The organism is Pseudomonas helvetica, assembly GCF_039908645.1.
Classification (GTDB): domain Bacteria; phylum Pseudomonadota; class Gammaproteobacteria; order Pseudomonadales; family Pseudomonadaceae; genus Aquipseudomonas; species Aquipseudomonas helvetica.
Genome location: NZ_CP150917.1, coordinates 3,024,016 through 3,139,358 on the forward strand (window position 1 = coordinate 3,024,016; position 115,343 = coordinate 3,139,358).

Below are 115,343 nucleotides of genomic sequence, written 5' to 3' on the forward strand. Positions count from 1 at the left end.
CGAAAAGGCCCTGGCCCAGCGCCTGCAACAGCAGGGCAAGTGGCGCCATTTGTGGCGCATCGCCGGGCTTTACGCCAACTACAGCGTGTTCGATGTCGACAGCGTGCAGGAATTGCACGACCTGTTGATGCAACTGCCGCTTTACCCCTACATGGCTATCGAAGTGAACGCGATGTGCAGGCATCCTTCCTCTATTCATGAGGATGATCGCTGAGCCGTTGCCTGCCAGTTCTGTACTCTAATAAATACAAGATGAGGATTAATCATGAACGCCAAAATTTCCCACACTGCCAGCGCCCAGAAGTTTCTCGAAGAAGCCAGTGGCCTGCTCAACGACGCTGGCAACCCGCGCGCCAAAGCGCTGATCTACCGCATCCTGCGTGACTCGGTGAACATCATCGAAGACCTCGAAGTGACCCCGGAAGAGTTCTGGAAAGCCGTCAACTACCTGAACGAACTGGGCGCGCGCCAAGAGGCGGGCCTGTTGGTTGCCGGCTTGGGCCTGGAACACTACCTCGACCTGTTGATGGATGCCGAAGACGCGCAGGCCGGTAAAACCGGTGGCACCCCGCGCACCATCGAAGGCCCGCTGTATGTCGCCGGCGCACCGCTGTCCAACGGCGAAGCGCGGCTGGACGACGGCGTTGATCCGGGCGTGGTGCTGTTCATGCAGGGTCAGGTCAAGAATACCGATGGCAAGCCGCTGGCCGGCGCCGTGGTGGATGTCTGGCACGCCAATACCGGCGGCACCTATTCGTACTTCGATGGCAGCCAGTCCGAGTTCAACCTGCGTCGGCGGATCGTCACCGATGCCGAAGGTCGCTATCGCTTCCGCAGCATCGTGCCGTCGGGCTACGGTTGCCCACCGGACGGTCCGACCCAGCAGCTGCTTAATCAACTGGGTCGTCATGGCCAGCGCCCGGCGCACATCCACTTCTTCATCTCGGCGGATGACCATCGCCACCTGACCACCCAGATCAACCTGGACGGTGACAAGTACCTGCACGACGATTTTGCCTACGCCACCCGCGACGAACTGATCGCCAAAATCACCTTCAGTGACGATCAGCAGCGTGCACGTGAGCATGGTGTCAGCGGCCGCTTTGCCGAGATCGAATTCGATTTCACCCTGCAGTCGTCTGCGCAACCAGAAGAGCAACACCGTCACGAGCGAGTGCGCGCACTGGAAGACTGATCAGCGCTGGCCCAGGCCACGGGATAACAGACCGTTTATCTCGTGGCCTTCCGCTTTGCGGCGGCTCGCATAGAATGGTCAGGCCCGATTTTCCGGGGTGCGTGCCCAAGAGCACCCGCACCGCAGCCGATAATCACAACCAGAGTGAGCGGTTATGCAAGCGCATCTATTGAGTGAGCGCAGCAGAGTGTTTGAGCAGGCCGATCCCTATGCGGTGTCGGGCTACGTCAATCAGCACGTGGGCAACCATTGTATCCGCTTGCCCGGAAGTGGCAGCCCTCAGGCCAGTCTCAATCACAGCAAATTCGCCAGTCTCGACCTGTGCCGAATCAGCTATGGCGGCAGTGTTCGGGTGACTTCGCCGGCGCTCGAAACCATCTATCACCTGCAAGTGCTGCTACGCGGAAACTGCCTGTGGCGTGGTCATCGGCAGGAACACTATTTTGCGCCCGGTGAGCTGTTGCTGATCAATCCGGACGATCCGGTGGACCTGACGTATTCCGACGACTGCGAAAAATTCATCGTGAAAATGCCCGCCAGCCTGCTGGAGTCGGTGTGCCAGGAGCAACGCTGGTTGCACCCGGGGCAGGGCGTGCGGTTTCTCGAGAACCGCTACCAGCTGGATGAGCTTGAAGGTTTCGTCAATCTGCTGGGCATGGTTTGCCAGGAGGCTGAAGCGACCGAGCGCATGCCCCGTGTTCAGGAACATTACGCGCAGATTGTCGTGAGCAAGATGCTCAGCCTGATGAAAACCAACGTCAGGCGCCTCGGTCTCGGTTCGCAGTCAGCGAACTTCGAGTTGATCGCCGACTACATCGAACGCAACCTCAAGCAGGACATTTGCAGCGAAGAACTGGCGCGTCAGGCACAGATGAGCCTGCGTTCGTTGTATGGCTTGTTCGAGCGCAATGCGGCGACCACCCCGAAAAACTATATCCGGCAGAAGAAGCTCGAGCGGGTCAACGCCTGTCTCAGCGACCCGACCTGCACAGTACGTAACGTGACCGAACTGGCCATGGATTACGGCTTCCTGCACCTGGGACGATTCTCCGAAAGCTACCGCAAGCAGTTCGGCGAATTGCCGTCGGACACCCTCAAGCGCCGTCACTGATACCCGACACCACCACCCTTGTAGCAGCTGGCGAAGCCTGCGTTCGGCGGTGCAGCCGTCGTGAAATCAGCTGCTCCGGTCTTTCAGATAAACCGCGTATGCAGGGTTTACGACGGCTACGTCCGAACGCGGCCCGCACCGAACGCAGGCTTCGCCAGTTGCTACAGGGTTTGCGTCAGTCTTCCTTTGCACAAAACGGATAAAGGTCTGCACCCAGCGGATATTGCCCAGTAGTCGCCCGCCCTAGCATGAGCCTGCCTGAATAAAAACAATGGAGGCGGCGGCCATGTCCCTGCGACCCGAATACCTTCACTCCCTGCTTGAAGAAGACAAAGACCAGGGTATCTACCGCTGCAAGCGGGAGATGTTTACCGACCCACGCTTGTTCGATCTCGAGATGCAGCACATCTTCGAAGGCAACTGGCTGTACCTCGCCCACGAGAGCCAGATTCCGAACAAGAATGATTTCTACACCACCACCATGGGCCGGCAGTCGATCTTCATTGCGCGCAACAAGGACGGCGAGCTCAACGCGTTCATCAACGCCTGCAGCCACCGTGGCGCGATGCTCTGCCGACACAAGACCGGCAACAAGTCTTCCTACACCTGCCCGTTTCACGGCTGGACCTTCAACAACTCCGGCAAGCTGCTCAAGGTCAAGGACCCGGCGGCGGCCGGCTACCCGGCGAGCTTCAACTGCGAAGGCTCCCACGACCTGACCAAAGTTGCGCGCTTCGAGTCCTATCGTGGCTTTCTGTTCGGCAGCCTCAAGGCCGATGTGGTGCCGTTGGTCGAGCATCTGGGCGAGTCGGCGAAGATCATCGACATGATCGTCGATCAATCCGCCGATGGCCTTGAAGTACTGCGTGGTTCATCCAGCTATATCTACGAAGGCAACTGGAAACTCACTGCCGAGAACGGTGCCGACGGCTATCACGTCAGTTCCGTGCACTGGAACTATGCCGCCACCCAGAACCAGCGCAAACAGCGCGAATGCGGTGACGAGAACCCGACCATGAGCGCCGGCACCTGGGCCAAGCAGGGCGGCGGTTTCTACTCCTTTGACAAGGGCCACATGCTGCTCTGGACCCGTTGGTCGAACCCGGAAGACCGGCCGCTGTACGAGCGCCGCGACGAGCTCGCCAAGGACTTTGGCCAGGCCCGCGCCGACTGGATGATCGAGAACTCGCGCAACCTCTGCCTGTACCCCAACGTGTACCTGATGGATCAGTTCAGTTCACAGATCCGCATCGCCCGGCCGATCTCGGTCAACCGCACCGAAATCACCATTTACTGCATCGCTCCCAAAGGCGAAAGCGACAGCGCGCGTTCAAGCCGGATTCGTCAGTACGAAGACTTTTTCAACGTCAGCGGCATGGCGACGCCGGACGACCTCGAAGAGTTTCGCTCCTGCCAGACCGGCTACCAGGGCAGCGTCACCACCTGGAACGACATGTCCCGTGGCGCCGAGCACTGGGTTGAAGGTGCCGATGAGGCGGCCAGGGAAATCGACCTGCACCCGTTGCTCAGCGGTGTGCGTACCGAAGACGAAGGCCTGTTTGTGCTGCAACACAAGTACTGGCAGGAAACCATGCTCAAGGCCTTGAGCGAAGAACAGTCGGAATTGATCAAGGTGGAGGCGCTGTCATGAGCATCACTTACGACGCCGTGCGCGATTTTCTCTACCGCGAAGCGCGCTACCTCGATGACAAGGAATGGGACAACTGGCTGGAACTGTATGCCGCCGATGCGTCCTTCTGGATGCCGTCCTGGGACGACAACGACGAGTTGACCGAAGACCCGCAACGGGAAATCTCGCTGATCTGGTACGGCAACCGCACGGGCCTGGAAGACCGCATCTTCCGGATCAAGACCGAGCGTTCCAGTGCCAGCGTGCCGGACACCCGGACCTCGCACAACATCAGCAACATCGAGCTGCTCGAACAGGCCGACGGGCTGTGCAAGGTGCGCTTCAACTGGCACACCCTGAGCTTTCGCTACAAGACCGTCGACAGCTATTTCGGCAGCAGCTTCTACACCCTCGACGTGCGTGGCGACAGCCCGCTGATCAAGGCCAAGAAAGTGATCCTGAAGAACGATTACGTTCGTCAGGTCATCGATGTCTACCACCTGTGAGGCAGCCGTCATGACTCATTCCATCGCACTCAATTTTGAAGACGGTGTCACCCGTTTCGTTGACGCCAATCCCGGCGAAACCGTAGCCGACGCCGCATATCGCCAGGGCATCAACATCCCTCTGGATTGCCGCGACGGCGCCTGCGGCACCTGCAAATGCTTTGCCGAGGCCGGGCGTTACGATCTGGGCGAGGAGTACATCGAAGACGCCCTGAGCAGCGACGAGGCCGAAAAAGGCTTTGTGCTGACCTGCCAGATGCGCGCTCTCAGCGACTGCGTGGTGCGCGTGCCGGTGTCCTCGGACGTCTGCCGCACGCAAAAGGCCCACTACAGCGCGGCCATCAGCCAGGTGCGTCAGCTGTCCGACAGCACGATTGCGCTGTCGATCAAGGGTGAAGCCCTGAGCAAACTGGCGTTCCTGCCGGGGCAATATGTCAACCTAGGCATTCCCGGCAGTGAGCAGACTCGTGCCTATTCGTTCAGCTCGTTGCAACGTGACGGTGAAGTCAGCTTCCTGATCCGCAACGTGCCCGGCGGGTTGATGAGCAGCTTCCTCACCGGTATCGCCAAGGCCGGTGACAGCATGAGCCTGGCCGGGCCGTTGGGCAGCTTTTACCTGCGCGACATTCAGCGTCCGTTGCTGTTGCTGGCCGGCGGCACGGGGCTGGCGCCGTTCACCGCCATGCTGGAGAAAATTGCCGAGCAGGGCAGTGAGTATCCGTTGCACTTGATCTACGGCGTGACCAACGACTTTGACCTGGTGGAACTGGACCGGCTGCAAGCCTTGGCCGCACGGATCCCGAACTTCAGTTTCAGCGCCTGCGTGGCCAACCCGCAAAGCGCGCACCCGCTCAAGGGTTATGTGACCCAGCACATCGAGCCCAAACACTTGAACGACGGTGATGTCGACGTCTACCTCTGCGGCCCGCCGCCGATGGTTGAGGCCGTGAGCCAGTTCATCCGCGAGCAGGGCGTCTCACCGAAAAATTTCTACTACGAAAAATTCGCGGCCAGTGCTGCGTAAGCGCGGGAGGGTTTGATGAACAGATTTCATGAAAAAGTCGCGCTGATTACCGGCGCGGCCCAAGGGATTGGCCGCCGCGTCGCCGAGCGTATGGCCGCCGAAGGTGCGCGGCTGATTCTGGTCGACCGTTCCGAACTGGTGTTTGAGCTGCAAGAGCAGCTGGGTCAAACCAGTGAAGTGCTGATCCTCACCGCCGACCTCGAACAGTACGCCGAGTGCCAGCGCGTGATGACGGCGGCCATCGAGCGTTTCGGCCGTCTGGATATATTGGTCAACAATGTCGGCGGGACCATCTGGGCCAAGCCTTTCGAGCATTACGAAGAGCATCAGATCGAAGCGGAAGTCCGCCGTTCGCTGTTTCCGACACTGTGGTGCTGCCATGCCGCATTGCCGTTCATGCTGGAGCAGGGCAGCGGCGCCATCGTCAACGTGTCATCGGTTGCCACGCGCGGGGTCAATCGTGTGCCTTACGGCGCAGCCAAGGGCGGGGTCAATGCGCTCACCGCGTGCCTGGCGTTTGAAACCGCCGAGCGGGGCGTGCGGGTCAATGCCACCGCGCCGGGCGGCACCGAAGCGCCACCACGGCGGATTCCGCGCAACAGTGCCGAGCAGAGCCCGCAGGAGAAGGTCTGGTATCAGCAGATTGTCGATCAAACCGTCGACAGCAGCCTGATGAAACGCTACGGCACGATTGACGAGCAAGTCGGGGCGATCCTGTTTCTGGCCTCTGACGACGCGGCCTATATCACCGGGCTGGTGATGCCGGTCGGCGGCGGTGATCAGGGCTGAGCTCCCACCGGGTTGGGCTGAGCCCTTTCAAGCTCTGTGTTAACATCGCGCCCCTATGTAAACGCTACGCAAAAGGGGTGAACAACGATGGCTCAGAGGATGGTGGTGCTCGACACCGAAACCACCGGTATGCCGGTGACCGACGGCCACCGGATTATCGAGATCGGTTGCGTCGAGTTGATCGGTCGACGCCTGACGGGCCGGCATTTCCACGTTTATTTGCAACCAGACCGGGAAAGTGACGAGGGCGCGATTGGCGTCCACGGCATCACCAACGAGTTTCTGGTAGGCAAGCCGCGTTTCGCTGAAGTGGCCGATGAGTTCTTCGAGTTCATCAAGGGCGCGCAGCTGATCATCCATAACGCGGCGTTCGACGTTGGCTTCATCAACAACGAATTCGCGCTGATGGGCCAGCAGGATCGGGCTGATATCACCCAGCATTGCTCGATCCTCGATACCCTGATGATGGCGCGTGAGCGTCACCCGGGGCAGCGCAACAGCCTCGATGCCTTGTGCAAACGCTATGGCGTCGACAACTCCGGCCGTGAGCTGCACGGCGCCTTGCTCGACTCCGAGATTCTCGCTGACGTTTACCTGACCATGACCGGCGGCCAGACCAGCCTGTCGCTGGCCGGTAACGCGACTGACGGCAACGGTTCGGGTGAGGGCTCGGGCAATCAGGCGAGCGAGATCCGTCGTCTGCCAGCGGATCGCACGCCGGCACGGATTATCCGCGCCAGTGAAGCGGAGCTGGCCGAGCACGCCTCGCGCCTTGAAGTGATCGCCAAGTCTGCCGGTGCCCCGGCGCTCTGGACCCAACTGGCCGAGGCCGAGGCACAAGCATAACCACCAAGCGTGAATGGGTCTGCCTCCTGTGGCGAGGGAGCTTGCTCCCGCTGGGTCGCGAAGCGACCCTAAAATCAGCCACCGCGAGTATCCAGATGGAATGCGATTGCCGGATTACGACCGCTTCGCGGCCGAGCGGGAGCAAGCTCCCTCGCCACAAGGTATGTGCTCGGCGAGTTTTTCCTTAACTGACGGGCATCAGGGCAAGTCCCCTCGCCACAGTATCGGATGGGGCGTGACCTGTTTTGGGGCATCCGCTCGCCACACGGGCCGCAACCCTCTACCCTGAGTGTATTGGCAGACTACGGTCTGCTGCCTCAGGACGCCGAGCCCCATGTATAAAGACTTGAAGTTCCCGGTCCTAATTGTTCACCGCGACATCAAGGCCGATACGGTCGCCGGTGATCGCGTGCGCGGCATCGCCACGGAGCTTTCACAGGAAGGTTTCAGCGTCCTTTCGGCGGTGGATTACACCGAAGGCCGACTGGTCGCTTCGACTCACCACGGCCTCGCGTGCATGTTGATTGCCGCCGAAGGCGCCGGGGAAAACATCCACCTTTTACAGAACATGGCCGAATTGATTCGTGTGGCCCGCGCCCGTGCGCCGAATTTGCCGATCTTCGCCCTGGGCGAGCAAGTCACCCTGGAAAACGCCCCGGCCGATGCCATGAGCGAACTGAACCAGTTGCGCGGCATCCTTTATTTGTTCGAAGACACCGTGCCGTTTCTGGCGCGCCAGGTCGCCCGGGCGGCGCGCAGCTACCTCGATGGCTTGCTGCCACCGTTTTTCAAGGCCTTGGTGCAACACACCGCCGACTCCAACTACTCCTGGCACACCCCAGGGCATGGTGGGGGTGTGGCTTATCACAAAAGCCCGGTAGGGCAGGCGTTCCACCAGTTTTTTGGGGAAAATACCCTGCGTTCGGACCTGTCGGTCTCGGTGCCGGAACTCGGCTCGTTGCTCGACCACACCGGGCCACTGGCGGAAGCCGAGGCCCGTGCAGCACGTAATTTTGGCGCCGATCACACGTTTTTCGTGATCAATGGCACCTCGACGGCCAACAAGATTGTCTGGCAAGCCATGGTCGCGCGTGACGACCTGGTGCTGGTGGACCGCAACTGCCACAAATCGGTGTTGCACTCGATCATCATGACCGGGGCGATCCCTTTGTACCTGTGTCCGGAGCGCAATGAACTGGGGATCATCGGGCCGATTCCACTGAGCGAGTTCAGCCGTGAATCGATCCAGGCCAAGATCGATGCGAGCCCGTTGACCAAGGGCCGAACGCCCAAGGTCAAGCTGGCGGTGGTGACCAACTCGACGTACGACGGCCTCTGTTACAACGCCGAGCTGATCAAGCAAACATTGGGCAACAGCGTCGAAGTCTTGCACTTCGACGAAGCCTGGTACGCCTATGCGGCGTTTCACGAGTTCTTTGCCGGGCGTTATGGCATGGGCACTTCGCGCACTGACGACAGCCCGCTGGTGTTCACCACCCATTCCACCCACAAACTGCTGGCGGCCTTCAGCCAGGCGTCGATGATCCACGTGCAGGATGGCGGCGCTCGGCAACTGGACCGCGACCGTTTCAATGAAGCGTTCATGATGCACATCTCCACCTCGCCGCAATACAGCATCATCGCCTCGCTGGACGTGGCGTCGGCGATGATGGAAGGCCCGGCCGGCCGTTCGCTGTTGCAGGAAATGTTCGATGAAGCCCTGAGTTTTCGCCGGGCGCTGGCCAACCTGCGCCAGCACATCGCCACCGACGACTGGTGGTTCTCGATCTGGCAGCCACCGCTGGTGGAGGGTATAGACAAGGTCACCACCTCCGACTGGCTGTTGCAGCCCGAAGCCGACTGGCACGGCTTTGGCGACATTGCCGAAGATTACGTGCTGCTGGACCCGATCAAAGTGACGCTGGTGATGCCCGGCCTGACGGCCGGTGGCGCGCTGAGCGAGCGGGGGATTCCGGCGGCAGTGGTCAGCAAGTTCCTCTGGGAGCGCGGGCTGGTGGTTGAAAAAACCGGTCTGTATTCATTCCTGGTGCTGTTTTCCATGGGCATTACCAAGGGTAAATGGAGCACCTTGCTCACCGAGTTGCTCGAATTCAAACGCAGCTACGACGCCAACGTCAGCCTGGCGACGTGCCTGCCGTGTGTCGCGCAACGAGACGTGGCGCGTTACCAGGGCATGGGGCTGCGCGACCTGTGCGATCAATTGCACGCCTGCTACCGCAGCAATGCCACCGCCAAGCACCTTAAACGGATGTACACGGTACTCCCGGAAATCGCGATGAAACCGGCCGACGCCTACGATCAATTGGTCCGTGGTGAGGTCGAGGCGGTGTCAATCGACAATTTGCAGGGGCGAATCGCTGCGGTAATGCTGGTGCCATATCCGCCGGGGATTCCGCTGATCATGCCCGGCGAACGTTTTACCGAATCGACGCGCTCGATCATCGATTACCTGGCGTTTGCCCGCACATTCAACAGCAGCTTCCCGGGCTTCGTCGCCGATGTGCACGGCCTGCAGCATGAAGACGAGGGCAATGGGCGGTGTTACACCGTCGATTGCATAAAAATTTGAGGACTTTTCCGAGTATGCAGCCGGTCATCAATCCCAAGTATCCGGGTTTAGCGGTACGTGTCGCCGATCAGGGATTCGCTGCGTATATCTGGGGCAGTGACTTCAGTTTTGAGGTCCGGGCCTACGCGGCCGCAGAGCTCGATAAACCGGTGGATCAGTGGTCGCTGGAAACCATCACGCCCTACCGCAAGTGTTATGGCATCGACCCGGAGGAGTTCGCCAGTTACCGGAACGCGGTCGACAGTGCGATTTTCATGGCGTTTCTCGACGATCACCCGGTGGGGCACATCGTGATCAGCACTAACTGGAACGGCTTTGCCCATATCGACGAGCTGGCAGTGCACGCCCCGGCGCGTCGCCACGGGGTGGCCAAGGCGTTGCTGGATGTCGCGCAGTTCTGGAGCCGCAAGAAGAAGCTGCCGGGCATCATGCTGGAAACCCAGAATAACAACCTGGGAGCCTGTCGGCTGTACGAGCGTTGCGGCTATGTCATGGGTGGCATCGATCACCTGCGTTATCGTGGCATCGATCCGCAAACCGCAGAGGTGGCGTTGTTCTGGTATCGGCTGTTCGATAATCCGTTGGAAAGTCCGATCAGCTCGCCAGCATCGCCTCGGCTTGTTCCTTGATAATCTCCAGTAACGCCTGGGTCGCAGGCGCTATCTCGGCATTGTTCAGGGTCAAGGCGTAAAGACTGATCGGGACGGCCGGCGAGACGGGGCAAACGTCCAGTCCGCTGGCCTTGGCGCCGATCGCAGTAAACGGATCGACAACGGCCAGGCCTTCGCCAGCCTCGACCATGCTGCGCATCATCTGATGGGTCTGAACCCGGGTTTGCACCACCGGTGCCGGGCGCAAGGCCTGCAGTTTGCTCTCGAACATCACGCTGAGCGGGTCGTGACCTTCCAGCCCGACCATCGACTGGCCGGCCAGGTCCTGCACGGAAATGTATTTTTGCTTGGGTTGCAGCCAGCCATGAGGCGCCAGGAGCTGGAGTTTGCCTTGGGCAATGATCTGGCACTGAATGTCGGGGTGGTCAGGATCGTGCAGGCTCAAGCCGAGATCGCTTTCACGCAGCAGCAGGCTTCTGACGATGTCACGCGTGGGTTGGCTGAGCAGCGAGCAGGGCGCATCTGGAAAACGTCGACGCAGGGTGGCAATGCCCTGTGGCAACAAGTGCTGCGCCAAGGGGGGCGTGCAAATGATCCGCAACGGCGGCGCCAGGTATTGTTTTAGGCTGTTGGCCAGCCGCTGCAGCGGTTCGAGCGCTTCGTAGACGTGGGCAATCTCGACCTGCAACTCCCGCGCCTCACGGGTAGCCTGCAATCGCCCGCGTACGCTGGCAAACAGCATGAAGCCGAGTTGATCCTCGGCCTCGCGCAAAATCCCCTCGACCCCGGCCACCGGCAGTTGCAGCATCTCGGCAGCGGTGCCCAGATGACCGGTTTGCAGGAGCGCCTGGATCACTTCGATATGACGTAAACGCATGCGTGAAGTCCATGTTCAGCAGGTGAGGGGGTCAGTGACTGAATCCTAACCCAAGTCCGTGCCTATGACTTCAGCTCATAACGGAGGCTTATGAGGCGACGCTTGATTCAGGCTCGCGGGTGATGGTAACGCCCGATTGAACCAATACAAATTCGTTGTCATCGAGCTTGTTGATGCGATCGCCAATCGCCAGCTTATAGGTGGTGACAGGCGCAAGGCCGGCGATACCGTCCTGCGACGGGGTGGATTCCTGGAACTCATGCACTGAATAAACACGGCCTTCCGCGTCTCTTGCATGGAATTGTCCGACGAGTACTGCTGCCATCTGCTTAGAACCTCTGGAGATAAGTCACTCAATTTGCGGTTCTGTAGACCGTCGATAAGCTTGGTAAGTTTTCCTACAGGAAAAAAATAGTATTTAACCGCTATTCCGAGACTCGGAGCACGTTAAGTGCTGCCGAATCATCTATAACTACAGGCTCCTTTAGCCAGATAGTCGGGAATTCCCAATGAGCAAGGTCTATACGATTGCTGTCCTGGTTGGCAGCTTGAGAAAACAGTCGATCAACCGCAAAGTCGCGCTGGCGCTGGCTGAACTGGCTCCGGCAAACCTCAGGCTGAACATCGTCGAGATTGGCGACCTGCCGCTCTACAACGAAGACATCGACGTAACACCGCCGGCAGCCTACAGCACTTTCCGTCAACAGGTGAGCTCATCCGACGCGGTGCTGTTCGTGACACCGGAATATAACCGCTCGGTGCCTGCCCCCCTGAAGAACGCCATCGATGTCGGTTCCCGGCCTTATGGCAAGAGTGTCTGGGGCGGTAAGCCGGGGGCGGTGATCAGCGCATCCCCCGGCGCTATTGGTGGTTTCGGTGCTAACCATCACTTGCGTCAATCCATGGTGTTTCTCAATGTGCCTTGCATGCAGCAACCGGAAGCCTACCTGAGCAACGCCGGTACGGCGTTCGACGAGTCGGGGAAGGTGTCCGACTCGGTCCGGCCGTTTTTGCAGAGTTTCATCAACGCCTATGCCGAGTGGGTCGAGCAATTTAAAAAGGATTGATCGATCGGGGGCCAGTGCTGCGCTAAGGAAGCGCTGGCCCGTCGACTGATGATCGAACCATTGGATAGTGGACAGCGACACGACAGGGAGTCTGAACGATGCAAAGCCAAGGCACGGTCACACGGTTGATAACCCGTAAAAACGCCATCGCCGAGAGTCGTATCGAGCGTGAGCAGCGCAGCCTGATTCCGTCGGTTGGTGACGTGATTCTGAAGATTGATCGCTGCGCGCTGACCAGCAATAACATTACCTACGCAGCCTATGGCGACTTGATGCATTACTGGGAGTTTTTCCCGACCGGGCAAGCGCAATGGGGCCATATCCCGGCCTGGGGTTTTGCCGATGTGCTTGCCTGCGCAGTCGAAGGCATTGCGGTCGGGGAGCGCTTTTACGGGTACTTTCCACTGGCCAGCCATCTCTGGGTGCATCCAGAGCGGGTGACCGAGCGCGGTTTTCATGACGCCGCCCCGCACCGTCAAACACTGAATTCGGTTTACAACCAGTACACCCGTTGCAGTTGGGATCGGTACTACATCCCTGCGAATGAAAACCTGCAAATGCTGCTTAACCCGCTGTTTTTGACGTCATTGATGTTGGCGGATTTCCTACAGGACAATCAGTTCTTCGGTACCACCCGTGTGGTGTTCTCCAGCGCTTCGAGCAAAACCGCTTTCGGCACTGCCATTTGCCTGGAGGACCAGTCGAATCTGGAGCGAGTGGCGCTGACATCGACCGGGAACCAGGCGTTTGTTGAACAACTCGGGTGTTACGAGCGCACGCTCGGCTACGCCGAGTTGGCGTCGTTGCCCGCTGACCGTCCGACCTTGTACGTGGATTTCTCTGGCCGTCTGGATTTACGCAATCAGGTGCATCAGCATTTCGCCGGGCAATTGGTTTACAGCTGCGCTGTAGGTTCGACCCAGAACACGGATGAGGCGCAACTGAGCGCTATGACAGGGCCGCAGCCGGCGTTTTTCTTTGCACCGATCCAGATTCGCAAACGCAACGCCGAATGGGGAGCGCAGCGGCTTATCGAGTACATCGGTGAGGGCGGGCAGAAGTTTTATCGGCGAGTGATGGCACCGGCCAATCCATTGCTCAGGGTGGTGGAGAGTGATGGGCTTGAAGCGGCACAAACGGTGATTTCGCGGCTGTTTCATGGGCAGATCGCGCCGATCGAGGGGCATGTGATCCGTTTGTGAGGTTCTACGGGTTGCGTGCAATGCGGTTTATTCGCTTTACCCTATATTCGAAATTCCATATATTCGCGCTTCGTTTGTTCAGGCGCATTCACTTCCATGTCCGATCCCTGCAATCCCGTCGATGTGTTCAAGGCGTTGGCCGATGACACCCGCAGTCGTATCGCTTTGCTCATCGCCAAAGAGGGTGAGCTGTGCGTGTGCGAGCTGACGGCGGCGCTGGACCTGAGCCAGCCGAAAATCTCCCGTCACCTGGCGCAATTGCGCAGCCATGGATTGCTGGCGGACCGTCGTCAGGGGCAATGGGTGTTTTATCGCCTGCACCCGCAATTATCCCCGTGGGTCATGACGTTGTTGCACGGTGCGCTGGCAGCCAACGGTGCATGGCTTGGCGCTGATGTCGCGCGACTACAGGCGATGGGCGACCGTCCGGTCCGTTGCTGCTGATTCTCCCCCTCCATCTTCTTCAAGGCTGTTTCGCATGCTCGTAGCGTCGTTGATTTTCCTCCAGACCATTACCCTGGTGATCTGGCAACCCAAAGGCCTCGGCGTCGGCTGGAGTGCGGTGCTGGGCGCCGTCTTGGCGTTACTCTGCGGGGTGGTCCAGGTCAGCGACATTCCGCTGGTATGGGACATCATCTGGAACGCCACCGGGACGTTTGTGGCGCTGATCATCATCAGCCTGTTGCTGGATGAAGCGGGTTTCTTTGCCTGGGCGGCGTTGCACGTGGCTCGCTGGGGGCACGGTAACGGGCGCAAGCTATTCGCTTACATGATTTTGCTCGGGGCGCTGGTATCGGCGCTGTTCGCCAATGATGGCGCGGCGTTGATCCTCACGCCCATCGTCATTTCGATGCTGCTGGCCTTGCGATTTTCTCCGGCGGCGACACTGGCGTTCGTGATGGGCGCCGGGTTTATCGCCGATACCGCGAGCCTGCCGCTGGTGGTGTCGAACCTGGTGAACATCGTCTCCGCGGACTTCTTCCATATTGGGTTCAACCGTTATGCAGCGGTCATGGTGCCGGTCAACCTGGTGGCCGTCGCGGCGACGCTGGCGGTGTTGCTGTGGTTCTTCCGACGCGACGTTCCTGCCGATTACGACCTGGAACAACTGGAAGACCCGAAGACCGCGATTCGCGACAAGCCAACGTTCATTGCCGGTTGGTGTGTGCTGGTGATTTTGCTGCTGGGCTGTTTTGCCCTGGAGCCGCTGGGGATTCCCATCAGCGCGATCTCGGCGGTATGCGCGGCATTGCTGTTGGCGATTGCCGCCCGTGGGCACAAAATTTCCACGCGCAAGGTGATGAAAGAAGCACCGTGGCATATCGTGATTTTCTCCTTGGGCATGTACCTGGTGGTTTACGGCTTGCGTAATGCCGGGTTGACCACGTACCTGGCCGGTTGGCTGGACGTGTTCGCGGACTACGGCGTGTGGGGGGCCGCCATGGGCACCGGGCTGCTGACCGCGCTGTTGTCGTCGATGATGAATAACCTGCCGACGGTGCTGATCGGTGCGTTGTCGATCGATGCCAGCCAGGCTACCGGGGTGGTGAAAGAGGCAATGATCTACGCCAACGTGATCGGCAGCGACCTGGGGCCGAAAATCACCCCGATCGGTAGCCTGGCGACCTTGCTTTGGTTGCACGTGCTGGCGCGCAAGAATATTCAGATTGGCTGGGGGTATTACTTCAAGGTCGGGATCGTGCTGACAGTGCCGGTGTTGCTGGTGACCCTGGCGGCGTTGGCGTTGCGCCTGTCCATCTAAATAGCTTCCTGCAGGAACACGGCTTGCCGGCGATGGTGTCCTTGAGATCGCCATCGCGAGCAAGCTTTGCTCCTACAGGGTTAGGGGCCAGTGTGTGGGAGCCTGCTCGCGATGGGCCGGACCAGACGCCACAAGGCTCAACCCTGGCCCGGCACGTTCGGCCACAGATCCGCCACCAGAAACAGCCGTTCGGCTTCTTCCCAGTCACCGTCGACGTTTTCAGTCAGGCGTACCAGCAACTGCGCAGGTGCCTGAGGGTCGAGCCCGCTCAGCCAGGTCTCCAGTTGCGTGCGCTCCCAGGTGTGCTCGGCAAGATAATGGGCGGGCGCGAGCCAGGCGTGCCGTGGCAAGGGTTGCCAGCGACCGGGCGGGCTCTGGGCGATAAAGTGTGCCCAGTCTCGCTGATGCAGCCAGCGTCCTTTGAGGTGTTGCGGATGGGCACAGTCGGGTGACTGGGTTTTGCCGGGCCATGGGTACAGCAGATAACCACCCAGCCATAAGTGTGCGCTGAACCCCAGGATATCCAGCGCGGCCAACGCATCGCGGCTTTCGGAGCGCGCGGAGATCGGCAGTTGATGGTGGGTCAGGTGCGCCAGCTTGCGGTCCAGTCGGTCATGGCATCCCGGTCCGAGCCACTGGGCAGTGTCGTGGCCTTCGCCGTTCTGGGGGCCCAGATACAATTTGATCGCCAATTCCAGGTGATGCACGCCGTCGCGGTCACGCAGCAGCATGTCCAGCTCGCCCAGCGTGTGGCCGTCGCGGCGGATCGGCAGGTTGGCGGCAATCAACTCGACGCCCGGCGCGTGCTGCACGGCAAACTGCCAGAGGCGTTCGTAATACAGGCCCAGGCGACGAGTCGGGCCGAGCGCCAGCCAGCGCTGCAGCTCGCGGCTGTCCTGATCGAGCTGAAGCAACCAGTGTTGCAGTCGTTCGGGGGCTTGTACCCAGTCGCTGCCGGCCAGTGGATGGCGTTGTGGCCAGGGTGTTTCGCAGAGCATCGGTGGCGCGAGGATGACCCAGGCCAGGTCGCGCACTTCGGGATGGCGCAACTGACGAGGTAAAGCCAGCAAGTCAGGAAATAAGGTCATCTTGCGAGCATAGCGCTTTGGTTCGCGGCTGAAAGGATTTTGTCTGCGGCGCGCTTTCGCCCATAATCGTGTTTTTCGCCGTCGTAGACCCTCGGAGTCCCATGGAGCAATTTCGTAATATCGGCATCATCGGTCGCCTGGGCAGTTCGCAGGTGCTGGATACCGTTCGCCGACTGAAAAGATTCCTGCTTGACCGGCACTTGCACGTGATTCTCGAGGACACCATCGCCGAAGTCCTGCCAGGCCATGGCCTGCAAACCTCATCGCGCAAGATGCTCGGCGAAGTCTGTGACATGGTGATTGTGGTGGGCGGTGACGGCAGCCTGCTGGGCGCCGCTCGGGCATTGGCACGGCACAATATTCCGGTGCTGGGGATCAACCGTGGCAACCTGGGCTTTCTGACCGATATCCGCCCGGATGAGCTGGAAGTCAAGGTCGCCGAAGTGCTCGACGGGCACTATCTGGTCGAAAACCGCTTCCTGTTGCAGGCCGAAGTTCGCCGTCACGCCGAAGCCATCGGCCAGGGCGATGCGCTGAACGACGTGGTGCTGCACCCCGGCAAATCGACGCGGATGATCGAGTTCGAGTTGTACATCGACGGCCAGTTTGTTTGCAGCCAAAAAGCCGACGGCCTGATCGTCGCCACACCCACCGGTTCCACGGCCTATGCGCTCTCGGCGGGCGGCCCGATCATGCATCCCAAGCTCGATGCCATTGTGATTGTGCCAATGTACCCCCATACCTTGTCAGGAAGGCCGATTGTGGTCGATGGCAATAGCGAGCTGAAAATCGTCGTGTCGAAGGATATGCAGATTTACCCGCAAGTCTCCTGTGACGGGCAGAACCACTTCACCTGCGCCCCCGGTGACACCATCACTGTGAGCAAGAAGGCGCAGAAACTGCGGCTGATTCATCCGCTGGACCATAACTACTACGAAGTCTGCCGGACCAAGCTGGGCTGGGGCAGCCGGTTGGGCGGTGGAGGCGACTGATGCTCGATCCCGCGCGTAGCTACGACCTGATCGGTGACGTGCACGGTTGCGCTCATACCCTTGAGCATTTGCTGGACCGACTCGGGTATCACAAGCAAGCTGGCGTCTGGCGCCATCCGTCACGCATGGCCGTGTTTCTCGGTGACATCATCGACCGCGGCCCGCGGATTCGCGAAGCGCTGCACATCGTTCACGACATGGTCGAGGCCGGTCAGGCGCTGTGCATCATGGGCAACCATGAATTCAACGCACTCGGCTGGAGCACGCCGGCGCCGCCCGGCAGCGGTAAGCAGTATGTGCGTGAACACACGCCTCGGCATGCGCGCCTGCTCGACGAAACCCTGACTCAATTTGCCGATCACCCGGCGGACTGGCACGACTTTCTTGCCTGGTTCTACGAGATGCCACTGTTCGTCGACGCCGGACGCTTCCGGGTCGTCCACGCCTGCTGGGACGGTGGCCTGATCGACGTGCTGCGTGCGCAGTATGCCGATGGCTGCATCGATGAACACTTCGTCCAGGCGGCGGCGGTTTCCGGCAGTTTCGCCTGCATGGCTTTCGACCGCTTGCTGCGCGGCACCGACATGCGCCTGCCGCACGGCTTGACCATGACCAGCGGCGACGGTCTGACGCGTTCGTTCTTCCGCACCAAGTTCTGGGAAGACAACCCGCAAACCTATGGCGATATTGTGTTCCAGCCAGATGCCTTGCCCGAGTCCGTGGCTCGCACGCCGCTGTCGCCGGTAGAAAAAAATAACCTGTTGCGCTACGGCATCGACGAACCGCTGTTGTTTGTCGGGCACTACTGGCGCAGCGGCAAACCGGCGCCGATCCGCCCGAACCTGGCCTGCCTGGATTACAGCGCGGTGTTGTACGGCAAGCTGGTTGCCTATCGACTGGATCAGGAAACCCGTCTCGATCCACACAAGTTTGTCTGGGTCGATGTTGACCGGCCAGAGGTATTGCGATGAGTGTTGTGGCTGTTTTACGTCTGCCGCTGGCGGTGGACCTGAGTGGTTTCGTCAAATTGCTGCAACGCATGCACGTGCCGCATCGGGTCAGCGAAGAAGCCGGTGAACAGGTGCTGTGGGTGCCGGACGCGATCAGCGAAGACGTGCGCTCGCTGTACGAACGGTTTCCTGCGGGCGATCCCGAGCATCAACTGGATATCCCGGCTGCACAAGCGAATATCCAGCGTCCAGGGTTCGTCGAGCAACTGCGCCACAGCCCGGTGACGGCGCTGATTCTGCTGCTGAGCATGATCGTCGGCGCGGTGACATTGCTCGGCGAGAACCTCGACACGATGCGCTGGCTGACGTTCCTCGATTTTCGGGTGGTGGGCGAGTACATCCACTTCACGCCGTTGGCCGACAGTCTGGCAGCGGGGCAGTGGTGGCGTCTGGTGACGCCAATGCTGATCCACTTCGGCGTTCTCCACCTGGCCATGAACGGCATGTGGTACTGGGAGCTGGGGCGGCGTATCGAGTCGCGTCAGGGCAGTATCAACCTGTTGGGGCTGACGTTGCTGTTCAGCCTGGTGTCGAACTACGCCCAATATTATTACGGCGGCGCGACCTTGTTCGGCGGCCTGTCCGGGGTGCTTTACGGCCTGCTCGGGCATTGCTGGATCTACCAGTTGCTGTCGCCGAACCCGGCATATCGCCTGCCTCGCGGGGTATTGGTGATGATGCTGGTGTGGTTGCTGCTGTGTATGTCGGGGCTGATCTCGATGATCGGTTTCGGCGAAATTGCCAATGCGGCGCACGTCGGCGGGTTACTCGTCGGATGCCTCACCGGTTTGTTGGGCGGCTTGTACAGTCGCCGTAGACTCTCTGTCCAATAAACTGCCGTCTAAATTGTGCTGTGAATAACGAGCGCGGAGACCTGATGTCCTCTTTTAACGAAATGATCAAAAACATCACGCCAGAGATCTACCAGAGCCTGAAACTGGCGGTAGAGATCGGTAAGTGGTCCGACGGCGGCAAACTGACTGCCGAGCAGCGCGAACTGTCGTTGCAGGCGATGATCGCCTGGGAAGTGCAGAACCTGCCCGAGGAACAACGCACCGGCTACATGGGCCCGCAGGAATGCAGTTCGAAGTCGATTACGGTGCCGAATATCCTGTTCAAGTCGGATGCCATCCATTGATCGAGATCGGCCGCGGTGCAATCAGCAAGATGTCGGCGCGCCTCGACGCGTCGACCGTGCAATACGCTTTTCGCCTGGGCGATACCGAGGTGCCGGTCAATCCCATGATCGGCAGCACGGTTCGCCTGGAATACCTGGGTGCGATCCACTGCATCCATTGCGGACGCAAAACCAAAACCAGCTTCAGCCAGGGTTACTGCTACCCGTGCATGACCAAACTGGCGCAGTGCGATGTCTGCATCATGAGTCCGGAGCGTTGCCACTATGACGCCGGCACTTGCCGTGAGCCGGCCTGGGGCGAGCAGTTCTGCATGACCGACCACGTGGTGTATCTGGCCAACTCGTCGGGCGTCAAGGTCGGGATCACCCGCGCTACACAGCTGCCAACCCGCTGGCTCGATCAGGGTGCCAGCCAGGCATTGCCGATCATGCGCGTGTCGACCCGTCAGCAATCCGGTTTCGTCGAAGACCTGTTCCGCAGTCAGGTGGCCGACAAGACCAACTGGCGCGCCTTGCTCAAGGGTGATGCGGCACCGGTTGACCTGAAACAGATTCGTGATCAACTGTTCGCAAGCTGTGCCGAGGGCGTGCAAGGACTGCAGGAGCGCTTCGGTCTGCAAGCGATTCAACCGGTATTTGATGTCGAACCGATTGAAATCCGTTACCCGGTCGAACAGTACCCGGCCAAGATCGTCAGCTTCAATCTGGACAAGAACCCGATTGCCGAAGGCACGCTGTTGGGGATCAAGGGTCAATACCTGATCTTCGATACCGGCGTTATCAATATTCGTAAATACACGGCCTACCAGCTCGCCGTGCATCAGTAAAAGGACTCCAGCATGCGCACCGAACAACCGAAGATGATCTACCTGAAGGACTATCAGGCGCCCGAGTACCTGATCGACGAGACGCACCTGACCTTCGAGTTGTACGAGGACCACAGCCTGGTCCATGCGCAACTGGTGATGCGCCGCAATCCGGCCCGTGGCCCGGGCCTGCCGCCGCTTGTACTGGATGGCCAGCAACTCGAGCTGCTGTCGGTAGCCTTGGGCGACGCTGAACTGAGCGCCGGCGACTATCAACTGACGGACAACCATCTGACCCTGCACCCGACCAGCGCCAGCTTCACGGTCGATACCAGCGTGCGGATTCACCCGGAAACCAATACCGCGCTGGAAGGCCTGTACAAGTCCAGTGGGATGTTCTGCACCCAGTGCGAGGCCGAGGGCTTTCGCAAGATCACCTATTACCTCGACCGCCCGGATGTGATGAGCAAGTTCACCACCACGGTGGTCGCCGAGCAGCACAGCTATCCGGTGCTGCTGTCCAACGGCAACCCGATTGCCTCCGGTCCCGGTGAAGACGGTCGGCACTGGGCGACCTGGGAAGATCCGTTCATGAAGCCGGCCTACCTGTTCGCGCTGGTGGCTGGTGACCTGTGGTGCGTCGAAGACACCTTCACCACCATGACCCAGCGCAGTGTGGCGTTGCGCATTTACGTCGAGCCGGAAAACATCGACAAGTGCCAGCACGCCATGAACAGCCTGAAGAAGTCCATGCGCTGGGACGAAGAAGTCTATGGTCGCGAGTACGACCTGGACATCTTCATGATCGTTGCAGTCAACGACTTCAACATGGGTGCCATGGAGAACAAGGGCCTCAATATCTTCAACTCCAGCTGCGTGCTGGCTCGTGCCGAAACCGCGACCGATGCCGCGCACCAGCGGGTTGAAGCGGTGGTGGCCCACGAATACTTCCACAACTGGTCGGGCAACCGCGTGACCTGCCGCGACTGGTTCCAGCTGTCGCTGAAGGAAGGTTTCACGGTGTTCCGTGATGCCGAGTTCTCCGCCGACATGCACTCGCGCACCGTCAAGCGCATCGAGGACGTGGCGTACCTGCGCACTCACCAGTTCGCCGAAGATGCCGGCCCGATGGCCCATGCGGTACGCCCGGATGCGTTCATCGAGATTTCCAACTTCTACACCTTGACCGTCTACGAGAAAGGTTCGGAAGTGGTGCGCATGATCCGCACCTTGCTCGGTTCCGAAGGTTTCCGTAAAGGCAGCGACCTGTATTTCGAACGTCACGATGGCCAGGCGGTCACCTGCGACGATTTCATCAAGGCCATGGAAGATGCCAACGGCGTCGACCTGACCCAGTTCAAACGCTGGTACAGCCAGGCCGGTACACCGCGTCTGGCGGTGAGCGAGTCTTACGATGCGGCGGCGAAAACCTACAGCCTGACCTTCCGCCAGAGCTGCCCGGCGACCCCGGACAAGGTTGAAAAACTGCCGTTCGTGATTCCGGTCGAACTGGGCCTGCTGGACAGCAAAGGTGCGGCGATCGCTCTTCGGTTGGCCGGTGAAGCGGCCGCTGACGGGACTTCCCGCGTGCTGTCGGTAACCGAGGCCGAGCAGACTTTTACCTTCGTCGACATCGCTGAACAACCGTTGCCCTCGTTGCTGCGCGGCTTCTCGGCGCCGGTGAAACTGAGCTTCCCGTACAACCGCGATCAACTGATGTTCCTGATGCAACACGACAGCGACGGTTTCAACCGTTGGGAAGCCGGCCAGCAATTGTCGGTGCAGGTGCTGCAGGAACTGATCGCTCAGCATCAAGCGGGTCAGGCGTTGGTGCTCGATCAGCGACTGATCAGCGCATTGCGCACGGTGCTGGCGGACGAAAGCCTGGATCAGGCCATGGTCGCCGAAATGCTCTCGCTGCCAAGCGAGGCCTACCTGACCGAAATCAGCGAAGTGGCGGATGTCGATGCGATTCACGCAGCCCGTGAATTCGCCCGCAAGCAACTGGCGGACAGCCTGTTCGACGCGCTGTGGCTGCGTTATCAGGCCAATCGCGAGCTGTCGAAGCAAACTGCTTACGTTGCCGAAGCCGAGCACTTCGCCCGTCGTAGCCTGCAAAACATTGCGTTGTCCTACCTGATGCTCAGTGGCAAGCCAGAAGTGCTGGCAGCGGCCCTTGAGCAGTTCGATGCCTGCGACAACATGACCGAGCGTCTGACGTCGTTGGCGGTGCTGGTGAATTCACCGTTCGAGGCCGATAAGTCCAAGGCACTGGCCAGTTTTGCCGAGCACTTCAAGGACAATCCGCTGGTCATGGACCAATGGTTCAGCGTTCAGGCCGGCAGCACGTTGCCGGGTGGCTTGCAGCGGGTTCAGCAGTTGATGAAGCACCCGGCGTTCAACATCAAGAACCCGAACAAGGTGCGGGCGCTGGTCGGTGCGTTTGCCGGGCAGAACCTGATCAACTTCCATGCGGCCGATGGTTCGGGGTATCGCTTCCTTGCGGATCTGGTGATCGAGCTGAATGGCTTCAATCCGCAGATCGCTTCGCGTCAATTGGCGCCGTTGACGCGCTGGCGTAAATACGACAGCGCCCGTCAGGCGTTGATGAAGGCAGAGCTGGAGCGCATTCGCGGCTCGGGCCAGCTGTCCAGCGATGTGTTTGAAGTGGTCAGCAAGAGTCTGGCGTGACCTGACCTCCGCTCCCGCAGGTGTTCACTCGAACCCTGCGGGAGCGAGCTTGCTCGCGATGGCGGCCTGACAGTCGACCAATCTCTTGCAGGTGTACATATCCATTTCTGCGGTAACGGCCGCTTAGGGTTTCGCCCTTACGGCGAGTCACTTTTGACAAGCGCCTCAAAAGTAACCAAAAGGTCTCGCCCCGAGCGTACGGCACCTCGCCTAGGCTCGGCGTTCCCTCGCTCCGGCATTCATCAGGGGGCATCGCCTACGGTCTGCTTCGCGACGACCTCCTCTCGATGTGTCCGGCTGCGCCGTACGGCGCTGCGCGCCCACCCCCTGATGAACACCTGCGTTCGGCCTTCCGAAGGGGCGGGTGGATCAAGAGCCGGATCAAGATCAAGATCAAAGTCCAAAGCCAAAGCTCAAACCTTTGTGTCGGAAATTTCCGCTCAATCGCTGGTTTTTGATCATCCCTGCGAATGCCTGGTCATTCAGCGACCGTCCGTAATTCCCCCCAGTTAACAAAAGATAACGTGGCGTTGATTGTCAGACCTTTCGAAAGCTGGATAGGATAGGCCAGCTTCCGAAGGGGCTCTAGATTGCGCGTTTCAGGACTATGCTCCAAAAACCGTCAATCGCTACGAGCAACCCTGCGGCGCCCTGAAAGGTTGAATGACCTAACAATAATAATGGGGGAAAGGTCTATGAGTGAGCCTGTCATGGGTGTGGGTTTATGCCGCCCGCCAGCGCTACGCAGATTCGCGTTGCTGGCTACAGCGCTCTCGCTGTTGGGTTCTGCCGTGCTGTCGGCACCCGTTTTGGCCGCTGACGCACCGGCGTCCGATACGGTCTATTCGATTGAGTCCGCTAAGTCCGCCAAGGGTCTGATGCTTGATGTTGCGCATGCAGGCAAGCGCCTGGTGGCGGTCGGCGATCGTGGCCATATTCTGTATTCCGATGACCAGGGCCAGACCTGGACCCAGGCCAAGGTGCCCAGTCGGCAACTGCTGACCGCGGTCTATTTCGTCGATGACAAGCACGGCTGGGCTGTCGGTCATGACGCGCAAATTCTCGCCAGTGAAGACGGCGGCGTTACCTGGATCAAACAATTCGAAGACTTGAAGCGCGAAGCGCCGCTGCTGGCTGTCTGGTTCAAGGATGTCAGCAGCGGTTTTGCCGTGGGTGCTTACGGCGCTCTGCTGGAAACCACTGACGGTGGAAAGAACTGGGCAGATGTCGGCGATCGCCTCGATAACCCGGATCAATACCACCTCAACGCGATCGCAGCGGTAAAGGATTCCGGGCTGTTCATCGTGGGCGAGCAGGGCAGCATGTTCCGTTCCCCTGATTGGGGGCAAACCTGGGAACGCCTTAAAGGTCCGTACCAGGGTTCGCTGTTTGGGGTGATCGGCACCGCCAAACCGGCGACTTTGCTGGCCTACGGTCTGCGCGGCAATCTGTTCCGCTCAACTGACTTTGGCAGCACTTGGGAGCAGGTCGAGCTCAAGGCTGCGCGCGGCGCGTTGGAGTTCGGTCTGTCCGGTGCGACCTTGCTCGACGACGGCAGCATCGTGATCGTTGGCAACGGCGGCAGCGTGGTGCGCAGCAGTGACGACGGCGTGACCTTCAGCGTATTCAACCGTCCCGACCGCATTTCCGTTTCGGCGGTCACGGCAGCGGGCAATGGCAACTTGATTCTGGTAGGACAGGGCGGCGTTCGCGCTACTTCGCCAATCGGCGCCGAGCTGGGCAAATAATAAGAAGGCGGAGCTATGACATCCATGAGCAGTCATCATCAGGACAAGGCGACGTTTCTCGAGCGCCTGATTTTCAACAACCGTCCGGCAGTGATCGTTATCTGCCTGTTGGTCAGCATTTTCCTGTTCTGGCAGGCGACGCTGATCCGGCCGTCTACCAGCTTCGAAAAAATGATCCCGCTCAAGCATCCGTTCATCGAGAAGATGCTTGAACACCGCAATGACCTGGCCAACCTTGGCAATACCGTGCGTATTTCCGTGGAAGCCACCGATGGCGACATCTTCTCCAGGGAGTACATGGAGACCCTGCGCCAGATCAACGACGAGGTGTTCTACATCTCCGGTGTCGACCGTTCCGGCCTGAAGTCGCTGTGGAGTCCGAGCGTGCGCTGGACCGAAGTGACCGAGGAGGGTTTTGCAGGCGGTGAAGTCATCCCGCAGAGCTACAACGGCTCCGCCGACAGCCTCGATCAGTTGCGCAACAACGTGCTCAAATCCGGTCAGGTAGGTCGGTTGGTGGCCAACGATTTCAAGTCGAGCATCGTTGATATCCCGCTGCTGGAGTCCTACCCGGACCCGCAGGACCAGGGCAAGTTGCTGGCGCTGGACTACCAGAAGTTCTCCCACGAACTTGAAGACAAGATCCGCGACAAGTTCGAAAAACAGAACCCCAACGTACAGATTCACATCGTCGGTTTTGCCAAGAAGGTCGGTGACCTGATTGATGGCCTGATCATGGTGGTCATGTTCTTCGGCGTGGCGTTCGTCATCACCCTGATCCTGTTGCTGTGGTTCACCAACTGCCTGCGCAGCACTGTGGCAGTGTTGAGCACTACCTTGGTGGCGGTGGTCTGGCAACTCGGGTTGATGCACGCGTTCGGCTTTGGTCTGGACCCGTACTCGATGCTGGTGCCGTTCCTGATCTTCGCCATTGGTATTTCCCACGGTGTACAGAAGATCAACGGGATTGCCTTGCAGTCCAGCGATGCGGACAACGCCTTGACTGCTGCCCGGCGCACGTTCCGTCAGCTGTTTCTGCCGGGGATGATTGCGATCCTCGCGGATGCGGTGGGCTTCATTACCTTGCTGATCATCGATATCGGGGTGATTCGTGAACTGGCCATCGGCGCGTCCATTGGCGTGGCGGTGATCGTGTTCACCAACCTGATCCTGCTACCGGTAGCGATATCCTACGTCGGCATCAGCAAGCGCGCCGTCGAGCGCAGCAAGAAAGATGCAATCCGCGAGCATAGGTTCTGGCGTCTGCTGTCGAATTTTGCCAGCTCGAAAGTCGCCCCGGTTTCTATTCTCCTGGCGCTGATCGCCTTCGGTGGCGGCCTCTGGTACAGCCAGAACCTGAAAATCGGCGACCTCGACCAAGGTGCGCCAGAGCTGCGTCCGGACTCGCGCTACAACCAGGACAACAATTTCATCATCAAGAACTACTCCACCAGCTCCGATGTGCTGGTAGTGATGGTCAAGACCAAGGCGGAAGGCTGTTCGCGTTACGAAGCCATGGCGCCGATCGATGAACTGATGTGGAAGATGCAGAACACCGAGGGCGTGCAGTCGGCGATTTCCCTGGTGACCGTCTCCAAGCAGATGATCAAGGGCATGAACGAGGGCAACCTGAAGTGGGAAACCCTGTCGCGTAACCCGGATGTGCTGAACAACTCCATCGCCCGCGCCGACGGCCTGTACAACAACAGCTGCTCGTTGGCGCCGGTGCTGGTGTTCCTCAACGACCACAAGGCCGAAACCCTCGACCGTGCAGTGCATGCGGTGCAGGACTTCGCCAAGGAGAACAACAAGGACGGTCTGGAGTTCATCCTGGCTGCCGGGAACGCCGGGATCGAAGCGGCCACCAACGAGGTGATCAAGGAATCGGAACTGACCATCCTGGTGCTGGTGTACATCTGTGTGGCGACCATGTGCATGATCACCTTCCGTTCCTGGGCGGCGACCTTGTGCATCGTGTTGCCGCTGGTGCTGACCTCGGTGCTCGGCAACGCGCTGATGGCGTTCATGGGCATCGGCGTGAAAGTCGCGACCTTGCCGGTGGTGGCGCTCGGGGTAGGGATTGGCGTGGACTACGGCATCTACATTTACAGCCGCCTCGAAAGCTTCCTGCGTGCTGGCTTGCCGCTGCAAGAGGCGTACTACCAGACGCTGAAGTCCACCGGTAAAGCGGTGCTGTTCACCGGTCTGTGCCTGGCCATTGGCGTGTGCACCTGGATCTTCTCGGCGATCAAGTTCCAGGCCGACATGGGCCTGATGCTGACCTTCATGCTGCTCTGGAACATGTTCGGTGCACTGTGGCTGTTGCCGGCCCTGGCGCGTTTCCTGATCAAGCCTGAGAAGCTCGCGGGACAGAAGGGCAACTCGTTGTTCGCTCACTGATCGAGGTTGAAAATAACAAAGCCGCAACCTTCGGGCTGCGGCTTTTTTATTTCTCGGATTTCACACCGCCCCCTGTGTGCGAGCCTGCTCGCTCCCACAGGGTTTGCGGTAACAATGCGCTATCATTGCTGTTTTCCCCTGAAAGACATGATTGCCATGACTGCCGAAACCCTTCTCAACGCCCTCGAACACTGCACCATGGTCGAAATCGACGGCTTTCACGCCTTCGAATTCGCTCTCGACGAAGACGACAATCTGCACATCGAATGCATGGATGGCCGAGCGGCCAAGCACTGGGAGTTCAGCCCGGCTCAGGTTAAGGCTGCGACCTTCGATCAAGACCTGCAGAGTTGGCTGATCATCGGTGATTCCGGCGAGCATCGTCTGGTCTGCCTGGACGCGTTCGGCGGTAACGACGACGAAGAAGAAACCAATGAAGATGCGTAAACTCTGGCCGCTGCTGATGGCCGGCAGTGTCGGGGCAATGAGCCTTTCCAGCGCATCCGCCGAGAGCTTCCAGTTGCTGATCGGCACCTACACCCAAGGCCAGAGCCAGGGGATCTATCGACTCAAATTCGATAGCCAGAGCGGTCAACTCGACGCGACGCCGTTGCAGGTGGTCAAGAGTGCCAACCCGTCGTGGCTGACCTTGTCCAGCGATCAGCGTCGACTGTTTGTGGTCAACGAGAATGGTCCGGGTCAAACCGACCCGGTAGGGCGCGTCAGCAGCTTCGCTGTCGAGCCGAACACCCACGCGCTGAGCCTGATCAGTCAGGTGCAGAGCCTGGGCAACGAGCCGACCCATTCCAGCCTGAGCGCTGACGGCAAGTACCTGTTTGTCAGTAATTACTCGGTGGCCGAAGACCCGGGTGGCAGCCTGGCGGCATTGCCGGTGAGTGCCGATGGCAAGCTGGCGCCACCGGTGCAACTGAGCAGCCATCAGCCGAGCCGGGTCAATCCCGAGCGGCAGATGTCGGCGCATGTGCATTCGACGGTGTCCTCGCCGGACGGTCAGTACGTGTTTGCCAATGACCTGGGCGCCGACAAGGTCTTTGTCTATCGCTATGACCCCAAGGCCAATCCAGAGCTACCGCTGACCGCAGCCACACCAGCCTCGGTTCAGTTGCCGCCCGGCAGCGGGCCGCGGCATTTGCTGTTCAGTGCCGACGGTAAGCACGCGTACCTGACCCTGGAAATGAGCGCGCAAGTCGCGGTGTTCGATTATCAGGCCGGCAAACTGACCCAGCGGCAGATGGTCGACTTGGCAGCCGGCAAACCTGCGGCGCAGAAAGCCGCCGCTGCGCTGCATGCCTCGTCGGATGGCAAGTTCCTCTACGTCAGCAACCGTGGCACCACTAACGAATTGCTGGTGTTCGCCATCGATCCGGCCAGTGGTGAGCTCAAGGAGCTTCAGCGCCGTCCGGTGGAGGGTGATCACCCGCGTGAGTTCAGCCTCGACCCGAGCGGCAAGTTCGTGCTGGTCGCCAACCAGAAGAGCAACCAGATCGTCATCATCGCGCGTGATGTGAAGACCGGCCTGCTGGGCAAAACCGTGCAAAAACTGCCGTTCGACTCACCCAGCGACATCAAGTTCTTCCTGCGTCAATAAACCGCAGGCCCCGTGTGCCGGGGCCTGCGTGGTTCTATTAATCTGAGTGATATCCGCTACTGCTACAAAAGATTTCAAGAGCGCCAACCCTCGGGCGTAAGTTTGCTTCACGGCCTGAACAGGCAAGCAAGCCAACTGAATCTACGAGGGTTACCGCCATGAACTTCAATCTCTTCTCCGTGATTGCCGCATCCGCTATCTCCGCCAGCGTTGCTCTGCCAGCCAGTGCCAACACTGAGATCAGCTCGAAAAAATCCGGCACCCACAGCTACACCCAGAAATACCTGCAACAAAGCGCCAACTTCTATGCCGCGCTGGATCACAAGATCCAACACTGAGATTCAAGCCCTGCCGACTTTATGCAGGAGCGAAGTCACTTGATCCGATCAGCGATCCTTTCGCTGGAAAGACCAGTGTGATGTCGCTCCTGCATAAAGCATTTGCGACTCCGCACCTCAATCAGCACAAATATCTCGTGTAATATCACATGGCCATGTGTTTAAATTTGACGCTAATTTATTGACTCAATCTTTCCCAAGGATCGATGACATGGCGATGCGTCTGGCTGTGGTGCTGCTGTTTCTCTACTCCACCCCGATTCTCTCGGCTGCCCGCCCGGTTGACGGCGAGCCTGAAGCCGCACGCGAGCGTTTGATGAGCGTGTTGCAGGACTGAAAATCGTCGGATTTTCGATCAATTAAACTGATAGCTACTATGCATAAAGGTCGCTATTCATGGCCGGTTGTTTGATTGATCCTGTGGGCACTGAAACATGCCCACGGAGAATCCCATGGCCGGCACAATCCTTTCTTCTGCCAAACACGGCGCGTACGTCGCCATTGGTTTATACGTGGCGATGGTTCTGGTGGTCAGTCTTTCGGCCCAGTCGCAGCGCATCACGCAAGCACCGATTCAGGTCGCTTATCCCGCCATCCAGTTTGAGCACGTGCAGCACGCCAGCGCTGAGCATTCCGATGTCGCGGGAGCCGTGGGGGTATGAAAGGGCGCAAACTGATGGTCGTCGCCTTCCTGGCATTCCTGACCAATGGATCTTCACTGCTCGGCATTGGCCAAGGCTCGGCGGGCTCGCTGGCACGGGCCATCGAGTGCAATCACAACATCGCCCACAACATCCAGACCGCCAAGGCGCTGGGGTTGTTGGCGGGTAATCCGCCGGCCAAACCCAAAGCAGTGGTTCTGGGGCCGTTTGAGGTTGATTGCTCGGCGCTTAAAATGTGCAGCGCGTTGGCGTAGGAAGTCAGGTTGGTTGTTTGGCCATGATGGCGGCGAACAACGCTGACTCAAGAATCCCCTGCAACCAGGCCTGAAGATGCCGATACGGCGTCTGCGCAAACCACTCGCGGTCGACATGTGCGAACTGGCGTATGAACGGTGCCAGGGCGATATCTGCCAGGCTCAGATGATCGGCCACCAGATACACTCGCTGTTGCAGCAACTCATCCAGTTCGAGCAAAAACACTTCGCCTTCCGCGCGGTAATGCTCCATGGGGTGTTCCGGGTAGCGTTCAGCGTATTTGTAGCGATTGAGGTGCAGCTTGAACGTCTGATCGTTTGCTTCGATCAGCGCCGCGCCACGTTGCTGCGCTGCAGGATCGTCCTTGAGCAACCAATCCTGCGGGTCGTTCTGTTCCAGCGCCCATTGCATGATCTCCAGGCTTTCCTCGATCACCCGACCGTCCAGGCTCAGCACCGGCACGGTGCCTTTGCTCGACAACGCGAGCATCTGCGGCGGCTTGGCTTTAAGGCTGACCTCGACAATGTCCACCGCCACTGAACTGTAACGCAGCGCCATGCGTGCGCGCATGGCGTAGGGGCAGCGGCGGAAAGAGTAGAGCGTCGGCGTGCTCATTTGACCTCCAGCGTACTCAGGCCATTGCCTTGGCGATGAACCTGGATCTGCACCGGGATTCGCTCGTGCATCTCCTGTACGTGGGAGATTACGCCGACCTTGCGACCCTGCGCCTGCAGGCCATCAAGGGCGTCCATCGCCAATTGCAGTGACTCGGGGTCGAGGCTGCCGAAGCCTTCATCGATGAACAGCGATTCGATTTTCAGCGTGCTCGACGCCATCGAGGCCAGGCCCAGCGCCAATGCCAGCGACACCAGGAAGGTTTCGCCGCCCGACAGCGAATGCACCGAGCGCAGTTCGTCGCCCATCTCCGTGTCCATCACCAGCAAGCCGAGCATGCTGCCGCCGCGCTTGAGCCGGTAGCGGCGCACCAGTTGGCGCAACTGGGCGTTGGCGTGATGCACCAGCAAATCGAGGTTGTAGGCCTGGGCGATCTTGCGGAAAGTGTCTCCGGTGGCCGAGCCGATCAGGGCATTCAGCCGTGCCCAGCGCTGCCACTCGTTGTAGGCATCGCCAATGCGTTGTGCCAGCGCCTGATTGGCGTCCTGACGGCGTTGATCCTCGGCTTGTTGCGCACGTAGTTCGGCGCAGAGCTGTTCGCTGATCCCGAACTGGTTTTGCAGCTCGCCAAGGGCTGTGGCCAGTTGTTCGGCATCGAGGTTGCCGTTGTGCTGCGCCTGATGGATGTGCAGGCGCTGTTCGCGTTCATGCACTAGCACCTTGGCTTGCTCGATGGCTTTTTCGCCGAGCTGTAGCTGTTGGCGCAACTGGCTGACCTGCTCGTCGCTGAACGCCAGTAACTGCTCCAGGCCGCCATCGTCGAGTTCCGGATGAAGGGCTCGCCATTCGGCAATCTTGCCGCTCAGCTCATGACTTTCGGCTTCCAGCGCGTGCTGGCGTTGTTGCTCCGCCCTGAGCTCGGCGGCCAGTTGAATCTGCTGGCTGCGGACTTCTTGCAGCTCTTGATTGGCCATCGCTTCGGCCTGTCGAGCCTGTTCGACGGCCTGATCCAGTTGCTGCTGCCACTGCTCGGCGCTCGGCTGCTCGCCCAGCAGTTCGGCGAGTTTTTGTTGGGCGGCGTGTTGCTGCTCGGCGAGTGCGCTGAATTGTTGCTGTGCGGCTTGCAATTGCTGCACGCGTGTCAGTTGCCGGTCCTGTTCTTTCTCGAGGGTTTGCTGACGCTGTTGTTGCTCGCTGAGTTCTTCGCGTTGCAATTCCAGCTGTTCCAGCCGCTGGGCGACCTGCTGATCGAGTTGCATGAAGGTCGCAGCGGGCTCGTTGCGCAAACCGTCAAGGGTCGCCGCCGGGAGCAGGGCGCTGAACGCTGCGAGTTCCTCTTCAAGGCGCTGGCTGTCATTGCTCAACTCGCGCTGCTGGATCGCCAGTTGCTGGGCAGCCTGTTGGCTGGCCTGGTCGGCGGCTTGCAGTTGTTGCTGAAGACGTGCGGCGTCTTGCTGCAAGGTGAGCAGGGCGCTTTGTCGCTGTTCGTCCTGGGCAATGCTCTGATTCAACTGAGCACTTTGCTGATTCAGCCAGGCGTCGCGTTTGGCGGTTTCCTGGGTCAGCAACTGGGCGGCCAGTGGATGCGCTTCAAGGCTCGGTGTCAGGCTCTGCTGCTGGGTTGCCAGCTGTTCCTGTTGTTGCAGCAGTTCTTTTTGCTGGGCAATCAGCCCGCCGACTTCGGTGCGCAGGTCTGCGAGTTTTTCCTTGAGCAGGTCAACGGCTTTTTGTGCATTGGCCTGTTCGCTTTCATCGTGCCGGCCGAGGCTTTGCAGCAATGCTTCTGGCTGATGATAAGGATGCTCGACGCTGCCGCAGACCGGGCACGGTTGATCGTCCTGCAACTGCCCGCGCAACTCTTCGACGCTGGCACTGCGCGCCAGGCGCTGACGCTCCAGCAGTTCCCGAGTGACTGTCAGGGTTTGCTCGGCAACAGTCAGTTCGGCCTTGGCCTGGACGCCTTCGCGGGTCAGGCGTTCGCGTTCTGTCTGGACGGTTTGCAGGCGCTGTTGCAGGTCCTGCGTGCGCGTGTCCAGCTCCTGCTGACGAGCCCACAATCGCGCGAGCTCTTCGATGGCGCGCTGCTGCTTGCGGTTGTCTTGCAGCAGGCTGCCGAGGATCTGAATCTGTTCGGCAACAGCTGCAGGTTCAGCGCCGGCTTCGCTGTAGAGCAGCTCCAGGCTTTGCCGTTGCGCGCTGAACTGGGCGGCGGTGTCCGCCGCCCGTCGTTCCATTTGGAGCAGTTCGGCCTGACCCTTTTTCAGGCGATTGCCGACCAGCATCAGTTGCTGCAAGCGTTCGCGGTAAGCGTTCCAGGCGTCACTGACGGGAGCCAGTTGGAGGCTCAGTTCCAGCTGCGTCGCAATCGTCGCCAGGCGTTCGGCAACCCGTTGTTGCTGTTCGAGCATTTGCGCGATGGCTTGCTGGCCTTCGGAGCTGGCCAGTTCGGCGTTGTGCTTGAGTTCGGCTGAGGCGTTGATGGTCTGGGTCAGGCGCGCCAGGTTGCTCTGTTCTTCGAAGGCCTGACGCAGCAGTGGGGCGTTGTTGCTGTGCTGGCTTTGGGCTTGGGTCAGCGCGGTTTTTGCGGATTCCAGGCTGTGTTCTAGTTGAACCTGACGGGTTTGCAACTCGTTCTGTTGTTGAGCGTGTTGCTGAATCAGCGCGGCCAACGGGCTCAGTTGCGCGCTCAGCTCGGTTTGCCGGGCAAACTGATGCCGCTGCGGCGCCAGTTGTTCCAGGCGCGCCAGGTTCAGCCGTTCGCCAGTCTGGGCGTCCCACGACTGTTGAGCCTGTTGCAATTGCTCGGCGGCGGCCTGTTGCTGGTCCTGCAACTGCTGCAGTTCTTTGAGCCAGGTGTTCTGCAGTTCAAGTTGCTTGAGCTGTGCTTGCTGGTTTTTGAGTTGTTGCTGAGCGTCGTTGAAGCGCTGATCGAGTTCGGCGCGGGCCTCGGGTTCAAGGGGCGTTACGCCAGTGGCCTGATCTTGCAGCAACTTGTGGGCTTCGCGGGTTTCCTTGCTTTTATCGAAAGCACGCTTGCCCAGGCGCGTGTAGAGCGCGGTGTCGGTGAGCTTTTCCAGCAGTTCGCTGCGGTCGTTGTCATCGGCCTTGAGAAAAGCGCTGAACTCGCTTTGAGCGAGCATCACCGCGCGGGTGAACTGTTCGAAGTTCAGGCCCAGCACGGCTTCCAGTTGAGTCTTGTATTCGCCTTTCTGGCTGGCCAGCAGTTGATCGGTGTCGAGGTCGCGCAGGCTTTGACGGCTGGCTTGCAGCTTGCCGTTGGCTTTTTCACGGGCGCGATTGGCCTCCCAGCGTGCACGGTAGCGACGACCGTCGATGCCGACAAAGTCGACCTCGGCATAGCCGTCACCGGTGCCACGGCGCAGCAGGGTGCGCGGGTCGCCGGTGGCGATCTCGCCGTCTGCATCCGGTACCTTGGCGTCGCGTCCGGTGTTGTTGAGGCGCGGCACTGCGCCAAACAGCGCCAGGCACAACGCATCGAGCAAGGTGCTTTTGCCGGCGCCGGTCGGCCCGGTAATCGCAAACAGGCCGGAACTGGCCAGGGGGTCGGCGGTGAAGTCGATTTCAAAGGGGCCCGCCAGCGAGGCGAGGTTTTTCAGGCGGATCGCGAGGATTTTCATGGCTGTTCGCTCTCCTGCTGAACGTCTTGCAGCAGCACCGCAAAGTCCTGGAGTGTCTGTTCGTCGACGGCGCTGCCGTAGTTATCGAGCCAGGCACGGCTGAATAATTCCTGTGGCGTAAGCTGGTCCAGTTCGACCAACTGACCCGTGTCATCCGCGCCGTCTCGACCGCCATTGCCGGCGTATTCGGCAGCGATTCGCACCAGCCGCACGGCTTTGCCTTGCAGCGCGGTTTCGATTTGTTGGCGCAAGTCCGGCTGCGGTTCATCAAGGCGCACGCGGACTTCGAGCCACGGTTGGCGCTGGAGATCGGCCAACAGGTCGATGTTCGGCAAATCCGCGAGCTGCGTCAGGATTTCACTGAGCGGAGCAGGGCCCAGGCGCTGCAGGTTGACCGCGCGGGGGATCAACCGGGGTTCGACGCTGAGCAGCGTCTCGCCGTCGAGCGTGATGTCGAGAATCTGATGCTGATAGCCGATTTCGGAAAACGACAACGGGATCGGTGAGCCGCTGTAGCGAATGCGCTCCTCGCCGTTGACCTTCTGCGGCTTGTGCAAATGGCCAAGGGCAACGTAGCTGATACTCGGCCCGAACAGGCTGGCGGGCAGGGCTTCGGCGTTGCCAATGATCAGGCTGCGCTCGGAGTCCTCGGACACCGACCCACCGGCCATGTGCGCGTGGCTGATGGCGATCAATGCCTGACCGGGTTGGCGCTTGGCATTGGCAGCTTCGATCAGCCATTCATGCACCTGACCTATGCCGCGCAGGTAGTTGTCGCCCAGATGCGCACCGGTAACTTCGGCGGGGCGCAGAAACGGCAGCGCCAGGCACCAGCCGGCGATTTCACCCGAGGCATCGGGCAGCGGAATCAGCAAGCGTTCGGCGTCCAGTTGCCCGTCATCGAGCCACAACACCCGGCCCAGCGCGTGAGTGCGTAACCGGCGCATCAGCGGCGCGGGCAATTCGATCCGCGAACCGGAGTCATGATTGCCGGCGATCATCACGATGGTCAGCGATGGCTGCTGCTCGTGTGCGCTGACGATGAAGTCGTAGAGACGTTCCTGGGCTTTGACCGGCGGATTGACCGTGTCGAAGATGTCGCCAGCGATCAGCAGCACATCGGGCTTCTCCAGCCCCAACTGGCGCAGCAGCCAATCGAGGAAACAGCCGTGCTCGAAGTCGCGTTCCTGGCCATGCAGGTTTTGCCCAAGGTGCCAATCGGAGGTGTGGAACAGACGCAAGGCAAACTCCGTAGGAAATAAGGTGATGGCCGCAGGGAAAATGATGGCGGCTAAAGGGGAGGGAGTTTACTGGCAAAAAACCGAGCGTGCCTTGTTCAATCACCTGCCGCGCGTGTCCATAGGTCGGCGCCGCCTGTAGGCGCAAGGCTTGCCCGCGATGACGGCTGCGTGAGCGACGCGGCTCGTCCGGTCAGGACACTTCATGCGCTTCGTTTGCCGGTGCTGTCGCCCCGAGACACCTCGGCAAAAATCTCGGTAATCGGCCGCCGTGGCTGGCGTTTGTGTAGCTCGCGCACCTGTTGGCTCATGCGCAGCAGTTCTGCGCTGGGTTTGGCCCATTGTTCCTTCGGCAGCGGCTCGGACCATTGGCGCATCACCTCGGGCAGGACATGTTGGCCCATGGTCTTGATGCGGCGGATTTCCCATTCGGTGAGGTGGTTGGGCAGGGTCCAGAGGGTCATGACGTGGTACAGGTACCAGAAAAACCCTGATACCCGACCGCGTTCGCCATCGCGAATTTGCTGGTGCATGCGCGCCCGGGCGTTGCGGAAGGTGTGCAGGCCTTCATGGGGCGGGTCGTCGGGGCCTTGCAGGTCTTGCAAGTCCTGGATCGATTTGAGGTCGTTGACTTCATATTCCATGTAACCGCGGATCGCTTCCCAGTGACTGATGGCCAAGGGCAGGCCAGCGCAGGGGAATTCGACGCTGGTCAGGGTTTCGCCGTGCTGGAAGCCGATGCCCATGCCGTACTGGCGACGGATGCCGTACTGGGTGGCGCCCTGGGCTTCGATGACCCAGGCGGACAGGGATTCCCAGGGGACGAAGAGCGGTTCGGTGGCGTCCTCGGGTATGAAGCAGACTTCGCGGCGCTGACGGTTGAAGCGGGTGGGGATGATTTCGGCACGTTTGTTGTGGTTGTGGAGCCAGACGCAGAGGCCGATGAACAGGGTGAGAAAGCCGGTTACTAGGGCGAGCTCATACGCCTCCTCTATGAAAATACGAGTTGTGATGTCTTGTATATCGTCCCAGCTTTGACCGAACAGAAAAAACATGAAACCGCTGAACAGAGGAATGAGAAAAGCAATTAAAAAGGCGCCACTGAATGGCCCGCCTAGTGTTACTTGCCACATAAAGACTTGGGGAGACCCCAACCCGAAGTCCATGTACACCTCATTTAACTCCCCAATATGAGGGCCATGAGGCGGCAGCGGTGTTGGAAGCGGCAACGGCGCGAGATAGGTAATCTTCCCGCTTGGAAACGGCTCGACATCTCCAGCTTTGCGGGATTGCTCAAGGTGCGGCGCGGGCATGGGGCTATCAAGGTTGTTGGGCATGGTCGGCCAGCTCCAGCAAATGGGTTTCAACCAGCAACAGGGGGGGATGTTCGGTGACTGTTTTTAGGGACAGCGCAGGAAAATGGCCTTCGCCCCGAGGATTGAGGTGAATGACGTGGGTGTGGGAAACCCACTCTCCTTTGGCCACCAAGGACGGCGCCGGACTGTAGGAGCAAGGCTTGCCCGCGATGACGGCTGTGTGAACGACTCGGCTCGTCCGGTCAGGACACTTCATGCGCGTCGTTTACCGGTGCTGTCGCCCCGAGACACCTCAGCAAAAATCTCGGTAATCGGCCGCCGTGGCTGGCGTTTGTGTAGCTCGCGCACCTGTTGGCTCATGCGCAGCAGTTCTGCACTGGGTTTGGCCCATTGTTCCTTCGGCAGCGGTTCGGACCACTGACGCATCACCTCGGGCAAGGCGTGTTGGCCCATGGTCTTGATGCGGCGGATTTCCCATTCGGTGAGGTGGTTGGGCAGGGTCCAGAGGGTCATGACGTGGTACAGGTACCAGAAAAACCCTGAAACCCGACCGCGTTCGCCATCGCGAATTTGCTGGTGCATGCGCGCCCGGGCGTTGCGGAAGGTGTGCAGGCCTTCGTGGGGCGGATCGTCGGGGCCTTGCAGGTCTTGCAAGTCCTGGATCGATTTGAGGTCGTTGACTTCATATTCCATGTACCCGCGGATCGCTTCCCAGTGACTGATGGCCAAGGGCAGGCCGGCGCAGGGGAATTCGACGCTGGTCAGGGTCTCGCCGTGCTGGAAGCCGATGCCCATGCCGTATTGGCGACGGATGCCGTACTGGGTGGCGCCCTGGGCTTCGATGACCCAGGCGGACAGGGATTCCCAGGGGACGAAGAGCGGTTCGGTAGCGTCCTCGGGCATGAAGCAGACTTCACGGCGCTGGCGGTTGAAGCGGGTGGGGATGATTTCGGCGCGTTTATTGTGGTTGTGGAGCCAGACGCAGAGGCCGATGGTTAAACCAAAAAGCCCCCCATATATGGCGTATCCGTAGATGGCGAAGAAGTAATCAATGACAAACTCCCATGTGTAAGCAAGGTCATATCCGAATATGAGACCAAAGCATCCAGTGATGAGGGGAAACAGAAATGCAATCATAAAGGCAACACTGAATGGCCCACCTAATATAACCTGCCACGAAAATACCTCCGGCGATCCCAACCCGAAGTCCATGTACACCTCATTTAACTCCCCAATATGAGGGCCATGAGGCGGCAGCGGTGTTGGAAGCGGCAACGGCGCGATATAGGTAATCTTCCCGCTTGGAAACGGTTCAACATCTCCGGCTTTGCGGGAGTGCTCCAGGTGCGGCGCGGGCATGGGGCTATCAAGGTTGTTGGGCATGGTCGGCGAACTCCAGCAAATGGGTTTCAACCAGCAACAGTGGCGGGTGCTCGGTGACTGTTTTGGGGGGCAGAGAAGGAAAGTCACCCTCACCCCGAGGGTTGAGGTGAATGACGTGGGTGCGAGATATCCACTCTCCTTTGGCGTTCAGTGATTGCACGCACACTGCCAGCTCCAGTGTCTCGGCCACAGGCGTCAGGGGGGCATCACGATTCAGCGGATATTGAAGGCATAGAATCAATGGGTCTGCTTGCACAACCTGCAGGCTGTCCAATACTTCATCGCTGATGGCGTCCTTGCGCTCACGCGCGGTGCCGCGGCTGTCGATGGGGCGGAAAAGACGATGGGCGCCAATGCCCAATCGCTTAGACGGTTTACCGCTCAAGGGGGGCTGGAAGTCACTGAGATTGAGCCCCGGCAGTTTCAGATGAATGTCACTGGGTTTAGCGCGCAAAAACAGGTTCTTCAGCAATGAATCATGCTCGTTCAGGCCAAGTTTTGCAGAAGGGGCGTGAAGTAAATCACCTAGGTAACGTTGGTACTCATCCAGGGTGTAGTTACCGCGTTCATCAATGTCCAGGCTCCATGGCGTGGTTTTTAGCCATTTATCGTGCGCGCTGATGTTGTAGCGATTGAACAGCCAGGTGCCGCCCAACTCCAGCACGGTGAACAATGCACCGGCCAGGTTGACCCGGAAAAACACGGTGGATAGCCGTGTGCCGGCCGCGGCCCAGGCGGCTGTTCGTGCAGCGCTGTTCCGTGCGACCAGCACTTTAAAAGTGGCGTGGACGGTATGGCTAAGGCCATAGGTGTTAACAGCAACCATGCCGCTGGCACCCATTGTGGCGAGTGCTGCACTACTCTGTGCCAAGCGATTTCCACTGCGCGTCGCCTGCTGCCAATTCTGTTGCTGGGTATTAAGACTGGCCAGTGAAGAAAAAGAACCTAGAAGGTAGGTGACGGAGCCTAACCCAACATGCAGCTTCCCCATCTGCACATGCACATTCTGCAAGGCGTGGTGTTGAAGTGTATCGACTAGCTTATCGCTGCGTGCCTTCAGGGCGGTATCTGCCAAGCTTTGAGCAGCAGTGAATCCTGCAGCGCCTGTGGACAAACTCGCACCAATCAACGGCCCCAACTTACGTTTGTCTCGCGATTGGCTAAAAGTTTCCTTCATAACTGACACCAAATTCACCGCCTGCACCAAAAACACCAACAACCCGACCCCTTCGCTTTTAATCAGATCCGCATTCGGCACCCTCTGAATCCCCAGCCGAACGTTCTTCAACAAACTCCTCACCTCCTGCTGCTGCGCCGGTGGAAACACCACGGTCACTCCCGCCCGAGCCGGCGTGGCGCCATAGGTGCGCACCGAATGATCCGGCAGTTCGGCAATCGGGCTCAGTGCACCCGCCAGTCGGCCTTCGAGTTGCGTCAACTCCGCACGCACCCGAACGATCTCGGTCTGCAACTCGATCGCCCGTGGCTGCTTGTGGCCGGCCTGGTTTTTGTTGTGGGTGAGCTGCTTGCGTTTGACGGTCAGGTCCTTGAGGTAACCGCGTTCCCTAAGCACGTCCTTGATGTCGGTTTGCAGCGCCGCGTGTTCCCCCGGGGTGGCGATGGTGAAGGTCACGCCAGTGGTTTTCGCCGCATCGAGGATCCGCGCCGGCAGCGCTTTGGGCAGGTGGCGGAACAATTCGTCGAGGTCTGGGACTTTCCCTCCTGCCAGATCGAAACCTTCCAATGCGCGGCTCAGGCCCAGGTTCAGCGCTGGGCTCAGGCTGTGCTGGGTCGCGTCGGCGACGGCACGGGTGTGGTCGGGTAAATCGTCGAGGGCGGGCAGGTGCGGTTGTTCGATTTTCTGCAGGGCTTCCAGCCAGTGCGGCAGGTTGTTGAACAGGCCCATGCCGGCGTTGGACAACACGCTGTATTGCACCAGCAGCTCGGGCCGAATGTGCAGCGGCAAGGTATAGAACAGCCGTCGCGTCAGCTCCGGGTGTTTTTCCAGGTAGCCAAGCATCTCTTCACTGGCGTGGTCGCTGCGGCAAATGTCTTTGAGGCAGGCGTACTCGGCGTTGAAGGCCTCGCCCAGTTGCTGCGGATCCTGCCCGTCGTAGTACCAGGCCGAGCGATGATAGCGACCGGCACACACCAGTTGCGTGCGGTCAGCGGTGATGCGCTCGAGCAAGCGGTTCCAGCGGCCAAGGTCGGCACGCTGCTGAAACAGCGAGTTGTCCATGGCCGGGCGGTCGATGAAATCGTTGATCCCGCGTGTGCCTGAGAACCAGGAGCCCTCGAGCACGTCTTCGATGCGTGTGTTTTGCTCCCTGCCGAGCTTGACCAAGGCTCTGAGGTGACGTTCAACGAAGTCCGCAGGGGCAACCTTGAAATGTTGGCGAGTGTAATAATTGCGGTCTGCATCCTCAATCGCAGCGCTGTGGACGGCGGTGCCTTGGTGCTTACCCATCACGAAGATTGTGGCAAGGGCTTCCTTGCGCAATTGCTCCAGCTCCGGGGGCGCCGGTACGTCTATCTGCTCGACCTTACCGCCCTTGTTCAGGTACTCCAGCAAGGCTTTTCGGGTGCGTTCCTGGGTCGGCTCCGGCAACTGTTGCAGATCGGCAAACAAGGCCTCGACTGCGGGGTCGTCGCTGGCGTTGGCCAGACCGCCGGCATCATCGGGGCTGAGTTGGCTCAAGGATTCGATGTAGCAGGCCAGCAAGTAATCGCGTTCGTTGTGGTCGGCATTGCTCCAGTCGTCGACCCAGCCGACGACAGTGTCCTGATACTCGGCCAGGTCGCGCAGCACGCCGAGGTCGTCATTCACCAGCAGGAACAGTGTGTCGTCCTGATAAGGCCCGCGAACCTGCCCCAGAAACTCGCCGATATGCGCCTCGCGAAAGCGTCGGGGTTTCTCCCATAAATAGGGCTCGCGTTCGTGTTCGGGAGCGTCACTGACCAGCACCGACGGTAATAGAACGGCCTCCGGCAGCGGGTTGGCCGCGAGCTCGGCTTCCAGCTCGGCGCGATCCTTGACGGCTTGCGCCTGCTGGGCCGGCACCATAGCAATCTCCGCCAACCAGCGTTGGCCTTGCTTGACCGTCAGCAAGTGCGTGCCACCGGTTTGGCAATCCACCGGGCCGAGATCGACGACCTGCATGAAGTGCTCGCGTTCGTCCCTGCTGTCGAGTACTTGCGCGCATTTGGCCACTGTCCATTGCACTTCAGCAAAGGTCACGTGCAGGGTGCTGCGCCTTGAAAACACCAGGGCTGGAAACTCTTCGATGGGCGTGTGCCGATCACCGGTAACCTTGGCGCCCTTGTGTAACAGGGCGCTGACCATTCCGTTGAGTACCTGATGTTCGTGGAGATAGCCGGTAACGCTGTCGATGACATACAACCAACCGTCGCGCAGCATGCGAATGCCCAGCGGGCGGGTAGTCAGGGCGTAGGGCAGTTTCAGTTCGGCGCTGGGGTCGAGGAGCTTTTCCACCAGTCCATAACGCAAGGGCAACAGCTGAACGTGGGTTTGCCGCAAGGGGCAGGCACCGGGAGAACCGATGGCGGTTTTGGACGCTGCCGCGGCAGCGAGGTTGGCAGCAGCGGTCATGAGCGTTCTCCTTCAGTGGCCCAGCGGTGGGCCAGATCAGCGGCCAGCGCAACGCGCTCGCCGGGTAATTGCAACGATGGCGTATGGAGCAATTGGGCGATGTGCGGATGTTGTTCGAGCGTCGAGCCGTTCAGCCAGGCCATGACGTTGGCGTAATAGAAAAGCTCGGATTGGCTGCATAAACCCAAGGCACTGGCCTCGGACTCCAGCTGTTCGAGCATTGGCCAGCGCTCACCCACGGTTTTGCCGACCGGATACTGGGGGAAAAAACTGAGCAAATGCGTGTCGAGTTCGAGCAGTGCGCGGCGTCGGTCAACACGGTCCAGCGCTGCATTCTGTTCAGGGTTCAGGCGATAGGGCGTCGACAACTCAGGGCATTCAGTCAATCGGGATTGATGACGATGCCAATGACCATCGACGCTATCGGCCATTACTGCGCAAGAAAGGGGGCCGAACAAACGTTGATCGCCGCTGCCGAACAGTGCCTGCGCCACGGCCGCATCGGCCAGGCGCAAAACCACTGGCAGGCCTTCGGGCAACTCGATGGTCAGCAGTTTGCGTAAATGTTGAGCCACGTCATGCACGGGGGAGGTGCTGAACAACAGCACTCCCCACTCTTCATGCGCCTGTTGCAGATAGAACTGAAAAACTGCTTCGTCAGGATGTGGAATCCCTACCAGCAGCGGTGAGATATCCCGCAGGGAGGTGAAGGGCGCACTGTCATACAGTGCAACAGTGCTTACGGCGGGATTGAGTGTTTTCAAGCGCTGTGGCAAATCGCTGAAGGTCGTGCCGTCCAGCAACAGGAAAGCCTGTTGCTCGTTCCAGGGCAGGTCTTCAGGCAGGCAAGTCGAGAGTTTCATGCTGGGGTGGCCTCACAAATCAGGCAACGCGAGGCGCGGGATGAAATCAGTGCATGGCGTTGCTGCGCCGCGTGGAAAGCCACTTTCAGCGAAGGCAAGTCCCCCGGCATCAGAGGCTCCGCCGGCATGCTCACGGGCGCAGTGCCGCCCTGCAGAATCGGCACGCTGCTGAAAATTCCTTCCGGGCCCAGCGTCAGCCATTGACCGCCAGCCATGAGCCCCAGGTGCGTTCCACCGTTGATGACGACTCGTTGTCCGGCGCTGAGCTGAATCTGCTGCATGGCGCTGAGTCGCTGACTGGTGACGCGAAGATGTTGATTGCCCTGAACCAGCAGGTGATCGTCCTGTTTGACTTCAGTCAAACGGTTGCCGCGGGTCAGGCGCTGTTCTTCGCCGCGCAGTTCGTGGCTGGCGAGGCCGCCGATCACCACGGTTCGTTGGTTGTCGACCTGAATGCGTTCGTCATTGAGAACGAGCTGGACAAAATCGCGCTGGGCACGCAGGGCTATCTCTTCGGCACCTTTTTTGTCCTCGATGCGCAGCTCGTTGTAACCGCCCCCACCGGGGCTGCTCTGACTGCGGAAAATGCTACGGGTGTGCTCGGCCGGCAAATCCAGTGGTACCGGTGTCGCGGCGTTGGCCAGGCAGGCAACGACGACGGGTTTATCGGGATCGCCATCAGTGAATCCCACCAACACTTCCATGCCGACTCGCGGGATCTGCACGCTGCCGTAACTGTCATGGGACCAGGCAGCGGCGACACGCAGCCAGCAACTCGATTGTTCATCGTGCTGCCCGTCGCGGTCCCAGGGCAGCTGGACTTTGACTCGACCGTATTGATCACAATAAATCTCTTCACCGGGCGGGCCCGTGACGACTGCATGCTGGTTGCCCATCATCCGGGGCTTGGGGTGTTCAAGGGCCGGTCGGAATATCACGTCCCAAGGTGTGGCGACAAAATGGTTGCGGTAGCCCTGACTGAAGCCATCCTGCGAACGACTGTCGGTGATCGACTCTTCCAGCACTCCAGGTTGAAAACCGGTGTGCTCCACTTCAGTCAACAACCACAGTCCATTCCAGTCAGCGCGAGGGTGTTCGGTCATCTCGAAAAAATAGCCGCTACGCATCGCGCTTTGATCGCTATGCCCATTCGCTTGCCGGTAATCGGCGCGGTGGCGCTCCAATGCCCGATTGGCCAGATGTTTGCCGTGGTCTCGATGGGTGAACTGGCCTGGAAAGGCGTAGTCCTCCAGGTGAGGCAGCAACGGGTGTCTGGTCTCGCTGTCAAGTTGCAGGCGCGGTTTCTCGAAGTCGTAATCACGGCGGCTGACGTGCGTGGGGCGCGGTTCCAGTCGCAGCTTGAAACGGTCAATCACCGGCGCTTCGGTAATCATGCCGCTGTCTTGCCTGTACGCGGTTGACTGCTCGGGTTTCGAAAAAACGCTTTGATCGTCGCCGAATACCAGCTCATGCCCATCGGCGCTGTGCTGGAAATGAAAGTGCAGGCCTTCTTCCTCACACAACCGTTGAAGAAAATGCAGATCGGTCTCGTACTGCACGCAATAGCGTCGTGGCCGGTACTCGGCGCTCAGTTGGAAGCGCCAGGCATCGGACTGGATTCCCTGGTCTTTCAGCACTTTTGCAATGATTTGCGGCACGCTCTGGTGCTGAAAAATGCGCTGGTTGTGGCAATGGGTTAGATAGACGAGCTGCGGTGCCAGGGTCATTTGATAGCGGGTCAGGCGTTTGCCCGAGTCGCCTTGCGCGATTTGATAGATCTGCCCGTGAAGGCCGGCGCCGTCAGGACCGAAGCTCAGAAAAGCCGAGCGATGCAGGAGTGAATCGAGGTCCAGGTCGGGGTGTTCGCTGACCAGTTCCAGTTTGACTTCGTAAGGCTGGTTGAGCGCTTCCTTGGCGCGGAATTCGAGTACCTGAAGGTCGTCGGAAAAACCTTCAATATCGAGTCTGAAAGTGATGGGGTTGACGGCGCTGAACATCCACGTTTCCTTGTGTCTATTTCAAGTCACAGGACTTTGCGTGGAGCGACGAACCGGCGCAGTCAGACGGATCGATATTTAGAGTAGGACGGATCCGTTAAGCCGGATCGCTGTCGAGGGCCCTGACCTTACGGGACGTACTCCGTAGGAAACAAGGTGATGGCCACGGGGAAAATAATCGTAGCGAAAGGGTGGGGTTAATGACAAAAGATCGGGAATGCAGAAAGGCAGAAAAGATCGCAGCCTTCGGGATGTACACCATTTCCCTGTCGGCGCTGCCGAAGGCTGCGATCTTTTGCGCTACTTCGGATACAACGGCGGCAAGCCACTGTCGCCCACCGGGTCATGGACCCGTTCGGCAATCGGGATGGCGCGGATCGCGCGCCAGAGTTCTTCGCCTTGCCAGTAATGCCCGGTTTCGCTGTAGAGCGCGCCATTCAAGCCGTCCAGGGCGTCGGACAGCGGTACGAAGCGTGCGGCCATGTCGGCCAGGGTTTCCGGCTGTTGACGGGCCCAGGCGTCGAGCGCCTGACGGGTGGCTTGAGGGTCGTTGGCCTGGCACGCACGCTTGAGGTCGTCGAGTAGGGTGCGCGGGCTCGGGCCCGTTTGCGTGGCGCGCAGAATCGCCGGCTGCCAACGCGCACGCCACCACAGGCCGAAGCCAAGCAAGGTGGTGCAGGCGAGGATCAAGGTGCTGAGCTTCCAGTACCAGAGCGCTTCACTGCCGAGCGCTACCGTAGCCGGCACGTTGCCCGCTGGAGTGTCGACCATCAGGCTCGGGTTGCTCACGGTGTTCAGGGTGCGAGCGGGCAGGCTGCTGCGCTCCAGATGATCTTGAAGGGTGTTCCACCAGACCACTTCCACGGGCGGCAATTCGATCTGCCCGATACGAGTGGGCACCAGTGCTTCGCGGTCTTCGCGGATGCCGGTCAACCCTCGGTCACTGGGCTGATTGCTCAATTGTGGCTGATCGGGATAACGCCGCAATCCGCTGGTTTCAGTGGCGGGCAAGGGCGGCAGTTGCGAGCTGGCCAGGCCTTCGGCTTTCAGGGTCAGGCTGCGGGTCATGGAGTCGCCCACTTGAACGTGATCAGGCGTAGGGTTCCAGCTTTCACTGAGACTCAGGCTGCGTGCTGGCAGCCAAGGGGCGTCGGCGGGATAATCGGCCGGTTTGGGCTTGACGGTCAGGTTGAGCCCGGTGGAGCTCACGCGAATCAGTTTTCCCGCTTTTGGCCCTTGCGGGGCCGACTCCTGAGAGGGTTGCGTCTCCACCAGGGTGGCGCTGAACATCTGCGCGGGTATCGTCAGCAGGCCACTGTGTTGTGGGTAAATTGCGTAGCGCCGTTCGATCACACCGTGGCGCAGGTCATTGATGACTTTTTCGTAAGTGCGCGACTCGCCGAGTTGTTCGACGCGCGCATCGGGGATTTGCAGCGGAGTAAGGCTGCTGTCGTCATACAGTGACACCGAGTGATAGATGCGCAAGGTCAGAATCGCCTGGGCCTGCACGTACACCGTGTCCTGATCGAGGCTGGTCTCGATGAATACGGGGGCCAGTTTGTCAGCGCTGTCCTGCTTCTCGCTTTCGACCACCTGCAAGTTGATCGGCTGGCTTTTGTACTCACCCAGCGCCAGGGACGGGATGACCAGTGTGCCGTTGTGGCGGGGCAGAAGGGTGATGATCCAGCGGGTGGTGGCGTGGCTGTCGTCGCCCAGGGTTGTGGGCTGGTTGACCTGGCGGGTGCCGCGAACCTCGAACAGTGGGTCAAGTGCGCTCAGGTCAGGTTTGCCGAACTGCGTGACATCACTGGATTCGAGGGTCAGTTCGACCGTCTCGCCGGAATTCACGCGGCTGCGATCGATGCTGGCAACCAGCCCCGCAGCCTGGGCACCGACGGTCCAGAGCGAAAGGCTGAGCAATAGAGCGGTGAAGCGGGTCATCGAGTTTTTCCCTGATCCTGATGTTGTTGCTGTTCGTACCAGAATTTACGTTTAAGCAGTTCGCCCGGCTCATCCGGGATTTTACGCAGCCATTGCTCCAGGGCCTGGCGGCGCTCGCCGTCGAAATTGGTGTCGGCGGTGCGGATCGGCGGTGTGCTGTGTTGTTCATCGCCCAACTCACTGCCCGGCACTTCATTATTGCCCGGTTGTGGCGGGCTGTCGGTCTGGTTTTCGCTGTTGGCGTCGACGTGTGATTGCGCGGTTTGCGTGTCGGTCTTTTGCTCGTCACCGGTCGAGGGCTGTGTCGACGCACCCGGTGGCGGGGGTTGCTGGGTTTGCAGGTGCTCTTCGCCGTCGGTTTTATCGGGCTCATTGGATGAAGTAGAGGCTTTCTGTTTGATCAACGCTTCTACCAGCGCTTTGTTGGTCTGCGCCGGGCGTAAATCAGGTTGCAGCTCAAGGGCTTGTTCATAGGCATCGACGGCAGCTTCCAGTTCAGCGCTTTTAGCCAGGGCGTTGCCGCGATTGTAGTTCGCACGGGCGTCGTTGCCTTCGGCGAAACGCTCGGCGGCAGCGGCATACTCACCGGCCTCATACAGCGCAACGCCTTGCCATTGTCGATCCTGAAAACGCTGCGCGGCCTCCGCGGGCTGGTGTTGCTTGAGCAAGTGCAGGCCCTGTTGGTCGGGGCGCAGCCAAAGATCGTTGAACTCGAAGGCGTAACTCGGTTGCGGCAGCATGAACAGCAATGGCAGGCAAAACAGCCAGCCTCGACGTCCGGCGCAGGCCGTCAGCAGCAACAGCGGCAGTAACAGCCAATAGCCCTGGTCGGCCCAGGTATCGAGGCGCAGGGTCTGGCCATCGTTACGCACGCTATGCGGGCTATCGAGCAGCCCGAGACCGCGCAGGTCGCTGTCGTCCAGCTGCGCTTGCCGGTAACTCCCCTCCATTTCGCTGGCAAAGGCTTTAAGGCTTGGCCCGTCGAGACGCGGCACGAGGATCGCGCCTTGCGCATCCTTGAGGAAGCTGCCGTGTTCGTCAGCGATCGGTGCGCCTTGCGGGGTGCCGATGCCGAGCATCAACCATTGCGGTGCCTGACCGCGCAGAGCCTGACGAATACCCTGGCGCTCCTGTTCGCTGAGGGATGAGCCAATCAGCAGAATCCGGCCCTGGCCGAGGGCGCCGCGGTTGAGTAATGTCAGTGCCTTGGTCACGGCCAGATCGGCGCGATGACCGGCCTCGGGCATGATCGAAGGTTTCAGCGCTTCCAGCAGGTTGCTGCTGGTGGCCAGGTCGTCCGAGAGCGGCACCAGCGTGTGCGCGCTGCCGGCATAGACAACGATGGCGGTCTGTGCGTCGCTGCGGGCTTGCAATAGATCGAGCAGCTTGCGCCGGGCCTGTTCAAGGCGCGTCGACGGCACGTCGGTGGCGAGCATTTCCGGGGTCAATTCAAACAGAACCACCAAGGGGTCGGCAGGTTTCTGCGCGGATTGTTCGACCCGTTCCCAACTGGGCCCCAACAGCGCCAATACCGCCAGAACCCAGGCCAGGCCCAAGGCGACCCACGGCAACTTGCTTTCACGCCCGTTGCCACCGCTGAGCAGGGTGGCGTGGAAGGCCGGCGGCAGGATCATCTGCCAGCGACCCGCGCGTTTTTGCCGGTGCCAGAGTTGCCACAGTAACCAGCCCAATAGTGGCAACAGCAGCAGCCACCAGGGACGGAACCAATGCGGCCAGAGTGCGATCATCGGCGCCTCCGCAGACGCAGGCGTTTAAGCCGCTGGCGCCAGTCAGGGTGCTGTTGCAGAAAATTCGACCGGGTGAAAAAGCGTTGCATCGGGTTGTCTGGCCAGCGTTCGCGGATCACCAGCAACAGGCTCATCAGCAACGCGGCGGCCAGCGGCCAACTGTACAACGCTTGTGCCGGGCGAGCCTGGGTGGGTTGTTGAGTCACAGGCTCCAGTTGATCAAGGGTCTTCTTGATCTCCAGCAATTCCTTGCCGTCACGTGCACGGAAGTAGCGCCCGCCGGTAGCTTCGGCGATGGCTTTCAAGGCGGGTTCATCGAGGTCCATGGTCGGGTTTCCCGCCAGAAAAGCCAGAGGGCCGGCTTGCTCCGGATCTGCACCAATGCCGATCGGGTAGATTTTCACGCCTTCTTCGGCAGCCAGTCTTGCCGCGGTCAGCGGATCGATTTCACCGCCATTGTTGGCGCCGTCGGTGACCAGAATCAGCACGCGGCTCTGCGCCGGACGTTGGCGCAAGCGCTTCAAGGCCAGGCCGATGGCGTCGCCAATGGCAGTGTTCTTGCCGGCAATGCCGATCCGCGCTTCGTCAAGCCAGATGCGCACGGTGCGCCGGTCGAACGTCAGCGGTGCTTGCAGATACGCCTGGCTGCCGAACAGGATCAGGCCGACGCGATCGCCATCGCGCCCTTCAAGGAAGTCACCGAGCAAGTGTTTGACCAGTGTCAGGCGGCTGACGTCTTCGTCTTGCCACTCCATGTCGGGGAAATCCATGGAGCCGGAAACGTCGACGGCCACCAGCAAGTCGCGCCCACTGGCGGCAATCGGCAGCGGTTCGCCGAGCCATTGCGGGCGTGCGGCGGCGATCAACAGCAGCAGCCAGAGCAGGATGAACGGTGCTTGCTGGCGCCAGGTCGGCAGGTTGGCACGCGCGCGACGCCGGGCCAGGCCTTCAAGGTCGGACAGAAAGCTGACCTTGAGCGCCGGTTCGCCGCTGTCGGCGACCGGCAGCACAATCCGCATCAGCCACGGCAGTGGCAGCAGGGCAAAAATCCATGGCCAGGCGAACTCAAACATGCTTGCGAATCCAGGTGTCGACGGCTTGTGTCAGGCCGGCGATGGCCTTGTCGTCGAGTTTGCATTCCGGTTTGTAAGCGCCTTCAACCAGAATCATCCAGCGGGTGAGGCCGGCGGCCGGGCAACGGTTGTCGAGAAACGCCAGCCATTTACGACCGTTCAGGGTGTGGCTCTGGCTGTAGGGGTAATGGTTGCGACACAGGCGCTTGAGCAGCCCGTTGAGTTGCTGCAACCAGGCACCGGCGGGCGCACCGTCATAGGGTTTGGGCATTTGCGCCAGTTCCGCCAGCGCCGCCAGTCGCACCGGGTCCAGCGGCTGTTCGGCGCGCACGATAGAGCGCTTGACGGGAATAAAGCGACGCAGTTGCCACAGGCCAAAGCCGATCAGTGGCAGCAGCACCAATAGCAGCCACCAACCCGGCGCCGGCGGCCAGAACTCGATGGGCGGCGGAGTCATCAGTGGTTGCAGTTGATCGAGGCTGTTCATTGGCTTTTACCCGGACGTTTCGGGTTCAGGTATTCACGCAATTGTTCGACCATTTCGCTTTGAGTGTTCAGCGGCATTAACAGCACACGCAGTTTCTGCGCCAGCAATTCCCAGCGGGCGATGCGGGCTTCGGCCTGGGCGCGATAACTTCGGCGCAGGTCGACGTTCAGCGTATCGAGTTCAAGTTGAGCCCCGCGCTCGGCAAAACGCAGCAAACCGGCAGCGGGCAGGGCGTGGTCCAGAGGGTCGGAGACTGGCAACAACAGCAAGTCACAGTGCCGCGACAGCAGGCTCAGTTGCTGCTCCGCGCCTTCGGACAAGGCGCGCTCGTCGCAGATCACGATCACCAGGCTCCCTGGGCGCAGCACTTCGCGCGCGCGGCGCAAGGCCATGCCCAGACTGTCGCGATCCGGCTCGCTTTCGGTCGTGAGGGACTGGTTGACGCGTACCATGCGGTTGAGCAATTGCAGCAGGCTTTGCTTGCTGCGCCGGGGTTTGATTTCGTAGTGCTCGTTGTCGCCGTACACCAGCCCGCCAACCCGGTCGTTGTGTCCCAGCGCAGCCCAACCGATCAGGCTCGCGGCTTGTGCGGCCAACACCGATTTGAACATCAGCCCCGAGCCGAAAAACAGCCGGCGACTTTGTTCGACCATGATGAAAATCGGCCGCTCGCGCTCTTCGTGAAACAGCTTGGTGTGCGGTTCCTGGGTGCGTGCGGTGACACGCCAGTCGATGGTTCGCACATCGTCGCCAGCCTGATAGACCCGCACCTGATCGAAGTCCACGCCACGTCCGCGCAACTTGGAATGGTGCAGGCCAATCAGCGGGCTGCGCTGGCTCGGGGTGGAAAACAATTGCACTTCGCGCACGCGATGGCGCATCTCGATCAGCTCGGAGAGACTGACACGGATACCCGGTTCGGGCGCAAGCGGCTTGGTCATCGAGGTCAAGCGACGGCAACGACGTCGAGAATCCGCTGGACCACACGGTCCTGGTCGATACCAGCGGCTTCGGCTTCGAAGGAAAGAATGATGCGATGGCGCAACACGTCGAACAGCACCGCTTGAATGTCTTCGGGGCTGACGAAGTCGCGACCGGCCAGCCAGGCGTGAGCGCGGGCGCAGCGGTCGAGGGCGATGGAGCCGCGTGGGCTGGCGCCATAGGCAATCCACTCGGACATTTCCGGGTCGAACTTGCCAGGCGTGCGGGTCGCCATGACCAACTGCACCAGGTATTCCTCCACGGCGTCGGCCATGTACAAACCAAGGATTTCCTTGCGCGCGGCAAATATCGCTTGCTGGCTGATCCGCCGCTCTGGCTTGGTTTCGCCGTGCAGCGCCTCACCGCGGGCCTGTTGCAGGATGCGCCGCTCGACGGCCGCGTCCGGGAAGCCGATTTTGACGTGCATCAGGAAACGGTCGAGCTGGGCTTCAGGCAGTGGGTAGGTGCCTTCCTGCTCGATCGGGTTCTGGGTCGCCATGACCAGAAACAGCGGCGACAGCTCATACGTACTGCGCCCGACGCTGACCTGCCGCTCGCCCATGGCTTCGAGCAAGGCCGACTGGACCTTGGCCGGTGCCCGGTTGATTTCGTCGGCCAGCACCAGGTTATGGAAGATCGGTCCCTGCTGGAACACGAAGCTGCCGGTTTCCGGACGGTAGATCTCGGTGCCGGTAATGTCGGCAGGCAGCAGGTCGGGCGTGAACTGGATGCGATGGAATTGTGCTTCGATACCTTCGGCAAGCTCTTTGATGGCCTTGGTCTTGGCCAGGCCAGGGGCGCCTTCGACCAGCATGTGGCCGTCAGCGAGCAGAGCGATGAGCAACCGCTCGATGAGTTTTTCCTGGCCGAGAATCTGCGTTGAAAGAAAGGTTCGCAGCGCAAGCAGCGCTTCACGATGTTCCATCGATGACTGTTCCTGGAGAGGGTGAGCAAAGGCGTTCGAATAACGCCAGGGCTGGGGGCGTTACTTTAATCCATCGCAGGGGGTGGAGACTAACGGCGATCAGGGATTTTTTGGGTTTTGTGGGTTGGTTTGGGGGATATTCAGGTTTTTTGCTGTGCAGAGCCTGAATCAGCGCTGTTTTGCGCGCGACCTGTGGGCGCATGGTTTGCCGGCGATGGGGATCTTACGGCTGCCATCGCTGGCAAACCGTGCGCCTACGGTTCGCAAATCTTCCTGACAGTCACCAACGCATCCGCACCCCGAGGCTGCCGATCAATCCATACAAGTCGTTGTTGACGCTCGCGCTGTTGTAATCGCCGCTGACATACAGGCTGACAGAGGGCGTGACCCTGGCCACCAGGCCCAGTCCCAGTTCAATCGAGGACGCGTTCCGGCTGCTGCTGAGCTTGTCGACCTGACCCAGGGTCACGGTGTCGGTAGTATTGACCGTATGCCAGAAGTTGGTACGAACATAGGGTTCGATCGGCAGGCCCTTGATGTCATAACTGCCTTTCAAGCTTGCACCGACCCTGCCGCTCCAGGACGTCAGGTCGGTGGATGAGGCATTGCCGCTACCGGCATACGGGGTGTCCAGACTAATACGCTGGTTGATCAATTCGGCCTGAGGTTCGATTACCCAGTTCTCGCTGATGCCGATGGGGAATCCGCCTTGCACCGAGAGGGTCATTGCGCTGCCCTCGGCAGCTTGGCGCTGGCCCTGATCATTGAGGCTGTAGCCATTGACCCGACCACCGCTGGCGGTCAAATCCACGTGCCAGCCGTTTGCGCCGGTCAGGCTCCAATAGGCGCCAAGATTGGGGCCTTGCACGTTGAGGGTGTTATTCGGGTCGACAATGGCAGAGCTGACCAGGCCATTGCCATTGCCCTGAAACTGGTTTGTACCGCCCATCAGGCCAACACGCTGAGTGCTGCCGCCGCTGCTTTGCAGGGTAATCAACGCCGGGCCCTTGAGTTCCGAACCGCTCATGCCAGAAAACGGTGAGCCGAGGACGTCGCGCTCTGCACTCCTGGCAGGCTGGCCATAAACCCGATCCCAGGCAGAAGGAGCGGCTTGCTCGACTGTCAGCAACTGGTTATCAAGACGGGGATTGCGGATGAAGCGGATGCTGTTACTCGTATCAGGCGTCGGCAGGGCGAGCGCCGGGACATCTTGCTGATACCAGGGCATCGCCTCGTTCTCGGTGGGGGACGCCTGAACCTCCATGGATGTGCACAGCAACAACGAAGTGGAAACGGTGTACAGGGCGATTTTGATCTCGTGTTGGATGAGGGAGGTGTTCATGGAGGTCTACCTTGCAATCGCATGCCATGACTCTGTTTGGCGTCTCTCCTACCCAAATGAGGGGCGACCGATTTCATTGAGGCAAGACCCGACGGCCCGCTTCAGCGGGTTTTCGAGGCGTGCCCCAGGAGGTATTTCCGGGGGTAGTAACGTTTAGCTAAGAAGACCGTTGGCGTTGCGTCAAGAAATTGAACGATGAGTGGTATGAATAATTTAGACGTTGCAACTGACTGATTTTTGGCAATTATCTAAGTTGTTGTTTATTAGAGGGAGACGGATGCATCGGCTGAAAATCAGCATTTTGAACGGGCCAAGGCATCACTTCTTTCGCATTCACACAAAAACTATTTCATAGGGCTGACGCATCCGCTCCAGGAAAACCCTGGGCAGTTTCGGCGCGATGCCGATCTCCGGTTCACCGTTCAGCTGGCTGGCGTACGCATGGGTGGCGTGGCATTTGCGTGCAACGGTCCAGGTGTCGAGGCGAACCTTGCGGGCGCGGTGCCAGGGAATCTGCCCATGATCGCGGGCAGGCCAGTGCCAGGCCCAGACCGGCACTTCATTGAAACTCGCGCCCACCATGAGGGCGGCTTTTGCGCTGGCTCGACCTACCGTGTCATGGTCGATGATGCCGTCCTCGCTCCAGGTGCTGAACACCACATCACCCGGTCGCAGGTAGCGTGCGATGAATTGCGTCAATTGGAGTTCACGCTCGGCCAGCCCGTTGTCGGTGAAACCGCCGCGAATCCATTTCAGGCTATGCATGGGCAAACCGAGGCGACGCAGGGCTTCGACGCTTTCCTGTGGGCGGAACACACTCAGGCGCTTCTCCGACCACAGGTTCGAGCCTGGATGACCGGCGCTGCCATCGGTGATCGAGATCAATTGCAGGGGGTGGCCGAGGGTGGCGAACAACTGCAGCAGGCCACCGCAGGTCACGACTTCATCACCCGGATGTGGTGCGATCACCACCGCGCGAGCGCCGGCAGGGATAAGGGTAGAGGTGCTGATGACGGGAATATTGTCCAGTTGCCGGGCAGTGTTCCAGATCTGCACAGGCAAGCTGCTGTCGAAGAGAGTGCTGGATTTCATGGCGATACGTCCTTGTTCTGGTGTGCCGTCACACCAGGGCACAGCGCTCCAAACCCTGGGTTGCTGCGAGCAGAGTATTGCTCATAGATCACCATTCGTCGCCCCGTCACCTCCCTGACGAGCGTTTTTTATGAAGTGGCTTGCTAAAGCACTGCTGATGAGGCGGGCAATTGCGTTTCAGTCTTGCTCCTCATGCTGCAACTCGAACAACAGCAACGAGCGTCCGGTTACCGAATATTGATGATTGAAGTCGAACCGCTCCTGGCCCTGAATCGAGGGTTGGTTGGTGTCAATCATGCAGGTCCAGAATCCGCCGTCAGGCACTTCCGGTAGCCGAAAATTGACAATGTCGTGATGCGCGTTAACCACCAGCAGCAAGGTAGCGTCGGCGCCTTTGCGACGGATTCCGGTTTCCTGGGCGCGTCCATCGAGCAACATGCCCAGGCATCGCCCGTGGCTATCCTGCCATTGCTCGGTGGACATTTCGCTGCCGTCGGGCGCCAGCCAGGTGACGTCCTTGACGCCAATATCCTCGTTGTAATTGCCCACCAGAAAACGTCCGCGCCGCAGGATCGGATAGGCCAGACGCAGCTTGATCAGGCGTTTGACGAATTTGAGCAAGGCCTTGCCGTCTTCGCTCAGGTCCCAGTTGACCCAGCCAATTTCGCTGTCCTGACAGTAGGCATTGTTGTTGCCGTATTGGGTTCGGGCAAATTCGTCACCGGCCACGAGCATCGGTGTGCCTTGGGCCAACAGCAGGGTGGCGAAGAAATTACGCAACTGCCGCTGGCGCAGCGCATTGATCTCGGGATCGACGGTGGGGCCCTCAACGCCGTGATTCCAGGACAGGTTGTGATTACTACCGTCCTGATTTTCTTCGTCGTTGGCTTCGTTGTGCTTTTCGTTGTAGGAAACGAGGTCATTCAAGGTGAAGCCGTCATGGGCGGTGACGAAGTTCATCGAGGCGTAGGGACGGCGGCCGCGTTGATTGAACATCTCACCCGATGCCGTCATGCGTGCGGCGAAGTCGGCGAGCTGGCCGTCATCGCCTTTCCAGAAGGCGCGTACGGTGTCGCGGAAGCGGTCGTTCCACTCGACCCAGCCCGGCGGAAAATGGCCGACCTGATAGCCACCAGGGCCAATGTCCCAAGGCTCGGCAATCAGTTTTACCTGGCGCAGAATCGGATCCTGGCGGCAGGCAACGAGGAAGCTGTGACGCTCGTCGAAACCGTCGTGGTAACGCCCGAGGATGGTCGCCAGGTCGAAGCGGAAACCGTCGACGTGCATTTCCGAGGCCCAGTAACGCAGCGAATCGGTGACCATCTGCAGCACACAGGGATGGCTCAGGTCCAGCGTGTTGCCGGTACCGGAGTCGTTGATATAGAAGCGTTTGTCATCGGGTTTCAGTCGATAGTAGGAGACATTGTCGATGCCGCGCATCGACAGGGTCGGGCCTTGTTCGTTGCCCTCGGCGGTGTGGTTGTAGACCACGTCCAGAATCACTTCAAGATTGGCTTCGTGCAGGTGCGCGACCATTTCCTTGAACTCGGCGATCTTGCCACTGGCCAGGTAACGCGGATCGGGGGCGAAGAATGCGATGCTGTTGTAGCCCCAGTAATTGGTCATGCCCTTGTGCAACAGGTGCTGGTCATTGACGAAGGCGTGTATCGGCATCAGCTCCACCGACGACACGCCAAGTTTGCGGATATGTTCCAGCAGGTCATCGACCATCAACCCGGCGAAGGTCCCGCGCAGCGCTTGCGGGACGGACGGGTGACGCATGCTGATACCGCGTACGTGAGCCTCATAAATGATCGTTCGATCCCACGGCACATTGACCCGATGGTCATGGCCCCAGGTGTGCGCGGGGTCAATGACCTTGCACTTGGGCACGAAGGGCGCACTGTCGCGCTCATCGAAACTGAGGTCGGCGTCGGGGTGGCCGATGGTGTAGCCGAACAAGGCTTCGGACCACTTCAATTTCCCCACCAACTGTTTGGCGTAGGGGTCGATCAGCAATTTGTGATGGTTGAAGCGGTGACCGTTTTGCGGGTCGTAAGGCCCATACACCCGGTAGCCGTAGATCAGCCCCGGATGAGCGTCCGGCAAGTAGCCGTGAAAGATTTCGTCGGTGTATTCCGGCAGTTCGATACGTTCGAGCTCGACTTCGCCGGCATCGTCGAACAAACACAGTTCGACCTTGGTGGCGTTAGCCGAAAATATCGCGAAGTTGACCCCCAGACCATCCCAGGTTGCACCGAGCGGGAAGGGCAAGCCTTCACGGATTCGCGAGGCCTCGACGTGAGGTTCTGGCGCGGTCTTTTTTGGCGTGGTCATCATTGCTCCTGCAATTGGGCTTGGGTGATGGCGCCGACATTGCTGGCCTCTCAAGGCCGCGCCATCCCCGAAGTGGCGAATCTGCTCGCCACGCGGTCAATCAGAGCCTGGTACTCTCAACCGGCTGGCTTACGCGGTGCTCGAGGCTTTTTTGCAGCCACAGGCTTATCGCCGGGTGGCGTTACGACCTTGGCGGTAGTAGCGGCTTTGGTTTTGGGCTTGGTCGCCGTGGGTTTGCTGGCTGCTGTTTTGCCGCTATTGGGTTTGGCGGTTCGGGCAGGCTTGGTCGGGGCCAGGGCTTCGGCTTCCGCCAGCTTGCACGCCATTTCCCAGTGGCGTGTCTCCTGGCCTTCGGGTTTCCCCTCGGACTCCCAGATCAGATAGGCAAATTCACGAATGCGTTTGTCATCGGTACTCATCGCAATGCTCCTGAGTTGAACTCAAGTCTGGATAAACAGATTGACCGGGAAATCTCCCAGCGCGGCGCTGATCAGCAATTCCTTGTGGTGTGTGACTGCACCTGTTGTAAAAAGTCCCTTCAGCTTTTCTTCGGCGGCGGTGAACGGCAGTTTGACCCGGGTGTCGCCCCAGAGCAGGGCAGGCACCTGCGGCGTGGCACTGCTTTCCAGCAGCGACGCAACCCGCACCGGCACCAGAACAATCGCCCGTTGGCCGTCGAGTTCACGGGCGAAAGCCAACACCCGCCCGGCCTGACTGCCCACCACCTGCAACGCTTGATAACGGCCCCGCTGAAACAGTTGCGGGTATCGCGCGCGTAACGCCAACGTGTGGGCGATCAACGCCTGCTTGATGCGCCCGTCACGCCAGGTGTGCAGCAACTGTCGAGTGTCCACCGGGGTGTGCAATGCCTGCTGGCGGACGCTGAAATCAACCGCTCGCCGATTGTCCGGATCCACCAGGCTGAAATCCCAGAACTCATTGCCCTGATACAGATCCGCAACCCCCGGCACCGTCATGCGCAGCAAGGTTTGCGCCAATCCATTGAGCGCACCGCCGCAGGCGATCGCTTGCGCAGCATCGGCGATGGCACTGCGTAAAGGCAGGCCTTCGGGGCTGAGCAGAAGGCGCTCGAGGAAGGCCCGCGTGGCCTGCTCATAAGGCTCGTTCGGTGCGCTCCAACTGCTCTGGAGTTTCGCTTCGCGCAGGGCTTTTTGCTGCCACTGCCGCAGTCGCTCGGTGTAGGCCGTCATCGACTGCGCGTCTTCGCAATGCAGCTCCAGCGGCCAACTGGCGAGCAAGGTCTGGTAGAGCAGCAGTTCGTCCGCGGGTGAGGGCATCGATGGATCGCAACGCAGGGCGCTGGCCCGTATTCGCCAGTCTTCGACCTGTTCGGCATACCAGGTACTGCGTTCGCTGAGTAATGCCAGGCGTGCACGGCTGTCTTCACCGCGTTTGTGGTCATGGGTGGCGCTGGCCAGCAGCGTATCCGGGAATTCGTCGAGGCGCTGGCTGCACGCCGTGTGGAAGTCGGCGAGTGGGGCGCTGAACCGCTCGGTGTTGAAGCCGACATCATTACGCGACAGCAGCACGCCTGAGCGATAGAGCGCGGTGTCTTCCACGGCTTTGGCGGCGGTCGGCGAGGTCAGTTGCTGAAAGCGCACGCAGGCGTGCTTGAGGATCTTGCGTTGACGGCCCACCGGGCGCTCGCGCCAGGGTTGCCCACCGAGCCACAGCGCCAGATAGTCGAGCACCGGCCAGTCGGCTTCGCCCAAGGTCTGGCGCGCGCCGTTCATCGCGTGCTGAAAAAACACCTGGTCTTGCGCCGAGCGCCCGCACGGGCCGATGTATGTTCGGTACACCGGGAAATGCACGATCAGTTCCTGCAATGCCCGACGAATCGCACCAAGGGTCAGGTCTCGGCTCATCAGGTCATCGCGAGCTACTTGCAGCAAGGCCTGCGCGACACTTTCGAAGTCGCCGGCCAGCGAACCGTTGAGAACTTGCTGGCGTGCCAGTTGTGCTTCCTCGATGAACGCTGCGGGCCGTTCGGTGTGTCGGCTCCACAGTTCGCCAAGGACTTGCTCGCCCTGCGGGTCGTGTTGCAGCAGCGACAACTGATTCATAAACTCATAGCCCGTGGTGCCATCGACCTGCCAATCGCGACGCAGCGTTTCACCGTCGCCGAGGATTTTTTCAATATAGATCGGTACGTGTCGCAACGGTGACAGGGCGTTCACCCTGCGCCTGAGTTTGCGGCAGTAACCCCGCGGGTCGGCGAGCCCGTCGATGTGGTCGATACGCAATCCGTCCACCAGTCCCTCGGCAATCAGCTCGAAAATTTTTGCATGGGTAGCTTCGAACACGGCCGGGCGTTCGACCCGCAGCCCGGCCAGTTCATTGATGTCGAAGAAGCGCCGCCAGTTGATGTCATCGGCCGCCGTGCGCCAACTGGCCAGGCGATAGCTTTGGCGTTCGAGCAGCTCGTGCAGACGGCTGAAACCTTCGGGTTGGCGGGAGTCATGGCGGCTGAGGTTGTGCTCGATGCAGCGCAAGATCGCCGGGTCAGACGCCAATGTGATAAGCGCTTGTTGCAAGGGGCGCGCAAGGGAATGGGCATCGCTCTGGTAGTGCAGGGTGGTGAACTGATCGGCCAATACCTTGAGTTGCAGTGCCCGTTCAACGTCGAGCGAGTCGTCAGGCTTGAGCAGTTCAGCGTAGTCGGTGGGGCAGATCGGAAAGTGGTGCTCATGGTGTTCGACATGGAAGCTGCCCCGTCCGGGATCGAAGTGCAGCGTCAGCGTGCCGTCCTGCAAGGCGCTGCCGTAATCGCTGCCCAGGAACGGCAGCAATAGCTGGCCTTCGAGCAATGGGTCTGGCGAATGCCATTGAATGTCGAAAAACTCACCATAAGGACTCAGTCGCCCCCACTCCAGCAAGTCCAGCCACCAGGGATTGTCGGCACCACCGACGGCCATGTGGTTGGACACGATGTCCAGGATCAGCCCCATGTCCTGGGCGCGCAGCGCGCTGACCAGCCGCCGCAGGGCTGCCTCGCCGCCGAGCTCGGGATTGACCCGGCTCGGGTCGACCACGTCATAGCCGTGCATCGACCCGGCCCGCGCACTCAACAGCGGCGAGGCATAGACGTGGCTGATACCTAAACCACAGAAATACGGCACCAGCGGCACGGCGTCATCCAGGGTGAAGCCCTGATGAAACTGCAGGCGCAACGTTGCCCGTACCGAGAGGGTTTGCACCTCACTCATTGATCACGCTCGGCCGCCTGAAGGCGCGCGCAAGCAAGCAGTTCCAGCCGTCGTGCCGCATCCGTATCGTCCAGCAGCACATCGCTTTCATCGGCAAAGCGCCGACGCCAGTTCGGATGACTGTCGGTGGTGCCGGGGAGGTTGGCCTGTTCATCAATGCCCAGCGCATCTTCCAGCGGCAGCAACACCAAAGGGGCGCGGGTGTGACCCAGGAAGCGCACGCTGGCGTCGAGCACCTGGTCGGTCTCGTGGGTCTCCTCGCGGAAGTTTTGCGGGTCCTGACTCAAGGCCCGACGCAAACCTTCACGCTCGCGCTGACGGTGTTCGCGCCATTGTTGTTCACCGTGGCTGTCGACCAGCCCCAAGCGGACGCTCCATTCGATGTCGCGACCATGCCACCAACCGTTGAGCGTTGGCAGGTCGTGGGTGCTGGTGGTGGCGAGTGCGTTATCCGGCCAATCAAGAATCGGTTTGAAGTGTGCCCCGTGGTCCTGCTCGAACAGCAGTACGCGCATCCCCAGGATCGAGCGGGCGATGAGTTTGTCGCGCAGGCCATCGGGCACGGTGCCGAGGTCTTCGCCGAGCACGATCGCCTGATGTCGATGGGACTCCAGCGTCACCAGACGCAACAGGTCGTCCACTGGGTAATACAGATACGCGCCGTCACTCGGCGGCGCGCCGAGGGGGATCACCCACAGCCGCTGCAAACCCATGACATGGTCGATGCGCAGACCGCCGGTATGGGCAAAATTGGCCCGCAGCATTTCGATAAACGCGCGAAACCCATTACGTATCAACCCTTCGGGGGAAAACGCAGAAATCCCCCAACCTTGCCCCGTGCGGTTGAGAATGTCCGGGGGCGCGCCGACGGTGAGGGCCGCGAGTAATTCGTCCTGACGACTCCAGGCCTGGCTGCCACCGCCATCCGCACCGACCGCCAGGTCGGCGATCAAGCCGATGCCCATGCCACTGCTACGCGCAACGGTTTGTGCGCGTTGCAAGCTGCGGGCGATCAACCATTGGCAAAAGGCGTAGAAGCCGATGCGATCTGCATTTTTCTCGGCAAATACCGTCAGTTCGACACTGCGCGGATCGCGCCAGTGCTCAGGCCACTGGCGCCAATCGAGGCTTTCGCCAAGGGCGGCACAGGCCTCCTGGAGCGCCTCGAAACGGCAGTGGTTTTCCAGGGCCTCGCCACCGTCGTGACGAAAGCTGCTGAAGTCCGCGTGCAAGGGATGATCACCCTGGGAGAACCCTTCATACAGCGCTTGCAACAATTGCTGCTTGGCTTTGGCAGCGGCGGGCCAGTCAATCAGCGGTTGCTCTTCGAGGTGTTTGAACTCGTCGGCCAATTCAGTGGCGTCGATGGCCAGGCGCAGGGCGCGTTCGCCGAGAATTTCCTCAGGTGAGGCGTATAGGCTGTTGAGAAACAAACGGCTGGAAGGCGAGTAAGGGCTGTAGCGTTGTGTGTCGTTACTGAACATCGCGTGCAACGGGCTGATCGCCAATGCATCGGCGCCGCGCTCACCGGCAACGCGGGCGAGGTTTTCCAGTGCCTGCAGGTCGCCGAAGCCGCCGTCGCCGAGGCGTCGTAGTGAATACAATTGCACACTCAGGCCCCAGGCCCGGGGTATCGGGTTGTCAACGGCAGCGGCCACGCTATGGCACTGCAAGGGGGCGACCGCGAGTGTGAAGCGTTGGCCGGCGATGCGAACCTCCTGATAGCCGATCGGGATCAGCCCCGGCAGAACCGCTTCGTCATCTAGTTTGAGGTGGAGGATCGCGCCGTCTTCCAGGTGAATCTCGCAGGGCGTTTCAGGGGCAAAGTGACGCGAGAGGTCGAGCCCGGCGCCGACGTCGACGGTCATCAGTGGCGGCAAGTGTTTGTTTTGTTGGTTCTGTTGCAGTTCTTGCAGGCTGGCGTCGATTTCCTGAGCGCTGCCGGCCGGGTGGCCGAGCCCGCTGAGGATCGCTCGTAATGCCGCCGGAGCGACTTTTTGTGGCCGACCGTTGGCGTCGATCCAGTCAACCGCCAGGCCAGCCCGGCTGGCGAGGATTTCCAGTTGCGCATCGCTCATGGACGCTCTCCAGTGGTGGGTAGCAAAGGTGCCGCTGCCGTCAGACTGACCAGCGCGCAGTAGGGGGCGAGGGTGCCTTGTTGCAGGGCTTCGAAGGACCGCTGCGGGTACTCGAACAGCAACCGGGAATGGGCGTGTGATGAATGGGACACGGGCTCCGCGGTGAGGTTCAGGTCGATGCACAGCAGGCTGCCATCGCCCATATGCCAGCGCGCACTTATCGCCCCCGTTGCCAGCACCGTGGCGCCCAGCGCGTGAGCACCGGGCAGGCGCGGGATGATTTCGCGATGACGGATCAGCAGCAACTGTCGATACAGCGTCAGGGTTGCTTGCTGTGTCAGCGGTTCAGATGAGGTCAGTGTCGGCCGCGAAGCGGTGAACGTGTGCAACGCATTCGGGTCGGGAATCTGCTCGCGGGTGTGCGGATCGGCAAAGGCGCTGAACGCCGCGAACTCATTGCGTCGACCTTCTCGCACCTGCCTGGCCAAGACTCCATGGTGGCTGGTGAAAAACAGAAACGGCTCGTCTGCGGCGTATTCGTCGCCCATGAACAGCAACGGGATCATCGGTGACAACAACAGAAGGACCGTCGCCGCATGCAACGCCTGAGGTGCAGTCAACTGGTGGAGACGCTCGCCAAAGGCACGGTTGCCGATCTGGTCATGGTTTTGCAGAAACAGCACGAAGGCGCTGGGCGGCAAATGTCCGCTGGGTTCGCCGCGGGCACGGCCATGGCGATTGGTATGGCCCTGATAGGCGAAGCCCTGGCTCAGGCAGCGCGCCAGTTTTTCGCTGGGGCCCTCGGCAAAGTCAGCGTAATAGGCCTCGGTTTCTCCGGTCAGCAAGACGTGCAGCGCGTTGTGCCCATCGTCGTTCCACTGCGCGTCGAAGCCTTGCTCCAGCAGGCTGGCCTGGTTGTGCTCGTTTTCCAGGGTGAGCCAGACATGACGGGGTGGGTCGATGTGCTCGCGCACCGTCGCCGCCAGTTCCTGAAGGAAATCCGGATCTTCGATGGCGTGTACCGCATCCAGACGCAAACCGTCGAAACGGTACTCAAGGAGCCACATCAGCGCGTTGTCGATAAAGAAGTCGCGCACCTCACGACGACGGAAATCAATGGCCGCGCCCCAAGGCGTGTGCAGGTCTTCGCGGAAAAAGCCCTTGGCATAATGATGCAGGTAATTGCCGTCAGGGCCGAAATGGTTGTAAACCACGTCGATAATCACCGCCAGACCCAGACCGTGGGCGCTATCGATCAGGTGCTTGAGCGCATCAGGCGTGCCATATGACGACTGGGGCGCGTAGGGCAGCACGCCGTCATAGCCCCAGTTACGCTCGCCAGGAAACTGCGCCAGGGGCATCAGTTCGATCGCGGTAACGCCCAGTTCGGCCAGCCGTGGCAGGTGCTTTTCGACTTCGGCAAAACCACCCAACACACCCACATGCAGTTCGTAGATTACCGCTTCATGCCAGGGCCGGCCTTGCCAAAAACAGTGCTGCCAGCGGTAAGCGTGCGGGTCAACCACCACACTAGGTGACGCCAGACCGCCGGCTTGCGCCCGGGACGCGGGGTCCGGTACGTCGCGTTCGCCATCGATGTTGTAGCGATAGCGGGTGCCGGCCGGGCAACGGGTCTCGATCACGAACCAGCCGTCCGCCTGGGGCAACATCGGCAGTGATTGCCCGTCTTCCAGCTCGACACTCACATAAAACGCATCGGGCGCCCACAGGGCGAACCGGGTGTGTTCGGCATCCAGCATGACGGCGCCGTGGGGCCAGGTTTCCGGAGTCCGTAACGGCATTCAAGAATCCCTCTCACTGCTTGACCGACTGACCCAACGCCTTGGCGACCAGTTGTTCATAGAGTTCAGCGTAGGGTTCGACCGCTTTGCACCAATTGAATGGCGCAGCCATGGCCCGGCAACGCATGGCGTTCAACAGGGGCGGGTGGGCGAACACCTTGAACGCCCGGCTCAAGGCTTCTTCGTAGCTGGCAACCGTCGACTCGTCGAAGAGAAAACCGGTGACGCCATTGTCGATGGTGTCGGCCAGACCGCCGGTGTTGCGCGCGACCGGCAACGAGCCGAAACGTTGCGCATACATCTGGCTCAAGCCGCATGGTTCATAGCGTGAAGGCATCAACAGGAAATCACTGCCGGCGAACATCCGTCGCGCATCGGTTTCGTTAAACCCGATGCGTACACCGATCTGCCCCGGAAAACGCAGGGCGAGGGCGCGCATGGCTTGTTCTTCTTCCGGTTCGCCACGGCCGATGATCGCGATTTGCCCACCCGAAGAGACGATGAACTCGGACACGGCTTCAGTCAGGTCCAGGCCTTTTTGGTAGACCAGTCGCGAAACCACGGCGAACAGCGGACCCTTGGAGTCCTTCAGGCCGAACAGTTTGCGCACGTGGGCGGCATTCACCGCTTTGCCGTCCCAGTCGCCGATGCTGAACGGGCAAAACAGGTGGGGGTCGGTCGCCGCATCCCAACTTTCGTCGATGCCATTCGGGATGCCGCTGAGCAGGCCTTGCTGGGTCTTGCTGGCAAGGAAACCGTCGAGACCGCAGCCGAAGGCCGGAGTGGTGATTTCCTGGGCGTAGGTCGCGCTGACGGTGGTGATATGACTCGAATAGGCCATGCCTGCCTTGAGAAACGACAGTTTGCCGTAGAACTCCATGCCTTCCTGTTGCAGGGCATGTTCGGGAATACCCAGCTCGGGGCAAGAGGCGAGGCTGACTACGCCTTGGTAAGCCAGGTTATGAATGGTGAACAGGGTCGGCGTGCGCTGACCACGCCAGTGCATGTAGGCCGGGGCCAGGCCGGCAGGCCAGTCGTGAGCATGCACCAGATCCGGGCGCCAGTGGATGTGTGCCAGGTTGGCGGCGAGGTCGGCGGCAGCCAGGCCCAGGCGGGCAAAACGGATGTGGTTGTCCGGCCAGTCGCGGCCATTGTTGGCGCCGTAGGGCGAGCCCTCGCGTTCGTACAGTTCGGGGCAGATCAGGACGTAGATGACCAGCCCGTCCGGCATGTCCATGCGGCCGATCTTGCAGGGGGGCAATGCGGCGTGTCCGCCCAGTTCGCCGATGATATGGATCGGGTTTTCGCTGTGCATCACTTGCGGATAACCGGGAATCAGTACCCGGACATCGTGCAGATGGGCCATGGCTCGGGGCAATGCGGCAGAAACGTCACCCAGGCCACCGGTTTTCACCAGGTCGGCGATTTCCGAGGTGACAAACAACACTTTCTTCTTGTTTGGATTCTGACGTGGAGCGGGCAGTACCGTTTTTGCACCCGGGGCAAGAACCGACATCGAGGTCGGCTCGCCGATTTGCTGGTGAGAACGCTCTCCCTGGATTTCTAAAGCGGCACCGTTCATGTGTTTCTCCCGTTTTATTGATCTGTTTCAGGCATCTCACCCCATGATGCAGGCGGCCAGTTCCTGTGGCCGGGCGCAAAAGCGCTACGCAAGGAGCAGCAAACGCTGGTCGATGCGCTGAATCTCAAAGGCTGTAGTGGTCGTTGCAAGGATTGCACCAGTCGCTGCGGCCCCACCTTTAACCTGACCTGTTGCTTCGGCAGAAAGTTTCGATTTTTTCCCCACAAAATGACCGGCCGGTTTCCAGTCACGAAATGGAGTCTAGGTCAGAACTTAGAGCGGGGTGTGTGACGTTTTGAAATTGTTCGACAATCGGTCTGACGTCACGATTTCCGCGCTCAATCAGCCGCGCCCGCACCGACGAAGTGCAGGTTCTGTCGCCGCCGGGGCACAAAAAAGGGGAGAGAGTTGCCAGAGAGTGGGGCGTGGCAAAGCGCCGTTCGCACTCTATTGGTGCGTGCAACTTGCAAAAGCAGACACCACCAACCCTGTAGCAGCTGCCGAACGCAGGCTACGCCAGCTGCTACAGAGTGTGTGTCAGGACGGTGTGGCCTAATTCAACAGCCGGATCGAATGGCCAGTTGTCCAGGCTTGAATATCTTCAATCATCTGTGAAAAGAACAGCCGGTAGTTTTGCTCGCTGACATAGCCGACATGCGGTGTGGCCAGCACGTTGGGCAATGTCCGAAATGGATGCTCGACGGCTAATGGCTCGCGCTCGAAGACATCCAGCGCCGCGCCCTTCAGGCGGTTCTGTTCAAGGGCCTGGATCAATGCGGCTTCATCGACGATCGGCCCGCGCGCGGTATTGATCAGCAACGCTGATGGTTTCATCCAGCCAAGTGCCTGTTCATCGACCAGGCCCCGGCTGCGCTCGCTGAGCACCAGATGGATCGACAGCACATCGGCTTGCTCGAACAGCTCGCGCTTGCTGACAAAAGTAACCCCGGCTTCGGCTGCGCGCTCGACGGTGAGGTTTTCGCTCCAGGCGATAACGCGCATTCCGAACACCTGACCGAACTCGGCGATCCGTTTGCCAATGCTGCCCAGGCCCAGAATACCCAGGGTCTTGCCATACAGGTCGCCACCCAGGCCTTGTTGCCAGTGACCGGCACGCAGGGCGTTGGCTTCTGCAAGCAGATTGCGGGTCAGGGCCATGATCAGCGTCCAGGTCAATTCGGGCGCCGCCTGTTTGTAGCTGTCGGTCCCGCAAACCTGAATCCCCAACGCCGCGGCGGCCTTGAGGTCGATGGCGGCATTGCGCATGCCTCCGGTGACCAGCAATTTGAGTTTGGGCAGGCTACGCAGGAGTGCTTCGTCGAACAGCGTGCGCTCGCGCATCACGCAAATCACCTCGAAGGACTGCAATCGGTCGCTCAGTGTGGCGTGGTCGGCAGGGTAGTCATGCAAAAAGCTGACTTTGCCGATACCGTCCAGCACCGACCAATCCACCACATGACGGGCCACGCCCTGCCAGTCATCGATCACCGCAATCTGCACAGTCATGAGCATTGTCTCTTCAAAGGGGGGGGCGTGGGTTTAACCGTTGGCTGAGGCTGTAACGTCGTGATTATGGCGACATTAACAACGTGGCAGCACCAGGGGCTCAAGGCATCCAGCCCAGTGTCGCCAGCGCCAGCACACCATAACGCGCGCCTTTGGCAAAGGTCACGATCAGCAAAAAACGCCCCACGGGTTCTCGCATCACGCCGGCCACCAGTGTCAGCGGGTCGCCAATGATCGGCACCCAGCTCAGCAGCAGTGACCAATGGCCATAACGTTGATAGTGAGTGCGGGCTTTTTCCAGATGAGCAGGGCTGACCGGAAACCAGCGACGCTCCCTGAAGCGCTCGACGCTGCGTCCCAGCCACCAGTTCAGCAACGAACCCAGCACGTTGCCGAGCGTGGCGACGGCGAGCAGCCACCACAATCCATGCTTGCCGTTGAGCAGCAATCCCACCAGCACGGCCTCGGACTGCAACGGTAACAACGTCGCGGCACCGAATGCCGCGATGAACAGCCCGAGATAGCCAGCGAGCATTACCGGGCCGGGTAGTCGGCGATCACTTTATCGGTGCCATTTTTAGTCAACCCAATGACCTGATAAGCATCGGCCATGCCGTCCATTTCCATGCCTGGCGAGCCCATGGGCATACCCGGCGCAGCCGCGCCAAGCAGGTCGGATTGACTCAACGCCAGTACCTGTTCGGCGGGGACATGGCCTTCGACGAATTTGCCGTTGATCACCGCGGTGTGGCACGACGCCAGTCGCGGCGGGACGCCGAGGCGCTGCTTGACTTCGCTCATGTTGGTTTCAACGTGATCGTTGACCTTGAAGCCATTGGCTTCAAGGTGCGCGATCCACTTTTTGCAGCAACCGCAATTGGCATCGCGGTGGACATCAATCGGAATCAGCTCGGCGGCCTGGGCCAGGGAGCTGATGAACAGGGCGCCAAGGGCGGCCAGACGCAGCGTGGTTTTCATCGGTTATCTCTCGTTGATCATTTCACGCCGCGCATTTTGACCGTTTTCGCCGATGAAAAAGAGTGCTTATGTTTCAAAGTTATTCATGGATATCCCTTGAAGGTTATGCCCACGCGAAACGCGCGGGCGGCATTCGCGGGGTCACTTGACCTTGAAGCGCCCCATGATCGAACTGACCCGGCTATTGGCGTCCAGCAGCTGGCGCGTGTTGATGTCGGTGGCGTGACCGCTTTGCACCAGCTCTTCGACCATATGGCGGATTTGCACCATGCTGCGGTTGATCTCCTCGGTCACCGCGCTCTGTTGTTCGGCGGCCGTGGCGATCTGGGTGCTGAGGCTGTTGATGTGGCTGACCGAGCCGGCCATTTCGTCCAGCCCGGCGTTGACGCGCGCTGTCGCATCGGCAGCGGACTGACAGCTGGCCTGGGTGTTTTCCATCGCCGCCACCGAAGAGCTGACACCCTGGGTCAAACGGCTGAGCATCTCGTTGATCTCCGAGGTGCTGGCCTGGGTGCGGGCGGCGAGGGCGCGGACTTCATCGGCGACCACGGCAAAGCCTCGACCTTGTTCACCGGCTCGCGCGGCCTCAATCGCGGCGTTGAGTGCCAGCAGGTTGGTTTGCCCGGCAATGGCGCCGATCACCCCGAGGATTTCGGTGATGCGCTGGGCGTCCTGCTGCATGCTTTCGACTTTGTGGGTGGCACTGGCCACTTCGCCGATCAATGCGCTCACGCTGCTTGAGGCTTCGCCCACCACCACCCGCGAGCGGTCGGCGTGTTCGTTGGCGCGCTGGGTAAACGCGGCGGTTTGTGCGGCGTTCTCGGCGACGCTGTCGGCGGTCGAACTCATCTCGGTGATGGCGGTGACGGTCTGGTCGGTCTCCGAGGCATGACGCTGCAGTATCTGGTTGGTATGCGCCGAGGTCTGTTGCAGGTTTTCCAGGCTTGAGGCCATGGCGCCCGTGGCCTGGGTGACTTCGCCGATCATGTTTTGCAGGTAGGCGATAAAGGTGTTGACCGAATGGCCGATCGCGCCCAGTTCATCCTCGGCGCGAATGGTGATGCGCCGGGTCAGGTCGGCGTCGCCGGTGGACAGCGCGTCGATGTTGGCTTTCAAGGCTTTCATGCGCTGGATCAGTTGGCGGATTGCATAGATTTGCAGCAGCACCAGCAGCAAAACCATCGGGATCTGCAACAGGCTCAAGGTGCTCAAGACATCGTCGCGTTGAGCGGTGATCAGGAGGGTCGGCAGGGCGGTGGCAAGGAACCACGGTGTGCCTTCGATCGGACGCATGAAGAAAGTGTTCGCCACGCCTTGATTGTCGAACTCGACGCGTTGCAGCGAAGCATCACGGCGCTCAAGCGCGGTTTTGATCTGCGCGGCAAAAGGCGAGTTGCTTGCCAGTTCACTGATGTTTTTCAGGACAATCGGAGCACTGATGCGCGAGCTGTTGCTGATGATCTTGCCGTCGGCCTCGACGATCAACATTTCGGCACCCAAGTCTTTTTCCTTACGCGCGACCAGGTCATTGAAGAAGCCCAGAGTGACGTCAATGGTCGCGACTCCGTACGGCACGCCATTGCGCGCTATCGCCATGGCGCAGTTGGTGCGCGGTTCGGCGCTGGCGTCGTCCTTATAGGCCGCGGCCCAGGCGCATTGACCGCGAGGTGTCTGCATGCCGCCCTTGTACCAGGGCTGATCGTAATAGTTGGGTGCCGCGTCGCTGTTCCAGAAGGTGTTGACGGCCAGTTTGCCCGACGCATCCCGGTGCCAGAAGGTACTGAATTTGTTGCGTCCGGCTTCGCGCTGGCCAGGCAACGGCCAGATCCCGCCACCAAACACCTTCAGCTCACCGTACTGGTCTACCAGGCCAGGCAACACGGTGTCGATGGTTGCGCTGTCGAGCAGGGGAATGGTTTGGGTGATGCTGCGTTGTTGCGCTTGAACCTTGTTCAGTTCGCCCTGGATCTGTTCGGCCACTTCGGCGATGCGGTTCAGTGCGACCTGTTCTTCCGTGTGCCGAAGTTTCGGCGCGACCAACTGGCTGATGCCCGCCACCGTCAAGGCGAACAACAACAGGATGAACAGCACCAGAAACAGCGTGTAACGGGCTTGAATGGTACGGAATGCGGGCATTGAACCGGTCCTTGTGCTAAGCGCTCTTGTTGATTTATTGCGGCGTTTAGCAGCTATCGGCCCGCGGCAGGCCGACTTTAGTACCATGGTCCCAAAAATGGTTTTTACGGACGACCGGTTGGTCATCGACATGAGCCATGCGCAGTTTCATCCCGGGCTGGTGACGTGGTTTCTTTCGTGGCTTTCAAGCCTGATTCATTGACGGTCTGATTGTTAAACAATTGTTTCAAGTCAATGAATTCAAGGGTTTGGTGATTTGTATCCGAAATGTACAAGAATTGTAAAAAGCTGAAATATTTGTAGTCCAAGGGACGCTGACGAATTGATACTCGCGTACCAATTCGTCAGTTGAACAAGGACTTTTTATGGTCACCTTACAAGGACGTCTTCGCGCTTCGGGGCTGCTCCCGGTCTGGCTCACGCCGCGCACAGGAGCACTCTCATGACCATCGGTTATGTCGGAGGCTGGACCAGCAAGGCCGGATTACTGATTCGCGAGGGCGGGACGAGTGGCAGTAAACCCGTACCGCAGAACGTCAAGGTCAAGCAGATGCTCGCACTGGTGGGCAATGATCCATTGGCGCTGAACACCGCGAAAATGAACGAGCAGAAGCTCTACAAGAATTTCAAGGGATTCGACCCCGAGACCGTCACGGTCAAACAGCTCGGAAACATCAGCGCCTTTTTGCGCGATCGCGGTTTGATCAGCGATGTGACGGCCCTGACGCTGCTCAACGCCGGCGACAAGTTCGATCGCTTTGGGGTGCCGAAAAACCTGGATGAAAAATTCAATGCGCTGGAGTACTTCGCCACGCAGCTGGATAACATCCAGAGCAACAACCTCAAAGGCAACAAGTACGCCAACCACCTGATTCCCGAGTACAAGAAGGCGATTTACGTACTGCAGAACCTGAAGACGTATGGCATGGGCAATGGCCCCGCCGTTCCGAACACCAAGGGGGTCACTGGCAAAGCCTGATCTTCAAGTGCAACAGGCCCGTCATACACGGCATGAACGGGCCTGCGACGCTCAGTGTTATCGATCGAGCATCTGCATGACGGCTTGCGGGTAACGCGCCCCGAGCACCGCGTCATCCGGAAAAATCGCCTCCAGCGCCGACAAGTCTTCCGGGCTTAATACAACGTCCAGCGCGGCGACATTCTCCTCCAGATACTTGCGTTGCTTGGTACCCGGAATGGGGATCAGGTAATCGCCTTGCGCCAGTACCCAGGCCAACGCCAGTTGCCCTGCGGTCACACCTTTTTCTGCTGCCAGCGTTTGCACCTGTTGGACCAACTGCAAATTCCTGTTGAAGTTTTCGCCCTGAAAGCGCGGGCTGAAGCGCCGGTAATCGTCCGCTGCAAAATCGTCGGGACTTTTCAGGGCGCCGGTCAGAAAGCCTCGGCCGAGCGGGCTGTACGGCACAAAGGCAATCCCCAGGCGCTGACAGGTGGCCAGGCAATCGTTGTGCTCCTGATCGCGGCTCCACAGCGAGTATTCACTTTGCAGCGCGCTGATCGGGTGAACCTTATGCGCTCGTTCAAGGGTTATCGCCGAGGCTTCGCTCAAGCCGAGGTAGCGCACTTTACCGGCCTGGACCAGTTCGGCCATGGCGCCCACGGTCTCTTCGATGGCCACCTCCGGATCGACGCGATGCTGGTAGTACAAGTCCAGAGTGTCTACGCCCAGACGTTTCAGCGTGCCGTCGATGGCAGCACGGATGTACTCCGGTCGGCCGTCGACTCCACGTGCAGTGGGGTTGGACGGATCACGCACGATGCCGAATTTACTGGCCAGGAACACCTGGTCGCGCTTGCCTGCAATCGCTTTGCCAATCAGCGCTTCGTTGGTGTGCGGGCCATACATGTCGGCGGTGTCGAGTAAATTGACGCCCAACTCCATGGCACGATGCAATGTTGCCAATGCCTCGGACGTATCGCCGCCCGTGGTGTAGAAGTCGGTCATGCCCATGCAGCCCAGACCGATCGCAGAAACCTCAGGGCCGTTTTTGCCCAATTGACGAGTGTGCATGGTGTCGCTCCTTTTTGATGTGGCCCCATTGTTGCGCTCGACAAAAACAAGATAAACCGGCTAAAAACGCTATCACTGTTTGTAATTTCTAAATAATCCGCAGGTAACCAAGAGCAATGGACCGTTTTAATGCTATGCGAGTATTCACTCGCATTGTCGAGCTGGAAGGATTTGCCAAGGCCGCGGACAGCCTGCAAATGCCCAGGGCTTCGGTAACCATCCTGATCAAGCAGCTTGAGGCGCATTTGGGCGTGCAACTGTTGCAGCGCACCACACGGCACGTCAGTCCAACCGCCGATGGCGCGGCGTATTATCAGCGCTGCGTGCGATTGCTGGCTGATCTGGACGAGACAGAGGCAGCGTTTTCCAGCTCTCGGCAAAATCCACGCGGGCTTTTGCGTATCGACATGCCTGCCGGCATCGGGCGTTTGCTGGTGATCCCGGCCTTGCCGGAATTTACCCGGCGTTACCCGCTGATCGAGTTGGAAATCGGCTTGAACGATCGCCCGGTCGACCTGATTCGCGAGGGCGTCGATTGTGTGCTGCGCGGCGGCTCGTCTCTGGATGATTCGCTGGTAGCGCGACCGCTGGCGATGCTCGATCAGGTCACCTGCGCCAGCCCCGACTACTTGCGACGCCAGGGTACGCCGCACTGCCTGGAAGATCTGGCGGGGCACCAGATGGTCGAGTATTTCTCCAGCACCACCGGCAGGCGTTTCGGCCTGGAATTTGACATAGACGGACACGTGCACCCGGTGAACCTGCCCAAACAGGTGGCGGTCAACAGCGCAGATGGTTATCTGGCCTCTTGTGAAGCGGGTTATGGCCTGGTCCAGACGCCGTACTATCACGTTGCACGGCAGTTGCGCGAGGGAACGTTGTGCGAGGTGTTAGAGCATCTGCCGCCGCCAGGGTTACCCCTGACGGCGCTCTATCCTCCGCACCGCCAGTTGTCTCTGCGGGTGCGGGTGTTTGTCGACTGGCTGGTGCAGCTTTGCGCTCAGCCGGGCAACGGGCTGCTGCGCGGATACTCAGGTAACTGACGGTGAGGCGACTCTGGCTGCCGGTGGAGTAAGGTGTCGTGCAGTTGCTGCATGTGCGGACAGTAGAAACTCACAGGCCGCAGTTTTGCACCACGATGAAACAATGCATACCAGCCAGATGCCGCGGGCGCAGGCATCAACCCGGTAAATACGAAATCGATGGCGCAGAGGCGACGCATGTTCTGTGGAGAATGCTGCGACAGATCAAGCTTGATCGAGATCATCCAGTGCGCGGGTAGCTGCTGGAGCTGCAACTGCACGCTCTTGTCCAACTGATAAAGCACGACTTCCACTCGCTCATGGTGCTGGCTGATCTGCATTGGCAAAGAGTGTTGTGATGGCGTGTCGTTTCGGGTGCCGAATGACGCAGACAGTTGCCTCATGAAGGTTGCACAGGCCGCCGGCCATTCCAGTTGCGGTAACGGACGTGCATGCCCTTTGACCATTTGATAGCCAATGACAACACTTTCCTCATGGGACTCACCAAAGGGCGAGGGAACATAGTCGGGAAGCAGCCCGATGTTTTTGAAACCGAGTTTTTGCGCCATTTGCTGAGTGTAGAGATGATGGGTGACCTGCTTGATCGAGACGCTCTTGAGGCCGAGTCGGCTCGCCCGCCGCAACAGTTCACGACCCAGCCGGGTGGCGATGTTTTTGCCCCGGGCTTGCGGGTGTACGAGGCACAAGGCGAATTCAGCGTGATCCAGGCTATGTGCATCCCTGCACAATGCCGCGTGGCCAACGATGCATTCATCGATCAACGCCAGCATTGAGTGCCATCGGTTGTCGGCGTTGTGCTGGCCAATCATCGACGGCAAATAGACATCAGGCTGTACATAATTTTCCCCATACACCTGGCGAAACAACGCACTGACAGCGGTTGAGTCCGCTTGCCTGAAACGTCGAAACCTGAATGTACTCATGGAGCAGGCTCCCGCTGAGGGGCGCTATACACGCGCAGGTCAACGATCCGGCGCTGCTTTCCCGAGCGTGGATGCAGCAGTAATGCGCCGGTCGTGCAGGGGCTGAAGACACATTCAAGCTGACCACTGCCGATCATTTGGCTGATGTCCGGGTACTGACCCAGCAGTGCTGCGTGAATGGCCGGGATTGAAGCGTTTATTGACGTCGAGTCGTGCGCGGGCACCCACCTCAGGGTCATTCGATCCTTGACCCCAACACTTTCGATCACCAACTGCCATTGCCAGCAATCGGCCAGGCGCTGAAGGATTTCGGCGATCTCCTCCTGGAACAACGAGATGACACCGATGCGAATACGAATGCTCTGTTCGCTACGTCCCAGCAAGGCGAATTTGCGTTGCCGGGTGCCGCTCGGCTCGCGCCAACATGCGCGATCACCGACGGGATAACGCAGCAGTGGCATTAACTTTCGGGTCAGGTTGGTGATGATCAATTGGCCTGGGCGATGACATTCCTCGATGACCTCGTGGGTGTGTTCATCGACAATTTCCACCACCGTCTGTTGATCAAACACCCGATGTTCACCCACCTCACAATCCCGGGTGCTGGCGCCCACGAGTCCTGCGTCGACACAGGCATAGCCAATGGACGCGACGCGTGCATTGGGAAAGACCTGAGCCAGCATCGGCAATTGTGCGGCAAACAGACTTTCGCCACCGTAGAGCACGGTGGTTATCTGTGGCAGGACGCCGTGTCGCTCGGCCAGGCTGGCGGCGAATTGCAGAAGTTGTGCGGGTACGCCAGCGAGGACATTGATCTGGTGTTCGGCAATGGCCGCTGCAAGCGTTGCGGAGTCGACTTCGCCGGCAAACGGGAACTCGCAGATGGAAGGCGACACATGGGCCAATGATTCATGGATAAACAGAAAACTGGCATAAAGGTCGCCGGCAAAAAACAGATTGGCAACCCGGTCGCCATCGCACAGTTGTCCCGAGAGGGCGTTCCCGAAGTGCGTCACCATGTTCTGCCATTCATCACGGGTGTACGCCACCAGTTTTTCCTGGCCGGTTGAACCACCGGTTTTGTAAATCAGGGCGTTTTCGGTTTTACCGGTCAGTACCGGCCAGGTGTTTAAATTGTGGCTGCCATTCCAATAGTCTGAAGCGACGGTGAGTGGTAGATCTTCGACAGTACAGTGATGTTCTGGTAGTTGATTGAAGTGTGTTTTGTAATAGTGAGAATGTTTTCGTGAGTGCAGCAGCAACTCTTCGAATGAATAGTTAGTGTTCATGAGTTCAGGCTCTTGATAGTTTTAAAATAGGCGTTCAGTTGTGATGCTTGCTCGCTGAAAAGTCAGTTCTCAAGTCAATCATCAGGGGTACTTTGCCGCTGTGCCTGTTGCGTTCGAACCGGTCGGGAGAACACCGTTGAACCTCAAGTTCCAGCAGGCGGTTATTCACGGCTGTTGAAATAACGGGGATGTCCAGCAGGCGTTGACGTAGGGTCTGTGGATCATGTTCTGCGCGCACCACCAAACGTTCGGTTCCGTTGGAGTCGTGATCAAGAAGGAGCTGCAGTTGAGTGGCGGCTTTTTCTTCCAGGTCGCTGATCGAGACAAAGTCCGAAGCGATCCGCAGCAGTCGACCGTGTCTTCCTTGCAGTTCAAATCGAGGCGTGTCCAGGCCACAAGGGCAGGTTCCTGGCAGCCAACGTCCAGTGTCCCCGACCTCGTAACGGATGATCGCCTGACCTTCGCGTGCCCGCGAGGTAAAGAGCAAACGACCGACTTCGCCGGGTTCGACAGGAGCGTCGTGTTCAAGGTTGACGATTTCCAGCCACTGGATGTCGCTCATCAGGTGAAAAACGCCATCTGCGCTTGCCGGGCACGCATGACCGAGAGGGCCGGCGTCGACAGAACCGTAGAGGGCGGAACGAATCGTCGAGACCCCACAACGCTCCATCAACCGTCGGCTGGCATTGCCAGAATGTTCGCCGCCCATGAAGACTTTATTGACCCCGCCGTAGGCCTTGAGGCGATCCTGCTCGCTGAAAAACAGGCGCTGCAACGTGCTGGGCATGCCAATCAGCGTGTTGATGCGCTGGTCCACAATCAGTTGGGCTATTTCACTGAAGTCGTCGTCGTGGGGGCCGCCCATGGGGAAGTGCGTGACCCCCATCTGTTCAAGGATCCTGGAAAAACTGAACAGCCCGCCATAGAGGCTGCCACCGTAGAACAGATTCATCACTCGATCCTGCCCCGGCGTCAGTCCGATGGCGAACATGCCGTCAGCCGCCGCGCGCATCTGCCGGCTAAAGTCTCGATAGCTGTAGCCAGCCAAGGCGGGAGTGCTGCTGGTACCACCTGAGCGGAAAAACAGTTGAGCGTCGGACGAACCGGATTGCGCGATGAAATCCGTCTTGTTCATCACTGCGTACGCGTTCAGTTGCGCCGGGGCACCAGGGGGCTGGTCCAGTGTTGCGCGGTTGCTCGATAACTGCGGCGGCAAGGTTACCGAGGTCCTGCGAGTCAAGCGTGACAGGGCGAAAACACCGTCATGGGGTTCTCCTGCATAGCCGTCATGAATCAGCTCGGGAGGGGCGATTCGATTGACGCCCGCGCTCAGCAGTTGCCTGACCAGGCTTGGCGTTTGCCGGGGTGTGCAGATCAGAGCACAACTTTGCAGATGCGTGCGCCACGGCAGCAGGGACTCGGCAATCAATGCGTTTGGCATCGGCCGTAACAACAGCGTTCGAAACAACGGAGAAGGTGCCAATCGGCGATGGTGCTCCCACATGATGCGCCATCCATCACCGGACCAGACGCGTCCTGTCTCATCGGCAAAACTTTGATCGAGTCGCGCCAAGGCAATCCGGGTGGTGATCTCGCAGGCTTCCTGAGCTGTGGGGAGCAACGCTGGCCAGCGGCTGGCGCGGCGTTCGAACGCGTCAGCGAGTTGTCCGCCGATAGCATGCAGGGTTTGCGGGTCATCACTGTCAACCAGCAGCCACTGCGGACTGGAGCACGCTTGTTGGTCGAGCCGACACACTTCATCGACCAGGGCATCCAGCGCTGCGGGGGACACGGCTTCTGGCGACAGGTAGGCAAAACTGATCTTGTGACCCCAGTCGATCCAGCGGCACCCGCTGGGAACCAGCCGGCGAATGGCCTTGAGCGCTGCGTCGCCACCCCATGCGCTGACGCCATCGGCGTGAGCGCATAGAAGATCAAGGCGATCGGTATCGACAGGCAACACAGCGACGCAGTTGGTCAGTAATCCGCTGGCGTCGCACTCGAGGAACGCTGCCAGTAATTGCGCACTCAGGCTGTTGTCACTGGAGCTTGGGCGCAGCCAGTTGATGTTACCCACCAGCAGGCTTTCCAGCACTGCGCAGAACCCCAGCAATGGCGCGTTGGCCGGCGTGATATGCACCACGAGTCCTAACGGGGACCAGTTTTCGAACCGCGGTTGATCGTAGGCAATTCGCCGTAGTGACCGCGGCTGCACGCCCAACTCACGTTCCAGTTTTGCACTCAAGGCGCTCCGTTGGCAGAACGCGATCAGTTCCAGGCGTTGCCCCTCATCGAGTTCAAGGGGGGGGTGATGGGCCTGCAGTTTCTGTGTGAAACGGTCCGCGCATTGAAGAACCCTTTCGCTGGTCGGTGGTTGCCCCAGTTGTTGCGCCAATCCTGGCAGCAGCGTGTCGAGGGCCGCCTCAGGTGTGAGTGAGTCGTGCAGTTGGCCATTGATCAGGTACATATCAAGCTCCCCCGATCAGTTCGGCTGCGGCCATCGCGCAACTGCGACTGGCGCTGGTTCCGGCGCGGCCATGCAACTCAAACCAGTCGGTAGCCAGGCCACAGCCACAGGCGGCAGCGGGGTGCAGTGTTGCCAGGTCACTCATGACCACGGCGTGTGCCGGGCTCGATGAAATATAAGGCGATACGAAGTGCAACAGACCCCGCTTGCCGTAGGGCTGGACGGCGAAGTCGCTCGGGTTGCGGACAAACACCTTTGAGTAAACCGGTGCATGAAAGTGATGGTTGGCGCATTCGATATACGGCACGGCATGCTCGACAGCGCCGTACCCGTCTCGACAACGACTGGCATCTATCCTCAATTGCTGCGCAATCCGGGAATAAAGTTGCTGTCTGGGGACTTCCTCGCTCGCCCGGGTTTTCCAGCCACCGCCAAGGAATACCAGCGAATCGGGATGCAGCTCAAGGTCGGGTGCTTCAAGGTCTTGCATGCGTTGCAAGACCTGCCAAAGAAACGCAGGAAAACCAAAGATGCGCACCGGTAAACCTTCAATTGCAAACTGTTGCAAGGCTTCGATCACGCCGAACACATCGAACTCGTGGCCGCTGCCTGTGGCCCGTAGCGCATAGACCACCCGGTTGACCGGCGCGTATTGGCACAGGAACTGGTCGGTATAGGAGGTTCCCAGGCTGATGGCGCCTACAGGCTCATAACTCAGCAACAGATAGTTGCACGGGGTGTGGCTGATCCAGTCGTAATGCTCGAAGATCCGAGTCACCATGTTCTGCGCCGCGGTGATGCTTCGCACGTCATAGCGCATGCGGCTTTTCTGGCCGCTGGTGCCCGAGGATGTCAGCTCCAGGGCATCCTGCCCGGTGGGGCTCAGCAGCAGGCGTTGCTTGAAGTAGTTGGCGTACAGGGGAGGGAGGCGCGACCAGTCGTCCAGTCTGTCCAGCGCGCTGGCACTCAGGCCGTTGGCCTCCAGCCAATGCTCGTAACCGGGGGTGTGATGGCAGTGAAAGAGACTGGTTTCACGCATCGAGTTGTCGAACAAGCCTGGCGGGACAGCGTCCAGACAATACGGCCGTGGCAATGCACATAAGGCATCGGTGTGGGGTAGATGAATCATCAAAAATCCTTTTTTGATTGAGTTATAGAGAGTGCACGGGCGCAGGCGTGGCCGGCAGCAGTACCCAACGCAATGGCACCAGTGCCAGAAGCCCGGCGATACCGACTGTCAGGGCGAAGTAACGCGGATCTTCGCCAGCCCCCAGCGTTGCGATCAGCGAGCCTGCGCCGGCCATGAGTGCGATGGAGATCATCCCCAACATGGCCGAGACCAATCCTTTGCTGTCGTCACTGGTAAACAGCGCCGCGCGGTACAGCGCGGCGTTGCTCATCCCAAGACCAATGCTGTAAAGCATCAGGCCACCGACGAGAACCGGGATCGAAGGGGCAAACCGGCTGGCAATGATGAGCGCCACAAGGCCCGCGCAGAATGGCCAGAGCGCCCATTGAATCAAGCCTTCAAGGCGAGTCCTGGAAATAATCAGGTTCAGTATCAGATTGCCGATGATGACGGCGGCGAAGACCGGGATCTGCCACAGGCCGTACTCAAGAACCGATAACCCTTGCCCCTGAATCAATAGCAATGGGGACAGGCCGATCCAGGCGATCAGCGGCAAACTCATCAGCCCGAGCGCAGTACTGGCGCAAATAAATCTGAGGTTCCCGAGAAGGGCGATATATCGATGAGCTATCGCACGCAGCTTGAATGGCGTGGGGTTTAACCGGTTACCGTCGTGACGTAGTACGCCTATGGTTTCCGGCATCACCCAATAGAGCGCCAACCACACGACGATGCCAAGGACGCCGAACATGAGAAACAGCTCACGCCAGGAAATCCATTTCAGTATCAGGCTCCCGAGCAGGGGGCCAAGGAGCGGGGAGAGCAGGGCAACATTAGCCAGCAAGGCCATGATTCGGACTGCGTCGGTTTCACAGAACACCTCCTGCAGCGCGGGGTAACTGACGGCGATGACAAACCCCAAGCCCATGCCCTGAAGCAGGCGCAGCAGGTTGAATGCAAAAATACTCTGCACCCAGAGGGTCATGACGCAGGTCATGGCAAAGACTGCACAGCCGACCAAGAGAACTTTTCGGCGTCCAAAACAATCCGCGAGCGGGCCAATCAGCCATTGCAGAAGAACACCCCCCAGCAAGTAGAGATTGAAGGCCGATGGAATATGCCGAGTACTGGCGTTCAAGTCATCGGTTACTGTCAACATGGCAGGCATTATCATGTCGCTGGCCAAGTAGGTCAGTAACTCAAAAGCTGTAATCACCAGGCAAAAACCTAGCGCTCGAAAGGATCCGATTTTTATAATGGGCTTGAGCATAAAATTCCAGGGTGTAGTGCTTATTTATATAGAAGTATCGCGATAAGGGTGAGAGTAGTCTGGAATAGTAATAAGCCAAGCCAAAATATTGTTTTGCTGGTAGTAATAGTTGTCGCGTTATTTCTGGCGGGAATGTCAGGTGAATGTGCTGATGCATGTATCAGGTATTATCTTGCAGGCCAAAGTGTAATACCCTTGTACGAAAAAGCCCGCGGGGAGGCGGGCTTTTTTCGTGGTGTTCTCAAACGTTGTCAATTGTTGAGAACAGGGGAAACTTAATGATGCAAGTCGCCCCCGCTTAATAAAGGTCAACGACGGTAGTAGCCATCATGGTGATAGCGATGGTCGCCATGCCAGCCACCTCCGCATGGGAAACATACACAACCGCTCATGGTCAGGATAATCAGCAGGGGAATCAGCAGTGTGATTCGACGGTACATTTCTCAATCCTCATCGTTTGAACCGCATGCAGCCAAAATGCTTCATGGGCTGTAACATGAGACCCCGCTTGCAGCTGCTCATCCCCGAAGAAGCGTATGGGCTTGGCATGCATCACGATACAAACCGGATACATATCTTCAGGTTCAGGAACCCGCAATGACCCAGTCGCAACGTTTGAAATATTCGATTCTGATCTCCCTTGTCGTATTGGGGATCATGCTTGGTCTGTCGTACATGCAGAACGCCGGAATGATCAGCGAGAAGCTGTTCCAGTACATCGCTATTGGCGTTGCGGTGATCGTCGTGGTGATCAATGGGGTGATGCGTCGCAAGGTCAAGCCTTAAGCGACGCGGTAATGCGTTATTGATTGCCGTAGAGCACGGCTGCGGCTTGCGGATGCAGGCTGTAGCTCTTGTCTTCGTTCAAGACAATCAGGCCTTCACTGCACAGTCGCTTCAACACTTCGCGAACGCTGAGAAAGGACAGGGGAATACCCAGGTCCAGCAAGTGGCTGTGCACCCCGCGTACTCCCTGCGGACGATCGTTTTCGGCGGCGGTCAGTAGCGCGTCGATCACTTTCAGGCGAATCAGGCTGGTTCGCAGGCCAAAGCTTTTGAGCAGCTGCCTGATGCGCTCGTTGTTGTGGCGTTCAGCGTTTTTGGTGAGCGCGCGAGCGTCCAGGTTCAGCGAACCGTTTGCCGCAGGGGTGCCATCCGTTGGCAGTTGCGAGTTGTACATGCAAAAACTCCTTTTCAGAGCTTGATCAGTAAAAAAGTGATGGGTGCTCTCATTGATTAATGACGAATGAGCTGCGCAAATCATGAGGGCTCGGATGTAGAAAATTTGTCGGAACCACGTCAGTGCAAGGTGAGATGTGCTGTTTTGTCGGGGTCTGAACCATTAAACTTTTTTCATGTTGACTCGTTACTCGGCAAGGCACATTCACGTGCAGTCAGGCCAAATGAAGGCCGCGACCCTCATCAGGGTTGCGGCCTTCAGCGTTTTAAGCTCGTTGATGTTGTAAATGCCGCCAACGTGAAGCATGCCGGTGGCCGTGTCCGCGAGCATTACCCTTCACGTTTGATTCACGGGCATCAATTTTCGGCCAAAGGTACCGGGTCGAGTTGACGTCCCATTTCACAGACCAGATGTGCGACAGAATCGGCATTGCGAAGGATGGTGTCGATCCGCCGATCCGCTGAAGCCCGGTCGCGAAACACTCGGCGGGCTTCGCTCAGATCGCTGGTGCCGGTGATGGTCTTGATCTGGTCACTCAGATGTTTGGCGGCAGGAATGTCATCGAGGTCCTGCCAGGTTTTCTGCGTGCTGTTCCAGTAGGCGAACAATTCATCGACGGGGGTGTGCATCGACAATGCCTCGCGCTGAAATTGCTCTTGATCCTGTTTCAACTGGCTGGCTTGAGTGGTGATCGTCGAGATCAGGTCGCTGAAGGGTCTTCTCGCTTCCAGGTACGCGATATCCAGCGTATTTGAAAACAGGTGCGAGAACTCATGGATAAGCGTTGCCGCCTGCGCATGGGCAACGACATCAAAGGGCTCTGTCAGCACATGGTTGTAGTGGTGTAGATTTTGATCGAAGAACTTCTCTGTAAAGTGCACTTTCTGTTGCTGGTCATCGTCGAGTACAAAGGCAATCAAGCCGTCTTCGGGATAACGGTTTGAACCGACGACAAAACGCTTGCTGTCGAGCCTGTCCAGTGTCGGATCTACCAGTGCTTTGCACAGCGGAACGATGGTTGCCTTGATTTTATCCAGAATGGCTCTATCGATCGTCGGCACATCAAAGAACGCTTTGAGAAAACCATCCAGTCGTGTTCCGGATGTGGCCACTTTCAATTGAGCCAGATTATGCAGGCTGTTAAATGCGTAGAACCGTGCCAGATCCAGCGACTGGACAATCATCCGGGCCCTTTCCGGGTAGAGCTGTCTGATGGCCTCCATGCCCTGGGCCTCAATGCTTATCTGCTTTCGCGCATCAAGGTCAGACTGGTACTTGTTGTGCAGTCGTGACATGGCTTTACCGAAATGAACGCTATGCAGGTCGGGATCCAGCACCCACTGCGTTCCCCTGTTCTGCAGATACGGGCCCTGGCGTTGATCATCGACGATGCGAGTCGCCACACCAAACTTTTCGATTTGATACACCTTGCCGTCGACCGGGGCGTACTTGCGTCTGGTTGTCGAGTCACGGTAAGTGCCGTCGACAGCCTTGGTACCCGTTTTTTTCAACTCGATGGCGCTGGCTTCAAAGGATTGCAGCACAGTGCGAGAAGGAGAGGTGAGATCGACCTTGGTAATCTCGGTGGCAACGAAAGGCTTTTCGACGACAGGTCCGTTGTGCACAACCGGCTCAACGGTCGAAGCGCCAGGTTGATGCAACAACTGGCCCAGTGTCGCCATTTGTGACACCCCGTTGATAAAGGTCTTGAGCGCAGTCCTCCAATGATGGTCCTGTAGGGCCTCGGCCGACTGTTTGAATGACGTATAGCTTTCCCATAGAAGGCGCGGGAGCGCCAGTTTGCCTGGCAGAAACTCTATGCCGTACCTGACACCTTTGCTAAACAATGCCTTGAGCGCCTCCCAGTCGGACTGCCCGGCAGGTTGCGATTGACTGTCGAGCATGTGTGACAGCAGCGTTTTGTTATCGATAAACAGTTGATGCAACAGATTTCCTTCGATAGGACTGGACGCGAGTCGGATATCAGACGTGCCGCTGCCGGCCAGCAAATTTTTGTAGGTCGCCTGATGCGGGTCCGGCAGGCGTCTGATCAACAGATCCTGCAAAGCTCCCGGAAGGTTGATTGCGCTCAGGACGCTGGCTTCGTTTTCATACTCGGTGATCCCCAGATGCTTGTCGTATGGCGCGTACAGAATTTGTGGTCCGGCAGCGGGCTCTCCTATCAGGTAGAGCCCTAGTGTCTTGACGGCCGCGGCGCCTTCGGTCGCGATCAGCTCCAAGGGGCGCACGATTGCGGTGGCGCCCGTTACCGCTGCGCGTGCCAGGGCATCCGGCATGTCCAGAACTTGCTGAACCAAGCCGAAGCCGCGTTCGGAAAGTTTTCCCTGAAGCTTCAGCGTGTGGGCATGCAACAGCAGTTGCCAGGGCAGCTGCTTGATGAATCGAAGCAGTCGGGTCGCGACACCTGGCGCGTCGCTCGCCAATGTCTCCGAAAGAAATTGACGATAGGTCGCCTTGATGTCCAGCTGCAGCAAAAGCCTTTTGACTGCGCTGGCATCAAGGGCCGTCGGGAGCGTCTGGGCGATTTTCGAGGCAATGCTGAACCCGGTGTTTTGCAATGTATTGGTAGGGCTCAGCGCAAAATCGGTCAATGTTCGCGCAGGACCGGCCAGCGCCAGATTGGGCGTCACCCACAGTTGATCCGGATCGAGACTGGCTCCCGGAAATTGCCTGGTCATTAGCGCTTTCAGTTGTTCGCGGGCATAGTCCGTCAGCGGCTTGACATCATGCAGGTAGTCTTTTCCGCTCTCTATGCTGTGGCGTAATTGCTCCAGTATTTCCACGTGTCGCAGCACATCACTCTCGGGCGCCGCCCCGAGCCAGACGGGAAGTGATTGTTGCGTAACGATCCCCTCGGCAATCTGCATCGCACGCTGAAGGTTGAGCGGGGTGGGAGTCTGTTTGTGTTGCTCAAAATCAGCCCGTACCACCGAACTCGGCAACTCAAGTGAATGGGTATGCCTTCGGGCGTCCAGATACTGTTTGATGGCTGACTGTTGGCACTCCTGAAGCATATTTCTTTCAATCAATCGAAACGGCCCAAGCGTGTAGGTTCGGTGTGGGCGATATTGCGTGCGAGGGATATTTTCCAGGAGCAGCATTCGTTGCTCGTCATCCAGGAGGCGCCTGCCCAACTCGACCTTGACACTGGTGACGGAGCTGAAGGTTTCGAGCCCGCGCCCGGGCGTCCACAGGATCGCCCGACCGGAGTGTGACGGGTCAAGCCCGCCACGCTCGGTCAGCAAAAAGCAGTTGGCCAGCGGCAGCAGATCCGGCTCGTTCGAGCACTCAAGCGTCAACGACCAGGCATCTGGCCGAAACCCGTGCAGCGCTTGCCTTTGCCTTCGGGTCGGTTTGTCGGGGTTGAGTACGGTATCGATGATGGCCTTTTCGTCCGCATGGAGCGTCTTGGTGCTCACACGAAGTGCGGCCTCACCGCGGATTCCCACCGACATTGCATGGGCGAGATCGGTCTTGATGGTCTCCAGAAAAGTGCCTTGTTGTTCAACACTTCCCGAAGGTTGAGCGGCTGTTTTCACCTCAAGGGAGGATTGAACGCTGCGTATTGTTTTTAGCGACAGGGCGGCCTTGTCAGCCAATACGACCGAAGGGCGATTGTCGCCGGAAATCAGCGGGCGCGTGCTCCAGCGCTCCGTGATTGCTGTCGCCAGTAGCTGATTGTCGAGCATGCCACGCACATCCAGCGCACGGTCGAACAAGGCCTGGACATCGATGACACCATCGCTGTGTCGGCAGGTGTCCAGTGCATCCGTGATGCTGTGTTGTTGCTTGGCGATGATGTCGTCGAGCATGTCGTGAAAGACCGGACCGAACATCGGTACTCCCGACACCTCAGGCTTGTCGAAGCCCAGAAACACGTCACGCTGTTGCCGTGTCAGCAAGCTGTATAGCTCGTCATCGTGTCCGGCCGACGTGACCATGGTTTGTATGATCGCTTTCAGGTCTGCGTAATCTTTCAGGACCTGCAAGCCATTGGACTGGGTATACAGATAAGCCGTGGAGTCGCTGTTCAGCATCATGGCGCCAGCAAGTTCGACGAAATGCTCGCGGTGTTCCCAGATGCGGATTTTTTCCGGTTTCAGGTCGCTGGCAGCATTGTTGCGTATAGCGCTTTCGCGGTCGAGGAGTGCGGTTAATGCCAGGCTTTGCTCAGGGCTGATGATTGCGCTCTGGCGCTTCAACAACAGATCCGTTCGGGCCTTGTCACTCATGGCTTGAGCAAAGAAGTCCCGGCGAGAAACACCTGTATGCACGTCTGTTGCCCAATAGACCTGCAGCAGACTTGCCAGCATGGGCATCAAACTCGCTGCAAGCTCCTTTGTGGCCTGCTCCCACTGATACTGATGTACCGGGTTAACGGGGGAGGAAGGCTGTAGAGGATTGGTGAACTCGCGAACCTGTCCCGAAGGCCATGTCTGATGCAGGTAAAAACGCAGTAGCGCATCACTCAGGGGCATGGAGTCCACCTGGTGTCGAGCGATGGCGGTGTTCGTCGTTCCAGCGGTCCGGCTTTCAACGAAAAAGCTGACATGGGTGGCGCTTTGATCGAGCTTGGGAAAGGACTTGCGCAGCGCGTTGTTGAGCAATTGATTGAGCATGGCCGTCAGTGTCGGTATTGCGCTCAGCTCCTGGAGCATGAGCTCGACATTTTTACGATGGCACTGTTTCAGAATGCGGGTCTGATCTTCGAATACCAGGCCGTCAATGACTTGGCCTGCCAAGGTGAATGCGTTGTTGGTACTTAGCGCATTGCGTCGGGAGATGGGGAGAAAGCACAACAGGTCCTTGCGCTCTGCAGCATTTTTCAGTTTGTCGTCCAGCGCCTTCAACAATGCTTGTCGGTCATCGAACTTTTGCAGCCCGCCATAGGGTGTGTAGAGGATGGCCTGTGTGCCGTTGGGCACCGGATGCATCACGAAGCTGCCCGCAAGGGGCTCGGCGTCTGCCCCAGCGGCCTTCAGCATGATGTTCTCGACGGTCATCGGCGATGTTTGCGTCGAACGAAGCGCGTGGGTCGCCAGTTCAACGCTACGCAGCCAGGACAGGTCCGCGAGTGTGAAACCCATGGCCCTGATGCGTGGGCTCAATATTCGGGTGTCGCGTAATGCTTCAGGAAAAAAGAGCGGTAACGAATCGTCAGTCATTGTTTTTGCCTCAGCTGAAGCGACGGTTCTACGTCGCGGGAAGAAAGCCCAAGGCTAGAGTCGTGGCAGTGTCAAACGGTGGTAGATAGTTAGTGCATGCGCGGCGCCTGCGTCGTTGATGATCAGGCCCGTTGCAGGTCTCGGCGTCGTTGAACGACGAAGGTTGACAGAGGGCTCGCAAAACGGTGTTTAATCAGCCCGTAAGGTCCCCATACGCTGTTGCCCCCTCCAATAAAAAACCTGGAGCTTCAGATGTCTGTGCCACACGATCATGCCGTCAATGCAGTCTCGCAACACTTGTCGTACGAAGAGTTGGTTGGCCTACTGGAATCGATATTTCTAAGGCATGGCACAAGCCCCGAGGTTGCCCGGGTGCTGGCGCAAAACTGTGCGGGCGCCGAACGCGATGGTGCCCACAGCCATGGCGTGTTCCGGATGCCCGGCTATGTCTCGACGCTGAACAGCGGTTGGGTCAATGGCAAGGCCGTTCCAGTGGTCGAGGATGTGGCCTCGGGTTTTGTCCGGGTGGATGCCGGCAACGGCTTCGCCCAACCGGCGTTGGCTGCAGGCCGCGAACTGTTGGTGGCGAAAGCCCGCAGCGCCGGTATCGCGGTCATGGCGATCCGCAACTCCCATCATTTCGCTGCACTTTGGCCAGACGTCGAACCCTTTGCCTATGAAGGTCTGGTGGCGCTGAGCGTGGTCAACAGCATGACCTGCGTGGTGCCGCACGGTGCTGATCGCCCGCTGTTTGGCACCAACCCGATTGCGTTCGCGGCACCCCGTGCGGGTGCAGACCCGATCGTGTTCGACCTGGCCACCAGCGCCATCGCCCATGGCGACGTGCAGATCGCTGCGCGCAAGGGCGAGCGTCTGCCACCCGGCATGGGTGTCGACAGCCTGGGCCAGCCAACGCAGGACCCGAAAGCCATCCTGGAGGGCGGCGCATTGCTGCCGTTTGGCGGGCACAAGGGGTCGGCGTTGTCGATGATGGTCGAACTGCTGGCGGCGGCGTTGACCGGTGGCAACTTCTCGTTCGAGTTCGACTGGTCGAATCATCCCGGGGCGAAAACCCCGTGGACCGGCCAGTTACTGATTGTGATCGACCCGAGCAAAGCCGCCGGGCAGAACTTCGCCGAACGCAGTGAAGAACTGGTCAGGCAGATGCATGCTGTGGGGCTGCGGCGTTTGCCGGGTGACCGCCGTCACCGCGAGCGGGCCAAGTCACAAACCGAAGGCATCGCGCTCGATGCGCAAACCCTGGCGCAATTGCACGAACTGGCGGGCAATTGATGTAGAAAGGCGAGCCCATCGACGCATGCGGGATCGCCAAGATCGCAGCCTGCGGCAGCTCCTACAGGGGTTGCGTGCACCGTAGGCTGTGATCTTTTAGAGCATGTTTGTTCAGCGCCGACCCAGCAGCAATCCCACCACCAGACCGAACCCGGCCGAGATCGCAACGGTTTGCCAAGGGTGACCGCCAATGTAGGTTTCGGTCGCCTCGACCACCGGCCGGGTCCGCTCACGCACGCTGGAGACGGAATCGCGTGCCTGGCGCAGTTTCAGCGCGACTTGTTCGCGCAGGTTTTCAGCTTCCTCTCCGACCAGCGAGGCACTGCTTTTGAGCAGCTTCTCCGATTCTTCGATCAACGCTTGCAGCTCGCTGAAGACCTGATCCTTGATTTGCTCATCGTTTGCTTGCACCGGGGTTTTTCGGGCCATCAGGTGACTCCTTGCTGGTTTTGGGACAGTGATCAATGGAGTGTAGGCGCGGCGGAAAAGTTGCAGGCTTTTTGCCCTGAAACTCAACGCCAATGGAAAATCTGCCTCCGGAGATTTCCACCTACAGTGTAAGATGTTGCCAATTTTATGCAGCAGGTAACTCCCATGAGCTTCAATCTGGCCGACAAGCCCCTTGCCGAGCGCGCTGCGCTTGAAGATGAAAAGTCCCGTCTGTTCGATCTCTGGCAGAGCAACCTGGGTAAATCCAAAGGTGAAGCGGCACGCTTGTTCGGCGAGCGCTCCAAGCGTAAAGGCAAATGGGCCGAGTGGGTGCGCTCCGAACTGGACGCCATGTCACCGCCGGAATACGCGAACATGGTCCGCAGCGAAGTCAATCGCTTGATGGCTGCCAAGTAGGAACCTGCGACAGCTCCTACACGGGCGGTGTTTGTAGGAAGCTGGCGACGATTGCTTCGCGGACCTTCAGCAACAGCGGATCCAGCTGGCTGTTGGTCCGCCAGCCCAGTTCAATCGGATAGCGCGGCAGTGCCAGCGGGCAGGGCAGCACTGTCAACCCGCTGACTGCGGCGATGCTCTGCGCCGCATGGGCGGGGATCGTCGCCACGGCCTGGCTGCCCTTGAGCAGGAACGGCAATGCAGCAAAATGCGTGGTTGATGCGCACACCCTCCGACTCAATCCCAGCCCCGCCAACCCCTCATCGGTAATGCCGATAAACCCTCCAGACGACACCAGAATGTGCTCGCGAGCGACAAACTCGTCGAGTGTGATTTCCTGTTGCCCGTCGATCAGGCTGTCGGGGTCAACCAGGCACTGATAGCCGCCTTCACCCAGCACCTGACGGCTGAGCAAGCGCTCGGCAAAACCGCCGGCGGTGATCGCCAGGTCAACGCTGCGCTCCATCAAGGCCTGAGCCACGATCTGGCTGTGGGTCTGGCGAAAGATCAGCCGCAGCTTTGGCGCGCGCTGGGCGATTTCCTTGATCAATCGCCGACCGTAGGCAATCTCGAAATCATCCGATAAACCGACAATCACCGAACGACCTTCGTACTGGCTGGCGGCCGGATCGACCATTGCCAGGCTTTGTCGGCATTTGTTCAGCGCATCGCTGATGACCGGTTTCAATTGATTGGCGCGCAATGTCGGTGCCAGGCCGCGACCGGTGCGTACGAACAGTTGATCGGCGTATACATCACGCAGCCGACGCAATGCTGCACTGACCGCGGATTGCGTGACGCCCAGGCGCAACGCGGCGCGGCTGGCGCTGGACTCGTCGTGCAGCGCTTCGAAGACTTTGAGCAAGTTGAGGTCGATGTCGGCGATATTCATTTGGCTCATATCTTTCAGCAGTGAACGGGGCTTTATTCATGATCGGCGGTGGCCGGAGAATGAGCAATACCTCACTGCTCAGGAGTTACCGCGATGCCAAAATCCATTGTTGCTGCACTGCAAATCGGTTCGTTGCCAGGTGGCAAGGGCGAGACCCTGGAACAGATACTTTCTTATGAACAGGCGATCATCGAGTCCGGCGCCGGGCTGGTGGTCATGCCTGAGGCGTTGCTCGGCGGTTACCCCAAAGGCGAAGGCTTCGGCACGCAGTTGGGTTACCGACTGCCGGAAGGTCGTGAGGCGTTTGCGCGCTATTTCGCCAATGCCATTGATGTGCCGGGCGCTGAAACCGAAGCCTTGGCGGGATTGTCTGCGCGCACCGGTGCGAATCTGGTGTTGGGGGTGATCGAGCGTTCAGGCAGCACCTTGTACTGCACCGCGTTGTTCTTTGAACCGCAAGCCGGGTTGGTCGCCAAGCACCGTAAACTGATGCCCACCGGCACCGAGCGGTTGATCTGGGGCAAGGGTGACGGCTCGACACTGCCGGTGATCGACAGCCAGGTCGGGCGCATTGGCGCCGCGGTGTGCTGGGAAAACATGATGCCGCTGCTACGCACGGCGATGTACGCCAAAGGTGTGGAAGTCTGGTGCGCGCCAACGGTCGACGAACGCGAAATGTGGCAAGTCAGCATGCGCCACATCGCTCATGAAGGCCGCTGTTTCGTGGTCAGCGCCTGCCAGGTCCAGCAATCGCCACAAGCCTTGGGGTTGGAAATTGCCAACTGGCCGGCCGAGCGCCCGTTGATTGCCGGCGGCAGTCTGATTATCGGCCCGATGGGCGACGTGCTGGCCGGGCCGTTGTTGGGCGGTGCGGGGCTGCTCACGGCCGAGATCGACACCGATGAACTGGTGCGTGCGCGCTACGACTACGACGTGGTCGGGCACTATGCGCGCCCGGACGTGTTCGAGCTGACCGTGGATGAACGGGCCAAACCCGGTGTGCGGTTTATCTGAGACGCCGCCACTCTTCGCGGGTGATTTCCCAGAGCTCCCTGGGAAAACGCCCACCGACAAAATCGCCTTCATCGCAGTGAATCAAGCGCATTCCGGTGCGCTCCGAAAGCCGCCGCGACGCCAGGTTGGGCGCGGCCTTGGGCACCCGCAAAAGCGAGCGGTCGAGGGTCTCGAACCAGTATTGAGTAACTGCAGCGCTGGCTTCGGACATCAGCCCTTGGCCTTGCCACTGCGGACTGAGCCAGAAGCCTCGGTTGTTGTCCGGCTCGTTCATCAGGCTGACGTTGCCGATCAACTGCTCGGGCGCTGATTTCAAGCGAATCGACCAATGCCATTCTTCGCCACGGGCAATCGTCGGCAGGGCGATGTCGCGCAGGTAAGCCAACGCGCCATCCGCTGGATAAGGCCACGGGACCAGGGCATTCAGGTAGCGCACCACTTCCCAGTGCGGGAAGTGCTGTTGAATCGCTTCGGCATCGGCCAGTTCCAGTGGCCGCAGGATCAAGCGTTCGGTGTACAGCGTGGGGGATCTTTCCATGGTTGAGTCCACTTCCCTGTTTGTTAGTAACAAGCGCCGTGTTCTGCCGTTGATTTACCAGATGCCGGCTGTCGAGCCCGGTAGGTTGAGTGTGCCTTTGTCGACAAAACGGACGGTGCCTGACACGCCGCCAGACAGTTTGCCGCGTAATACATAAGGCAGGTTGTTGAGCGATTGTGTCTGGCTCAGGCCAAGGGTCTGGCGCAGCACGGAGAACGCCGAAATACTCACGGGGACGCTGATGATCGCTTCGGAGTAACGCGGGATCGATCCCGTTTGATCGCTCACGCCGGTGGCGAGGGGTTGGCCGTTGACCTCCAGGCTCAGGGCCACGCCGTTGTAATAAATGGGCGTTTCGTTGGGATTTTGCAGGCGCAGTTTCACCGCAAAGCGCACTTCCAGGTCCTGGTTTTGCAGCGGTTCAATGCCGACCACGTTGATGTTCAGCGGATCACGATTGGGGAACAGCGCGCAGGCGCTCAGGCTGAGCAACAGCAGGGAAAGGCTTAAGGCGAGGAATCTGCGCATGAACGAGCTCTCGTAAAGATAAGGGTCGAACCGCCGGCGGCTCGACCCTCGAGCAGCGTTAGCGGTTCACCTGTGCGACCACGGAAGGCTTGAGTGGTTCGCCGTGGGGCGTGACATCCGGGTTCTCCATGACCGTGAGGATCGAAGCTTCCGGATCGAAATCGTCTTCTTCCAGCTCGATGAACTCTTCGGGCAGGAAGATATTCAGCACGATAGCGCACAATGCGCCGACGGTGATCGGCGACTCGAAGATGTTGTGCAACGCCTTGGGCAATTCGCGCAACACTTCCGGTACGGCCGCAACACCCAGCCCCATGCCCAGCGAAATGGCGACGATCAGCATGTTGCGTCGATGCAGGCCGGCCTCGGCGAGGATCTTGATCCCGGCCACCGCCACGGTGCCGAACATCACCAGTTCAGCGCCGCCCAGCACCGGTTTGGGCATCAGTTGCAACACGGCGCCAATCATCGGGAACAGCCCGAGCAACACCAGCAGTCCGGCGATAAAGAACGCGACGTAACGGCTGGCCACGCCGGTCAGTTGGATCACCCCGTTGTTCTGCGCGAAGGTCACCATTGGCATGCTGTTGAAGACTGCCGCCATTGCCGAGTTGAGACCGTCGGCAAGCAAGCCGGACTTGATCCGCCGAATGTAGATCGGGCCTTTGACCGGTTGCTGGGAAATCATCGAGTTGGCGGTCAGGTCGCCGGCTGCTTCCAGCGGCGAGACCAGGAAAATCACCGCCACCGGAACGAACGCCACCCAATCGAAGTTGAAGCCGTACTTGAACGGCACCGGCACGCTCATCAGCGGCACAGCAGTCATGTTGGTGAAATCGACATCGCCCATCAGCCACGCGACGACGTAACCGAGGGTCAGGCCAATGACAATGGCGCCCAAACGCAAGAACGGTACATCGACCCGATTCAGCACAACGATGGTGCCCAGCACCAATGCGGCCAGCACCAGGTGGCTTGCGGCGCCCAGATCCGTCGCGCCAAAGCCGCCGGCGATGTCGGTCATGGCGACCTTGACCAGCGACAAGCCCATCAGGGTGATGATGGTGCCGGTGACTACCGGGGTGATCAGCATTCGCAACTTGCCAATGAACTGGCTCAGCACCACTTCAATGAACGCGGCAAAGAAGCACACGCCGAAAATCGTCGAGAGGATTTCATCGGTGCCGCCACCTCGCGCCTTGACCATGAAGCCGGCGCTGAGAATCACGCTGATGAACGAGAAACTGGTGCCTTGCAGGCACAGCAGGCCGGAACCGATCGGCCCGAAGCGCCGCGCCTGAACGAAAGTGCCCAGGCCCGAGACGAACAGCGCCATGCTGATCAGGTAGGGGATTTCGCTTTGCAGGCCCAGGGCGCTGCCCATGATCAGGGTCGGCGTGATGATCCCGACGAAGCTCGCCAATACATGTTGCAGGGCGGCGAAGAGGGTTGCGGTGAAATGCGGGCGGTCGTTGAGGCCGTAGATCAGGTCGGAACGAAGCGCAGTTTTCGAGTGGTCAGATGAGGTCACGGGGAGGGTGCCAATAAGGCCAGGTCAGAAAAGGGAGGCGCAGGATGCCAGCCGCGGGCATTGAGGGCAACGCGCGGTTGTTTAAAACGGACGGGGCTGGAACGACAAACCCGCCAGCCTTGTGAAAAGGTGGCGGGTTTTGTGTTGTGCGCAGACACGGCCGAGAACCTGTGGCGAGGGAGCTTGCTCCCGCTCGGCCGCGAAGCGGTCGTAATCCGGTAATCGCGATCCCTCTGGATACTCGCGGTGACTGATTTTAGGGTCGCTTCGCAACCCAGCGGGAGCAAGCTCCCTCGCCACAAGGGGCCCACCCGGTGTTGCTGGTTACTGCGGCGAATCAGGTGGGTCGAGGTGATCGAGTGCGCGATTCACGGCGAGTTCGGCCAGCGAAATCATCTGCTGAATCGCCAGCGCGGTATTGCGCTTGGGGCCTTCAAGTTCGAACGCCAGATCGCTGGACATGACATTGGCCGAGGCGAGGGTCTCGCAGGCGTGGGCCAGCAGGGTTTCGCTGTCGACATCCGGGGCGATGACAAAAATGCAGCCGGGACGGCGGTCGGCTAGCAATGTCTTGGTTTCGGGCAGCACCAGGTAGTGATCGAGCGCACGGTGCGCGGCGGCGTGGAGTTCTTTTGAGTTGAGGGAGGCGTAGGGGGAAACCGGATCGGTTTCGGGGGGATTTGGCGTGGCTTTGAACATGGCGAATCTCCTTACTTAAAGTGGAGTCGCAACCTATTGCTACCAAACATTAGGGTGGCGACTGAACGCAGGTTGGTAGACCGGGTAAGGAAACCGGCGCACCCGAAGGCGCCCTGCGCACAGCCGCCATAACAAACAGCAGACGACAAAAAAACGTCACTGAATGGAAATGCCGGAGCTGTGCGCCTTACCCGGGCTACCAAACCCGATCGCTGATAATCAGCGACGCGGAAACGATAGAGGCGGGGACCAAAGCGCACAAGCCGGCGGATTCTGGCGCAGGTGTAGGCCGTGACGCAAGGCGTTGTAGCCTGTAGCAGAAGTTTCGCGATACGAATAAACACTTTGATCGTGCCCATGCGCTCACAAGGTGTATTTGCTGCTGACAGTTTCTGACAGTGGCCTCTGCTAAGCTCCGCCGACCTTCATTCCACAGAGCAGGCGGATCGTGTCGCGTACCAGTCGTTTGTTGACCTTGTTGCAAGTGCTGCGCGGTAAAAGTCGTCCGGTGACGGCGGCGACACTGGCCAGTGAGCTGGAGATCTCGGAGCGCACGCTGTACCGCGATATCGCCGAACTGACGGCCCTCGGCGCGCCGATCTTTGGCGAGGCGGGTATCGGCTATGTGTTGCGTAGCGGTTTGTTTCTGCCGCCGCTGATGCTCAATGCCGATGAGACGGAAGCGGTGGTGCTGGGTTTGCGTTATGTCGATCAGCGTGGTGATGAGGTGTTGAGCAAAGCCGCTGCCGATGCGTTGGCGAAGATTGCCGCCGTATTGGCGCCGGACGCTCAGGAAGCCTTGCGCAACCCGACGGTTTTGCCGGGGCCGCCGGGCTGCGGTTATCCGCAAAACGCTGTGGAATTGAATGTGTTTCGCCAGGCGATTCGTGCGCAGGCCAAGTTGCATATCGATTACGCGGACGTGAACAAAACCCCCAGCCAGCGGTTGATCTGGCCGTTGGCGCTGGGTTTTTTGAATGAGGCGCGGGTGATCGTTGCCTGGTGCGAGTTGCGCGGGGATTATCGAACGTTTCGTACCGACCGGATTGCCGCCGCCCAAGAGCTGGGTGAACGCTATCCGGGTCGTCGCAGCGACCTGTTGCGAGCCTGGCGCAAGGCGATGCAACTGGATGAAGCAGGGCGATTCACTCCTGACAAGAATTGACACAGCGTTGTTTTAGCATGGCTCCAGAATCAATCAACAAGGAGCCGTACCATGTCGAACCCAGCCGTTTCACTTGCACCTGCCATTGCCGCTTATATCGCTGCCGCCAATGCCCGTGACAGTTCGGCGGTCGCCAGTTTTTTCGCCGAGGATGCGAATGTTTTTGATGAGGGCGCCCATCAGGTCGGCACCCAGGCCATCGCCCAATGGATGGAAGACACCGCACGCCGTTACCAGCCTCGGGTCGAGGTGCTGGACGTGCAGCAACGCACCGGCAAAGTATTGGTCAGTAACCTGATTTCCGGCACGTTCCCCGGCAGCCCGCTCGAATTGCGCTATGTGTTCCGTCTGAACGAGCAAGGCAAAATCACCCGACTCGACATCTCGCTCTAACTGCATTCCCTGTGGGAGCCTGGCTTGCCAGCGATGGCGTCCGTGAGATCGCCATCGCCGGCAAGCCGTGCTCCTACGCTGAGCGTGGCATACTCTGGACTTTTGCGTTCGGACCCATGGCCGATATGACTTTCGATTCGCCCCTCAGCGCTTACCACTACGCAATCAAGCAAAAAGGCTTCGTCCCCGATGCCGCGCAAGAGCATGCCGTTCTGGCGTTGCAGCAGTGTCACGAGGCCTTGCATCAAGGCCGGACACCAGTCACCGGGGTTTACCTCTGGGGCCCGGTCGGGCGTGGCAAGACCTGGTTGATGGATCAGTTTTACCAAAGCCTGCGGGTGCCGGCACGGCGTCAGCACTTTCACCATTTCATGGGCTGGGTGCATCAGCGCTCGTTTCAATTGACCGGCACCGCCGATCCGCTGCGGGCTCTGGCCCGTGAGTTGGCCCGGGATGTGCGGGTGCTGTGTTTCGACGAATTGTTTGTCAATGACATCGGTGACGCGATCATCCTCGGCCGATTGTTTCAGGTGATGTTCGACGAAGGCGTGGTGATGGTCTGCACCTCCAACCAACCACCGGATCAGCTCTACGCAGACGGTTTCAACCGTGACCGGTTTTTGCCGGGGATTGCCGCGATCAAAGGCCACATGCATGTGGTGGCGGTGGACGGTGGCGAAGATCACCGATTGCATCCTGGCGCAGCGCTGCAGCGTTATTGGGTCAGCGCACCCGGTCAGCCCGATCCAATGAGTGAGGTGTTCAAACAACTGACTGAAGGACAGGCGGTATCCAGCGATCCGGTGATCATCGGCTATCGTTCGGTGACGGTCGTCAAGGCCAGTGAAACCGTACTCTGGTGCCGTTACGCGGACCTGTGCGAGCAGCCATTTGCGGCGATGGACTTCATGGCGTTGTGTGATCGCTTCAGCGCTATTTTGTTGAGCGAAGTCCCCAATCTCAGCGCCCATCAGCGCCCCGGTCGAATTGCCCGTGGCACTGAGGATGGCGCCGAGCGCGTCGAGGCCGGCGACCGTGAACTCCCGCAATTGTCGGTACATGACGACAGCGTGCGGCGCTTCATCGCGCTGGTTGACGAGTGCTACGACCGCAAAGTGCCGCTGTACCTCGACGCGCAGGTGCCGATGGATGAGCTGTATACCGAGGGTTACCTGGAGTTCCCGTTTCGCCGGACCCACAGCCGGTTGAAGGAAATGCAATTACGGCGCTTTGCCGAAGCCTGAAACCATTAGGCTAACCGAGATTTTGTTCAGTCAAACGCTGCACCGCCAGCCGACGGTAATGGGAAGGGGTCATGCCTTTGAGTTGCTGAAAGCGCCGGTTGAAGTTGGAAATATTGTTGAAGCCCGACTCAAAGCACACCTCGGTCACCGGTTTATCGCCATCGGCCAGCAGCTCGCAGGATTTGCTGATGCGCAAGCGATTGACGAACTCGATGAAACAGCGGCCGGTCGCCTGCTTGAAGACTCGCGAGAAGTAGGTCGGTTTCATGCCCAGGTGTTCGGCGACTTCTTCCAGTGGCAGTTCGCGAGCGTAGTGGGCAAAGATGTAATCCACTGCCCGGTTGGTACGGTCGATGTTGTGTTCGTCAGCCAATTGCGGCGTGGTGGCACCGGACAGCAACTGGTAATCGTCGGTGGCCGCCAGCAACTCCAGCAGAATGAAAAAGTACCCGAGGCGGGTAACGCCTTTGGCGTCGGCAATCCGCTGCATCAAGTCCATGGCCTGGCGGATCGTGTGTTTACAGCGAAATTCGATGCCGTACTGCGCACGCTCCAGCAGGGGCGTCAGGCTCTTGAGCTCGGTGAACACCTGATGGCCGCTTTCGAACAGCTCATCGGTGAAGTTCACCAGCATGTCGCGCTTGGGCACCACTTCGTCTTCGGCGACCTGGCTGATCCAGTTGTGGGGCAGGTTAGGGCCGGTCAGAAACAGTGTTTCGGGGTAAAAATTGCCGATGTAATCACCGATGAACACCTTGCCCGAGCTGGCGACAATCAGGTGCAGTTCGTATTCCTTATGGAAATGCCAACGCACCAGCGGGCAGGGGAATCCGTGCTGGCGATAAATGATGGACAACCCATTGTGGTCGTCCATCAATTCGTATGCGGGGTCGGTGACTCTTGCCGCTCGGGTCATGGCTGCACGCTTGTGAGTAACTGCAGCCGATAATGCCTTCTTCAAGAAAGGGACACCAGTCTTGAGATACGCGCCTGGCGCTAGCACGATCAGCGCATGCTGACGGCCTTCATACTGTTGGCTATCCAGCAATAACGAACAATTTCGGACTCTTCGACAAAGTCGGTGTTGATGATGCAGCAGCGACTCACCCAGTCCCGTGATTGATGAAACCAGTCGTTGATAGAGTGCTTGATGTCCACGGGACCTCCAAGAAACGAATAACTGGTGGCTGACAGGGACCATAGAAAATCGCCGGAATGCTCAGTATTCAATGTGTTGGCAATGTGGCTGCGCAAATCGTCGATATCAGTGAATCCCTTGTCGCTCCACTTGTGAACAACTCTTGGCCAGAACGTAGTTTCATCAAGATCATCCGGCCCGTGGGCGGCCAGCACTAGCCTGCGATGAGGGCTGGCTCGCTTCAGTTGCCCGATGGAGAGGTGCGATTGTGAAAATGGAATGGTTGTGTGTCCCAGCCGCCTCAAGAGCAAGGCGTTGAACTTTTTATAGTCGAAGGCGTGCTTGCCACCCGCCAGAAGGTGAAAATCAAGCACGATGAACTCGTTGGGATTGCGTTGAAGAAACGCCAGAACGGCGTCGATAAGTTCATCCAGGACGCGATGAGACTCCAGGCCATTGTGGTGAAAATAAAAGATATCCTGATCGTGCCCCGGCTTATACCCCAGGCGTATATCGAACGCTCTGACGCCCTGGGCCAGTTGCCAGGAAAATGTATCGTTTTGACAGGTTGTCCAATGGCCGATAACCACGTCGTAGTTAGGGGCCTTTTTATCCATGCCGCAATTGTGGGCGCCTGGCCAGATAATGTCGGTTAACTTCAGGGTGTCAATATCCAGGACTTCGTTCATCCAGGTCTGTTTGTTTAAATGTCCTGCAGTGTTTCGTGGCATGTGTGCTCCTGCTTTTTGTTACACGTGTCAATCCGTAGACGCGCGGTATGTATTTTGGGTGTTGAGTGCTGAGCCTTTGCGGACGCAGGCTGTACATAACAAGATAAGTGCAGTGTGTGCCGGGTGACAGCTACTACGATCCTTTTGTTACGTAGGAATACGCTGGCGGCACAGTAATATATTGTCAATCTTGATGTTGTTGGGTGAGTGGTTAGCGGGCGTGTATGCGGATATAAAGACAGCGAAAGTTGCGAAGAGCACATTGTCATGCTGCGCGCAAAAACACATACGTAATGGGTGAAATATGGCTAACGAATTTTATAAATGGATGACCGGCATGCCCGCCCTCGACGGCTTGACAGTGGGGGAGTTGGTATTGCCAGGCGCTCACAATTCGGGCGTCGACAAAAAGGCTTCTTATGCCGTTCCGGGCGTCAGCCACTGGGCAGCCTGCCAGAATAATAGTTTTTACTATCAACTGGTCAATGGTGCCCGGGCACTTGATCTCAGGCTTGAGTATGACGGCAAGGGCGGCTTCTGGTTTCAGCACAATGGATATCGATCTTCTCGGGCCCTGGAAGATCTGATCATGGCCGTGGACAGGTTCCTTGAGCAAAATCCCGATGAGTTCATTGTCTTGAACTTCCAGCAACTAAGCTCCGATAGCAGTCCATTCGACGTAAAGGAATTTTCCCGACTGCTGACGCAACACTTGGGAGGACGGGTGATTCCCCCCGAAAATCGTTACTTGACGTTGGGGGAACTAAAAAGAACCAGTCCATTTCAACGTGTCATGCTGGCGTCTTATGGGGACGTTGATCGCAGTTACTTCAATTGGGGACTCAGAGGTGAGTGGGCGGGGATAGACTTCGCCAGTGTCGCTGATGTGAAGGTGTTTATTACCAAGACCATAGCGTATCCAAATGGTGTTGGGATGCCATGGTCATTGTCCGCCACGAGTTACGGGTTGGCACAAGGGCCTGTGAATATAACCACTCATTTGAACGAGTGGTTTGACCCGGCTCGCAATGAGAGGGTGTTGAATTGCAGTGTGATCAATGTCGATTTCTTTGAAGAGTCGGCGCTGGTTGCTCATTGCATGAAAGCCAATCTTATGAAGGCGAAAGCGAAACAAAAGTGATGGTCTTTTGTTTCGGGCTCGACTGAAAAGTCAGCATGAACGACCCGCGGGTTAACGAATGCTTATCCGTTATTGCGGTTTTTTTCTTCAATCCACTGCGACATATATTGAGTGCTCTTGTGCTGATGATGCCGCAGCATACTGCCGATAAAGTTATCGTTGCGCTGTTTCAACAGGTTTTCGCGGCAACCCGTCAGTCGATCAATCAATGCCGGGCCATGAACGCGCTGCTGGTAACGATCGGCCAATAGTTTGATGCCGGCGGTTTGAGCAAGGGTCCACTGCGTCTTGTCTTGATACAGGAGCACAGCTGCATCGGCAAGGCTCTGGGCGCTTTCGGCGATCGCACCCGGCCAAGGCATATTCCCCGACATACCTTCGGCACCGACCGGCGTGGTGACATTCGGTGTGCCGCACAGCATGGCGTCGACAATCTTGCCCTTGATGCCAGCGCCGAAGCGCAGCGGAGCCAGGCAGATGCGTGCCGCGGACATGACCTGCAAGGCGTCTTCGGCCCAGTTCATCACGTGAAACCCCTGGCTCGGGTTGTGCAGCGCGGTCGCCTTTGGCGGCGTATAAGCGCCATAAATATGCAGTTGCGCACCGGGCAGTTGTTGCCGGATCAGTGGCCAGAGGGTGGTTTTCATCCAGAGCACGGCGTCCCAGTTCGGCGCGTGACGGAAATTGCCGATGCTCAGGAAGTGCGCACGGTCCTCGAAGGGTGTGAACGGCTGAGTGAGCGGGTCGATCATCAACGGGCACCAGTGCAGCAACTGGCGCGGCAGTTTGAACTGTTCGATCAGCAGCTCGATTTCCACTTGCGAGATCATCAGGTTCAGGTCACAGCGCAACAGCGCGGCTATTTCACGCTTGGCCAGATCGGTATCGGCCATGAGCTCGAACTCTTCACGCAATGCCGGGGCGAACAACTCGCTGAAGTCATTGGCGTCGTCACTGGCCTTCAGGCGGTCCTTGAGCCGCTGGTGACGGGCATGTCGCAAGCTCTGCAGATCAGAGGTCTCAAGTACGCGCAAGGCGTCAGGGCAATGTTTCTCGACACGCCAGCCGAACTGTTCTTCCATCATGAACTGATCGAACAGAACGATATCCGGAGCCAGATCGCTGACGAATGTATCAAAGCTGCTGTTGTTCAGCTCGATGGGGACTTCACGAATGCCCAATTCCGCTAGGTCGGCCTTGTGTTCGCCGACACCGGCCGGGCTGCTGAACGTGATATCCCAGCCTTGCTGTAAAAACGTTTCAAGGATTTGCATCACGTGTCCGCTGGCTGCGGACGAGCGCGGCTCGGGCCAGACGTAACCAATGACCAGGACTTTGGTTGCGCGGGGCTGACTCATGAACGGGATTTCCTTGATGCAGGCAGAAGACTGGGGAGAAACGCGGGGCGCAATTAAACCACAGCTGATGGTGTTTATTGTGCCCGGCAATCGCCCAACGGTGCCTTATGCGCTTGTATTGACTGGAAGTTTGCCGATTCATGAGTTAGCGTCTGACAGCTGATTCATGGACGTTTTTCGATGACCCAACCCACCGCACTCCAGACCAAAGTCGCTTCGCAGATTCTCATGGCGATCCGGTCTGGTGAGTTAACCCCCGGCAGTCACCTCAAAGAGGTCGAACTGGCCGAGCGCTTCGGCGTGTCTCGCTCGCCGATTCGCGGGGCGCTGGTCTACCTGGCGCAAGAGCAGGTGATCGGACGCTTGCCCCATCAGGGTTATTGCGTGCTGGATACACCGCTCAGCGATGAGCTGGCCAAGGTCAGTCTGCCGATCGGTGAGGATGAGGAGCTGTATCAGCGGCTGATTGATGATCGACTGGCTCAGGCGATTCCCGATCAGGTGATGGAGAGCGATCTGTTGCGTCGTTACGGTGCCAGCAAAGCGGTATTGCGCCGTTGCTTGCTGCGGTTGTCCGACGAAGGTGTGATGCAGCGCAAACACGGGCACGGCTGGATGTTTTTGCCCACCTTGGGCTCGGCCGAAAAGCGCTTCGAAAGCTATCGCTTCCGCATGCTCCTGGAACCCGCGGGCTTGCTCGAACCGACCTTCAATCTGCCGCGTGAACGCTTGCAGCGTTGCCGTGAGAAGCAGCAGGCACTGCTCGAAGGCACTCCCGACAGCCTGAGCTTTTTCGAAGCCAACGCCGAATTTCACGAGTTACTGGCTGCCGCGTCCGGCAATAGCTTCATCCTGCAAACCGTGCAGCAGCAAAACCGCCTGCGCCGGCTGACCGAATTTCATACCGTGTCGAACCTGGAACGGGTTCGCACCTCCTGCCGTGAACACCTGGAAATTATCGATGCGCTGGAGCAGGGCGATCGGGAATGGGCGTCGACCTTGCTGTACCGGCACTTGAAAGTGGCCAGTACCTTGAATGAAGTGCGCAAGAAAAGCTGAGCTCAAGCCGTAAGCATGCTCAGGACCTTGTCGCGCAACTGCTCGATAGAGAACGGCTTGCCAATCACCGACATGCCCTCCGGCACTTCAATACTTTCCGCATAGCCACTGGCAAACAGTATCGGCAACGCCGGGTGCAGTACCCGCGCTTGAGCGGCCAGCTCCCGGCCATCCATCTCCGGCAATCCCACATCGGTCATCAGCAGATCGATGATTTGCGCGCTATCGTTGAGCAGGGCAAGCGCTGCTTTGCCACTGTCGGCCTCCAGCACCTTGAACTTCAGTTCTTCCAGTACGTCGACGATCAGCATGCGCACAATGCTATCGTCTTCGACTACAAGGATGGTGGGCGCTGTGGCGGACATGGTGGTGGCTCTCGGAAGAAGGCGGTCGGTCACAGGTTGATTGTAGTTACCGGCGTGAGTCGACAGGGTAACCGTTCTCTCTGAATCATGCTGAGCGACGCAAGAAATTCAAATAAAAGATCCAAGGGGCGTTTATGGAGCAAACTCCTTCACTTACGACGGTTCACCAAGGCCATCCAATGACTTCTTCGTCTTCGGTTGATGAGCAAGGTTTTCGCAAACTGTTGAGCCGCAATGTCAGCTTGCCGCTGGGTATGGGTGTGCTGAGCGCGGTGTTTTTTGTCTCTTTGATCACTTATCTGTTGTCGGTGATCCAATGGCTCGAGCACACGGACCGGGTGATCAATAACGCCAACGAAGCGTTAACGCTGACCGTCGACCTGGAAACCGGGATGCGTGGTTTTCTGTTGTCCGGTGACGAGCATTTTCTCGATCCCTACGAAACAGCCAAACCGAGGATCATCGCTGCGCTCAAGACCTTGCAGGAACTGACGGCCGATAACCCGCCGCAGGTTGATCGCCTGCGCAGGCTCGAGGCGTTGCAGGTGGAGTGGAACGATTACGCGCAGACCATGATCGACTTGCAGCACCGCAGTGGTGATTACCGGGCGGCCGTGAAATCCGGCCGCGGTAAGCGACTGACCGATGAAATCCGCAAGCAGTACGAAGATGTCATCGACATGGAGCAACAGTTGCGTATCACGCGCAACGAAGGGGTTCGACGCACGACGATCTGGAGCATTTCCCTGTATCTGCTGTTGGTTGCCGGTATCAGTGGTTTGCTGGCCTACGTCGGTCGTCGCGATTTGCTCAGCCTGTCGCAAAAGTACAGCGCCAACCTCGCGGCGCAACAGAGCAGCGCGCAACGTCTGGAACAACAAGCCTGGCTGCGCAATGGCCAGACCGAATTGGCGGAACAGGTGCTTGGGCAACTGACGTTAAATCGGTTGGGACGCAATATTCTGCAGTTTTGCGCGCAATACCTCGGCAGCGCCGTCGGCGCGATTTACGCCAAAGAAGAGCACGGAGGCCTCACGCGCATCGCCTCTTATGGTTTCTCCCGCGAGCAGGAAGGGCGCGAGCAAGCGATCAACAGTGGCGAGGGCATTACCGGCCAGGTGGCACAACAAGGTCGGCTGATTCGTCTGGATGAAGTACCCGCCGGTTATTTCAAAGTCAGCTCGGGGTTGGGTGAGGGCGTGCCGTGCAGTGTGCTGGTGGTGCCGACCCGTGATGACGATCGGGTCAACGGGGTCATCGAACTGGGGTTTCTGCGTGCCCTGACCGAGCGCGATGTCGAGTTGCTGGAGCTGATAGCCGGGAATATCGGCACCTCCATCGAAGCGGCGCGTTATCGCCAACGATTGCAGGAAGTACTCGCCCAGACCCAGCAACTCAATGAAGAGTTACAGGTGCAGCAAGAAGAACTGAAGACTGCCAACGAAGAGCTGGAAGAACAGTCGCGGGTGCTCAAAGAGTCGCAATGGCACCTGGAGACTCAGCAGGCCGAGCTTGAGCAGACCAACGAACAGCTAGCCGAACAGCGCGATGCGATGGATCGCAAGAACGGTGAGTTGAATCAGGCCCAGGTACAACTTGAGGAGCGTGCGCAAGAGTTGCAGCGTTCCAGCCAGTACAAATCCGAATTCCTCGCCAATATGTCCCATGAACTGCGCACGCCGTTGAACAGTTCGTTGATTCTCGCCAGGTTGCTGGCAGAGAACCCACAACAAAACCTCAGCGCCGAACAGGTGACATTTGCCGAGTCGATTTATTCGGCTGGCAACGATTTGCTCAACCTGATCAACGACATTCTCGATATTTCCAAGGTCGAGGCCGGCAAGCTTGTAATACGCCCGGAGAACACCAGTGTCGCGCGGCTGGTCGATGGCTTGCGCGGCATGTTTGAACCGTTGGCAGCGGACAAACGTCTGGCGTTCAACCTCGAACTGCAAGCGGATGCGCCGTTGACGGTGTTCACCGATCGTCAGCGTCTGGAGCAGGTGCTCAAGAACCTCTTGTCGAACGCTATCAAGTTTACCGAAAAGGGTAGCGTCAGCCTGACGGTGGCCAGGCAGACGGGCGAGGGCATTGCTTTTATCGTTCGTGACTCGGGCATCGGTATTGCCAGCGATCAGCAGGAAAGTATTTTCGAGGCCTTCCGTCAGGCCGATGGCAGTACCAACCGTCGTTACGGTGGCACGGGGCTGGGCTTGTCGATTTCCCGTGACCTGGCAGCGTTGCTCGGCGGCTCGATCAGCGTCATCAGCGAGCCGGGGCAGGGCAGCTCATTCACGCTGGTGTTGCCTGTGCAGTATGTCGACCTCGGCGATGAGCCGCGTGAGCTGCTGAAGATCGTACCGGTCGTCGCAGCTCCCAAGGTGACTGCCGCGCCTGCACCGCTGATCGTCGAAGCGAAGATTCCGCGCTTTGCGGATGACCGTGACAAAGCGCCGTTCACTCGCCGTTGCATGCTGGTAGTGGAAGATGAAGTGAACTTCGCACACATCCTCTTCGACCTGGCTCACGAGCTGGGCTATCAATGCCTGGTGGCTCACGGCGCCGATGAAGGGTACGACCTGGCGAAACGCTTCATGCCGGATGCGATTCTGCTGGACATGCGCCTGCCGGACCATTCCGGGCTGACGGTGTTGCAGCGCCTGAAAGAACACGCCGAAACCCGGCACATCCCGGTTCACGTGATTTCCGTCGAGGACCGTGTCGAGGCCGCCATGCACATGGGCGCCATCGGTTATGCGCTCAAGCCGACCACCCGCGAAGAGCTCAAGGACGTATTCGCGCGACTGGAAGCCAAATTGACGCAAAAGGTCAAGCGCGTGCTGCTGGTGGAAGACGATGACCTGCAACGCGACAGCATTGCCCGGCTGATCGGTGACGATGATATCGAGATCACCGCTGTCGGACTGGCCCAGGAAGCACTGGACCTGCTGCGCGAGACGATCTATGACTGCATGATCATCGACCTGAAACTGCCGGACATGCTCGGCAATGACTTGCTCAAGCGCATGTCCACCGAAGATATCTGCTCGTTCCCGCCGGTGATCGTCTATACCGGGCGTAACCTGACCCGTGATGAAGAGGCGGATCTGCGCAAGTATTCACGCTCGATCATCATCAAGGGCGCGCGCTCGCCAGAGCGCCTGCTCGACGAGGTGACACTGTTCCTGCACAAAGTCGAATCGCGGTTGTCCCATGAGAGGCAAACGATGCTCAAGACTGCCCGCAGCCGCGACAGGGTCTTCGAAGGCCGCAAGGTGCTGTTGGTGGATGATGATGTGCGCAATATCTTTTCCCTCACCAGCGCGCTGGAGCACAAGGGCGCTATCGTGGTGATTGGCCGTAACGGTCGTGAAGCGATCGAGAAACTCAATGAGGTGGATGACATCGACCTGGTGCTGATGGACGTGATGATGCCGGAGATGGACGGTTTTGAAGCCACCCTCGAGATCCGCAAGGACCCGCGCTGGCGCAAGTTGCCGATCATTGCGGTGACGGCCAAGGCCATGAAGGACGATCAGGAGCGCTGCCTGCAAGCCGGTTCCAACGATTACCTGGCCAAGCCCATCGACCTGGACCGCCTGTTCTCGCTGATTCGCGTGTGGTTACCGAAGATGGAACGTATCTAAGTGGAGAGAAATACCGACATTGAGCTGCGGTTGCTGGTCGAAGCGATCTACCTCAAATACAGCTACGACTTTCGTGATTACTCCGGCGCTTCGATCAAGCGCCGGGTCAATCACGCCTTGCATCAACTCGAATGCAAAACCATTTCCGCGCTGCAGGAGCGGGTGCTGCACGACCCGACGGCGTTCATGCAGTTGCTGCAATTGCTGACGATTCCGGTCAGCGAGATGTTTCGCGACCCGGCGCACTTCCAGGCCATTCGTCAGGAAGTGGTGCCGCTGCTCAAGACCTATCCTTCGATCAAGATCTGGATTGCCGGGTGCAGCACGGGCGAAGAGGTCTATTCGATGGCCATTCTGCTGCGCGAAGAGGGCTTGCTGGAGCGCACCATCATTTACGCCACTGACATCAACCCACGCTCGCTGGAAAAGGCCAAACAGGGGATCTTTTCGCTGGCGAACATCCGCGCCTACACCCATAACTACCAGCAGGCCGGTGGTCAGTGCTCGTTCGCCAACTACTATACGGCGGCGTATGACCACGCGATTTTCGACAAGACCCTGTGTGAGAACGTGACTTTCGCCGATCACAGCCTCGCGACTGACAGTGTCTTTTCAGAAACTCAATTAATTTCATGTCGCAATGTATTGATTTATTTCAATAAAAAATTACAGGATCGTGCCTTCGGGCTGTTTCATGAGTCGCTGTGTCATCGTGGTTTCCTGGTGCTGGGCAGTAAGGAGACCCTGGACTTCTCGACCTATGGCAAGCAGTTCGAACCTTTGGTCAAACAAGAACGGATCTACCGCAAGCATGCTGAGTAATATCCAGGCCAAATTGCTGATCGTCGACGATCTGCCAGAGAACCTGCTGGCGCTCGAAGCGCTGATCACCCGTGAAGACCGTACGGTGTACAAGGCGCTATCCGCGGACGAAGCCTTGTCATTGCTGCTGCAACACGAGTTCGCCATCGCCATTCTCGATGTGCAGATGCCCGGCATGAACGGCTTCGAACTGGCCGAACTGATGCGCGGTACCGAGAAAACCCGGAGCATTCCGATTATTTTCGTCAGTGCGGCCGGGCGAGAGAGTCATTACGCGTTCAAGGGTTACGAAAGTGGCGCCGTGGACTTTTTGCATAAACCGCTGGATATCCACGCGGTGAAAAGCAAGGTCAACGTGTTTGTCGACCTGTACCGGCAGCGCAAGGCAATGAATCTGCAGGTCGAAGCCCTGGAGCAAGGCCGTCGTGAGCAGGAGGCGTTACTCAAGCAATTGCAGGCCACGCAGAGCGAGCTGGAGCAGGCCGTGCGCATGCGCGATGACTTCATGTCGATCGTCGCTCACGAGGTCCGTACACCGTTGAACGGGCTGATCCTCGAAACCCAGCTGCGCAAGATGCACCTGGCCAGGGACAATGCTGCGGCGTTTACCCTGGACAAGATGCACGCGATGGTTGATCGCGATGAGCGGCAGATCAAGAGCCTGATCCGCTTGATCGAGGACATGCTCGATGTGTCGCGGATTCGCACCGGCAAGTTGTCCATTCGCCCCAGCCGTTTTGACCTGGCGCAGTTGACGGGTAACCTGTTGCAGAGTTTTGCACCGCAGGTGGAGTCTGCCGAGTCGTCGGTGACGTTTGTCGCTCCGCTACCGGTGGAAGGCAATTGGGATGAGTTTCGCATCGAGCAGGTGGTGTCCAACCTGCTGACCAACGCCCTGCGTTACGGTGCCAAGCGTCCGATCGAGGTTCGCGTGTACAGCCAGGACGGTGAAGCGCGGATGGAGATCAGGGACCAGGGGATTGGCATCAGTGAGGAAAACCAGAAACGTATTTTTCAGCAGTTCGAGCGTGTGTCGGCGAAAACCGTGGTAGCCGGACTGGGTTTAGGGCTATTTATTTCCGAGCAAATCGTCGCCGCCCATGGCGGATCCATCACTGTTGAGAGCAAGATTAATCAAGGTTCGTTGTTTCGTGTTTGCCTACCGCTGCAGGAAAACAGACAAAGCAACGCAACCTCTGCGTGACCGAAGGGTCGTATCAGCAGCTATTGACCGAACAAAGGCTTCCCATGAGTGAAGATGCACAAGACGTCGTATTGATCGTTGAAGATGACCCCTCGATCCTGATGGTACTGGTCGCCTATCTGTCGGGTGAGGGCTATCGGGTTTTGCAGGCTGTAGATGGCGAGCAGGCTTTCGAAATTCTCGCGAGCAAACCGCACCTGGATATGATGATCACCGATTACCGTCTGCCCGGTGGCATCTCCGGCGTACAGATTGCCGAACCTGCGGTGAAGCTGCGACCTGAACTCAAGGTGATTTTCATCAGCGGTTACCCGCAGGAAATTCGTGAGTCCGGCAGCCCGATCGCGCAAAAGGCGCCGATCCTGGCCAAGCCGTTCGATCTCGACGAGTTGCAGGTCTTGATGCACGAAATGCTTTCGTAAGCTCCGCTCCTGCGGTCTATCGTTTACAGGCCCTGCTGCAACGCCGGGTCATCCGGATTCATCTGCTCAAGTTGTGCCAGCAGCACCTGAACGTTCTGCAGCTGGCCACTTTCCTTCCAGTAGTTGATCAACGTGACTCGCGCCTTGCGATCGGCCGGGTGACGCTGAACGATTTCCTGAAGCTGCTTTTGTGCGGCTTCGAGTTCTTCCTGGCCGTGCAAGGTGGTTGCCAGGTCGTAGCGGTATTCCCTGTTGTCGGGCGCAAGTTCTACCGCTTTTGAAAGACCGAGCAAGGCCAGCTCGTTTTGTCCGTGATGCAGCAACCACAACCCTAAAGCATGCTGCAGGTAAGCGGAGTCAGGTTGGGCCTGCAACTGTCTGGCGAGCATTTGTTGGGCAGCATCGGCCTGGCCCTGTTTATCCAGTACCTCGATCTGCATCACCAGCGCGGGCAAGTTGCCCGGGTCCAGGCGCAAGGTCTGATCGAGCGCCTGCTGTGCTGCTTTCACTTCAGCGTTGTGCAGGTGCAGGCGAGCCAGTTGGTATTGGGTCTCGGCGCTTTCAGGCTGACTATTCAGCGAGTGCTCGTATTCATCGATGACCTGCTGCAAAGGGCCGAAGTACAACCCCAGATCATCCGGCGAAAGCCCCAGCAACGCGTTCGCGGTGGCAAAACGCACGACTTGCTCGTGGTCGTCGAGCAATGGCCCGAGCAACAGGCTGCGTTGACCATTGGGCACCAGCCCGACGATGCTTTTGATCGCCGCCTGGCGAACCTCGACCACAGGGCTTTGCAGGTCGGCGTCTGCCAGTTTCAGTGCCTGGGGGCTCGGATAATTCGCCAGTTCGGCATGCAACAGGACACGGCGCGTGTCCGACAAGTCCGGACGTGCCAACTGCTGATAGAGCACTCGCGCCGCACCGGGTTGGCCGTTGCGGGCCTTTTCCATGGCGTCGTGATAGCCCTGCTTGATCGCAGGGGGCACCTCTGGCGTCGTACTGCGCAGAGAAAACCAGGCAATGCCGACGGCAAACAGGACTAGCAGGCTGATGTACAGGTAGCGGCGAGGCATGGGCATGCAGGAATCCGGAATCTGACAGTGTTTGCAAAGCTGCCAGCATCGGTCAGCTGGCGCTGCGAGTCAAACCCGGGACGTGGTTAAAACCATACTTGATGGGCACATATCGAGCTGAAACCTCTCACGTGTCGTCGCAGTGACTACGCTTGCTGGAGACGACTCGACGAGTGTTTCCATGCAAGCGTTGCTGCAGTACTTCAAGGCGATCCTCCACCCCGGTCCCGGGGTGTTGCTGTTTGCCTTGAGAACGATCACCGCCGGGCTGCTGACACTGTACCTGGCCTTTGTGTTTGACCTCGACCAGCCCAAATGGTCGATCATGGCCGTGGTCATCGTCAGTCAGCCCCTGGCCGGGATGGCGCTTGCCCGCAGTTTTGGCCAGGTCATCGGCACCACGCTGGGTGCGGCCGTGGCCGTGGTGATCATGGCGATCTTCCCCCAGGCGCCGGTGCCTTTCGTGATGACGTTGTCCCTGTGGCTGGCGCTGTGCACCGCCGGTGGCACCTTGTTGCGCTACACCAGTTCCCAGGCATTTGTGCTCAGCGGCTATACGGCAGTAGTGGTGGGGCTGCTGGCAGTGCCTGATCTGGAGGGCACCTTCCTGTTGGCCGTGACCCGCGTGACCGAGACGTTGCTGGCGGTTGCCTGTGTCTGTGTGGTCAGCCTGCTGACCGCGCGTCCGGAGGCTGTGGCCAAGGATTACTTTGCCAGGATCGATCAGGTGATCAAGCTGCTGGCAACCCATGCCAGCGCGGTCATTCGAACCGAGGAAAGCGAGGAAGACTTCCACCGTCGGCAAATGCAGCTACTTGGGCAGATCAGTGCGCTGGAGGGGGTACGCCGGCATTTGTATTACGACGCGCCGCGTTTGCGCAGTGCCGACGACCTGGTGCAATTGCTTGGCAATCAACTGCTGTTGCTGACCGCGCGGCTCACCGCATTGCGCCATCAGCGCGAGCTGTTGCTCGAACGCTGGGAAGGCGAGATCCCTGCCGAAATCCAGCATTTGCTGAACGAAGAGCTGACCTTTCTCGATGAACTGGCCCGGCAGGGGCGCGCGCTGTCCAGCGAGCAGCGGCACCAGTTTGCGGCATTGCAACAGCGCTTCGATGCACTGGCCTACCGTTCGGAGCAACTGACCGAGCCCTTGAAGGCCACCTTGCGCTCGCTGTCATGGTCACTGCGTTGGGAACAGGCGCGAATGCTCCAGCAGCTTGAAACGATTCTGGAATTGAGCGATGCGATCCAGAGCGGACGCAAGGCCAGTAGCGTGTTTCGCGGTCAGGCCAATCCACTGCATCTGGATTTCACCCTGGCGACGATGAACGCCATCCGTGCGTTCTGCGCACTGATGGTGGCTGGCCTGATATGGATCGAAACCGGTTGGGACGGCGCCCGGGGCGGGATGATTGTGGCGGGGATCCTCTGCTCGTTGATGGCGACGTTTCCCCGCCCGTTGTTGGCTGCCCAGAGCTATGCCCGGGGCTTGGGTCTGGCGCTGGTGGTGTCGGCGCTGCTTGAATTTGCGCTGGTGCCGATGATCAGTAGCTTCGAGCTGTTGGCCCTGTTGCTGGCGCCATTGCTGTATGCCGTTGCGGTGGGGTTGTCCAGCCCGCCAACCACGGGGACGGGGATCGGGCTGGGATTGTCGACATTTCTGTTATTGGGCCCGCAGAACACCGGATTGGGGCAGAACACCGCGATCCAGTGGTTTGAATTTGCTGGCGCTTACACCTGCGCCACCGTGCTGGCGTTGAGTGTGTATGCCTTGATCTTCCCCTTCAGGCCCGTTCTGCGTATTCGCCGGCTGCACCAGGAAAATTGCGAGCAGGTCTATGCCTTGCTGAAAAAACCGGCCACGGATGAAAACCAGTTTGCCTTCGAGAGTCGTCTGGTCGACCGTCTGACCACGATGCTGGGGCTGTTGCCAGCCATCCAGGACAAGCCTGCGCGTGACCTGTTCGAGGTCAGCCTCGGCTGTCTGGCCCTGGGCATTGCCTTGAACCAGCTCAGGCAGCAGGGGCAGAACAACCTGCTACTGAGCCCGCAGACGCAAACCCGGTTGTTTGCCACCGTTCAGGAAGTCGGGCGGCTGGTTGCCGGTCGGCCGAACATCGAAGTGGATCGCGTGATTGACAGCCTGCACGCCTTGGGCGATGAGCTGGACGCGCTGCACTGCAGCGTCCATGAACACCTGTGGTCAGTGTTTCGCATGCGTGTGGCGTTGTTGATCGTGGTGTCGTTCCTGGAGCGCCACCGTGGCCACTTTGAGCCTGTCACCTTGCAAGGAGTACCTGCGCTTGACCATTGATCTGGAAATAGGCGGTGTCTATCTGCCGCCGATTGCCCAGGCGCTGCTGCTGGGCTTGCCGATTTTCCTGGTGCTGGACTGGTTCCTGCGGCGCCTCGGCGTATTGCAATTCGTCTGGCATGAAGCCTTGTTCGAAGGCGCGTTGTACGCCTGCGTGTGCGCGATGTTGATACTGGCGATGGGAGCCTGATGCCTTGAAGAAGATTCTTGCCCAATTCTCGACACTGGCAGTGGTCGTGCTGGCTTTTGTGCTCGGCTGGTTTGCCTGGGAGCATTACACCCGCGCACCGTGGACCCGGGACGCACGGGTGCGTGCCGATGTGGTGACTTTGTCCGCCGATGTTGCGGGACGCATCGTCCGCCTGGGTGTGCAGGATAACCAGCATGTGGAGAAGGGGCAGTTGCTGTTGGAAATCGATCCCTCGCGTTACGCCCTGGCGGTGGAACATGCCAAGCGTTCGGTCGAAGTGGCGAAGGCCTCGCTGGGGCAATCGCAAGCCACCATCGTTGCCAGTCAGGCGCTGCTCAAGCAGCGTCAAAGCGAGGAGCAGCGTCGACGGACTCTCAAGGAACGCATGGCGGTCTCTGGCGAAGAGTGGGAAAAATCCAGTACCGAGGTGTCGGTGGCCCAGGCCGATTTGCTGCGCAGCCAGGCCAACCTGGGTTTTGCCCAGGCCAATGTGCAACTGGCCATCGCCGCATTGGCCGAGGCTGAACACGATCTGCAGCGCACTCGGGTCGAATCGCCGGTCAGTGGCTACGTCACCAATCTGCTGACGCGGCAGGGCGATTACGCGACCGCGGGCGGGCCGCTGGTGGCGCTGGTGGACAGCGACTCGTTTTATGTCAGCGGCTACTTCGAAGAAACCAAGCTGCCGCGAATCGCGGAGGGTGACCGGGTCGACATCGAACTGATGAGTGGCGAACGTTTTGGCGGCACCGTGCAAAGCATCGCTTTCGCCATTGCCGACCGGGAGAACCTGCCCGGCGGGCGTTTGCTGGCCAACATCAACCCAAGCTACACCTGGGTCAAACTGGCGCAACGGGTGCCGGTACGGATTCAGATCGACGCCGACTATGCCGGCAAAAACACGCTGCGTGCCGGGACCACGGCTACGGTGACTGTCCAGGAAACCCGCAAATCCGACGATCACCGCTAACACGGGGGAATGTGGGGAATCACCATTGTTTGCAGGCAAAAAAAGCCCCGCGACCGAATGAGACGCGGGGCAAAAAATTTGGTTGGTTGCGGCCAACCAAAGGAGCTCTTGAAAAGGGGTTACCTGCTGGCGACCGTCTCGGGTTGCCAGCCACCGCCGAGGGCCTTGTAGATGGCGACGATGCCACGGTAAAGATCAACCTCGGCCTGGGCCTGGGAATCCTCGGCGGCCAGGCGCTCACGTTGTGCATCGAGCAGCACCAGGAAATCCACGGTGCCTTCGCGGTAGCGAATTTGCGCCAGGTCAGCCGCAGCACGGCTTGACTCACTCTGACGAATCAGCGAGATCAGGCGCTGTTGACGTTTACCGTAATCGGAGAAGGCGTTCTCCGATTCTTCCAGCGCTAACAACACTTGCTGCTCGTAGGTCGCCAGGGCGCCTTCGGCGTTAGCATCGGCTGCCCGTAAACGAGCGCGCACGCTGCCCAGGTCGAAGGCGGCCCAGGTAATGCTTGGGCTGAGCGCCCAGGCGCTGGCTGCCGACGAGCCGATCTGCGAACCACGCCCGGCGGTGAAGCCGAGGAAACCGCTGAGGCTGACCCGTGGGAACAGATCGGCCTTGGCCACACCAATTCGCGCGGTGGCGGCGGCCAGCTTGCGTTCGGCACTGCGGATATCCGGACGGCGTTGTAGCAGCTCACCCGGATCACCAATCGGCAAGGCCTTGGCAATCGCCGGCAAGTTGGCCGGGCTGAGGTCGACGGTCAGTTTGTCCGGTCGTTCACCCAGCAGGGTGGCGATGCGGTTGCGTTGACGCACCTGCACTTCTTGCAGTTGCGGCACGCTGGCTTCGACGGAGGCAAGGCGGGCATCGGCGCGAACCACATCGAGCTGATCGCCGACGCCGGCATCACGCAGGCTCACGGTGATTTTGCTCGACTCTTGCTGGTTCTGCAGGTTGGCCAGCGCGATTTTTTCCCGCAGTTGCGCACCGCGCAGTTGACCGTAAGCGTCCACCAGTTCGGCAATCATGCTGACTTGCAGTTGATGCAGATCGGCTTCGGCTGCTTGTTGATCGGCATCGGCGGCTTCCAGATTGCGCTGGATGCGCCCGAACAGATCCACTTCCCAGGCCATGTCCAGGCCCAGGTCATAGCGTTCGCTGTTGACGCGCTGAGTGGTCTGGCCGGGAATCTGGCCTTTGGCCAAATCACTGCTGGCGCGGCTGGTGACGTTGGGTGTGGTCTGGGTGGCCGCGTCATCACGGAACGCCCGAGATGCCTTCAAGCGCGCATACGCCACTCGCAGATCACGGTTGCCCTGCAACGACTGGGTCACCAACTGATTGAGGATCGGGTCATCGAACTGCTGCCACCAGACACCTTCGAAGCGTGCGCGGTCGAAGTTCTTCTGACCGTTGGCGCCATCGGTGGCGGCCGTGATGTTGGCCGCCTCCGTTGCCGGGGTCTTGTAGTCCGGGCCGACGGCACAGGCACTCAGGGCCAGTACCAGCAAGCTCGGCAGGAAGACTTTCAGACTCATTGTTGCGCCTCCAGTTTCAGGGCCTTGGCCGCTTTGCGGGCATCGCTGCGTTCCACAAAACGACGGATCAATACGTAGAACACCGGCGTCAGCAACAGACCGAAGAAGGTCACCCCGAGCATCCCGGAGAACACCGCCACACCCATGGCGTGACGCATTTCTGCACCGGCACCGCTGGAGAACACCAGAGGCACCACGCCCATGATGAAGGCGAAGGAGGTCATCAGGATCGGCCGCAGACGCAGACGGCAGGCTTCCAGTACCGCGCTGAGCGGGTCCAGGCCTTCCTCTTGCTTGTCCTTGGCGAACTCGACGATCAGGATCGCGTTCTTGCAGGCCAGTCCTACCAGAACGATCAAGCCGATCTGGGTGAAGATGTTGTTGTCGCCACCGGAGAGAATCACCCCGGTAATCGCCGACAGCAGGGTCATCGGGACGATCAGGATCACCGCCAGCGGCAGGCTCCAGCTCTCGTATTGCGCGGCCAGTACCAGGAACGCCAGCAGTACGCAGAGCGGGAACACGAACAGCGCGGTGTTGCCGGACAGAATTTGCTGGTAGGTCAGGTCGGTCCACTCGTAGGTCATGCCGTTAGGCAGTTCGTCCTTGAGCAGTTTTTCGATGGCCTGTTGCGCTTGGCCGGAGCTGTAGCCAGGGGCTGCGGCGCCGTTGATTTCAGCGGTGATAAAGCCGTTGTAGTGCATCACGCGGTCCGGGCCCGAGGTGTCGCTGACCTTGATGAAGGTCGCCAGCGGGATCATCTCGCCTTTGTTGTTGCGCACTTTCAGCTGGCCGATCTGGTCCGGTTCGAGGCGGAACTGC

The 115,343-nt window shown here is 59.2% G+C and carries 98 protein-coding genes (2 of these 98 only partly in view); 47 read left to right on the forward strand and 51 right to left on the reverse strand.

The annotated features are described in order from the left end of the window. The 10 genes from catC to AABM55_RS14005 form a co-directional block, all read left to right on the forward strand. A protein-coding gene (gene catC / locus AABM55_RS13960; RefSeq protein WP_054597129.1) for a muconolactone Delta-isomerase crosses the window boundary here: on the forward strand, positions 1–214 show its 3' portion. It extends 77 nt beyond the left edge of the window; only the last 214 of its 291 coding nucleotides appear in the window; its start codon lies beyond the left edge, outside the window; its stop codon occupies positions 212–214. A 51-nt stretch (positions 215–265) separates the two neighbouring features. Next, entirely contained in the window at positions 266–1,195 is a 930-nt protein-coding gene (gene catA / locus AABM55_RS13965) for a catechol 1,2-dioxygenase (RefSeq protein WP_347929899.1), read from the forward strand. A 154-nt stretch (positions 1,196–1,349) separates the two neighbouring features. Then, entirely contained in the window at positions 1,350–2,306 is a 957-nt protein-coding gene (locus AABM55_RS13970; RefSeq protein WP_054597131.1) for an AraC family transcriptional regulator, read from the forward strand. A gap of 286 nt (positions 2,307–2,592) precedes the next feature. Then, positions 2,593–3,957, forward strand: a complete 1,365-nt coding sequence (gene benA / locus AABM55_RS13975; RefSeq protein ID WP_347929900.1) for a benzoate 1,2-dioxygenase large subunit — start codon at positions 2,593–2,595, stop codon at positions 3,955–3,957. After that, positions 3,954–4,442 (forward strand): benzoate 1,2-dioxygenase small subunit, encoded by a 489-nt coding sequence (benB, locus tag AABM55_RS13980; RefSeq protein ID WP_054597133.1) that lies wholly within the window; start codon positions 3,954–3,956, stop codon positions 4,440–4,442. Before benA ends, benB begins: the two co-directional genes overlap by 4 nt. Before the next feature lie 10 nt (positions 4,443–4,452). Beyond that, positions 4,453–5,466: a benzoate 1,2-dioxygenase electron transfer component BenC gene (gene benC, locus AABM55_RS13985; RefSeq protein WP_054597134.1), complete on the forward strand. Its 1,014-nt coding sequence runs from the start codon at positions 4,453–4,455 to the stop codon at positions 5,464–5,466. Between the two features lie 12 nt (positions 5,467–5,478). Next, positions 5,479–6,255: a 1,6-dihydroxycyclohexa-2,4-diene-1-carboxylate dehydrogenase gene (locus AABM55_RS13990; RefSeq protein WP_347929901.1), complete on the forward strand. Its 777-nt coding sequence runs from the start codon at positions 5,479–5,481 to the stop codon at positions 6,253–6,255. An 87-nt stretch (positions 6,256–6,342) separates the two neighbouring features. Then, a complete protein-coding gene (gene dnaQ, locus AABM55_RS13995; RefSeq protein WP_054597136.1) occupies positions 6,343–7,101 on the forward strand; it encodes a DNA polymerase III subunit epsilon in 759 nt (252 codons plus the stop codon). Positions 7,102–7,435: 334 nt separating this feature from the next. Further along, complete coding sequence (locus AABM55_RS14000; protein WP_054597137.1) at positions 7,436–9,691, forward strand: Orn/Lys/Arg decarboxylase N-terminal domain-containing protein; 2,256 nt, start codon at positions 7,436–7,438, stop codon at positions 9,689–9,691. Between the two features lie 14 nt (positions 9,692–9,705). Further along, complete coding sequence (locus tag AABM55_RS14005) at positions 9,706–10,320, forward strand: GNAT family N-acetyltransferase (protein WP_054597138.1); 615 nt, start codon at positions 9,706–9,708, stop codon at positions 10,318–10,320. Here the strand turns inward: AABM55_RS14005 and AABM55_RS14010 are convergent. Together AABM55_RS14010 and AABM55_RS14015 are read right to left on the reverse strand one after the other, a co-directional pair. Next, positions 10,286–11,179 carry a LysR substrate-binding domain-containing protein gene (locus AABM55_RS14010; RefSeq protein WP_054597139.1) on the reverse strand — a complete coding sequence of 298 codons (894 nt, stop codon included), beginning with the start codon at positions 11,177–11,179 and terminating at the stop codon, positions 10,286–10,288. The two genes, AABM55_RS14005 and AABM55_RS14010, sit on opposite strands and share 35 nt — an antisense overlap. Before the next feature lie 88 nt (positions 11,180–11,267). Next, complete coding sequence (locus tag AABM55_RS14015) at positions 11,268–11,504, reverse strand: hypothetical protein (RefSeq protein WP_054597140.1); 237 nt, start codon at positions 11,502–11,504, stop codon at positions 11,268–11,270. Between the two features lie 184 nt (positions 11,505–11,688). Here AABM55_RS14015 and AABM55_RS14020 point away from each other — a divergent pair, with 184 nt between their 5' ends. The 4 genes from AABM55_RS14020 to AABM55_RS14035 all read left to right on the forward strand — a co-directional run bounded on the left by AABM55_RS14020 (position 11,689) and on the right by AABM55_RS14035 (position 15,210). Then, positions 11,689–12,246 carry an NAD(P)H-dependent oxidoreductase gene (locus tag AABM55_RS14020; RefSeq protein WP_347929902.1) on the forward strand — a complete coding sequence of 186 codons (558 nt, stop codon included), beginning with the start codon at positions 11,689–11,691 and terminating at the stop codon, positions 12,244–12,246. 98 nt (positions 12,247–12,344) lie between these two features. Further along, on the forward strand, positions 12,345–13,448 hold the full coding sequence (locus AABM55_RS14025; protein WP_347929903.1) for a DUF2855 family protein: 1,104 nt from the start codon (positions 12,345–12,347) through the stop codon (positions 13,446–13,448). Positions 13,449–13,544: 96 nt separating this feature from the next. Next, entirely contained in the window at positions 13,545–13,892 is a 348-nt protein-coding gene (locus tag AABM55_RS14030; protein WP_054597143.1) for a metalloregulator ArsR/SmtB family transcription factor, read from the forward strand. Between the two features lie 34 nt (positions 13,893–13,926). Then, a complete protein-coding gene (locus AABM55_RS14035) occupies positions 13,927–15,210 on the forward strand; it encodes an arsenic transporter (protein WP_054597144.1) in 1,284 nt (427 codons plus the stop codon). Between the two features lie 137 nt (positions 15,211–15,347). Here the strand turns inward: AABM55_RS14035 and AABM55_RS14040 are convergent, their stop codons facing one another. Continuing rightward, positions 15,348–16,298: a DUF1853 family protein gene (locus AABM55_RS14040; protein ID WP_054597145.1), complete on the reverse strand. Its 951-nt coding sequence runs from the start codon at positions 16,296–16,298 to the stop codon at positions 15,348–15,350. Positions 16,299–16,399: 101 nt separating this feature from the next. Between AABM55_RS14040 and AABM55_RS14045 the strand changes: the two genes are divergently transcribed. From AABM55_RS14045 to AABM55_RS14110, 14 genes are all read left to right on the forward strand, one after another. Continuing rightward, complete coding sequence (locus AABM55_RS14045; protein ID WP_019690613.1) at positions 16,400–17,290, forward strand: NAD(+) kinase; 891 nt, start codon at positions 16,400–16,402, stop codon at positions 17,288–17,290. Beyond that, positions 17,287–18,261: a metallophosphoesterase gene (locus AABM55_RS14050; RefSeq protein WP_347930029.1), complete on the forward strand. Its 975-nt coding sequence runs from the start codon at positions 17,287–17,289 to the stop codon at positions 18,259–18,261. The genes AABM55_RS14045 and AABM55_RS14050 overlap by 4 nt, the downstream gene beginning before the upstream one ends. Next, positions 18,258–19,133, forward strand: coding sequence for a rhomboid family intramembrane serine protease (locus AABM55_RS14055; RefSeq protein WP_347929904.1), 876 nt, complete (start codon positions 18,258–18,260; stop codon positions 19,131–19,133). The genes AABM55_RS14050 and AABM55_RS14055 overlap by 4 nt, the downstream gene beginning before the upstream one ends. Before the next feature lie 44 nt (positions 19,134–19,177). Further along, positions 19,178–19,438, forward strand: a complete 261-nt coding sequence (locus tag AABM55_RS14060) for a YeaC family protein (RefSeq protein ID WP_019690610.1) — start codon at positions 19,178–19,180, stop codon at positions 19,436–19,438. After that, positions 19,435–20,265 carry a DUF2797 domain-containing protein gene (locus AABM55_RS14065; protein ID WP_347930030.1) on the forward strand — a complete coding sequence of 277 codons (831 nt, stop codon included), beginning with the start codon at positions 19,435–19,437 and terminating at the stop codon, positions 20,263–20,265. The genes AABM55_RS14060 and AABM55_RS14065 overlap by 4 nt, the downstream gene beginning before the upstream one ends. Positions 20,266–20,277: 12 nt before the next feature. Next, positions 20,278–22,935 (forward strand): aminopeptidase N, encoded by a 2,658-nt coding sequence (gene pepN / locus AABM55_RS14070; RefSeq protein WP_347929905.1) that lies wholly within the window; start codon positions 20,278–20,280, stop codon positions 22,933–22,935. Between the two features lie 695 nt (positions 22,936–23,630). Next, entirely contained in the window at positions 23,631–24,683 is a 1,053-nt protein-coding gene (locus AABM55_RS14075) for a YCF48-related protein (RefSeq protein ID WP_347929906.1), read from the forward strand. A gap of 15 nt (positions 24,684–24,698) precedes the next feature. Beyond that, on the forward strand, positions 24,699–27,083 hold the full coding sequence (locus AABM55_RS14080; RefSeq protein ID WP_102667208.1) for an RND family transporter: 2,385 nt from the start codon (positions 24,699–24,701) through the stop codon (positions 27,081–27,083). 156 nt (positions 27,084–27,239) lie between these two features. Further along, complete coding sequence (locus AABM55_RS14085) at positions 27,240–27,530, forward strand: DUF5629 family protein (protein ID WP_347929907.1); 291 nt, start codon at positions 27,240–27,242, stop codon at positions 27,528–27,530. Continuing rightward, positions 27,517–28,692 (forward strand): lactonase family protein, encoded by a 1,176-nt coding sequence (locus AABM55_RS14090; protein WP_347929908.1) that lies wholly within the window; start codon positions 27,517–27,519, stop codon positions 28,690–28,692. Before AABM55_RS14085 ends, AABM55_RS14090 begins: the two co-directional genes overlap by 14 nt. Before the next feature lie 158 nt (positions 28,693–28,850). Beyond that, positions 28,851–29,030 (forward strand): hypothetical protein, encoded by a 180-nt coding sequence (locus AABM55_RS14095; RefSeq protein ID WP_054597153.1) that lies wholly within the window; start codon positions 28,851–28,853, stop codon positions 29,028–29,030. A 211-nt stretch (positions 29,031–29,241) separates the two neighbouring features. Next, positions 29,242–29,367, forward strand: coding sequence for a hypothetical protein (locus AABM55_RS14100; protein WP_019690602.1), 126 nt, complete (start codon positions 29,242–29,244; stop codon positions 29,365–29,367). Positions 29,368–29,482: 115 nt separating this feature from the next. Next, positions 29,483–29,692, forward strand: a complete 210-nt coding sequence (locus AABM55_RS14105) for a hypothetical protein (protein WP_347929909.1) — start codon at positions 29,483–29,485, stop codon at positions 29,690–29,692. Continuing rightward, positions 29,689–29,946, forward strand: coding sequence for a hypothetical protein (locus AABM55_RS14110; RefSeq protein ID WP_054597155.1), 258 nt, complete (start codon positions 29,689–29,691; stop codon positions 29,944–29,946). Before AABM55_RS14105 ends, AABM55_RS14110 begins: the two co-directional genes overlap by 4 nt. A gap of 4 nt (positions 29,947–29,950) precedes the next feature. On the opposite strand, the gene AABM55_RS14115 is transcribed toward AABM55_RS14110, so the two are convergent. The 26 genes from AABM55_RS14115 to AABM55_RS14240 form a co-directional block, all read right to left on the reverse strand. Then, positions 29,951–30,562 carry a glutathione S-transferase gene (locus AABM55_RS14115; protein WP_347929910.1) on the reverse strand — a complete coding sequence of 204 codons (612 nt, stop codon included), beginning with the start codon at positions 30,560–30,562 and terminating at the stop codon, positions 29,951–29,953. Beyond that, positions 30,559–34,200: an AAA family ATPase gene (locus tag AABM55_RS14120; protein ID WP_347929911.1), complete on the reverse strand. Its 3,642-nt coding sequence runs from the start codon at positions 34,198–34,200 to the stop codon at positions 30,559–30,561. The genes AABM55_RS14115 and AABM55_RS14120 overlap by 4 nt, the downstream gene beginning before the upstream one ends. After that, complete coding sequence (locus tag AABM55_RS14125) at positions 34,197–35,441, reverse strand: exonuclease SbcCD subunit D C-terminal domain-containing protein (RefSeq protein WP_347929912.1); 1,245 nt, start codon at positions 35,439–35,441, stop codon at positions 34,197–34,199. Before AABM55_RS14125 ends, AABM55_RS14120 begins: the two co-directional genes overlap by 4 nt. 200 nt (positions 35,442–35,641) lie before the next feature. Next, positions 35,642–36,493, reverse strand: a complete 852-nt coding sequence (locus tag AABM55_RS14130) for a hypothetical protein (protein ID WP_347929913.1) — start codon at positions 36,491–36,493, stop codon at positions 35,642–35,644. Positions 36,494–37,006: 513 nt separating this feature from the next. Then, the gene (locus AABM55_RS14135; protein WP_347929914.1) at positions 37,007–38,137 is read right to left on the reverse strand and encodes a SoxR reducing system RseC family protein; all 1,131 of its coding nucleotides are present in this window, start codon (positions 38,135–38,137) and stop codon (positions 37,007–37,009) included. Beyond that, complete coding sequence (locus AABM55_RS14140; RefSeq protein WP_347929915.1) at positions 38,121–41,747, reverse strand: toxin VasX; 3,627 nt, start codon at positions 41,745–41,747, stop codon at positions 38,121–38,123. Before AABM55_RS14140 ends, AABM55_RS14135 begins: the two co-directional genes overlap by 17 nt. Continuing rightward, positions 41,744–42,610, reverse strand: a complete 867-nt coding sequence (locus tag AABM55_RS14145) for a DUF4123 domain-containing protein (protein WP_347929916.1) — start codon at positions 42,608–42,610, stop codon at positions 41,744–41,746. The genes AABM55_RS14140 and AABM55_RS14145 overlap by 4 nt, the downstream gene beginning before the upstream one ends. Then, a complete protein-coding gene (locus tag AABM55_RS14150) occupies positions 42,607–44,607 on the reverse strand; it encodes a type VI secretion system tip protein VgrG (protein ID WP_347929917.1) in 2,001 nt (666 codons plus the stop codon). The genes AABM55_RS14145 and AABM55_RS14150 overlap by 4 nt, the downstream gene beginning before the upstream one ends. A gap of 300 nt (positions 44,608–44,907) precedes the next feature. Beyond that, the gene (locus AABM55_RS14155) at positions 44,908–46,548 is read right to left on the reverse strand and encodes a BatD family protein (RefSeq protein WP_347929918.1); all 1,641 of its coding nucleotides are present in this window, start codon (positions 46,546–46,548) and stop codon (positions 44,908–44,910) included. Beyond that, on the reverse strand, positions 46,545–48,296 hold the full coding sequence (locus AABM55_RS14160) for a VWA domain-containing protein (protein ID WP_347929919.1): 1,752 nt from the start codon (positions 48,294–48,296) through the stop codon (positions 46,545–46,547). Before AABM55_RS14160 ends, AABM55_RS14155 begins: the two co-directional genes overlap by 4 nt. After that, positions 48,293–49,369, reverse strand: a complete 1,077-nt coding sequence (locus AABM55_RS14165; protein ID WP_054597166.1) for a VWA domain-containing protein — start codon at positions 49,367–49,369, stop codon at positions 48,293–48,295. The genes AABM55_RS14160 and AABM55_RS14165 overlap by 4 nt, the downstream gene beginning before the upstream one ends. After that, complete coding sequence (locus tag AABM55_RS14170) at positions 49,362–49,856, reverse strand: DUF4381 domain-containing protein (RefSeq protein WP_054597167.1); 495 nt, start codon at positions 49,854–49,856, stop codon at positions 49,362–49,364. The genes AABM55_RS14165 and AABM55_RS14170 overlap by 8 nt, the downstream gene beginning before the upstream one ends. Beyond that, positions 49,853–50,797, reverse strand: coding sequence for a DUF58 domain-containing protein (locus tag AABM55_RS14175; protein WP_347929920.1), 945 nt, complete (start codon positions 50,795–50,797; stop codon positions 49,853–49,855). The genes AABM55_RS14170 and AABM55_RS14175 overlap by 4 nt, the downstream gene beginning before the upstream one ends. A gap of 5 nt (positions 50,798–50,802) precedes the next feature. Continuing rightward, on the reverse strand, positions 50,803–51,762 hold the full coding sequence (locus AABM55_RS14180; protein WP_019690591.1) for a MoxR family ATPase: 960 nt from the start codon (positions 51,760–51,762) through the stop codon (positions 50,803–50,805). A gap of 280 nt (positions 51,763–52,042) precedes the next feature. After that, the gene (locus AABM55_RS14185) at positions 52,043–53,104 is read right to left on the reverse strand and encodes an autotransporter outer membrane beta-barrel domain-containing protein (protein ID WP_347929921.1); all 1,062 of its coding nucleotides are present in this window, start codon (positions 53,102–53,104) and stop codon (positions 52,043–52,045) included. Between the two features lie 333 nt (positions 53,105–53,437). Further along, the gene (locus tag AABM55_RS14190; protein WP_347929922.1) at positions 53,438–54,196 is read right to left on the reverse strand and encodes a PIG-L family deacetylase; all 759 of its coding nucleotides are present in this window, start codon (positions 54,194–54,196) and stop codon (positions 53,438–53,440) included. A gap of 177 nt (positions 54,197–54,373) precedes the next feature. After that, positions 54,374–56,533: a glycogen debranching protein GlgX gene (gene glgX / locus AABM55_RS14195; RefSeq protein WP_054597171.1), complete on the reverse strand. Its 2,160-nt coding sequence runs from the start codon at positions 56,531–56,533 to the stop codon at positions 54,374–54,376. Between the two features lie 116 nt (positions 56,534–56,649). Then, the gene (locus tag AABM55_RS14200; RefSeq protein WP_054597172.1) at positions 56,650–56,952 is read right to left on the reverse strand and encodes a DUF2934 domain-containing protein; all 303 of its coding nucleotides are present in this window, start codon (positions 56,950–56,952) and stop codon (positions 56,650–56,652) included. Between the two features lie 21 nt (positions 56,953–56,973). Next, on the reverse strand, positions 56,974–59,760 hold the full coding sequence (locus AABM55_RS14205) for a malto-oligosyltrehalose synthase (RefSeq protein WP_347929923.1): 2,787 nt from the start codon (positions 59,758–59,760) through the stop codon (positions 56,974–56,976). Continuing rightward, positions 59,757–61,838 carry a 4-alpha-glucanotransferase gene (malQ, locus tag AABM55_RS14210; RefSeq protein WP_347929924.1) on the reverse strand — a complete coding sequence of 694 codons (2,082 nt, stop codon included), beginning with the start codon at positions 61,836–61,838 and terminating at the stop codon, positions 59,757–59,759. The genes AABM55_RS14205 and malQ overlap by 4 nt, the downstream gene beginning before the upstream one ends. Further along, positions 61,835–63,640: a malto-oligosyltrehalose trehalohydrolase gene (treZ, locus tag AABM55_RS14215; protein ID WP_347929925.1), complete on the reverse strand. Its 1,806-nt coding sequence runs from the start codon at positions 63,638–63,640 to the stop codon at positions 61,835–61,837. Before treZ ends, malQ begins: the two co-directional genes overlap by 4 nt. A 13-nt stretch (positions 63,641–63,653) precedes the next feature. Further along, entirely contained in the window at positions 63,654–65,222 is a 1,569-nt protein-coding gene (gene glgA, locus AABM55_RS14220; RefSeq protein ID WP_347929926.1) for a glycogen synthase GlgA, read from the reverse strand. Positions 65,223–65,774: 552 nt separating this feature from the next. Next, positions 65,775–66,728 carry a D-2-hydroxyacid dehydrogenase family protein gene (locus AABM55_RS14225; RefSeq protein WP_347929927.1) on the reverse strand — a complete coding sequence of 318 codons (954 nt, stop codon included), beginning with the start codon at positions 66,726–66,728 and terminating at the stop codon, positions 65,775–65,777. A gap of 100 nt (positions 66,729–66,828) precedes the next feature. Then, the gene (locus tag AABM55_RS14230) at positions 66,829–67,263 is read right to left on the reverse strand and encodes a YqaA family protein (RefSeq protein WP_347929928.1); all 435 of its coding nucleotides are present in this window, start codon (positions 67,261–67,263) and stop codon (positions 66,829–66,831) included. Beyond that, entirely contained in the window at positions 67,263–67,706 is a 444-nt protein-coding gene (locus AABM55_RS14235; RefSeq protein WP_054597178.1) for a DUF411 domain-containing protein, read from the reverse strand. Before AABM55_RS14235 ends, AABM55_RS14230 begins: the two co-directional genes overlap by 1 nt. Positions 67,707–67,847: 141 nt before the next feature. After that, on the reverse strand, positions 67,848–69,842 hold the full coding sequence (locus AABM55_RS14240) for a methyl-accepting chemotaxis protein (protein ID WP_347929929.1): 1,995 nt from the start codon (positions 69,840–69,842) through the stop codon (positions 67,848–67,850). Positions 69,843–70,284: 442 nt separating this feature from the next. On the opposite strand from AABM55_RS14240, the gene AABM55_RS14245 reads away from it, so the two are divergent. Continuing rightward, positions 70,285–70,821: a hypothetical protein gene (locus tag AABM55_RS14245; protein WP_347929930.1), complete on the forward strand. Its 537-nt coding sequence runs from the start codon at positions 70,285–70,287 to the stop codon at positions 70,819–70,821. Between the two features lie 57 nt (positions 70,822–70,878). On the opposite strand, the gene AABM55_RS14250 is transcribed toward AABM55_RS14245, so the two are convergent. Then, entirely contained in the window at positions 70,879–71,874 is a 996-nt protein-coding gene (locus AABM55_RS14250) for an aldo/keto reductase (RefSeq protein ID WP_347929931.1), read from the reverse strand. Between the two features lie 116 nt (positions 71,875–71,990). On the opposite strand from AABM55_RS14250, the gene AABM55_RS14255 reads away from it, so the two are divergent. Beyond that, positions 71,991–72,917 carry a LysR family transcriptional regulator gene (locus AABM55_RS14255; protein WP_103314503.1) on the forward strand — a complete coding sequence of 309 codons (927 nt, stop codon included), beginning with the start codon at positions 71,991–71,993 and terminating at the stop codon, positions 72,915–72,917. Here the strand turns inward: AABM55_RS14255 and AABM55_RS14260 are convergent. The 6 genes from AABM55_RS14260 to AABM55_RS14285 all read right to left on the reverse strand — a co-directional run bounded on the left by AABM55_RS14260 (position 72,875) and on the right by AABM55_RS14285 (position 80,435). Continuing rightward, on the reverse strand, positions 72,875–73,840 hold the full coding sequence (locus AABM55_RS14260) for a GNAT family N-acetyltransferase (RefSeq protein ID WP_347929932.1): 966 nt from the start codon (positions 73,838–73,840) through the stop codon (positions 72,875–72,877). The two genes, AABM55_RS14255 and AABM55_RS14260, sit on opposite strands and share 43 nt — an antisense overlap. Continuing rightward, positions 73,837–75,129, reverse strand: coding sequence for an AMP-binding protein (locus tag AABM55_RS14265; RefSeq protein WP_347929933.1), 1,293 nt, complete (start codon positions 75,127–75,129; stop codon positions 73,837–73,839). Before AABM55_RS14265 ends, AABM55_RS14260 begins: the two co-directional genes overlap by 4 nt. Positions 75,130–75,163: 34 nt before the next feature. Beyond that, on the reverse strand, positions 75,164–77,596 hold the full coding sequence (locus tag AABM55_RS14270) for an acyl-CoA reductase (RefSeq protein ID WP_347929934.1): 2,433 nt from the start codon (positions 77,594–77,596) through the stop codon (positions 75,164–75,166). A 1-nt stretch (position 77,597) separates the two neighbouring features. Next, entirely contained in the window at positions 77,598–78,725 is a 1,128-nt protein-coding gene (locus tag AABM55_RS14275) for an acyl-protein synthase (RefSeq protein ID WP_347929935.1), read from the reverse strand. Between the two features lie 22 nt (positions 78,726–78,747). Beyond that, positions 78,748–79,995, reverse strand: coding sequence for an MFS transporter (locus tag AABM55_RS14280; protein WP_347929936.1), 1,248 nt, complete (start codon positions 79,993–79,995; stop codon positions 78,748–78,750). A gap of 308 nt (positions 79,996–80,303) precedes the next feature. After that, the gene (locus AABM55_RS14285; protein ID WP_256583727.1) at positions 80,304–80,435 is read right to left on the reverse strand and encodes a hypothetical protein; all 132 of its coding nucleotides are present in this window, start codon (positions 80,433–80,435) and stop codon (positions 80,304–80,306) included. A gap of 157 nt (positions 80,436–80,592) precedes the next feature. On the opposite strand from AABM55_RS14285, the gene AABM55_RS14290 reads away from it, so the two are divergent. After that, positions 80,593–80,781 carry a hypothetical protein gene (locus tag AABM55_RS14290; protein WP_019690573.1) on the forward strand — a complete coding sequence of 63 codons (189 nt, stop codon included), beginning with the start codon at positions 80,593–80,595 and terminating at the stop codon, positions 80,779–80,781. Positions 80,782–80,797: 16 nt separating this feature from the next. On the opposite strand, the gene AABM55_RS14295 is transcribed toward AABM55_RS14290, so the two are convergent. Next, positions 80,798–81,175 carry a fe2+ zn2+ uptake regulation protein gene (locus AABM55_RS14295; RefSeq protein WP_103314509.1) on the reverse strand — a complete coding sequence of 126 codons (378 nt, stop codon included), beginning with the start codon at positions 81,173–81,175 and terminating at the stop codon, positions 80,798–80,800. Between the two features lie 356 nt (positions 81,176–81,531). Then, the gene (locus tag AABM55_RS14300; RefSeq protein WP_347929937.1) at positions 81,532–86,361 is read right to left on the reverse strand and encodes a DUF6543 domain-containing protein; all 4,830 of its coding nucleotides are present in this window, start codon (positions 86,359–86,361) and stop codon (positions 81,532–81,534) included. Positions 86,362–86,613: 252 nt separating this feature from the next. Between AABM55_RS14300 and AABM55_RS14305 the strand changes: the two genes are divergently transcribed. Then, a complete protein-coding gene (locus AABM55_RS14305) occupies positions 86,614–87,654 on the forward strand; it encodes an Ldh family oxidoreductase (RefSeq protein ID WP_054597185.1) in 1,041 nt (346 codons plus the stop codon). Positions 87,655–87,765: 111 nt separating this feature from the next. Here AABM55_RS14305 and AABM55_RS14310 read toward each other — a convergent pair whose 3' ends face one another. Further along, entirely contained in the window at positions 87,766–88,083 is a 318-nt protein-coding gene (locus tag AABM55_RS14310; RefSeq protein WP_347929938.1) for a DUF883 family protein, read from the reverse strand. Between the two features lie 165 nt (positions 88,084–88,248). Here AABM55_RS14310 and AABM55_RS14315 point away from each other — a divergent pair, with 165 nt between their 5' ends. Beyond that, a complete protein-coding gene (locus tag AABM55_RS14315; protein WP_019690567.1) occupies positions 88,249–88,500 on the forward strand; it encodes a hypothetical protein in 252 nt (83 codons plus the stop codon). Positions 88,501–88,516: 16 nt separating this feature from the next. Here the strand turns inward: AABM55_RS14315 and AABM55_RS14320 are convergent, their stop codons facing one another. Then, the gene (locus tag AABM55_RS14320) at positions 88,517–89,440 is read right to left on the reverse strand and encodes a LysR substrate-binding domain-containing protein (protein ID WP_347929939.1); all 924 of its coding nucleotides are present in this window, start codon (positions 89,438–89,440) and stop codon (positions 88,517–88,519) included. A gap of 84 nt (positions 89,441–89,524) precedes the next feature. On the opposite strand from AABM55_RS14320, the gene AABM55_RS14325 reads away from it, so the two are divergent. Then, positions 89,525–90,445: a carbon-nitrogen hydrolase family protein gene (locus AABM55_RS14325; protein ID WP_347929940.1), complete on the forward strand. Its 921-nt coding sequence runs from the start codon at positions 89,525–89,527 to the stop codon at positions 90,443–90,445. Here the strand turns inward: AABM55_RS14325 and AABM55_RS14330 are convergent. From AABM55_RS14330 to AABM55_RS14345, 4 genes are all read right to left on the reverse strand, one after another. Next, the gene (locus AABM55_RS14330; protein WP_347929941.1) at positions 90,438–90,983 is read right to left on the reverse strand and encodes a GNAT family N-acetyltransferase; all 546 of its coding nucleotides are present in this window, start codon (positions 90,981–90,983) and stop codon (positions 90,438–90,440) included. The genes AABM55_RS14325 and AABM55_RS14330 overlap by 8 nt on opposite strands. A gap of 54 nt (positions 90,984–91,037) precedes the next feature. Continuing rightward, positions 91,038–91,511 (reverse strand): LEA type 2 family protein, encoded by a 474-nt coding sequence (locus AABM55_RS14335; protein WP_103314515.1) that lies wholly within the window; start codon positions 91,509–91,511, stop codon positions 91,038–91,040. A gap of 58 nt (positions 91,512–91,569) precedes the next feature. Next, positions 91,570–93,042, reverse strand: a complete 1,473-nt coding sequence (locus AABM55_RS14340; RefSeq protein WP_347929942.1) for a nucleobase:cation symporter-2 family protein — start codon at positions 93,040–93,042, stop codon at positions 91,570–91,572. A 324-nt stretch (positions 93,043–93,366) separates the two neighbouring features. Beyond that, positions 93,367–93,741, reverse strand: coding sequence for a DUF6124 family protein (locus AABM55_RS14345; RefSeq protein ID WP_103314517.1), 375 nt, complete (start codon positions 93,739–93,741; stop codon positions 93,367–93,369). Positions 93,742–94,189: 448 nt separating this feature from the next. On the opposite strand from AABM55_RS14345, the gene AABM55_RS14350 reads away from it, so the two are divergent. The 3 genes from AABM55_RS14350 to zapE all read left to right on the forward strand — a co-directional run bounded on the left by AABM55_RS14350 (position 94,190) and on the right by zapE (position 96,543). Beyond that, complete coding sequence (locus AABM55_RS14350; protein WP_347929943.1) at positions 94,190–94,906, forward strand: YafY family protein; 717 nt, start codon at positions 94,190–94,192, stop codon at positions 94,904–94,906. Positions 94,907–94,957: 51 nt separating this feature from the next. After that, complete coding sequence (locus tag AABM55_RS14355) at positions 94,958–95,299, forward strand: nuclear transport factor 2 family protein (RefSeq protein ID WP_054597193.1); 342 nt, start codon at positions 94,958–94,960, stop codon at positions 95,297–95,299. A 125-nt stretch (positions 95,300–95,424) separates the two neighbouring features. Further along, positions 95,425–96,543, forward strand: a complete 1,119-nt coding sequence (zapE, locus tag AABM55_RS14360; RefSeq protein WP_347930031.1) for a cell division protein ZapE — start codon at positions 95,425–95,427, stop codon at positions 96,541–96,543. A 10-nt stretch (positions 96,544–96,553) separates the two neighbouring features. Here zapE and AABM55_RS14365 read toward each other — a convergent pair whose 3' ends face one another. Both AABM55_RS14365 and AABM55_RS14370 read right to left on the reverse strand, forming a co-directional pair. Continuing rightward, positions 96,554–97,459, reverse strand: a complete 906-nt coding sequence (locus AABM55_RS14365; protein ID WP_054597194.1) for an AraC family transcriptional regulator — start codon at positions 97,457–97,459, stop codon at positions 96,554–96,556. 89 nt (positions 97,460–97,548) lie between these two features. Further along, on the reverse strand, positions 97,549–98,412 hold the full coding sequence (locus tag AABM55_RS14370) for a phospholipase (RefSeq protein WP_347929944.1): 864 nt from the start codon (positions 98,410–98,412) through the stop codon (positions 97,549–97,551). 304 nt (positions 98,413–98,716) lie between these two features. Between AABM55_RS14370 and AABM55_RS14375 the strand changes: the two genes are divergently transcribed. Next, a complete protein-coding gene (locus AABM55_RS14375) occupies positions 98,717–99,553 on the forward strand; it encodes a phospholipase (RefSeq protein ID WP_347929945.1) in 837 nt (278 codons plus the stop codon). A gap of 62 nt (positions 99,554–99,615) precedes the next feature. Here AABM55_RS14375 and AABM55_RS14380 read toward each other — a convergent pair whose 3' ends face one another. Next, positions 99,616–100,911: a glycosyltransferase gene (locus tag AABM55_RS14380; protein ID WP_347929946.1), complete on the reverse strand. Its 1,296-nt coding sequence runs from the start codon at positions 100,909–100,911 to the stop codon at positions 99,616–99,618. On the opposite strand from AABM55_RS14380, the gene AABM55_RS14385 reads away from it, so the two are divergent. Together AABM55_RS14385 and AABM55_RS14390 are read left to right on the forward strand one after the other, a co-directional pair. Further along, entirely contained in the window at positions 100,910–101,074 is a 165-nt protein-coding gene (locus AABM55_RS14385) for a hypothetical protein (protein ID WP_347929947.1), read from the forward strand. The genes AABM55_RS14380 and AABM55_RS14385 overlap by 2 nt on opposite strands. Positions 101,075–101,091: 17 nt before the next feature. Then, positions 101,092–101,970, forward strand: a complete 879-nt coding sequence (locus AABM55_RS14390; RefSeq protein ID WP_054597198.1) for a GntR family transcriptional regulator — start codon at positions 101,092–101,094, stop codon at positions 101,968–101,970. Between the two features lie 2 nt (positions 101,971–101,972). Here AABM55_RS14390 and AABM55_RS14395 read toward each other — a convergent pair whose 3' ends face one another. After that, entirely contained in the window at positions 101,973–102,335 is a 363-nt protein-coding gene (locus tag AABM55_RS14395) for a response regulator (RefSeq protein WP_347929948.1), read from the reverse strand. 179 nt (positions 102,336–102,514) lie between these two features. Here AABM55_RS14395 and AABM55_RS14400 point away from each other — a divergent pair, with 179 nt between their 5' ends. The 4 genes from AABM55_RS14400 to AABM55_RS14415 are packed head-to-tail and all read left to right on the forward strand — an operon-like array spanning position 102,515 to position 108,430. Then, positions 102,515–105,982: a response regulator gene (locus tag AABM55_RS14400; protein ID WP_347929949.1), complete on the forward strand. Its 3,468-nt coding sequence runs from the start codon at positions 102,515–102,517 to the stop codon at positions 105,980–105,982. Beyond that, complete coding sequence (locus tag AABM55_RS14405) at positions 105,983–106,804, forward strand: protein-glutamate O-methyltransferase CheR (protein WP_054597201.1); 822 nt, start codon at positions 105,983–105,985, stop codon at positions 106,802–106,804. Next, complete coding sequence (locus tag AABM55_RS14410; RefSeq protein WP_054597202.1) at positions 106,794–108,008, forward strand: hybrid sensor histidine kinase/response regulator; 1,215 nt, start codon at positions 106,794–106,796, stop codon at positions 108,006–108,008. Before AABM55_RS14405 ends, AABM55_RS14410 begins: the two co-directional genes overlap by 11 nt. Positions 108,009–108,052: 44 nt before the next feature. Next, positions 108,053–108,430, forward strand: coding sequence for a response regulator (locus AABM55_RS14415; protein WP_054597203.1), 378 nt, complete (start codon positions 108,053–108,055; stop codon positions 108,428–108,430). Positions 108,431–108,453: 23 nt separating this feature from the next. Here AABM55_RS14415 and AABM55_RS14420 read toward each other — a convergent pair whose 3' ends face one another. Further along, the gene (locus tag AABM55_RS14420; RefSeq protein ID WP_054597204.1) at positions 108,454–109,509 is read right to left on the reverse strand and encodes a HEAT repeat domain-containing protein; all 1,056 of its coding nucleotides are present in this window, start codon (positions 109,507–109,509) and stop codon (positions 108,454–108,456) included. A gap of 175 nt (positions 109,510–109,684) precedes the next feature. Here AABM55_RS14420 and AABM55_RS14425 point away from each other — a divergent pair, with 175 nt between their 5' ends. From AABM55_RS14425 to AABM55_RS14435, 3 genes are read left to right on the forward strand one after another with little or no spacing between them, the layout of a single operon-like run. Then, on the forward strand, positions 109,685–111,820 hold the full coding sequence (locus tag AABM55_RS14425) for an FUSC family protein (RefSeq protein WP_054597205.1): 2,136 nt from the start codon (positions 109,685–109,687) through the stop codon (positions 111,818–111,820). Next, complete coding sequence (locus tag AABM55_RS14430) at positions 111,810–112,010, forward strand: DUF1656 domain-containing protein (RefSeq protein WP_054597206.1); 201 nt, start codon at positions 111,810–111,812, stop codon at positions 112,008–112,010. The genes AABM55_RS14425 and AABM55_RS14430 overlap by 11 nt, the downstream gene beginning before the upstream one ends. Before the next feature lie 4 nt (positions 112,011–112,014). Then, a complete protein-coding gene (locus AABM55_RS14435) occupies positions 112,015–112,980 on the forward strand; it encodes an HlyD family secretion protein (protein ID WP_347929950.1) in 966 nt (321 codons plus the stop codon). Positions 112,981–113,099: 119 nt separating this feature from the next. Here the strand turns inward: AABM55_RS14435 and AABM55_RS14440 are convergent, their stop codons facing one another. Further along, positions 113,100–114,521: an efflux transporter outer membrane subunit gene (locus AABM55_RS14440; RefSeq protein WP_347929951.1), complete on the reverse strand. Its 1,422-nt coding sequence runs from the start codon at positions 114,519–114,521 to the stop codon at positions 113,100–113,102. Further along, positions 114,518–115,343 carry the final stretch of an efflux RND transporter permease subunit gene (locus AABM55_RS14445; protein ID WP_103314534.1) on the reverse strand. The gene runs 2,354 nt beyond the window's last position, so only the last 826 of its 3,180 coding nucleotides appear in the window; the start codon falls outside the window, past its right edge; the stop codon is at positions 114,518–114,520. The genes AABM55_RS14440 and AABM55_RS14445 overlap by 4 nt, the downstream gene beginning before the upstream one ends.

Excerpts from the sequence above, each read along its gene's own strand:
- AABM55_RS14300 (WP_347929937.1), bottom strand. The coding sequence starts at position 86,361 with ATGACTGACGATTCGTTACCGCTCTTTTTTCCTGAAGCATTACGCGAC.
- AABM55_RS14170 (WP_054597167.1), bottom strand. The coding sequence starts at position 49,856 with ATGAACAGCCTCGATCAACTGCAACCACTGATGACTCCGCCGCCCATC.
- AABM55_RS14025 (WP_347929903.1), top strand. The coding sequence starts at position 12,345 with ATGCAAAGCCAAGGCACGGTCACACGGTTGATAACCCGTAAAAACGCC.
- AABM55_RS14095 (WP_054597153.1), top strand. The coding sequence starts at position 28,851 with ATGAACTTCAATCTCTTCTCCGTGATTGCCGCATCCGCTATCTCCGCC.
- benA (WP_347929900.1), top strand. The coding sequence starts at position 2,593 with ATGTCCCTGCGACCCGAATACCTTCACTCCCTGCTTGAAGAAGACAAA.
- AABM55_RS14165 (WP_054597166.1), bottom strand. The coding sequence starts at position 49,369 with ATGTTTGAGTTCGCCTGGCCATGGATTTTTGCCCTGCTGCCACTGCCG.
- AABM55_RS14335 (WP_103314515.1), bottom strand. The coding sequence starts at position 91,511 with ATGCGCAGATTCCTCGCCTTAAGCCTTTCCCTGCTGTTGCTCAGCCTG.
- AABM55_RS14375 (WP_347929945.1), top strand. The coding sequence starts at position 98,717 with ATGGCTAACGAATTTTATAAATGGATGACCGGCATGCCCGCCCTCGAC.
- AABM55_RS14385 (WP_347929947.1), top strand. The coding sequence starts at position 100,910 with ATGAACGGGATTTCCTTGATGCAGGCAGAAGACTGGGGAGAAACGCGG.
- pepN (WP_347929905.1), top strand. The coding sequence starts at position 20,278 with ATGCGCACCGAACAACCGAAGATGATCTACCTGAAGGACTATCAGGCG.
- AABM55_RS14265 (WP_347929933.1), bottom strand. The coding sequence starts at position 75,129 with ATGAACACTAACTATTCATTCGAAGAGTTGCTGCTGCACTCACGAAAA.
- AABM55_RS14045 (WP_019690613.1), top strand. The coding sequence starts at position 16,400 with ATGGAGCAATTTCGTAATATCGGCATCATCGGTCGCCTGGGCAGTTCG.
- AABM55_RS14005 (WP_054597138.1), top strand. The coding sequence starts at position 9,706 with ATGCAGCCGGTCATCAATCCCAAGTATCCGGGTTTAGCGGTACGTGTC.
- AABM55_RS14380 (WP_347929946.1), bottom strand. The coding sequence starts at position 100,911 with ATGAGTCAGCCCCGCGCAACCAAAGTCCTGGTCATTGGTTACGTCTGG.
- AABM55_RS14175 (WP_347929920.1), bottom strand. The coding sequence starts at position 50,797 with ATGACCAAGCCGCTTGCGCCCGAACCGGGTATCCGTGTCAGTCTCTCC.
- catA (WP_347929899.1), top strand. The coding sequence starts at position 266 with ATGAACGCCAAAATTTCCCACACTGCCAGCGCCCAGAAGTTTCTCGAA.
- AABM55_RS14180 (WP_019690591.1), bottom strand. The coding sequence starts at position 51,762 with ATGGAACATCGTGAAGCGCTGCTTGCGCTGCGAACCTTTCTTTCAACG.
- AABM55_RS14325 (WP_347929940.1), top strand. The coding sequence starts at position 89,525 with ATGCCAAAATCCATTGTTGCTGCACTGCAAATCGGTTCGTTGCCAGGT.
- AABM55_RS14310 (WP_347929938.1), bottom strand. The coding sequence starts at position 88,083 with ATGGCCCGAAAAACCCCGGTGCAAGCAAACGATGAGCAAATCAAGGAT.
- AABM55_RS14120 (WP_347929911.1), bottom strand. The coding sequence starts at position 34,200 with ATGAAAATCCTCGCGATCCGCCTGAAAAACCTCGCCTCGCTGGCGGGC.
- AABM55_RS14425 (WP_054597205.1), top strand. The coding sequence starts at position 109,685 with ATGCAAGCGTTGCTGCAGTACTTCAAGGCGATCCTCCACCCCGGTCCC.
- AABM55_RS14240 (WP_347929929.1), bottom strand. The coding sequence starts at position 69,842 with ATGCCCGCATTCCGTACCATTCAAGCCCGTTACACGCTGTTTCTGGTG.
- AABM55_RS14305 (WP_054597185.1), top strand. The coding sequence starts at position 86,614 with ATGTCTGTGCCACACGATCATGCCGTCAATGCAGTCTCGCAACACTTG.
- AABM55_RS14000 (WP_054597137.1), top strand. The coding sequence starts at position 7,436 with ATGTATAAAGACTTGAAGTTCCCGGTCCTAATTGTTCACCGCGACATC.
- AABM55_RS14410 (WP_054597202.1), top strand. The coding sequence starts at position 106,794 with ATGCTGAGTAATATCCAGGCCAAATTGCTGATCGTCGACGATCTGCCA.
- AABM55_RS14235 (WP_054597178.1), bottom strand. The coding sequence starts at position 67,706 with ATGAAAACCACGCTGCGTCTGGCCGCCCTTGGCGCCCTGTTCATCAGC.
- AABM55_RS14290 (WP_019690573.1), top strand. The coding sequence starts at position 80,593 with ATGACCCAGTCGCAACGTTTGAAATATTCGATTCTGATCTCCCTTGTC.
- AABM55_RS14105 (WP_347929909.1), top strand. The coding sequence starts at position 29,483 with ATGGCCGGCACAATCCTTTCTTCTGCCAAACACGGCGCGTACGTCGCC.
- AABM55_RS14440 (WP_347929951.1), bottom strand. The coding sequence starts at position 114,521 with ATGAGTCTGAAAGTCTTCCTGCCGAGCTTGCTGGTACTGGCCCTGAGT.
- AABM55_RS14230 (WP_347929928.1), bottom strand. The coding sequence starts at position 67,263 with ATGCTCGCTGGCTATCTCGGGCTGTTCATCGCGGCATTCGGTGCCGCG.
- AABM55_RS14200 (WP_054597172.1), bottom strand. The coding sequence starts at position 56,952 with ATGAGTACCGATGACAAACGCATTCGTGAATTTGCCTATCTGATCTGG.
- AABM55_RS14010 (WP_054597139.1), bottom strand. The coding sequence starts at position 11,179 with ATGCGTTTACGTCATATCGAAGTGATCCAGGCGCTCCTGCAAACCGGT.
- AABM55_RS14155 (WP_347929918.1), bottom strand. The coding sequence starts at position 46,548 with ATGACCCGCTTCACCGCTCTATTGCTCAGCCTTTCGCTCTGGACCGTC.
- AABM55_RS14040 (WP_054597145.1), bottom strand. The coding sequence starts at position 16,298 with ATGACCTTATTTCCTGACTTGCTGGCTTTACCTCGTCAGTTGCGCCAT.
- AABM55_RS14080 (WP_102667208.1), top strand. The coding sequence starts at position 24,699 with ATGACATCCATGAGCAGTCATCATCAGGACAAGGCGACGTTTCTCGAG.
- AABM55_RS14315 (WP_019690567.1), top strand. The coding sequence starts at position 88,249 with ATGAGCTTCAATCTGGCCGACAAGCCCCTTGCCGAGCGCGCTGCGCTT.
- AABM55_RS14355 (WP_054597193.1), top strand. The coding sequence starts at position 94,958 with ATGTCGAACCCAGCCGTTTCACTTGCACCTGCCATTGCCGCTTATATC.
- AABM55_RS14090 (WP_347929908.1), top strand. The coding sequence starts at position 27,517 with ATGAAGATGCGTAAACTCTGGCCGCTGCTGATGGCCGGCAGTGTCGGG.
- AABM55_RS14250 (WP_347929931.1), bottom strand. The coding sequence starts at position 71,874 with ATGCACACTCGTCAATTGGGCAAAAACGGCCCTGAGGTTTCTGCGATC.
- AABM55_RS14280 (WP_347929936.1), bottom strand. The coding sequence starts at position 79,995 with ATGCTCAAGCCCATTATAAAAATCGGATCCTTTCGAGCGCTAGGTTTT.
- AABM55_RS14020 (WP_347929902.1), top strand. The coding sequence starts at position 11,689 with ATGAGCAAGGTCTATACGATTGCTGTCCTGGTTGGCAGCTTGAGAAAA.
- zapE (WP_347930031.1), top strand. The coding sequence starts at position 95,425 with ATGACTTTCGATTCGCCCCTCAGCGCTTACCACTACGCAATCAAGCAA.
- AABM55_RS14190 (WP_347929922.1), bottom strand. The coding sequence starts at position 54,196 with ATGAAATCCAGCACTCTCTTCGACAGCAGCTTGCCTGTGCAGATCTGG.
- AABM55_RS14245 (WP_347929930.1), top strand. The coding sequence starts at position 70,285 with ATGACCATCGGTTATGTCGGAGGCTGGACCAGCAAGGCCGGATTACTG.
- AABM55_RS14395 (WP_347929948.1), bottom strand. The coding sequence starts at position 102,335 with ATGTCCGCCACAGCGCCCACCATCCTTGTAGTCGAAGACGATAGCATT.
- AABM55_RS14400 (WP_347929949.1), top strand. The coding sequence starts at position 102,515 with ATGACTTCTTCGTCTTCGGTTGATGAGCAAGGTTTTCGCAAACTGTTG.
- AABM55_RS14060 (WP_019690610.1), top strand. The coding sequence starts at position 19,178 with ATGTCCTCTTTTAACGAAATGATCAAAAACATCACGCCAGAGATCTAC.
- dnaQ (WP_054597136.1), top strand. The coding sequence starts at position 6,343 with ATGGCTCAGAGGATGGTGGTGCTCGACACCGAAACCACCGGTATGCCG.
- AABM55_RS14100 (WP_019690602.1), top strand. The coding sequence starts at position 29,242 with ATGGCGATGCGTCTGGCTGTGGTGCTGCTGTTTCTCTACTCCACCCCG.
- AABM55_RS14345 (WP_103314517.1), bottom strand. The coding sequence starts at position 93,741 with ATGTTCAAAGCCACGCCAAATCCCCCCGAAACCGATCCGGTTTCCCCC.
- AABM55_RS14110 (WP_054597155.1), top strand. The coding sequence starts at position 29,689 with ATGAAAGGGCGCAAACTGATGGTCGTCGCCTTCCTGGCATTCCTGACC.
- AABM55_RS14370 (WP_347929944.1), bottom strand. The coding sequence starts at position 98,412 with ATGCCACGAAACACTGCAGGACATTTAAACAAACAGACCTGGATGAAC.
- AABM55_RS14075 (WP_347929906.1), top strand. The coding sequence starts at position 23,631 with ATGAGTGAGCCTGTCATGGGTGTGGGTTTATGCCGCCCGCCAGCGCTA.
- AABM55_RS14015 (WP_054597140.1), bottom strand. The coding sequence starts at position 11,504 with ATGGCAGCAGTACTCGTCGGACAATTCCATGCAAGAGACGCGGAAGGC.
- AABM55_RS14415 (WP_054597203.1), top strand. The coding sequence starts at position 108,053 with ATGAGTGAAGATGCACAAGACGTCGTATTGATCGTTGAAGATGACCCC.
- AABM55_RS14160 (WP_347929919.1), bottom strand. The coding sequence starts at position 48,296 with ATGATCGCACTCTGGCCGCATTGGTTCCGTCCCTGGTGGCTGCTGCTG.
- AABM55_RS14320 (WP_347929939.1), bottom strand. The coding sequence starts at position 89,440 with ATGAGCCAAATGAATATCGCCGACATCGACCTCAACTTGCTCAAAGTC.
- AABM55_RS14365 (WP_054597194.1), bottom strand. The coding sequence starts at position 97,459 with ATGACCCGAGCGGCAAGAGTCACCGACCCCGCATACGAATTGATGGAC.
- AABM55_RS14130 (WP_347929913.1), bottom strand. The coding sequence starts at position 36,493 with ATGTTTTTTCTGTTCGGTCAAAGCTGGGACGATATACAAGACATCACA.
- AABM55_RS13970 (WP_054597131.1), top strand. The coding sequence starts at position 1,350 with ATGCAAGCGCATCTATTGAGTGAGCGCAGCAGAGTGTTTGAGCAGGCC.
- AABM55_RS14225 (WP_347929927.1), bottom strand. The coding sequence starts at position 66,728 with ATGACTGTGCAGATTGCGGTGATCGATGACTGGCAGGGCGTGGCCCGT.
- AABM55_RS14260 (WP_347929932.1), bottom strand. The coding sequence starts at position 73,840 with ATGAGTACATTCAGGTTTCGACGTTTCAGGCAAGCGGACTCAACCGCT.
- AABM55_RS14030 (WP_054597143.1), top strand. The coding sequence starts at position 13,545 with ATGTCCGATCCCTGCAATCCCGTCGATGTGTTCAAGGCGTTGGCCGAT.
- AABM55_RS14205 (WP_347929923.1), bottom strand. The coding sequence starts at position 59,760 with ATGAGTGAGGTGCAAACCCTCTCGGTACGGGCAACGTTGCGCCTGCAG.
- AABM55_RS14255 (WP_103314503.1), top strand. The coding sequence starts at position 71,991 with ATGGACCGTTTTAATGCTATGCGAGTATTCACTCGCATTGTCGAGCTG.
- AABM55_RS14295 (WP_103314509.1), bottom strand. The coding sequence starts at position 81,175 with ATGTACAACTCGCAACTGCCAACGGATGGCACCCCTGCGGCAAACGGT.
- AABM55_RS14330 (WP_347929941.1), bottom strand. The coding sequence starts at position 90,983 with ATGGAAAGATCCCCCACGCTGTACACCGAACGCTTGATCCTGCGGCCA.
- AABM55_RS14115 (WP_347929910.1), bottom strand. The coding sequence starts at position 30,562 with ATGAGCACGCCGACGCTCTACTCTTTCCGCCGCTGCCCCTACGCCATG.
- AABM55_RS14185 (WP_347929921.1), bottom strand. The coding sequence starts at position 53,104 with ATGAACACCTCCCTCATCCAACACGAGATCAAAATCGCCCTGTACACC.
- AABM55_RS14390 (WP_054597198.1), top strand. The coding sequence starts at position 101,092 with ATGACCCAACCCACCGCACTCCAGACCAAAGTCGCTTCGCAGATTCTC.
- AABM55_RS14150 (WP_347929917.1), bottom strand. The coding sequence starts at position 44,607 with ATGTTCAGCGCCGTCAACCCCATCACTTTCAGACTCGATATTGAAGGT.
- AABM55_RS14035 (WP_054597144.1), top strand. The coding sequence starts at position 13,927 with ATGCTCGTAGCGTCGTTGATTTTCCTCCAGACCATTACCCTGGTGATC.
- benB (WP_054597133.1), top strand. The coding sequence starts at position 3,954 with ATGAGCATCACTTACGACGCCGTGCGCGATTTTCTCTACCGCGAAGCG.
- AABM55_RS14135 (WP_347929914.1), bottom strand. The coding sequence starts at position 38,137 with ATGCCCAACAACCTTGATAGCCCCATGCCCGCGCCGCACCTGGAGCAC.
- AABM55_RS14055 (WP_347929904.1), top strand. The coding sequence starts at position 18,258 with ATGAGTGTTGTGGCTGTTTTACGTCTGCCGCTGGCGGTGGACCTGAGT.
- treZ (WP_347929925.1), bottom strand. The coding sequence starts at position 63,640 with ATGCCGTTACGGACTCCGGAAACCTGGCCCCACGGCGCCGTCATGCTG.
- AABM55_RS14420 (WP_054597204.1), bottom strand. The coding sequence starts at position 109,509 with ATGCCCATGCCTCGCCGCTACCTGTACATCAGCCTGCTAGTCCTGTTT.
- AABM55_RS14270 (WP_347929934.1), bottom strand. The coding sequence starts at position 77,596 with ATGTACCTGATCAATGGCCAACTGCACGACTCACTCACACCTGAGGCG.
- benC (WP_054597134.1), top strand. The coding sequence starts at position 4,453 with ATGACTCATTCCATCGCACTCAATTTTGAAGACGGTGTCACCCGTTTC.
- glgX (WP_054597171.1), bottom strand. The coding sequence starts at position 56,533 with ATGACCACGCCAAAAAAGACCGCGCCAGAACCTCACGTCGAGGCCTCG.
- AABM55_RS14085 (WP_347929907.1), top strand. The coding sequence starts at position 27,240 with ATGACTGCCGAAACCCTTCTCAACGCCCTCGAACACTGCACCATGGTC.
- AABM55_RS14140 (WP_347929915.1), bottom strand. The coding sequence starts at position 41,747 with ATGACCGCTGCTGCCAACCTCGCTGCCGCGGCAGCGTCCAAAACCGCC.
- AABM55_RS14285 (WP_256583727.1), bottom strand. The coding sequence starts at position 80,435 with ATGTACCGTCGAATCACACTGCTGATTCCCCTGCTGATTATCCTGACC.
- malQ (WP_347929924.1), bottom strand. The coding sequence starts at position 61,838 with ATGAGCGATGCGCAACTGGAAATCCTCGCCAGCCGGGCTGGCCTGGCG.
- glgA (WP_347929926.1), bottom strand. The coding sequence starts at position 65,222 with ATGAACGGTGCCGCTTTAGAAATCCAGGGAGAGCGTTCTCACCAGCAA.
- AABM55_RS14145 (WP_347929916.1), bottom strand. The coding sequence starts at position 42,610 with ATGAAACTCTCGACTTGCCTGCCTGAAGACCTGCCCTGGAACGAGCAA.
- AABM55_RS14275 (WP_347929935.1), bottom strand. The coding sequence starts at position 78,725 with ATGATTCATCTACCCCACACCGATGCCTTATGTGCATTGCCACGGCCG.